General features: G+C 36.6%; 103 protein-coding genes, 3 tRNA genes and 1 pseudogene. 69 read left to right on the plus strand and 38 right to left on the minus strand.

Annotated elements, in window-relative coordinates; translation table 11 throughout:
* Positions 1-262: 262 nt before the first annotated feature.
* The gene (locus tag I5677_RS03560) at positions 263-502 is read right to left on the minus strand and encodes a putative holin-like toxin (RefSeq protein WP_197660203.1); all 240 of its coding nucleotides are present in this window, start codon (positions 500-502) and stop codon (positions 263-265) included.
* Positions 503-803: 301 nt separating this feature from the next.
* Here I5677_RS03560 and I5677_RS03565 point away from each other — a divergent pair, with 301 nt between their 5' ends.
* On the plus strand, positions 804-1,283 hold the full coding sequence (locus I5677_RS03565; RefSeq protein WP_197660204.1) for a methylglyoxal synthase: 480 nt from the start codon (positions 804-806) through the stop codon (positions 1,281-1,283).
* A 198-nt stretch (positions 1,284-1,481) separates the two neighbouring features.
* Here the strand turns inward: I5677_RS03565 and I5677_RS03570 are convergent, their stop codons facing one another.
* Complete coding sequence (locus I5677_RS03570; RefSeq protein WP_197660205.1) at positions 1,482-2,366, minus strand: LysR family transcriptional regulator; 885 nt, start codon at positions 2,364-2,366, stop codon at positions 1,482-1,484.
* A gap of 335 nt (positions 2,367-2,701) precedes the next feature.
* Here I5677_RS03570 and I5677_RS03575 point away from each other — a divergent pair, with 335 nt between their 5' ends.
* Positions 2,702-6,532 (plus strand): phosphoribosylformylglycinamidine synthase, encoded by a 3,831-nt coding sequence (locus I5677_RS03575; protein ID WP_197660206.1) that lies wholly within the window; start codon positions 2,702-2,704, stop codon positions 6,530-6,532.
* A 333-nt stretch (positions 6,533-6,865) separates the two neighbouring features.
* Here I5677_RS03575 and I5677_RS03580 read toward each other — a convergent pair whose 3' ends face one another.
* Positions 6,866-7,792 carry a glycoside hydrolase family 43 protein gene (locus I5677_RS03580; protein WP_197660207.1) on the minus strand — a complete coding sequence of 309 codons (927 nt, stop codon included), beginning with the start codon at positions 7,790-7,792 and terminating at the stop codon, positions 6,866-6,868.
* A 637-nt stretch (positions 7,793-8,429) separates the two neighbouring features.
* On the opposite strand from I5677_RS03580, the gene I5677_RS03585 reads away from it, so the two are divergent.
* Positions 8,430-9,401, plus strand: coding sequence for an HD-GYP domain-containing protein (locus I5677_RS03585; protein ID WP_197660208.1), 972 nt, complete (start codon positions 8,430-8,432; stop codon positions 9,399-9,401).
* Between the two features lie 143 nt (positions 9,402-9,544).
* Here the strand turns inward: I5677_RS03585 and I5677_RS03590 are convergent, their stop codons facing one another.
* The 4 genes from I5677_RS03590 to I5677_RS03605 are packed head-to-tail and all read right to left on the minus strand — an operon-like array spanning position 9,545 to position 11,416.
* Positions 9,545-9,841, minus strand: a complete 297-nt coding sequence (locus I5677_RS03590) for a LiaF transmembrane domain-containing protein (protein ID WP_197660209.1) — start codon at positions 9,839-9,841, stop codon at positions 9,545-9,547.
* Positions 9,838-10,416: a hypothetical protein gene (locus tag I5677_RS03595; protein ID WP_197660210.1), complete on the minus strand. Its 579-nt coding sequence runs from the start codon at positions 10,414-10,416 to the stop codon at positions 9,838-9,840. The genes I5677_RS03590 and I5677_RS03595 overlap by 4 nt, the downstream gene beginning before the upstream one ends.
* Positions 10,397-10,909 (minus strand): hypothetical protein, encoded by a 513-nt coding sequence (locus I5677_RS03600; RefSeq protein WP_197660211.1) that lies wholly within the window; start codon positions 10,907-10,909, stop codon positions 10,397-10,399. The genes I5677_RS03595 and I5677_RS03600 overlap by 20 nt, the downstream gene beginning before the upstream one ends.
* Positions 10,910-11,416, minus strand: a complete 507-nt coding sequence (locus tag I5677_RS03605) for an RNA polymerase sigma factor (RefSeq protein WP_197660508.1) — start codon at positions 11,414-11,416, stop codon at positions 10,910-10,912. It lies immediately after the preceding gene.
* A 313-nt stretch (positions 11,417-11,729) separates the two neighbouring features.
* Between I5677_RS03605 and I5677_RS03610 the strand changes: the two genes are divergently transcribed.
* The 5 genes from I5677_RS03610 (at position 11,730) to I5677_RS03630 (ending at position 15,912) form a co-directional block, all read left to right on the plus strand.
* On the plus strand, positions 11,730-12,173 hold the full coding sequence (locus tag I5677_RS03610; RefSeq protein WP_197660212.1) for an NUDIX hydrolase: 444 nt from the start codon (positions 11,730-11,732) through the stop codon (positions 12,171-12,173).
* A gap of 306 nt (positions 12,174-12,479) precedes the next feature.
* Entirely contained in the window at positions 12,480-13,505 is a 1,026-nt protein-coding gene (locus I5677_RS03615) for a M42 family metallopeptidase (protein WP_197660213.1), read from the plus strand.
* Between the two features lie 401 nt (positions 13,506-13,906).
* Positions 13,907-14,251 (plus strand): PadR family transcriptional regulator, encoded by a 345-nt coding sequence (locus I5677_RS03620; RefSeq protein ID WP_197660214.1) that lies wholly within the window; start codon positions 13,907-13,909, stop codon positions 14,249-14,251.
* On the plus strand, positions 14,244-14,885 hold the full coding sequence (locus tag I5677_RS03625; RefSeq protein ID WP_197660215.1) for a permease prefix domain 1-containing protein: 642 nt from the start codon (positions 14,244-14,246) through the stop codon (positions 14,883-14,885). Before I5677_RS03620 ends, I5677_RS03625 begins: the two co-directional genes overlap by 8 nt.
* 10 nt (positions 14,886-14,895) lie before the next feature.
* Entirely contained in the window at positions 14,896-15,912 is a 1,017-nt protein-coding gene (locus I5677_RS03630; protein WP_197660216.1) for a DUF4097 family beta strand repeat-containing protein, read from the plus strand.
* Between the two features lie 181 nt (positions 15,913-16,093).
* Here I5677_RS03630 and I5677_RS03635 read toward each other — a convergent pair whose 3' ends face one another.
* Complete coding sequence (locus I5677_RS03635) at positions 16,094-17,413, minus strand: S41 family peptidase (RefSeq protein ID WP_197660217.1); 1,320 nt, start codon at positions 17,411-17,413, stop codon at positions 16,094-16,096.
* Positions 17,414-17,635: 222 nt separating this feature from the next.
* On the opposite strand from I5677_RS03635, the gene I5677_RS03640 reads away from it, so the two are divergent.
* Complete coding sequence (locus tag I5677_RS03640) at positions 17,636-18,022, plus strand: DsrE family protein (RefSeq protein ID WP_197660218.1); 387 nt, start codon at positions 17,636-17,638, stop codon at positions 18,020-18,022.
* Here the strand turns inward: I5677_RS03640 and I5677_RS03645 are convergent, their stop codons facing one another.
* Positions 18,023-18,619, minus strand: a complete 597-nt coding sequence (locus I5677_RS03645) for a zinc dependent phospholipase C family protein (protein WP_197660219.1) — start codon at positions 18,617-18,619, stop codon at positions 18,023-18,025.
* A 239-nt stretch (positions 18,620-18,858) separates the two neighbouring features.
* On the opposite strand from I5677_RS03645, the gene I5677_RS03650 reads away from it, so the two are divergent.
* The 16 genes from I5677_RS03650 to I5677_RS03725 all read left to right on the plus strand — a co-directional run bounded on the left by I5677_RS03650 (position 18,859) and on the right by I5677_RS03725 (position 34,840).
* On the plus strand, positions 18,859-19,071 hold the full coding sequence (locus I5677_RS03650) for a FeoA family protein (RefSeq protein WP_197660220.1): 213 nt from the start codon (positions 18,859-18,861) through the stop codon (positions 19,069-19,071).
* Between the two features lie 12 nt (positions 19,072-19,083).
* On the plus strand, positions 19,084-19,305 hold the full coding sequence (locus tag I5677_RS03655; protein WP_197660221.1) for a FeoA family protein: 222 nt from the start codon (positions 19,084-19,086) through the stop codon (positions 19,303-19,305).
* A 101-nt stretch (positions 19,306-19,406) separates the two neighbouring features.
* Complete coding sequence (gene feoB, locus I5677_RS03660; protein WP_197660222.1) at positions 19,407-21,461, plus strand: ferrous iron transport protein B; 2,055 nt, start codon at positions 19,407-19,409, stop codon at positions 21,459-21,461.
* 41 nt (positions 21,462-21,502) lie between these two features.
* Positions 21,503-21,955 (plus strand): Fur family transcriptional regulator, encoded by a 453-nt coding sequence (locus I5677_RS03665; protein ID WP_330617812.1) that lies wholly within the window; start codon positions 21,503-21,505, stop codon positions 21,953-21,955.
* Between the two features lie 90 nt (positions 21,956-22,045).
* Positions 22,046-22,195: a FeoB-associated Cys-rich membrane protein gene (locus I5677_RS03670; protein ID WP_197660223.1), complete on the plus strand. Its 150-nt coding sequence runs from the start codon at positions 22,046-22,048 to the stop codon at positions 22,193-22,195.
* A 378-nt stretch (positions 22,196-22,573) separates the two neighbouring features.
* Positions 22,574-22,996 carry a hypothetical protein gene (locus I5677_RS03675; protein WP_197660224.1) on the plus strand — a complete coding sequence of 141 codons (423 nt, stop codon included), beginning with the start codon at positions 22,574-22,576 and terminating at the stop codon, positions 22,994-22,996.
* A 409-nt stretch (positions 22,997-23,405) separates the two neighbouring features.
* Positions 23,406-23,999 (plus strand): TetR/AcrR family transcriptional regulator, encoded by a 594-nt coding sequence (locus tag I5677_RS03680; protein ID WP_197660225.1) that lies wholly within the window; start codon positions 23,406-23,408, stop codon positions 23,997-23,999.
* A 231-nt stretch (positions 24,000-24,230) separates the two neighbouring features.
* Positions 24,231-26,330: an efflux RND transporter permease subunit gene (locus I5677_RS03685; protein WP_197660226.1), complete on the plus strand. Its 2,100-nt coding sequence runs from the start codon at positions 24,231-24,233 to the stop codon at positions 26,328-26,330.
* Positions 26,331-26,580: 250 nt separating this feature from the next.
* The gene (locus I5677_RS03690) at positions 26,581-28,326 is read left to right on the plus strand and encodes a hypothetical protein (protein WP_197660227.1); all 1,746 of its coding nucleotides are present in this window, start codon (positions 26,581-26,583) and stop codon (positions 28,324-28,326) included.
* 375 nt (positions 28,327-28,701) lie between these two features.
* Positions 28,702-29,079 carry a GntR family transcriptional regulator gene (locus tag I5677_RS03695; RefSeq protein ID WP_197660228.1) on the plus strand — a complete coding sequence of 126 codons (378 nt, stop codon included), beginning with the start codon at positions 28,702-28,704 and terminating at the stop codon, positions 29,077-29,079.
* On the plus strand, positions 29,080-30,045 hold the full coding sequence (locus I5677_RS03700) for an ABC transporter ATP-binding protein (RefSeq protein ID WP_330617814.1): 966 nt from the start codon (positions 29,080-29,082) through the stop codon (positions 30,043-30,045). It begins immediately after the preceding gene.
* A gap of 1 nt (position 30,046) precedes the next feature.
* Positions 30,047-30,700 (plus strand): ABC-2 transporter permease, encoded by a 654-nt coding sequence (locus I5677_RS03705; protein ID WP_197660229.1) that lies wholly within the window; start codon positions 30,047-30,049, stop codon positions 30,698-30,700.
* A gap of 164 nt (positions 30,701-30,864) precedes the next feature.
* Complete coding sequence (locus I5677_RS03710; RefSeq protein ID WP_197660230.1) at positions 30,865-31,398, plus strand: hypothetical protein; 534 nt, start codon at positions 30,865-30,867, stop codon at positions 31,396-31,398.
* A gap of 314 nt (positions 31,399-31,712) precedes the next feature.
* Positions 31,713-32,657, plus strand: coding sequence for an AEC family transporter (locus I5677_RS03715; RefSeq protein ID WP_197660231.1), 945 nt, complete (start codon positions 31,713-31,715; stop codon positions 32,655-32,657).
* 309 nt (positions 32,658-32,966) lie between these two features.
* Positions 32,967-33,920, plus strand: a complete 954-nt coding sequence (locus I5677_RS03720; protein WP_197660232.1) for a helix-turn-helix domain-containing protein — start codon at positions 32,967-32,969, stop codon at positions 33,918-33,920.
* Complete coding sequence (locus I5677_RS03725) at positions 33,902-34,840, plus strand: helix-turn-helix transcriptional regulator (RefSeq protein WP_197660233.1); 939 nt, start codon at positions 33,902-33,904, stop codon at positions 34,838-34,840. Before I5677_RS03720 ends, I5677_RS03725 begins: the two co-directional genes overlap by 19 nt.
* A gap of 2 nt (positions 34,841-34,842) precedes the next feature.
* Here I5677_RS03725 and I5677_RS03730 read toward each other — a convergent pair whose 3' ends face one another.
* The gene (locus tag I5677_RS03730) at positions 34,843-35,124 is read right to left on the minus strand and encodes a hypothetical protein (RefSeq protein WP_197660234.1); all 282 of its coding nucleotides are present in this window, start codon (positions 35,122-35,124) and stop codon (positions 34,843-34,845) included.
* Between the two features lie 237 nt (positions 35,125-35,361).
* On the opposite strand from I5677_RS03730, the gene I5677_RS03735 reads away from it, so the two are divergent.
* A complete protein-coding gene (locus I5677_RS03735; protein ID WP_197660235.1) occupies positions 35,362-36,690 on the plus strand; it encodes a putative bifunctional diguanylate cyclase/phosphodiesterase in 1,329 nt (442 codons plus the stop codon).
* A gap of 502 nt (positions 36,691-37,192) precedes the next feature.
* Here I5677_RS03735 and I5677_RS03740 read toward each other — a convergent pair.
* From I5677_RS03740 to I5677_RS03765, 6 genes are all read right to left on the minus strand, one after another.
* A tRNA-Ala gene (locus I5677_RS03740) sits at positions 37,193-37,265 on the minus strand.
* Between the two features lie 223 nt (positions 37,266-37,488).
* Positions 37,489-38,496 carry a phosphotransferase gene (locus tag I5677_RS03745; protein ID WP_197660236.1) on the minus strand — a complete coding sequence of 336 codons (1,008 nt, stop codon included), beginning with the start codon at positions 38,494-38,496 and terminating at the stop codon, positions 37,489-37,491.
* Between the two features lie 96 nt (positions 38,497-38,592).
* Positions 38,593-38,781, minus strand: coding sequence for a hypothetical protein (locus I5677_RS03750; RefSeq protein ID WP_197660237.1), 189 nt, complete (start codon positions 38,779-38,781; stop codon positions 38,593-38,595).
* Positions 38,782-38,884: 103 nt separating this feature from the next.
* Positions 38,885-39,772: an aminoglycoside 6-adenylyltransferase gene (locus tag I5677_RS03755; RefSeq protein ID WP_197660238.1), complete on the minus strand. Its 888-nt coding sequence runs from the start codon at positions 39,770-39,772 to the stop codon at positions 38,885-38,887.
* A gap of 151 nt (positions 39,773-39,923) precedes the next feature.
* Positions 39,924-40,328: a GNAT family N-acetyltransferase gene (locus I5677_RS03760; protein ID WP_197660239.1), complete on the minus strand. Its 405-nt coding sequence runs from the start codon at positions 40,326-40,328 to the stop codon at positions 39,924-39,926.
* 108 nt (positions 40,329-40,436) lie between these two features.
* The gene (locus tag I5677_RS03765) at positions 40,437-41,339 is read right to left on the minus strand and encodes a S66 peptidase family protein (RefSeq protein WP_197660240.1); all 903 of its coding nucleotides are present in this window, start codon (positions 41,337-41,339) and stop codon (positions 40,437-40,439) included.
* A gap of 981 nt (positions 41,340-42,320) precedes the next feature.
* On the opposite strand from I5677_RS03765, the gene I5677_RS03770 reads away from it, so the two are divergent.
* The 6 genes from I5677_RS03770 to pgmB all read left to right on the plus strand — a co-directional run bounded on the left by I5677_RS03770 (position 42,321) and on the right by pgmB (position 49,803).
* Entirely contained in the window at positions 42,321-43,292 is a 972-nt protein-coding gene (locus I5677_RS03770; RefSeq protein WP_197660241.1) for a LacI family DNA-binding transcriptional regulator, read from the plus strand.
* A 229-nt stretch (positions 43,293-43,521) separates the two neighbouring features.
* The gene (locus I5677_RS03775; protein WP_197660242.1) at positions 43,522-44,778 is read left to right on the plus strand and encodes a sugar ABC transporter substrate-binding protein; all 1,257 of its coding nucleotides are present in this window, start codon (positions 43,522-43,524) and stop codon (positions 44,776-44,778) included.
* Between the two features lie 270 nt (positions 44,779-45,048).
* Positions 45,049-45,924 carry a carbohydrate ABC transporter permease gene (locus I5677_RS03780; RefSeq protein WP_197660243.1) on the plus strand — a complete coding sequence of 292 codons (876 nt, stop codon included), beginning with the start codon at positions 45,049-45,051 and terminating at the stop codon, positions 45,922-45,924.
* The gene (locus I5677_RS03785; protein WP_197660244.1) at positions 45,924-46,763 is read left to right on the plus strand and encodes a carbohydrate ABC transporter permease; all 840 of its coding nucleotides are present in this window, start codon (positions 45,924-45,926) and stop codon (positions 46,761-46,763) included. Before I5677_RS03780 ends, I5677_RS03785 begins: the two co-directional genes overlap by 1 nt.
* Positions 46,764-46,827: 64 nt before the next feature.
* Positions 46,828-49,110 (plus strand): glycoside hydrolase family 65 protein, encoded by a 2,283-nt coding sequence (locus I5677_RS03790; protein WP_197660245.1) that lies wholly within the window; start codon positions 46,828-46,830, stop codon positions 49,108-49,110.
* 51 nt (positions 49,111-49,161) lie between these two features.
* Positions 49,162-49,803: a beta-phosphoglucomutase gene (gene pgmB / locus I5677_RS03795; protein ID WP_197660246.1), complete on the plus strand. Its 642-nt coding sequence runs from the start codon at positions 49,162-49,164 to the stop codon at positions 49,801-49,803.
* Between the two features lie 853 nt (positions 49,804-50,656).
* On the opposite strand, the gene I5677_RS03800 is transcribed toward pgmB, so the two are convergent.
* Positions 50,657-51,670, minus strand: a complete 1,014-nt coding sequence (locus I5677_RS03800) for a hypothetical protein (RefSeq protein WP_197660247.1) — start codon at positions 51,668-51,670, stop codon at positions 50,657-50,659.
* On the minus strand, positions 51,663-52,820 hold the full coding sequence (locus I5677_RS03805; protein ID WP_197660248.1) for an AAA family ATPase: 1,158 nt from the start codon (positions 52,818-52,820) through the stop codon (positions 51,663-51,665). The genes I5677_RS03800 and I5677_RS03805 overlap by 8 nt, the downstream gene beginning before the upstream one ends.
* A gap of 642 nt (positions 52,821-53,462) precedes the next feature.
* Between I5677_RS03805 and I5677_RS03810 the strand changes: the two genes are divergently transcribed.
* From I5677_RS03810 to I5677_RS03820, 3 genes are all read left to right on the plus strand, one after another.
* Complete coding sequence (locus I5677_RS03810) at positions 53,463-54,701, plus strand: plasmid recombination protein (RefSeq protein ID WP_197660249.1); 1,239 nt, start codon at positions 53,463-53,465, stop codon at positions 54,699-54,701.
* Between the two features lie 103 nt (positions 54,702-54,804).
* Positions 54,805-55,218 (plus strand): hypothetical protein, encoded by a 414-nt coding sequence (locus I5677_RS03815; RefSeq protein WP_197660250.1) that lies wholly within the window; start codon positions 54,805-54,807, stop codon positions 55,216-55,218.
* Positions 55,208-55,999: a tyrosine-type recombinase/integrase gene (locus I5677_RS03820; RefSeq protein ID WP_197660251.1), complete on the plus strand. Its 792-nt coding sequence runs from the start codon at positions 55,208-55,210 to the stop codon at positions 55,997-55,999. The genes I5677_RS03815 and I5677_RS03820 overlap by 11 nt, the downstream gene beginning before the upstream one ends.
* Before the next feature lie 279 nt (positions 56,000-56,278).
* Here I5677_RS03820 and I5677_RS03825 read toward each other — a convergent pair whose 3' ends face one another.
* Entirely contained in the window at positions 56,279-57,115 is an 837-nt protein-coding gene (locus I5677_RS03825; RefSeq protein WP_197660252.1) for a class I SAM-dependent methyltransferase, read from the minus strand.
* A gap of 825 nt (positions 57,116-57,940) precedes the next feature.
* Between I5677_RS03825 and I5677_RS03830 the strand changes: the two genes are divergently transcribed.
* Together I5677_RS03830 and I5677_RS03835 are read left to right on the plus strand one after the other, a co-directional pair.
* Entirely contained in the window at positions 57,941-58,858 is a 918-nt protein-coding gene (locus I5677_RS03830) for a hypothetical protein (protein WP_197660253.1), read from the plus strand.
* 129 nt (positions 58,859-58,987) lie between these two features.
* Positions 58,988-60,205: a tyrosine-type recombinase/integrase gene (locus I5677_RS03835; RefSeq protein WP_197660254.1), complete on the plus strand. Its 1,218-nt coding sequence runs from the start codon at positions 58,988-58,990 to the stop codon at positions 60,203-60,205.
* A 107-nt stretch (positions 60,206-60,312) separates the two neighbouring features.
* On the opposite strand, the gene I5677_RS03840 is transcribed toward I5677_RS03835, so the two are convergent.
* From I5677_RS03840 to I5677_RS03875, 8 genes are all read right to left on the minus strand, one after another.
* Positions 60,313-60,384, minus strand: a tRNA-Gly gene (locus tag I5677_RS03840).
* A gap of 104 nt (positions 60,385-60,488) precedes the next feature.
* Entirely contained in the window at positions 60,489-60,806 is a 318-nt protein-coding gene (locus tag I5677_RS03845) for a glutaredoxin (protein WP_197660255.1), read from the minus strand.
* A gap of 127 nt (positions 60,807-60,933) precedes the next feature.
* On the minus strand, positions 60,934-61,803 hold the full coding sequence (locus I5677_RS03850) for an aminoglycoside 6-adenylyltransferase (RefSeq protein ID WP_197660256.1): 870 nt from the start codon (positions 61,801-61,803) through the stop codon (positions 60,934-60,936).
* A 251-nt stretch (positions 61,804-62,054) separates the two neighbouring features.
* Positions 62,055-62,537, minus strand: coding sequence for a hypothetical protein (locus I5677_RS03855; protein ID WP_197660257.1), 483 nt, complete (start codon positions 62,535-62,537; stop codon positions 62,055-62,057).
* A 339-nt stretch (positions 62,538-62,876) separates the two neighbouring features.
* Positions 62,877-63,080 carry a cold-shock protein gene (locus I5677_RS03860; protein WP_197660258.1) on the minus strand — a complete coding sequence of 68 codons (204 nt, stop codon included), beginning with the start codon at positions 63,078-63,080 and terminating at the stop codon, positions 62,877-62,879.
* Positions 63,081-64,760: 1,680 nt separating this feature from the next.
* A complete protein-coding gene (locus I5677_RS03865; protein WP_197660259.1) occupies positions 64,761-65,561 on the minus strand; it encodes an aminoglycoside adenylyltransferase domain-containing protein in 801 nt (266 codons plus the stop codon).
* A 41-nt stretch (positions 65,562-65,602) separates the two neighbouring features.
* The gene (locus tag I5677_RS03870) at positions 65,603-66,022 is read right to left on the minus strand and encodes a GNAT family N-acetyltransferase (protein ID WP_197660260.1); all 420 of its coding nucleotides are present in this window, start codon (positions 66,020-66,022) and stop codon (positions 65,603-65,605) included.
* A 183-nt stretch (positions 66,023-66,205) separates the two neighbouring features.
* Positions 66,206-66,469 carry a CD3324 family protein gene (locus tag I5677_RS03875; RefSeq protein ID WP_197660261.1) on the minus strand — a complete coding sequence of 88 codons (264 nt, stop codon included), beginning with the start codon at positions 66,467-66,469 and terminating at the stop codon, positions 66,206-66,208.
* 261 nt (positions 66,470-66,730) lie between these two features.
* Between I5677_RS03875 and I5677_RS17140 the strand changes: the two genes are divergently transcribed.
* Positions 66,731-66,922: a tyrosine-type recombinase/integrase gene (locus I5677_RS17140; protein WP_197660262.1), complete on the plus strand. Its 192-nt coding sequence runs from the start codon at positions 66,731-66,733 to the stop codon at positions 66,920-66,922.
* Positions 66,923-67,284: 362 nt separating this feature from the next.
* Here the strand turns inward: I5677_RS17140 and I5677_RS03885 are convergent.
* The 3 genes from I5677_RS03885 to I5677_RS03895 all read right to left on the minus strand — a co-directional run bounded on the left by I5677_RS03885 (position 67,285) and on the right by I5677_RS03895 (position 69,139).
* A tRNA-Gly gene (locus I5677_RS03885) sits at positions 67,285-67,356 on the minus strand.
* A 125-nt stretch (positions 67,357-67,481) separates the two neighbouring features.
* Positions 67,482-68,258, minus strand: a complete 777-nt coding sequence (locus tag I5677_RS03890) for a nitroreductase family protein (protein ID WP_197660263.1) — start codon at positions 68,256-68,258, stop codon at positions 67,482-67,484.
* Positions 68,259-68,269: 11 nt separating this feature from the next.
* Positions 68,270-69,139 (minus strand): AraC family transcriptional regulator, encoded by an 870-nt coding sequence (locus I5677_RS03895; protein ID WP_197660264.1) that lies wholly within the window; start codon positions 69,137-69,139, stop codon positions 68,270-68,272.
* Between the two features lie 533 nt (positions 69,140-69,672).
* Between I5677_RS03895 and I5677_RS03900 the strand changes: the two genes are divergently transcribed.
* The 4 genes from I5677_RS03900 (at position 69,673) to I5677_RS03915 (ending at position 75,788) form a co-directional block, all read left to right on the plus strand.
* Entirely contained in the window at positions 69,673-71,508 is a 1,836-nt protein-coding gene (locus I5677_RS03900; protein ID WP_197660265.1) for an ABC transporter ATP-binding protein, read from the plus strand.
* A complete protein-coding gene (locus I5677_RS03905) occupies positions 71,495-73,291 on the plus strand; it encodes an ABC transporter ATP-binding protein (RefSeq protein ID WP_408632532.1) in 1,797 nt (598 codons plus the stop codon). The genes I5677_RS03900 and I5677_RS03905 overlap by 14 nt, the downstream gene beginning before the upstream one ends.
* A 674-nt stretch (positions 73,292-73,965) precedes the next feature.
* A complete protein-coding gene (gene mutY / locus I5677_RS03910; protein WP_197660267.1) occupies positions 73,966-75,030 on the plus strand; it encodes an A/G-specific adenine glycosylase in 1,065 nt (354 codons plus the stop codon).
* Positions 75,031-75,269: 239 nt separating this feature from the next.
* Positions 75,270-75,788 carry an SH3 domain-containing protein gene (locus I5677_RS03915; protein WP_197660268.1) on the plus strand — a complete coding sequence of 173 codons (519 nt, stop codon included), beginning with the start codon at positions 75,270-75,272 and terminating at the stop codon, positions 75,786-75,788.
* Positions 75,789-75,804: 16 nt separating this feature from the next.
* Here the strand turns inward: I5677_RS03915 and I5677_RS03920 are convergent, their stop codons facing one another.
* Positions 75,805-76,695: a LysR family transcriptional regulator gene (locus I5677_RS03920; RefSeq protein WP_197660269.1), complete on the minus strand. Its 891-nt coding sequence runs from the start codon at positions 76,693-76,695 to the stop codon at positions 75,805-75,807.
* A gap of 342 nt (positions 76,696-77,037) precedes the next feature.
* Between I5677_RS03920 and leuB the strand changes: the two genes are divergently transcribed.
* The 7 genes from leuB (at position 77,038) to I5677_RS03955 (ending at position 83,314) form a co-directional block, all read left to right on the plus strand.
* On the plus strand, positions 77,038-78,120 hold the full coding sequence (leuB, locus tag I5677_RS03925; protein WP_197660270.1) for a 3-isopropylmalate dehydrogenase: 1,083 nt from the start codon (positions 77,038-77,040) through the stop codon (positions 78,118-78,120).
* Positions 78,121-78,334: 214 nt separating this feature from the next.
* A complete protein-coding gene (gene leuC, locus I5677_RS03930; RefSeq protein WP_197660271.1) occupies positions 78,335-79,600 on the plus strand; it encodes a 3-isopropylmalate dehydratase large subunit in 1,266 nt (421 codons plus the stop codon).
* A gap of 65 nt (positions 79,601-79,665) precedes the next feature.
* Complete coding sequence (gene leuD, locus I5677_RS03935; protein WP_197660272.1) at positions 79,666-80,163, plus strand: 3-isopropylmalate dehydratase small subunit; 498 nt, start codon at positions 79,666-79,668, stop codon at positions 80,161-80,163.
* Positions 80,164-80,212: 49 nt separating this feature from the next.
* Positions 80,213-80,665, plus strand: a complete 453-nt coding sequence (gene tsaA, locus I5677_RS03940; protein ID WP_197660273.1) for a tRNA (N6-threonylcarbamoyladenosine(37)-N6)-methyltransferase TrmO — start codon at positions 80,213-80,215, stop codon at positions 80,663-80,665.
* Positions 80,666-81,038: 373 nt separating this feature from the next.
* Complete coding sequence (locus I5677_RS03945; protein ID WP_197660274.1) at positions 81,039-81,818, plus strand: LysM peptidoglycan-binding domain-containing protein; 780 nt, start codon at positions 81,039-81,041, stop codon at positions 81,816-81,818.
* Positions 81,819-82,080: 262 nt separating this feature from the next.
* On the plus strand, positions 82,081-82,995 hold the full coding sequence (locus tag I5677_RS03950; RefSeq protein ID WP_197660275.1) for a DUF2935 domain-containing protein: 915 nt from the start codon (positions 82,081-82,083) through the stop codon (positions 82,993-82,995).
* 139 nt (positions 82,996-83,134) lie between these two features.
* Positions 83,135-83,314 (plus strand): DUF1540 domain-containing protein, encoded by a 180-nt coding sequence (locus tag I5677_RS03955; RefSeq protein ID WP_197660276.1) that lies wholly within the window; start codon positions 83,135-83,137, stop codon positions 83,312-83,314.
* A 222-nt stretch (positions 83,315-83,536) separates the two neighbouring features.
* Here I5677_RS03955 and ytvI read toward each other — a convergent pair whose 3' ends face one another.
* From ytvI to I5677_RS03970, 3 genes are all read right to left on the minus strand, one after another.
* Entirely contained in the window at positions 83,537-84,598 is a 1,062-nt protein-coding gene (gene ytvI, locus I5677_RS03960; RefSeq protein ID WP_197660277.1) for a sporulation integral membrane protein YtvI, read from the minus strand.
* A 246-nt stretch (positions 84,599-84,844) separates the two neighbouring features.
* Entirely contained in the window at positions 84,845-85,468 is a 624-nt protein-coding gene (locus I5677_RS03965; RefSeq protein WP_197660278.1) for a DUF47 domain-containing protein, read from the minus strand.
* A gap of 32 nt (positions 85,469-85,500) precedes the next feature.
* Positions 85,501-86,550 carry an inorganic phosphate transporter gene (locus I5677_RS03970; RefSeq protein WP_197660279.1) on the minus strand — a complete coding sequence of 350 codons (1,050 nt, stop codon included), beginning with the start codon at positions 86,548-86,550 and terminating at the stop codon, positions 85,501-85,503.
* 492 nt (positions 86,551-87,042) lie between these two features.
* On the opposite strand from I5677_RS03970, the gene ilvD reads away from it, so the two are divergent.
* The 20 genes and pseudogenes from ilvD to I5677_RS04070 form a co-directional block, all read left to right on the plus strand.
* A complete protein-coding gene (gene ilvD / locus I5677_RS03975; protein WP_197660280.1) occupies positions 87,043-88,716 on the plus strand; it encodes a dihydroxy-acid dehydratase in 1,674 nt (557 codons plus the stop codon).
* A gap of 36 nt (positions 88,717-88,752) precedes the next feature.
* Positions 88,753-90,435 (plus strand): biosynthetic-type acetolactate synthase large subunit, encoded by a 1,683-nt coding sequence (gene ilvB, locus I5677_RS03980; protein WP_197660281.1) that lies wholly within the window; start codon positions 88,753-88,755, stop codon positions 90,433-90,435.
* 295 nt (positions 90,436-90,730) lie between these two features.
* A complete protein-coding gene (serC, locus tag I5677_RS03985; protein WP_197660282.1) occupies positions 90,731-91,816 on the plus strand; it encodes a 3-phosphoserine/phosphohydroxythreonine transaminase in 1,086 nt (361 codons plus the stop codon).
* A 24-nt stretch (positions 91,817-91,840) separates the two neighbouring features.
* A complete protein-coding gene (locus tag I5677_RS03990) occupies positions 91,841-93,019 on the plus strand; it encodes a phosphoglycerate dehydrogenase (RefSeq protein WP_197660283.1) in 1,179 nt (392 codons plus the stop codon).
* A 372-nt stretch (positions 93,020-93,391) separates the two neighbouring features.
* Positions 93,392-94,633, plus strand: coding sequence for a DUF1015 domain-containing protein (locus tag I5677_RS03995; RefSeq protein ID WP_197660284.1), 1,242 nt, complete (start codon positions 93,392-93,394; stop codon positions 94,631-94,633).
* Between the two features lie 254 nt (positions 94,634-94,887).
* Positions 94,888-95,481, plus strand: a complete 594-nt coding sequence (gene rbr / locus I5677_RS04000; protein ID WP_197660285.1) for a rubrerythrin — start codon at positions 94,888-94,890, stop codon at positions 95,479-95,481.
* A 305-nt stretch (positions 95,482-95,786) separates the two neighbouring features.
* The gene (locus tag I5677_RS04005; protein ID WP_197660286.1) at positions 95,787-96,449 is read left to right on the plus strand and encodes a YesL family protein; all 663 of its coding nucleotides are present in this window, start codon (positions 95,787-95,789) and stop codon (positions 96,447-96,449) included.
* A 208-nt stretch (positions 96,450-96,657) separates the two neighbouring features.
* Positions 96,658-98,766, plus strand: a complete 2,109-nt coding sequence (locus I5677_RS04010) for a glutamine synthetase III family protein (protein ID WP_197660287.1) — start codon at positions 96,658-96,660, stop codon at positions 98,764-98,766.
* A gap of 372 nt (positions 98,767-99,138) precedes the next feature.
* Complete coding sequence (locus I5677_RS04015; RefSeq protein WP_330617817.1) at positions 99,139-99,615, plus strand: MarR family winged helix-turn-helix transcriptional regulator; 477 nt, start codon at positions 99,139-99,141, stop codon at positions 99,613-99,615.
* Between the two features lie 41 nt (positions 99,616-99,656).
* Positions 99,657-100,646, plus strand: coding sequence for a beta-ketoacyl-ACP synthase III (locus I5677_RS04020; RefSeq protein ID WP_330617818.1), 990 nt, complete (start codon positions 99,657-99,659; stop codon positions 100,644-100,646).
* 196 nt (positions 100,647-100,842) lie between these two features.
* Positions 100,843-101,076 (plus strand): acyl carrier protein, encoded by a 234-nt coding sequence (gene acpP / locus I5677_RS04025; protein WP_197660288.1) that lies wholly within the window; start codon positions 100,843-100,845, stop codon positions 101,074-101,076.
* Between the two features lie 257 nt (positions 101,077-101,333).
* On the plus strand, positions 101,334-102,272 hold the full coding sequence (gene fabK / locus I5677_RS04030; RefSeq protein WP_197660289.1) for an enoyl-[acyl-carrier-protein] reductase FabK: 939 nt from the start codon (positions 101,334-101,336) through the stop codon (positions 102,270-102,272).
* A gap of 2 nt (positions 102,273-102,274) precedes the next feature.
* A complete protein-coding gene (gene fabD, locus I5677_RS04035; RefSeq protein ID WP_197660290.1) occupies positions 102,275-103,216 on the plus strand; it encodes an ACP S-malonyltransferase in 942 nt (313 codons plus the stop codon).
* 15 nt (positions 103,217-103,231) lie between these two features.
* Positions 103,232-103,972 carry a 3-oxoacyl-[acyl-carrier-protein] reductase gene (gene fabG / locus I5677_RS04040; RefSeq protein WP_197660291.1) on the plus strand — a complete coding sequence of 247 codons (741 nt, stop codon included), beginning with the start codon at positions 103,232-103,234 and terminating at the stop codon, positions 103,970-103,972.
* Positions 103,973-103,996: 24 nt separating this feature from the next.
* A complete protein-coding gene (gene fabF / locus I5677_RS04045) occupies positions 103,997-105,235 on the plus strand; it encodes a beta-ketoacyl-ACP synthase II (RefSeq protein ID WP_197660292.1) in 1,239 nt (412 codons plus the stop codon).
* Positions 105,236-105,237: 2 nt separating this feature from the next.
* Positions 105,238-105,714: an acetyl-CoA carboxylase biotin carboxyl carrier protein gene (accB, locus tag I5677_RS04050; protein ID WP_197660293.1), complete on the plus strand. Its 477-nt coding sequence runs from the start codon at positions 105,238-105,240 to the stop codon at positions 105,712-105,714.
* Between the two features lie 191 nt (positions 105,715-105,905).
* Positions 105,906-106,331, plus strand: coding sequence for a 3-hydroxyacyl-ACP dehydratase FabZ (fabZ, locus tag I5677_RS04055; protein ID WP_197660513.1), 426 nt, complete (start codon positions 105,906-105,908; stop codon positions 106,329-106,331).
* 25 nt (positions 106,332-106,356) lie between these two features.
* Positions 106,357-107,703 (plus strand): acetyl-CoA carboxylase biotin carboxylase subunit, encoded by a 1,347-nt coding sequence (locus I5677_RS04060; RefSeq protein WP_197660294.1) that lies wholly within the window; start codon positions 106,357-106,359, stop codon positions 107,701-107,703.
* On the plus strand, positions 107,696-108,697 hold the full coding sequence (gene accD / locus I5677_RS04065) for an acetyl-CoA carboxylase, carboxyltransferase subunit beta (RefSeq protein ID WP_197660295.1): 1,002 nt from the start codon (positions 107,696-107,698) through the stop codon (positions 108,695-108,697). The genes I5677_RS04060 and accD overlap by 8 nt, the downstream gene beginning before the upstream one ends.
* A gap of 318 nt (positions 108,698-109,015) precedes the next feature.
* Positions 109,016-109,792: pseudogene (locus tag I5677_RS04070) on the plus strand (acetyl-CoA carboxylase carboxyltransferase subunit alpha); the annotation flags it as partial.
* A 63-nt stretch (positions 109,793-109,855) separates the two neighbouring features.
* Here I5677_RS04070 and I5677_RS04075 read toward each other — a convergent pair.
* From I5677_RS04075 to I5677_RS04090, 4 genes are all read right to left on the minus strand, one after another.
* Complete coding sequence (locus tag I5677_RS04075; RefSeq protein ID WP_197660297.1) at positions 109,856-110,707, minus strand: hypothetical protein; 852 nt, start codon at positions 110,705-110,707, stop codon at positions 109,856-109,858.
* 75 nt (positions 110,708-110,782) lie between these two features.
* The gene (locus I5677_RS04080) at positions 110,783-111,541 is read right to left on the minus strand and encodes a hypothetical protein (protein ID WP_197660298.1); all 759 of its coding nucleotides are present in this window, start codon (positions 111,539-111,541) and stop codon (positions 110,783-110,785) included.
* Between the two features lie 463 nt (positions 111,542-112,004).
* On the minus strand, positions 112,005-113,639 hold the full coding sequence (locus I5677_RS04085; protein ID WP_197660299.1) for an ABC-F family ATP-binding cassette domain-containing protein: 1,635 nt from the start codon (positions 113,637-113,639) through the stop codon (positions 112,005-112,007).
* A gap of 317 nt (positions 113,640-113,956) precedes the next feature.
* Positions 113,957-115,057, minus strand: coding sequence for an aldo/keto reductase (locus I5677_RS04090; protein WP_197660300.1), 1,101 nt, complete (start codon positions 115,055-115,057; stop codon positions 113,957-113,959).
* Positions 115,058-115,343 lie beyond the last annotated feature (286 nt).

Consider the following 115,343-nt stretch of genomic DNA (forward strand, 5'->3'; position numbering starts at 1 on the left):
GTTTGTGTTATTATTCGTCATAGAGAAACTCCTTTGTATTGGTGATTGATTGGCTTGGTCGTTAATTATTTTACCATAAGCCTTGGAGTTTCTCTATTTTATTTACACAAGATATTTTACACTATCGAAACCGTTTATATGAAACAACATCAAAATCAAACATTACATTTTTTAACATGAAAACTTAAAAAACTATTTATTTATGCTATAATGTAATTAAAAGAGGAACAGCTGCCCACAAAGTGGTTGGCCTTAGTACAGTTTAAATAACTGCTCGTCCGGTCAAGACAGGAGCAGTTATTTTTTGCGAGTTGGCAAAAGTGAGTAATGTGAGCAAGCTCACATAAATCAAGCTTGCTTGAATGGGTACGAGCGCGCCCGCGAACCAGAAGAAACATTTGTTTCTTCGGTTGCGCTTATTATGCCTATCTAAATAAGCAATAAGCTTTATGAATAATATCCCAAAGGCAATCATCAAAGACATAGCTTCGTATGTACTCATAATAAAGACCTCCTCTCATAGCATCGAAAGTAAGCGATGCAAGGATGAGGTCAACCACTCCATATTACAGCTGTTCCATATACATATTTAACAAATGGTAATACAATAATCAAGAGATAAACGAACATATTTTCGGCATTTATTAACGTATTATCTAAATGTAATAAGAGTAAAAATTTCGTGGTAATAATTTAACTTTATTCTTCGACGGTTTTACTTGAAATCGTAAGGTATATCTTATATGATAATAATACAGAAATAAATACTATTTAGTAACGATTGAATAAGAGAGGTATAACAGATGGTTCAAGATGAATATATCGGTTTTACGATTGAAAAACAAAAGCATATTGCATTAATTGCCCATGACAGTAAGAAACAGGAAATAGTAGAATGGGTAGAAGCCAATAAGAATATTTTGAAAAATCATTTTCTATGTGGAACCGGTACTACAGCTAGACTGATAGCAGAGAAAACAGAATTACCGGTTAAGGCATATAACAGCGGACCTTTAGGCGGTGACCAACAGATTGGTTCTCGTATTGTTGAAGGGAATATCGATTTTGTAATATTCTTTTGGGATCCATTGGAATCACAGCCCCACGATCCGGATGTGAAGGCACTACTTCGTATCGCCGCTGTGTATGATATTCCTGTTGCGAATAATAAAGCAACCGCTGATTTTATGATTACTTCTAAATATATGAATGAAGAGTATGAGAGAAAAGTTTTAAACTACAACAAGGTGATACAAAGAAGAATTAAAGAATTAGGGCAGTAAAATACTTCCGTCCATAAAATAATGAAAAGAATGAACCCCATAGGTCGACCCGTTGCCTGTCTACAGGACAGAGACGGTTCAATCTATGGGGTATTTTTAGGAAGGATGTTCAATCCCGTGTAAGGAATTTTATCAGTTTTATCGACTGCGCTCGGTGCGAGAGTTTCACTAGCGAAACTCTTTCTTGTGTCTGTTTTTTTATAGATTGGTTGAGGTCAGACTATCGATAAAAAATCGGGCGGTATCTGACAACGGAATATCTTTATTATAAGCGGCCACTAGCATACGGGAAGGAATTTCCTGAGTTGTATTTATGACTGTAAGATTCTCCAGTTCCTTTACACAAAAGTCAGGAATAAATGCTATTCCAAGCCCTATCTTGGCTAAGTCGATTAGAAGATCATTGCTGCTTAATTCAATTGCTGGAACCAAATCCAAGGAATTTTCCAGAAAAAGATTATGCAGATAGATACTGGTAGTCGATTTTTTCTCTAACATTAATATCGGATGTTTTTGAAGCTCCTCAAGGGTTATGGGATGGTCATGGAGAGGAAAGGCCTCCCGATTGGCTATAAAAATATCCCTAAACTCTTTTACCGGTATAATTTCCATCATATTATTCAGAGCCGGATTCGGAGAATTTGTTACAATAACATCCACTTCATTTCTCTCTAGCAGGGTCGCACATTGCAGAGAGGTTCCGTTGGTCACTTTGATGTGAATGTTAGGATATTTTAGATGAAAATGATTTAGATAAGGAACCAGATAATAACGGCAGATGGTGTCACTAGCACCAATTCTTAATTGGACGCCGCTTTTGGGGTCAGCACAAAGTTGATTTTCTCCTCTGATAATTAAATTAATTGCAGGTTCTATGTGCTTTAATAAGAGCTCACCCTCCTTCGTTAGGGCTACCCTTTTGGTACTTCTAATAAATAAGATTTGATTTAGACGTTTTTCCAAGGTTTTAATGGACTGACTTACAGCTGACTGGGAGATGAACAGGGTGTCTGCTGCTTCTGAAAAGCTCAGGCTTTTCGCTACCTGATAAAATACTTTATACAACTCATAATTGATGTCCATGATGATTACCTCCCGAATTTATCTGTAGCAAGTCAATGCTATATTGCAGATAATTTTATATTTCCTACATTTGTAATATATTAGCTTCGCTAATAAAAAGATTAACATTTATTAATTATGATTATAAGACATGTTATGCTATAATGCAAGTACACCAGAGGTAAAGATAGATATATCATAGGATAATTCAATCAAAAAAATACTCTTATACTGCGATATGCAGGTGTATTTAACAGTAAGTTCCATAGAGGAAATACAAAGTAAAGATTATAATAGAAACCGTTATGATAGGTTAAAACCGACCAAAGTTATTGCCAATAAAAAGGAGTTTAGGGATGAATAGTGTAAAACGCATTTATGTTGAAAAGAAAGCACCCTATGCAGTAAGTGCTAAGGAATTAAAAAATGAGTTGAGAAGCTACCTGGGAATCAAAGGGCTTCATTCTGTTAGAGTTCTGATTCGCTATGATATAGAGAATATCAGTGAGGAGATCTATAAAAAAGCACTGGGGACCGTGTTTTCCGAGCCGCCGGTAGATGTTTTAATGGAAGAGAGCTTTGAGTTTGATAAAACAGACAGGGTGTTTTCCGTTGAATACTTACCCGGGCAGTTTGACCAGAGAGCCGATTCTGCAGAGCAATGTGTGAAATTGTTAAATGAACTTGAAGAACCGGTAATCCGTTCTGCAACTACTTATGTTTTAAATGGTGATATATCCGATGAGGAATTTGATCGTATTAAGTCATACTGTATCAACCCCGTGGATTCCAGGGAGACAGATGAGGTGAAACCGAATACCCTGGTAGCAATTTACGATGAACCTGAGGATGTTACGATTTTATCAGGATTTAAAGGTATGAACAACGAGCAGCTATATGAATTATATAATTCTTTAAATCTTGCGATGACCTTTGAAGATTTTAAACATATACAAAATTATTATATCAAGGAAGAAAACCGTGATCCTTCTATGACGGAAATCAGGGTGCTGGATACTTATTGGTCCGATCATTGTCGTCACACTACTTTCTTAACAGAGCTTAAGGAGGTTCAGTTCGAGGAAGGATATTATACAGAGCCGATAAAAGCGGCTTATAGCAGTTATTTAAGTGAAAGAGAAAAACTATATAAGGGCAGAGATGATAAATATATCTCCTTGATGGATATCGCACTTCTGGCCATGAAAAAATTAAGAGCAGACGGTAAACTTGAGGATATGGAAGTATCCGATGAGATTAATGCCTGTTCCATTATCGTACCCGTAGAAATAGACGATAGAACGGAAGAATGGCTAATATTTTTCAAAAATGAGACCCATAACCATCCAACGGAGATTGAACCATTTGGCGGTGCGGCTACTTGTCTTGGAGGGGCAATCCGTGATCCTTTATCCGGCCGTGGATATGTATATCAGGCAATGAGAGTTACCGGTGCGGCGGATCCTACCGTACCGATTAAGGATACTATGAAGGGTAAACTGGCACAGAGAAAGATATGTACCGGTGCAGCAGCAGGTTATTCCTCTTATGGCAATCAGATTGGTCTGGCAACGGGTCTTGTGGATGAGATATATCATCCTAATTATGTTGCCAAGAGAATGGAAATCGGAGCAGTCATGGGCGCTGCCCCAAGGAAAAATGTAATCCGTGAGAATTCAGATCCCGGTGATGTTATTATATTATTGGGTGGAAGAACCGGAAGGGACGGCCTTGGCGGGGCTACCGGATCTTCTAAAATTCATACGACAGAATCGATTGAAACCTGCGGGGCAGAGGTACAGAAGGGGAATGCTCCGACAGAGAGAAAATTACAGCGTTTATTCCGTAGGGAGGAAGTAAGTGTTATTATTAAGAAATGTAATGACTTCGGAGCAGGCGGGGTTTCTGTTGCAATTGGTGAATTAGCTGCCGGTCTTCATATAGAACTTGATAAAGTTCCGAAAAAATATGCAGGTCTTGACGGTACGGAACTGGCCATATCAGAATCTCAGGAGAGAATGGCAGTGGTGGTAGATCCAAAAGATGTAGATAAGATGTTGGCATATGCTGCAGAGGAGAATCTTGAAGCCGTAGTGGTTGCCAAAGTGACAGAGTCTCCGAGACTCGTAATGGAATGGAGAGGCAAAGAGATCGTTAATCTTTCCAGAGCCTTTCTGGACACCAACGGTGCCCATCAGGAGGCAACCGCTTATATTACAATGCCATCTGAGAACGAGAATTATCTAAAATCCGGAGCAATCGGTAAGATAGCCGATACTACGGATGTGAAAGACAGATGGTTAAAGGCTCTTTCTGATTTAAATATATGTTCCAAAAAAGGTTTGGTTGAGATGTTTGATAGCTCCATTGGAGCGTCAACCGTTACAATGCCTTTTGGCGGTAAATATCAGTTATCTCCGATACAGACCATGACAGCTAAGCTTCCGATTATGAAGGGAGAATGTGATACGGTAACCATGATGAGCTACGGTTTTGATCCGTATCTATCCAGCTGGTCACCGTTCCATGGATCGGTTTATGCAGTTATATCTTCCGTTGCTAAGATTGTGGCAGCGGGAGGTGATCATACTAAGATCAGATTTACATTCCAAGAATTCTTTAGAAGACTCGGTAATGATCCAAAACGCTGGGGAGAGCCGTTAGTGGCGCTCTTGGGAGCCTATGATGCTCAGGTGAAGCTGGGACTTCCCTCCATTGGCGGAAAAGACAGTATGTCCGGAACGTTCAATGATATCGATGTTCCTCCGACTTTAGTATCTTTTGCAGTGGATGTAGCGAAATCAAAGGATGTAATATCAACTGAGCTTAAGAATCCGGGTAATCTACTGGTTAAATTTGATATTAAGAAGGATGCTTATGATTTACCGGATTATGAGCAGGTAGATATCTTATATACAAAGATAAACAGGCTTATGAAAAAGGGAATTGTTGTATCTGCTTATGCTGTAGGCTTTGGTGGTATTGCCGAAGCTGTAAGTAAGATGGCTTTTGGTAATAAGCTTGGTGTTAAGTTAAATGATCAGATTGGTGAAAACGAGTTATTCATACCCGGCTATGGCGCTATCCTTGTGGAGATGACGGAGGAAGCAGCCATCAATCTACAGAAGCAAAACACTTCTATACAGAAAGATGGTGTTGCGGATAACGAAATTAAATTCTCATCAGAGGAATTTTCAATCATTGGTAGAGTAACAGATGAGAAAGTATTCCAATATGGCAATGCCAAAATAACGATAGAGGAAGCTTTAGCTTCATGGACAGAAAGGCTGGAAAAGGTTTATCCTACTAAGTCACAAGCAGAAACGGATAAGCTTGAAACTAAGTTATATGATGCTAAAAAAATATATATTGCTAAGAACAAGGTTGCAAAACCTGAGGTGTTTATACCGGTATTTCCTGGGACTAACTGTGAGTATGACACATTAAAGGCGTTTGAAAATGCTGGTGCCAAAGTTAATACGATAGTATTCCAAAATTTGAGTGCCGAGAACATACGGGAATCTGTGGGAGCTTTTGCAGAAGGAATTAGAGGGGCACAGATTCTTATGTTCCCCGGTGGATTTTCTGCCGGTGATGAACCTGATGGGTCCGGTAAGTTTATTGCCACTGCATTTAGAAACGACCGAATTCAGGAGGCAGTCAGTGAACTCCTGAATCAAAGAGACGGTTTAGTTCTTGGAATATGTAATGGTTTTCAGGCTCTCATTAAACTTGGATTAGTACCATATGGGGAAATCACACCGCAGAAAGTGGACTCTCCTACCTTAATAACGAATAACATAGGTCGTCATATCTCTAAGTCTGTCTATACTAAGGTTGTAACCAATAAATCACCTTGGCTCATGAAAGCGGAGCTGGGTGGGGTTTATTCCATACCGGCCTCCCATGGTGAGGGTCGTTTTGTAGCAAGTGAGGAATGGATTAAGAAGCTGTTTGATAATGGACAAGTAGCAACCCAATACGTTGACTTACAGGGAAATCCTACGATGGATGAAGATTATAATCCAAACGGCTCGTATTATGCGATTGAGGGTATTACAAGTCCGGATGGAAGAGTGTTGGGTAAGATGGCTCACTCTGAGAGACGTGGAAATTCTGTTGCAGTTAATATAACAGGGAATCAAAATCAATATATCTTTGAGTCCGGTGTCTCTTATTTTAGTTAATATTGAGAAAAGATAGAGTTTTACAGTAAGTAAAGAATTAGTTAATAAGATTAGTAATACGGTAAATACTTAATTAACCTACATCATATTATTGGGGAGAAGCAAGTGTGCTTTTTATTTAGTTAGAAAGTACACTTGTTTTGATTTTTAAATAAAAATAAATTATGCTTGCGGTTTGCCGTTTTTTCTTGTATTCATGGAAGTAAAGTAAAAAGGGACTGTTGTATAATGAAATTAACAGTGTATTACGGAAGTCATACTCACTTAAATGTTATTATACAACAGTCCTTCCTATTCTAAGCTGACGTCTTAGTTATAGAAGATTTAGTTCGATTACTGATTATATTCAACAGTTAACACGTGATTTTCATCACGTACCGGAATAAATATCGGATGTTCCTTCAGGGTTACGTTCGGAGTATGAAGGGTTAGATAAAGCTGGCCTTCAAAGGTGTGAAACAACATACCATGTCCACCGTCTTTACTATATAACAGTTGTTCATCATGGGTCCAGGGACCGGTGATTTTGCCGCTTTCTGATCTGGCTATCGCCTGAGCATAGCCATCATCACTAAAGCTGGACCAAAGCATAACGAGCGGCTTGTTAAAGGTGTCTTTCTTCGATTTATTAGCTGTAGTGTTAAGAGGTCCATTTCTATATGAATTATCCGGTTGATAAAGGAAAGGACCGTCGGTTACATAATTAGGGCCGTTTTTTACACCACGGCTCCAATGAGGTTCTGAGGCTTTAAATAACAGGATAGGCTCTGATATGGCTTTTTTTAGGTCGGAGGAAAGTAAAATTGCACATACTTCACCATCCTTTACCTGTACCCATTCGTGGCAAAATACCATATAGGGCTGTCCATCGTTATCAACATAAAGAGTGCCGTCAAGACATTCCCAGTCAGAAGGAGTTACGGGTCCATCACTGTGCAATAGGAAAGGGCCGGTTGGGGAATCAGATTTTAAAATCTGTGTGCCTCTACAACGATCCTGCGACTTAAATGATACAAAGGCATAAAAGGAACCATTATAGTAATGAACCTCAGGTGCCCAATAATTACGATCCGCCCAAAAACCTTCAGGTTTATGAAATGCTTCAATAGGATCACTCCATAGAGTTAGATCTTCGCTTACATAAACATCAAAGCCATCACATTCTCCCCAGCAGGTTGCCCCACGGGTTCCATACATATAGTATTTTCCTTCATAAGGTAGGACAAATGGATCTCGAATATTAATTTCGTTTAAAGTCATGGGAATACCTCTCTTTTTATAGTATTATTTATTCTTGTCCGTTTAAATCCAACAGGTGCCATAAAACAGGTGTATAACGGGTGTAAATAAGCTTGTTTCATTACACACTGACCTTAGCAGACTATGGAATAAGTATAGCAGAGAGTGGGTATTCAGACAAGAAAATCCTTTTGAATGGTATGGTTATTTCAAGTTAACTTCCGGTTTAATTTATAGGAATGCCCTCTAATATAATTCCATATATAAGTATACGACTATAATATGTATTATAATATAATTATTGGATTATTTGCTTTGATAGGTGTATAATAAAATTGTAATAAACAGGGTTTTATTTCTATTATTACACGAGTGATTCGATATGTTAATCGTATAAAATTTGATATAAATTATTTTGCATTTCATCTTCCTTTTTTTGTTAAATGGCCTTCTACCAAATCTTAAGTAGGAGGCTATTGTCATATCATAAAACTATGGATTGAATTTTTTATTAATTTTTAGATTTTTATAAAAAGGTACCTCAAAAAATCCGTTTTTACTTGCGAATATAGTAATAGTTGATAAATTTTCTAATTTAAAGTTATTTTGGTAATACTGGATATGAATTACTTATAATCTACCGGAAGGAGGAAGGCGCATGCGTTTAGCAAAACTTGATGAAGATTTAACCCATAAAAAACTAGCGATTTCTATAAAATCAAAGGACGGAAGAAAATTAATCAGTGAAGGAGCTGTACTGTCTGGTCGCATCATTGAAAGATTAAGAGAGAGCGGTTTAACAGCAGTCTATATTGAAGATGATAATTACGACATATTGCTTCAGGAAACATTGGATAATGATAAGAGGGCAGTAGTATATAATAAACTTCAGGATATCTATAGTAAAGTAGAAAAAAATGAATTTAACAGTATTGATTTATTACGTTTTATAAGACTTTATTTGCTCCCTGAGATAAAATGTGAACCGGTCAGCATACCTGCCGACCAGGTAATGGATAAAGATGACATGATCCAGCATTCGATTAATGTAGCAATTCTATCGATTCGTACAGCAAGTGTATTAGGACATAATATGGAGAAGATAGAGTTAATGGCTTTTGTTTCTCTCATGCATGATATTGGTAAGTTGTTGAAGAATAGAGATGTGAAGTTAAAAGAGATACCTCATTATGAAGTAGCTTATGAATTTTTAAAGCGAAAAAATTGTACGGTACTTACCTATATGGCGGTCAGATTTCAAGAAGAATTTTATAACGGAAGTGGCAAGTATAAGGTGGACGGACAAAAGCAAATTGATTTAGCTAAGATCCTGAGTATCTGTGACTTTTATGAGACGCTACTTCGGACCTCCAATCTAATGCCTTATGAATGTTTTGAAGAAACTCAGGCCTTGGTAAATACCAGATTCGATCCGAATGTATTCGAAGCCTTTCGTGATTCACTTTATATCTATCCGGTTGGATTACCGGTTAAGTTGAATAATAAGGATGAAGGTATCATTATTCGTCAAAACCAATCCTATCCTTTACGTCCGGTAATTAAGAGTTTAGATAAGTATTATAACCTGATGGAGAATTTATCACTCTTTATTGAGCAGGTTGCGATTTAAGTTACTTATGTATAAGTTTTACTAATAAACCAAATAAATGAAATACGCTATCATATTCTCTTCTTTTATTTATATATAAAACAGGCCCTTGTTGTGTGGGGCCTGTTTTAATTCTAATAGTTTACTTTAAGTATATTCTGTTGTCAAATTAACTGAGAGCCCGCATAATCAATACATATCTCAGTGATAGCCATCCCCATTGCAAAGAAGGAGAGTATAATTATCAAAGCAAATGCAGTTTTATCATAGAGAAGCTTTTCTTCTTTCTGCTTTGCATTAGCCACAAGTATCTCTAAACCGAGAGAAATAAATACAACTGGCCAAAGACGGAATATCGTAATATAGGATAAATCATTTAAAAAGATGCGAAGTAAAAAGAGAAGACCAAAGGTGATTAGCATCAATCCTAAAGTTATGGTACCGACTCTGTGTTTCATCATAGATTTTGGCCTCCTTTATCGTCTAGTAAACTGATGCCTTGGTTTTTGGCAGCTTCGTCTTTGTCCAGTTCTTCCTTCTTGCCGCGAATTAAATAGATACCAATCGCTATTATGACAAGGCCTACGATTAACTGAGGGAAGTAGTGTCCCAATCTATATATTATGAGATTGTAATAGGAAGGAAGAGTAAACTCTATGATGTTAAAAGTATTGTTCCAAAGTATCGAAAAACCAAATAAAATAAGAGCTAAAGCGAAAACAGTGCGATATTTTGTGCGAAGTAGGCGAACTTTATCCATGTTCATTTCGGGGATGAAGATAAAATCATCTTCCTTTGCCTGAAATTCACTATCCGGCATAGAGCGTAGGTTGTGTACATCAAAAAAACTGATGAACCAGATGATAGGCATACCATACAATAGGGGGCCTATATTAAGCCAAGCAGATAGAAAAATCAAGCCCCAAAAAACTACCATTATACTGGTTCCTCTTTTCATAAATCCAAGATACATTTCGCCGGCTCCCGGGAGCAGTGAAAAAATAAATGCAAAAAAGCTACTTCTCTTTCCTTTCATAATCTATAACCTCCGTTTTCATAATAGTATTGGAAAATTCAAGCATTCGATTGCTTATCGTGTTCATATTATCTCTAATGACTGTGGTTAGGGTTTCTTCATATTCTATGGGTTCGTTGTTAAGCTTATGGTAATTTAAATTAATATTTGCACTGTTTTCAACACTCATAGTCCAAATTAGCATAAGTATAGCACAGGCCGCTGCGGTTCCTATCTTTAAGCTGTACCAAAGCAACTGCATTTGTTTGGAGTGAATTTTTGTTTTTAAAGCTTTCGTTTTTGAGACTCTCTCTTTTTTTACTTCTCTTAATATATTTTCTTTTAAGTTAAGTGGGGCCGCAATCAGCTCATCCGACATTCCTTCTGCAAGTAATTCTGAACACAGATCACAGGAGCAGATATGAGATAGAAAAGCCTCTGTTTGTTCTGTATTCATTTGATTTTTCTTAAAAGCATTTAAATCTTCCAATGTAATATGCTTTCTATCTATCATCTAGTCTGCCTCCTTTTTGTATTTTTTTTGTAGCATTGTTTTTGCCCTGTATATTTGAGTTTGTACCGTTTTTAGGTTTCTGCCTGTCTTCTGTGCAATTTCCGTAGCGACTAATTCCCGGTAAAAATAATCAATTGCAACCTCACGATAAGGTTTTTTTAATTTATTGCATTGGGCATACAACTGCTGTTTTACTTCAGTGTCCAGTATATTTTCCTCGGGTGAAGGCTCATTGGTTTCCTGCATGATAAAAAATGTTTCTTCCGTTGGTATAGTATTCCTACTGGATTTTTTGATAAAATCTAAGCATTTATTAGTTGCGATACGACATAACCAGGCTTTCTCGTATTGTCGGTTAAAGGTTGGAAGATGCTGGTAAGCGGATAAGAAGGTTTCTTGGGCAAGATCCTCAGCATCAAAGTAATCTTTTACGATCTTGATGCATACAGTAAAAACTAAATTCTGGTATGTATCAATAAGGTATTCATAATATTGCTCAGTACTGATTTTGTCCGCCTCCCTTCATCCTTCAATTGATATAACGATATAAAATAGGAATAGTCTTCAAATATTATTATTATTTTATAATTTTTTTTGATTAATATAAATGGTAAATATGCATGTGATAGATAGCATAATTCATTTTTCTTGTATAATGAGTATATTTATGGTATTTTAGTTTCATGGTGTTGGATATATATGGATGTCGATTTTTAATAAATTCCAACTCCTCAGCCAGGTAGAATTGATATAAAGAGACTCGGTAATCCGGTGAAGATTACATTAGATAGATTGACTCTATGACAAAGGAGACGAAACAATGTTAGAAGTTAAGTTCTATGAGAATATCGAAGATGAGTTATTAGAATTCGCTGTCATAGTATCTCGTTATCATAGTAAGTGGGTTTTTTGTACACACAGAGAAAGAAACACCTATGAGGTACCGGGCGGTCATCGGGAGCCGGGTGAAACTATTCTAGAGACAGCGAAAAGAGAATTATACGAAGAAACCGGTGCTGTAGAATATTCTTTATATCCGGTCTGCGTGTATTCCGTTAAAGGAAAGGAGCAAGAGATTGAAGGCAGTAAAGAAACCTATGGTATGCTATACTTTGCTGAGGTAAGCCGTTTTGAAGAATTGCCGGATTATGAAATAGAGAAGGTAGTATTTTTAGATGAGCTACCTTCAAACTTGACCTATCCTTTCATTCAACCGAAATTAATGGAGAAAGTAATTCAATTTTTATATAAATTTATTAAATAAGACTTCCGTATATAGAATCACGACAGTTTTTATACATAGAGGCTTAGTAATAATGAGCTTTATTCTGTTTCATTATAAGAATACGATAAATTCTAATCATCATGGAAACTAAAAATTGCTAAATACTATAAATCGTTTAATATTATAAATCCTTAAATACTATAAATCATGGAATACTATAAATCTGGTAAAATTGAGACTATAATAGATAATAAACCAATAATAAACAAAACAATAAATGAATAAATAAGAAAGAGAAAGGAGTGCCTTGATACAGACACTGTTAAACTGTAGCAAGCAAATAATATGGAGACAATTGATTATATTATAAAAACCTTAGAAACGATTGTGAATATTCCCAGTCCTTCCGGTTTTACCAAGGAGGTAATGGGATTTGTAGAAAAGGAGGCAGATCGTTTTGGCTATGTCTGCGAATACACGCAAAAAGGTGGTTTAATTATATCCGTAAACGGTAAGGGGGAAGAGACCTTAGGGTTATCTGCCCATGTAGATACTCTAGGAGCTATGGTTCGTTCCATTGACCGGGAAGGAACTCTAAAGTTCACCATGGTGGGTGGGTATACCATGCACAGTGTGGAAGGAAGCTATTGTAAAATTCATACCAGAGAAGGACAAGTTTATACCGGTACCATCCTGGCAAAAAGTGCATCCGTTCATAGCTACGATGATGCCAAAACCATGGAACGTACCGACCGTAATATGGTTGTTCGTATCGATGAAATTGTAGAGAATAAGGAAGATGTATTAAAGCTTGGGATCAACAGCGGTGATTATATCAGCTTTGACGGACAGTTTAAATATACCGAAAAAGGCTTTATTAAATCCAGACATCTGGATGATAAGGCTTCTGTTGCATTACTCTTGGGAATGCTCAAGGAAATGTCGGAGGAAAAGCTGACACCGGAGAAAAATCTGAAAATACTCATAAGCAACTACGAAGAGGTAGGATTTGGTGCCAGCTGGATACCTAAGGAAATTACTGAGTTCATTGCCGTCGATATGGGAGTCATAGGAGATGACTTGAACGGATCTGAATATAAGGTTTCTATCTGTGCTAAGGATTCCTCCGGACCCTATGATTATGACATGACGAACCGACTGATAGCATTAGCAAAAGAAAACAACATCGATTATGTGGTAGATATCTTTCCCCATTATGGTTCCGATGTATCTGCAGCTTTAAAAGGTGGTAATAATATCCGTGGTGCCTTAATCGGTCAGGGGATTCATGCATCCCATGGTATGGAAAGAACCCATAGAAAAGGTTTGGAAAATACCTTAAAGCTACTAAAGGCTTACATCGGAGTATAACGATTATATATTATATTAATAAAAAAGCTTTCGGTCCGGACCGAAAGCTTTTTTATTAAGTACTTGATAATCTTTTCATAAGAAAAAGAACCTAAGGGTTTCAGTATAATAGTCTGATTAAGGAGAGAATATCTTTGGATATGAAATGACAGGTGTTTTGGTCAACTATACGATTATAGTAAAAACTGCGATTGATTGGAACATATTTCGATAAGAGAATAAAAGGTATGGTATATAATAAACATAAGAAAATTAAATGCCTTAGGTATAGGTATATACTTCTAGAACATATTTACTATAATAAAATATTTACATTTAAATAAAATATACCTTGACAGGCGAGGTATATGGTGATATGTTATACATAAGATAATAAAATATCTTGCAAAGGAGATGATGAATTGTCAATTACATCTGATTTACTACGAGGACATACCGATACGATCATACTGGCTGGGTTATTCACAGGAGACAGTTATGGCTATGAAATCAACAAAGCAATTCAACAAAAAACGAATGGACGATATGAGTTAAAAGAAGCAACACTCTATTCAGCATTTCGAAGACTGGAAGAAGCAGGAGACATCAGCTCTTATTGGGGTGACGAGACAACAGGTGCCCGCAGAAGATACTATACGATTACCGAAACGGGCAGGGAGACATATACGCGACTTATGGCAGAGTGGAAGAGCGCGAAAGCAATGATTGATAGTTTAATTGAATTGGAGGAAAAGAAGAATGGATGAAAAGCTTCGCAGATATGTAGAGGGACTTTTTGTAGATGTACCACAGAATAAGAGTATGATTGAATTAAAGGAAGAAATGATTCAAAACCTAAAAGAGAAATACGAAGACCTTATTCAGGAAGGGAAGACAGAAGAGGCGGCATATAATATAGCAATCGCCGGTATTGGTGATATTAGTGAATTGATTAATGACTTGGATAAGACAAAAGAAGAAGCCGGTAACACAGATAAGCAAAAATCAGCGATGCTTACATCAGTTGCAGTTATGCTATACATTCTATCCATAGTTCCGATTCTACTTTCTTTACAATCCTATCATATATTTGATGGGCTGATTGGGTTTATCGTGATTATTACATTTGCTACCGGTATCCTAATATACAATGGTCAGATCAAACAAAAATATTACAGGGCGGATGATACTATGGTGGAAGAATTTAAAGAATGGCAAAAGAAGAGAGCCGATAAGACGAAAGCCCGCATATCGATATCCGTAGCGTTATGGAGCATAATAGTAGCATTATATTTTATTATCAGCTTTTCAACCTTTGCCTGGCATATATCCTGGACAATATTTATTCTCGGTATAGCAATTGAAGCATTAATTAACATTTTTTTCATAATAAAGAAGTGAGGAAGAGAAGATGAACAAATATAAAATAGTACAGATGGTTTGCTGGATGGTAGTATTTTTCGTCCTTGTTGGTTTAGTAATATGGGTAGCATTTCGTGGAGAATTTAACTTTACAACCAGCGGATCCTATCATATTAAAGATTTAGGGGGGCCGTATGAGGAAGTCGGCAGTTACAATGTAAATGAAGAGGATCTTGATAGCCTGAATATTCATTGGATTGCTGGAGGTATTACGATTACGACCTATGATGGTAATAATATTAAATTAATTGAATATGCTCAGCGTGATTTAGAAGTGGATGAAGTCTTAATTTATAATCTAAATGGTCAGACCCTGCAAATTAAGTATTGTGAGAAGAATACCAAGGTGTTTGATACAATACCTATGAAGAAATTGGAAGTGTTTGTTCCGGAAAGTATAGCAAGTAATTTAGATGATTTCCGATTAAATAATGTTTCTGCAAAAATTGAGATTAATGATATATCGGCCAATTATTTTGAAGTTGATACCGTGTCGGGGTCTGCTGATGTATCCAATGTAAATGCAGATGAAATTGAATTTGATTCCACCTCAGGATCCATTCGTCTGAATGAGGCGAAAACGTCAAAAGCAACATTCAATTCTGCTTCCGGAAAAATCTCTATTAACGGCTTTACAACTGAGGAACTGACAGTAGATACTATCTCCGGTTCTGTTGACATTGAGGATGCTATAACACAAGAGTTAACTTTAGAAAGTGTGTCAGGTGGAATAAGATTTGATGGAGAATATGATGATTTAAATGCTGAAAGTACTTCCGGTTCCGTTAATATAATTGATAAGAAAGCGCCCAATTCCTTTGACATTAAAACAATATCCGGAACAGTTAATCTTACTTTGCCCTCAATGGAAGACTTTAATTTAAAACATAAAACAGTATCCGGAAAATTCACCTGTGATATACCAGTTCGCTCCAATGGCAGTGGAAGTACCGATTATTCTATAAGTACAACCAGCGGTAGCATAAAAATCAAAGAATTACAATAAGAAAGTTAGAAGCATAATAGTCTATAAAAAAATCAAGAATATATTTTGAAACATATAGTTATATAAACGTAATATTGTTTTTTATTAAGGTATATGTAAACCTGCGTAATAAGTGTGCAATATTATCCCAAGTATTTATTTGCTATTAGGGGGATATCACTTACTTCGCAGGTTTTTCATTTTATTCTGCTTCTATGACCGCATATAATTTATCCATAGCTTCCTTCGCTTTGACTTCATAATGTGGAATTAAAGGAAGTTCAGCTTTGGACCCATCGATTCTTCTAAAATATTTATAGGATACGGTGAAAACCAGCTTAGCATTCGGTGTTTGAAAGGCTAAGATATCGCCATAGCAGGCAGGCATATTACCCGGAATTTCACCTATAATTGTCCCTATGTCATTATCCAGTAAAGTGAGTGCAAACATCTGAGCAGAACTAAAGGTATCGGTTGAGGTTAAAGCATATACATTACCTGAGAATAGTAAATTTTCATTCTTTTTATTCTTTATCTCTTGTTTCTTGAATTTATAAAGGAACGGACCGTATCTGACATCGATCCCACCGGATATACTATATGCATCAACGTCTATATATTTCATAAATTCGTTAATAACCCGTGAATTACCTCCGCCGTTATTTCGTAAATCGATAGCTACATTTTGCAAGTTATTATCTTTCACTGTTTGGAAGAATTCTTTCACCGTATTACGGTAATAATCATTGATACTGCAGGATCGCAGGGTGATGACCCCGAGCTTTTTGTTCTTATCTATATGATATGATACAAACGGTACCTCAGTCGAAGCCACCTCCTGAACGGGAATGTCAAAGGCAAAGTTTTTTTTCGTCAACGAACTACCTTCTTGAAAATTAAATTGAATTGCAGAACTCGTATCTACGCCTACAAATTCAAGATATTCTCGTCTTCTTAAATTCCTTGTGAATAAATACGTAGCGTAACTTTCCAACTCGTAAGAAAATTGTTCAAGAAATGTCTGATGAAGCTTTTGTACTGGAATATCGTTTATACTAAGAACATGGGTAGCTGTATATTCTTTATCCGTTAAATAAAGTTCTCCGTCTGTCATGGTAAAGGTTAAGGGAAGTCTTCTGGGATCATTGGCGTAAAAACTAATTCCGGTATGGGCATCCTTCAATTTGGCTAATATGCGGGCGGAGGCCTGCCATAGATGTAGTACGGTCACTTCCCCTGTAATCTTTGCTATCTCCTGTTCGAACTGTACTTTTACTTCCTTAGGAAGACCATCCACACATGCCGGGTGGCGCTCCTCTAACTTCTCTTTTATGTAGTTTAAATCCTGAAAGGCTTCTTCCTTTGACAATATAGTATGTAAGTCTTTCGAAATTTGCGCTTTTTTAATAGTACCCCGATATGGGTCAAGAAAAGCTTTATAGGAGAAGAACAGACATCCCATAATAATTGCTACTATACCGGTTATATTCAGTAAACGCTTTATAATTCGTTTTGATTTCATGCTAACCTCCATACTCCGCCTTTTATACTTATAATGTGCTTTATGTATTAATTACAGGTTTATCGCTTCTCACTATACGCTATGCGATATTTGGTATATTTATGGTAAAATTTTATCATAGATATAGAGATCATACAATATGAATAGAAATTTAGATAGATTATTGCTAATAAATCTGATTAAAAAACAAATACACATAAGGTAAAATATGGTATAATGTTTATGATAATAAATAAGATTCGAGGTGCTTCTGCAGAGAAGGAGGATAATATGGCACAAAAATTGTATATTTTATGGACAACGGATAACCAAATTACAGCTGAGAAAATGGTACTTATGTATTCGCAGAATTGTATGTTAAAACACTGGTGGGATGAAGTGACCATCATAATCTGGGGAGCATCGGCACAACTGGCCAATGACAATCCCATGATTCAAGAGAAGATTAAGATGGCAATTCATACCGGAGTTAAGTTTATTGCATGCAAAGGCTGTTCCGACCAATTAAATGTTTCTGATAAATTATCGGAATTAGGTGTTGAAGTTGTCTACTGGGGACATGGATTGACCGAAATAATTCAAAATGGTGAGAAGCTGATTACAATTTAACTAAGCACCGGTTACCGGTATCAAAGTGTGTTTTATTTCATTAACAAGAAGGAAAGGTACGGTTTGATAACGGAAGTATATGATGGTTTCACAAATCCATAGGGACGCTGTCAAAGCATATTCAATATCTCTTTTATAACTTTTGGGAGTGGAAATATATTCTTTTTGCATTTCCATAATAATGGAGGATATGCTTTTTCGGGGTTCCTTATTATTATGCTTAAGACTTATATTATGTTTATACCGAAGATAAAGAAGTTCCATATGAAGACGGAATTCATATAAGAAGTGGGATAACTTTTTTTTATGTAGTTGTTCATTTACATGAAAGTAGCAAAAGAAGTCGCATACATAATGGCATACTTCACCCAAGGTAACAGAGAACTCCTCGCGTGTTAACTTATCATGCATTAGTAGGTTAGAACGGTCACATACAGTAAACAGATAGTTATCTAAGGTATGAGGCTTGCGGATATCATCCGGAGCAATATCCGGCTTAACATTCCCAAAGGAAAATAATTTTTCATCTAATTCAACCATATCAATGAGATGTTGCCTTAATATCTTTGAAATAAAGATATGTGAGAAAAAGAACATATACAAAGCTCCTTTCTGTTTTGTGATTTTACACTATAAGTTTATCGCAAATTTACACAGATAGTTTCAAGATTGGGTAAAGGACACCTTAAATATTGGTAAAATGTAATAATCGACAGTGAGTAAATTCCAGTCAATACCGCAATTGATAATAATTATCAATTGCGGTATTGACTTTTTAACAGTTTAACATTATTATATAAGAAAATGATAATCAGTATCAAAAAGGAGTGAGTGACATGTCTCTGGCTATGGTATCTTTAGGAGAAACTAGAAGAATTTCTGAGTTTACCGGTAAAGAAGATTTAAAACGGCACCTACAGGATCTTGGTTTTGTAAAAGGTGAGGAAGTAAAGGTTGTTGGTGAAAACCCCAGTGGTATGATACTTTTGGTAAAAGGAGTAAGAATTGCGTTAAACAGAGGCTTGGCCTCTAAAATATTGGTTGCTTAGGAGGATACAGGAATGACATTAAAGGAATTGGAAGTTGGGCAGGTAGGGACTGTTGTTTCCATTGGAGAAAAGGGTCCGATAAGAAGACGTATCATGGATATGGGCGTAACCCCGGGAACTAAAATCAAGGTAGTAAAAGTGGCTCCCCTAGGTGATCCGATTGAAGTAAATATCCGCGGATATGAATTGAGCTTAAGAAAAGATGAAGCCAATCAGATTATTATTCAAAGCTAATAAATATTAATTAGAATGTAAAAACAACGTTAATATCTGAAATTCATTTATGTTTAGAATAAAAGATTATCAGTCCAAGCTGATTATACAGGAGGAAATCAATGTCTATAACAATTGCACTTGCAGGTAATCCTAACTGCGGTAAAACCACTTTATTTAATGATATTACAGGTTCAAAACAACATGTTGGCAACTGGCCCGGCGTTACGGTTGATAAAAAGGAAGGTATCTATAGAAAGAATAGACAGGTTACTATATTAGATTTACCCGGTACCTATTCTTTATCACCCTATTCCGCAGAGGAGATTATTGCACGGGATTATATCGTGAAGGAAAAACCAGATGCGGTTATCAATATAGTCGATGGTACTAGTATTGAAAGAAATCTTTATTTAACGCTACAAATTATTGAAACAAGAATACCCTTGGTTATAGCAGTCAATATGATGGATGAAGTAGAAGCTAAGGGAGATGTTATCAACTGTAATAAGCTATCCGAAATTTTTGGAGTTCCGGTTATACCGATTGTAGCCAGAAGTGGTAAAGGCATAAAGGAATTAATGGATGCAGCTATAGAGATTGCAAATGCAAAAAAGAAGCCGAATTATCTGGATATTTTCGATGATAATATATCCGGTGCAGTTGAACGAATTGCCGAAACACTGGAGGATCCCAAGGAAGAGGATCGTATATGGAAGGCAATTAAACTGGTTGAGGGCGATAGTATTGTAACCGATAGCCTGCCGGAGAATAAGAAAGCTTTCGTTGCTGAGATGATTAAGACAGCAGAAAAATCTGCAGATGGTGATACGGAAGCCAAGATTGCAGATTTACGTTATAAATACATAACGAATACAGTAAAGAAGGCAGTAAAAAAAGGCGCTTTGGATCATGCGGAGACAAAGTCCGATAAATTGGATCGTATTTTAACCAACCGTATATTAGCGATTCCTATATTCGCTGCGGTTATGTACCTGTTATTCTCATTTACCTTCAGTGAGAATTTCTTAATGATTGAAGGACTACCCAGTCCTGGTATCTGGTTGGCAGGTCTTGTAGAGGCAGGATGGGGTACTTTAACCGGATGGGTCGAAAGTGCTTTGGTGTCCCTTGGAGCTTCTGACTGGGCGTTTTCCCTTGTGATTGATGGTATCATGGAGGGAATTGGCGCTGTTGCCGGATTCTTACCTTTGGTATTAGTTATGTTCCTTATGCTATCTTTCCTTGAAGATAGTGGTTATATGGCAAGAGTTGCCTTCGTTATGGATCGTCTTTTCCGCCATCTGGGCTTATCCGGTAAATCCTTTATACCCTTACTCATGGGATTTGGTTGCTCTGTACCGGCCTTAATGGCTTCAAGAACCTTGGATAGTGATAAGGACCGAAGAATTACCATGATGATTACTCCTTTTATGTCCTGCGGAGCTAAGTTGCCGATTTATGCTATGTTTGCGGCTACCTTATTTGCAGACAGCAATAAAACATTAATTGTATTTTCTATTTATATGTTAGGTCTGGTAGTGGCAATTCTCAGCGCTCTGATTTTAAGTAAGTTTGTTATAAAAGGTGAAACCTCCAGTTTTATTATGGAGCTTCCGCAGTATCGGATCCCCACCGGAAAGAGTATATTAATTCATGGTTGGGAGAAGGTAAAAGGGTTTGCAATTAAAGCAGGTACAATTATTTTTGCTTCAACCGTACTGATCTGGTTTTTATCAAGCTTTAATTTTAACGGAATGACCGATATGGAAAACAGCTTTTTGGCTTATATCGGAAACAGTTTTAAGGTTATCTTTGCTCCTTTAGGTTTTGCTGATTGGAGAGCCTCTGTTGGTGTTGTAACCGGCTGGATTGCGAAGGAGAATATCGTTGCAACCTTTGGTCAGTTATTTGCTAATATTGAAGACGAAGCAGTTCTTGAAGCTGTGATGGCAGGAGAAGAGGCTTTACCGGCTATTAAAGATGTATTTACTACAGTAACCGCTTTTTCCTATATGGCTTTTAATCTCTTATGTATGCCATGCTTTGCAGCGGTTGGTGCAATCAAAAGAGAGATGGGGTCCTGGAAATGGACTCTAAGAGCGGTAGGTTTTCAGATGCTAGTTGCCTATATTGTAGCGCTACTCATTAACGTAATAGGAAACCTGATATTTTAAGGGAAATCTCATATTATCCCTGAAATGAATGGGGGTATTAAGTGAAACAAAAAGATAAACCGGAGGCTTATTCGAGTGCTGAGGTTATAATAAGGAAAGAAAATATCCTTAAGGAGCTAAAAAAGAGAGGATATAAAATAACCGGGCAAAGAGAAACTATAATCGAAGTACTTATAAGTAACAGATGCTTAAGTTGTAAGGATATTTATTACCAAGCAATTAAGCAGGATCCAACGATCGGGATAGCCACGGTATACCGATTTATAAAGATATTAGAAACATGTGGTTTTATTGATAGGGATAACTTATTTCAAATATCGAAAAAGAGTTACCGTGTACCTGATGATCAGATTATTCTTATTGATCATCAGAACGAAATAAGTTTAGAAAAAGGCGAATGGTATATCAGTCTAAGACAGATGCTACAAGATTACGGTTATATTGACAATCATGATTTATCTGTTGTAATAACAAAAATAGAGAAAACAAAATAATGCAGATATATAAAAGAAAGTATGATCTCATAGGTATAACCATGGGAGCAATTTAGTAACAAGTTGTAATGATCCGAAAGGAGGCTTATTATGATAGATTTTATTATAATAGGAATTGTTGCATCCGTATTATTATTAGGAATTATTTCAGGAATTAGAAAGAAAAAAAGAGGAGACGCAACCAGCTGTGGTTGTTCCTGCAGCGGCTGTCCATCCGCCAATGCTTGTCATCAGGATTAATCATTGAGTATTATTAATCCTCTACCAAATTAATCTAAATAAATGGGAATAAAAAGGGTCTGTTTCAAAATAGTTAAACGGGGAATATGATTTTACCGTAATGTACTGTTTGACGGACATGTTGCTGATTTTGTTATGACTAGTGCGAACAGAAGTGTTCGAACAAGGCATATAAAATCGAAACGATGTCCTTCAATCTGTGTATGAGGAAAATTAAATTCCATTGTTTATTTTGAAACAGACCCTTTTTGTGTTAGCAAGTACTAGGACACATTAAAATTTAATTAAGATATTGTGGAGTATATAGACATTATAACCATATTATGGTTATATTTAGTTGATCTATAAAAATGCTTATTATGTAAAGGAGATTTTACAATGAATCAAAGCAGCAGGAAATTATTTAGTTATATTTTAGGAGCAATCATATTGGTTGGTGTTACTATTTTTTTGGTGGTTTTATATAACAGTACGAAAAAAGAGACAGAAATTGTGATATCTGATGAATACTTTGAGGTTCAAGGAATGTTTGGAGCTACTTATTATTTTGACGATATTGAGGTTATAGAATTGAGGGATACTATTCCTAAAATCACCAGAAAAAATAATGGTTCAGGCTTAGGAGAGGTCAAAAAAGGAGATTTTGAAGTAGAAGGACTAGGAAGCGGCAAGTTATTCATACTTTCAAAAGAAGGCCCATATATATATGTTCAGACAAAAGATAGCTACGTGATTATCAATTATAAGGATCAGACTAAAACGAAAGAACTGTACGAAAGTCTGACAACCTATCTAGATTAAATAATCTAGATTAAATAATAGATTAAATCAGTGTAAACCATTAATTATAATAATCAGAAGAGTACAGATTGCTACATCACACAGATTTATTCACATTTAAGTATTTCACTACACTTAATCAATTAACAGTATTGCTATTAATTATACAATTCTAATCGGTTTTTACTTTGATCTTGCAAAGAACCAGGAGTATATTGCAGATGCTTATAAGAAAAGACTAATACCGTTACCTTATCATGAAAGAAAGATAATGGACGACTATCCTTTGGTATCAAATAAACATTGTAAGAATAATTTAATCATAAAAAGTATAAAATTCACATAAAGTCTCTATGAAATCTTAATATATAACTTTACATAATCGAAACCCGATGATAAAATGGTTGCAATGATGAACGGGGGTTCACTTATGCAGTACTTAAAGGAAGAAATAAGGAATAATATTATAGCGGCGGCATTGGAGGAGTTTACAAAGAAAGGATATCAGGATGCCTCCATGAGGGTGATTGCTTCCAATGCAGGAATAGCCATTGGTAGTGTATACCGCTATTTTAAGAATAAGGATGAGTTGTTTAATTCCATCGTAGATCCGATCTATACCAGTTTTACGTCTATGATTTTAGAATTGTATCAAACCGAAGGTGTTATATCCAGGATGCATTCCATAGCTAAGGAGATTACCGATAAGGTGATGGAGTTTTATGAAGAACATGAAGCAATACTCCTCATATTGATAGACAAAAGTAAGGGTTCCAAGTATGAAAATATCAAGGAAGAACTGATTAGGCTTTTAAACTACCGTCTCAAGAATGAGTTAGGGCCAATCTTTAAGGAAACAGGTGTAAAACTTCAGGATGAGTATATCCTTTATGTGGTTGCAGCATCCTTTATAGAAGGCTTTTTTATGATTATTAATAAATATAAAAATCTATCGATGATGAAAGAGATGATTAATCAACTGTTAATCGTGTATTTCGATGACTTTCATAAAAGATTTCAATAAAAGACCAATAAAAGTTTTTCATAAATGATTTCAACAAAAGGTTTTATAAACAATTATTTTTTTGATTTAAAAATGAACGATGGTTCACTTTTTTATCTTTTTAAAAGAAGAACGTATGAAATAGAACGTAAGATGTATATTAGTTATTGGATATCTTCAATTAGCGTTATCGTTAAAGATTTCGCTTTTAATACAACAATGTAAATTACATAATAGAAGGAGAAGAAATGTATGTTAAAAAGATTGGCAAGAATTATCGTGAATAATCGAATCAAAATCATGATTTTATTCGGAGTCATATTAGGGATTAGCATTTTATTGATTCCTATGGTCAAGGTTAACTATAATATGAGTAAATATCTACCGGAGGATATGGCGACAAAAAGATCAATGTTGATATTAGAGCAGGAGTTTGGCTTAAATGGTTCTGCTCAGGTTATGGTGTCCGATGTAAGTATACCAAAAGCAAAAGAAATTAAGGATAAAATCGCTCTGGTGGAGGGAGTAAAATCGGTAACCTGGTTGGATGATATCGTTGATATACGAAAGCCTTTGGATATATTAGAACAGGAAGTGATAGAGGAGTATTATAGAGAAAATACAGCTCTTTACCAAGTAACCTTCGACGAAAATGATCATAGTCTTAGGTCGGGAGCAGCGATTGATAAGATACGAGAGATTACCGATCAAGAGATAGCATTCAGAGGACCGACTGTTGCCGCAAAGGCTATGAGAGAAACCACTTCCAATGAAATCTTTTTAATCGTAGTATTTGTTGTTCCTATATGTCTACTGATACTGATATTAGCAACCAGTTCTTGGTTTGAACCTATACTATTTCTATTGGTAATAGGAGTGTCGGTGGTTATTAATGCAGGGACAAATGTGATATTTGGGGAAGTATCATTTATGACACAGATGAGCTCCTCTGTATTACAACTGGCGATCGCCATGGATTATTCCATATTTCTTTTGCACCGATTTGCAGAGGAAAGAGCGGAGGGAGCAGCCATAGAGGATGCAATGAGAAAAGCGTTATATAAATCTTTCACATCCATATCCTCCAGTTCATTGACCACAGTTGCCGGTTTTGTTGCACTCATGTTTATGCGGTATAAAATCGGTATGGATATGGGTCTTGTGTTGGCAAAGGGAATCTTTTTAAGCCTAATATCCGTACTGCTGCTCCTCCCGGCACTGGCAATCCTCAGTGACAAACTAATTGAGAAAACTCATCATCGTTCGTTCTTACCATCCTTTCAACGGTTTGGTAATGCAGTAGTAAAAATGAGATATTTTATTGTAGGGATTTTGCTCATAGTTATCATACCCGCTTTTCTAGGTCAGTCTTCTAATAATTTTCTCTATGGAGAAGCATCCGTGGCTTTAAGTGAAGGAACTCAGGCAGCCGAGGAAGAAGCACGAATCGAAGCTATGTTTGGACGATACAACCCGGTTTTATTATTGGTTCCTAGCGGAGAAATAGCAAGAGAATCAGCTTTGGTAACGAAACTTAATAATTTGGATACAGTAAAGAATGTTCAAGCGTTGGTTACGATTGCGGATACCGCAATTGCCCGTGAGATGTTACCACAAAAAGTTGTTGAGCAGTTTGAAACAGAAAATTATAGCAGGATGATTCTCAATATGAACACAGAAGTGGAGAATGATGAAGCATTCAAAGCAGTTGATCATATTAAGGAGCTAACCAGGAGTTATTATGGGGAAGATTATATTATGGTAGGTTCTACGGTTAGTGTGCGAGATATTAAATCTGTAGTGGATGTGGATTATACCCGAGTCAATCTAATCTCCATCCTCGCAGTTGGATTTATACTGCTGCTTACCTTCCGGTCCTTATTACTACCGGTAATTCTTATACTAGTTATAGAATCTTCCATATGGATTAATATGTCAATTCCCTATTTTATGGGGTCAAATTTAATCTTTATTGGTTATATGATTGTCAGTGCAGTTCAATTAGGAGCAACGATAGATTACGCGATACTTCTTACAGATCGATATCTTCATAACCGTAAAAAGCTGGATAAAAAGTCTGCGGTTTCTAAGGCGATAGCAGATTCCGGTGGTTCTATCCTCACATCGGCAGGGATTCTTTGTACGGCGGGATTTATTATGGGAAGGATATCCACCATAAGCGGCATATCCGAACTGGGAATTCTCATAGGAAGGGGTGCCTTACTCAGTGGGCTTTTAGTATTCATATTACTGCCTCAATTATTGCTTATTCTGGATAATGCAATCCATTCTACGACACTGAAGGAAACTACAATTAAGAAATTGTTTTATAAGAATAGGCAGGAGGGATAATATACTTTGAGGTTGAAGAACTTAGAGCTAGGAATAATAAAAGATCGGGTTATTAAGTGTTTAATAGATACAAATTAAATAGCTGTTAAATTGGTAGATACAAATTTAGAGATAATAAAAAATATAGAAATATTGATATAAAAAATATTTAGTTGATGGAGGCTAATGGATATCTTTATAAAATTTGGATACTAAATTATTGATAATAAATCAGTTTAAATTAGCAATATTGAGAAAAGGAGTTAACAGTATGAGAAAGCGAAATATTTTGAATAGGAGAATATATGTCAGTCTAATCGTTTTATTGATGATTGGTCTAACCGGTCTATATATGGCTCATCAGGTAAATGCAGCAGATGAGACTAAAACCAATCAAACCGGAGAAGAGGTTCAAGCTACGGAAAGCGGGTTAACAAATTCAAAGCTTGAAGGACTGGAAACAACAACAGTTCAAAAAGATGAGACGGTTTATGTAAATCTGAACCATAATGGAACTGTATCAAAGATTAATATAGTGAATTATTTTCATGTTAATGGTGACGGAGAGTACATGGATTATGGTAATTATGACAGCATTAAAAACTTAACCAATGAGGTAGAACCGATTCTGAAAGATAACTCTATTCGTTGGCAGCTAACCGGTTCAACCGAGGAATTTTTTTACCAGGGTTCGTTAAAATCAGGAGAGCTTCCTTGGAATTTTGAGATACAATACACCTTAAATGGGAATGTGATAGAACCGGAAGCATTGACAGGAGTAGAAGGAGAATTAGGAATATTAATAGATGTTAAAGTAAATGAAGAGGCTCACGAATACTTTAGAAAAAATTATATGATGCAGATTACAGTTCCTCTTAATATGAAGCATTGTACTTTATTATCGGCACCGGGAGCTATTCAGATGATCGCCGGCAGTACAAAAAACTTGGCTTATACCGTTCTTCCGGAAACCTCACAATCTATAGGAATAAAAGCCGATGTTCGGGATTTTTCTATGCAGGGGATTGATCTTACCATGATGGCAGCCGATATGTCTGCTTATATTCAGACAGAAGAGATAACAGATGGATTTGGTGAAATGTCTACTGGAATAGAAGAACTGGCCGATGGAACAGCGAAGTTAAGAGATGGTATCTCGGAGCTTTCAACAGGGTTACTAACATTAAGCGATGGAATGAAGGAATTGTCCGATAACACGCCTCTGCTTTCCGAGGGTATGAAAGAGTTTGACGAAGGAATAAAGGCATTATCCGAGAATTTAAATAATATATCCTCCGGCTCAAGCCTAATGGAAGCAGGTTTGCTTAGTATGGTAGATCATGGGGGCCAGCTTTCAACAGGGTATAAAGAAATTGCCAACGGAATGAGTACTTTACTTACTATGAAGGAAGAATTGACTGCTATAGCCGGTGAGATGGCACAAAGTAAAGATCCGGTAGTAGCACAAACCGCGCAGGCATTAGTCTCGCAGATGGAAGGAATTAGCCAGCTTCTTGCAAGTCTTGAGAACTTGAACTATAACCTGGATCAATATATGCAGGGTGTTAAGCAGACAGCAGGAAACTATAGTGAAATAAACAGCGGTATCACTGCATTAGCAGGGGGCGCCGGAGATCTTGCCGGGGGTTTTCAGGAAATCAAGAGAGGGAACAATGAAGTATATATGGCTATAAGCGACCTGGGAGATGGTTTGGAGCAGATTAGTAATGCGACAGCTTTGATACCGGAGCAAACACAACAATTAGTGGACGGACAATGGCAGATGAAAGATGGGATTGAGGAAGCTTCTATGACAATTGAAGAACTAACCGGAGCTTCGAAGGATAGCAAAAATAAGACGGTTTCTTTTGCAGCTCCGGGCAAGATTACGCCAAATTCCGTACAATTTATTCTACGAACACCGGCAATTGAAAAGAGAACAGAACATATTGTTGAGGCTGAAGAAGAACAGGATACAAAAAACTTCTGGGATCGATTATTTGACTTATTCAGTTAAATTAAATAAGAAGCTAGCTATCTATTAAATTACCCAGATAAAGATAACAAGAAAAGTATGATGGTGGTTAGCGTTTTTACACCCCAAATATTGGCTGATAAGCCGGTATTTGAGGTGTTTTTTTATATAACCTTCTTTTAAATAATTGCTTAAATCAAATGTAAATTAGATGATTTACTAAATACATGAATCTAATCAAAAATTCTTTTATTATTTTTAATACTAGCTTTGCTAAACCGAATAATTTTCTAAAAACATTAGAAGCTATCTTTTGAATCTTATAAAAAAAGCTCAATTACATATTGACTTTCAAATTCACTGATGTTATAGTGTGTATAAACAATATATACACTATAACACTTAGGAGGTGAAACGATGGATATCCTAATCAGCAATTCTAGCGAAAAGCCGATTTATGAACAGATTACATCTCAGATAAAACAAATGATTATAAGCGGTGAATTAAAAGCAGGCAGCCTGTTGCCTTCCATGCGGATGCTGGCAAAGGAACTACGTATCAGCGTTATCACCACAAAAAGAGCATATGAGGATTTGGAGCGGGATGGCTTCATCTATACAGTTGTGGGTAAAGGAAGTTTTGTGGCAGAGAAAAATATGGAGTTTGTTAGAGAGGAGCAACTTCGCATTGTGGAGGAGCATCTTAGTAAAGCGGTATCAGGGGCAAAGGCCGGCGGTATTGATTTATACGAATTGCAAGAGATTATAAAAATGTTATATGAGGAGGAAGCATAAATGTCAAGTATCAGTTCAGTAAATGAGAGAACAAAAGCTAATAACCCGAATAAATTAAACTTTTCTAAACAGGAAAAAGTAGATATGATGAATGATATTATGACTCAAAATGTAATTGAGATTAAAAACCTGGTAAAACATTATAAGGGTTTTTCATTAAACAATATCAGTTTTTCTGTACCTATGGGTTCTATCATGGGTTTTGTCGGTGAGAATGGGGCCGGAAAGACGACTACCATCAAAGCGATACTGGACTTAATTCATGTAGACCAAGGAGAGGTATCGATTATGGGTACGGCTGCTAAAAACTTATCCAAGGAGCTAAAATCATTGATAGGAGTGGTGTTCGACGGAAGTAATCTCCATGATAATCTAACAGTGGTCAATATCAATGCTATAATGAAAAAAATTTATCCCAATTGGGACGAAGAAGTTTATAAAAGCTATTTAAAAAAGTTTCAGTTGCCGGAGGGTAAGATTATTAAGGATTTCTCCCGTGGTATGAAGATGAAGTTATCAATCACAATTGCTTTATCCCATCATTCCAAGCTATTGATTTTAGATGAGGCAACCAGTGGCTTGGATCCAATCATTCGGGATGAAATATTGGATATTTTTCTAGAGTTTATACAGGATGAAGAGCATACGATTTTACTATCATCCCATATTATCAGTGATATCGAGAAGATTGCGGACTATGTAACCTTTATTCATCAAGGCAATATCGTATTTAGCAAGAGTAAGGATGAGCTGATTTACCAGCATGGTGTTATCCGGTGTCGTAAAGAAGATGTGTCTGCAATTGATAAATCTTATATTGTTGGTATCCGTGAGAACAACTTTGGAGCCGAGGTGATGATACAGGATAAAGACAGATTTACAAGAAAGAATCATGAATTTAACGTAGAGAGAACATCAATCGAAGAAATCATGTTGTTTATTACCAGGGGAAAGGAGTTAAAATAATATGCTGGGTCTGATACTAAAAGATTTCATAAATCTTAAAAAGAATTTTAAGATCTTTGGAGCCTTAATTCTGTTATATGGATTTATGGCATTTGCGATGGAAAGTTCAAGTTATTTCAGCAGTATGTTTACCTTAGTCTTTGCCATGCTAATACTAAGTACGTATTCCTATGATGAGATGGTAAAGTGGGATGGTTATGCGTTAACGATGCCGATAACGAAAAATAATATCGTCCAAGGAAAATATATTACGATGTTGATGCTTACCGTACTTGGATTTATTATTAGCGGTATTAGTCTTGTTGTTATCAATACTATTTTAAATGTGGATAATCTATTCGGCGGTATCCAGGTAAGTGCACTTGGAGCAGCATTAGTTATTTTGTTTTATAGTATTACAATTCCCTTCATAACTAAGCTGGGTATAGAAAAGGCAAGATTTATTTTTATAATTGTATATATGGTACCTTTTTTTCTGGGATTTATGGGATATAAAGCAATCAAGGAGCAAGGATTACAACCACCGGTAAAATTAATCGAGTTTTTTGAGTTTTGTATCGATCATGCCTATATCATCATACCGGTTATTGTTCTGATTGCATTAATGCTTTCATATTCAATATCTATTCGAATCTATCAAAAGAAGGAATTCTGAACAAGGAACATCTGTAATGAAATATTAGTTTTATTTAAGCTTTCGATATGATTGAAAATTAACTATAGTTTAAGAATTAATATCAACCATCTTTTTTTCATCACCTTTCGAAACAGGATTCATAAGATATTATGTGAATTGTTACGTGGAAAGGGGCATTGATTTTGAATAAAGATGTCTATAAACAAACTAAAAAAAATGATAAAGATACTATAAACTTAAAGCAACAGCAGTTTTTCCCGGGTAGGGTTCCATCTCCACCTAGAACGAACGGCCAACCTTCGACACCTCCACCGAATTTTGTTCCACAGCTACCAAGAATGAATGGTCAGCCACAGGGCCAGTTCAATATATTTGAACCGTACAGAGATATTTCGGAAATGCCTTTTGGTAGAAGAGATAGAGATGATCGAAGAGACAGGGATGATCGAAGAGACAGAGATGATCGAAGATATAGGGATGACCGTAGAGATATTGGATTTATGTTTGACTGGTGGAGAAGGAGACGACCGGATGATTTACAGCGTTGTATGAATCGTTTTACTTATATATGGTTATTTAATGGCAATAGTTTTTGGTTTTATCCTGTATCTGCTAGATGGGGGTATATAGAAGGCTTCCGTTGGAGAAGGGTAGGCGGTTGGACTTATACACGGATTAATACAAGCAGAATTTTCTACTATCGTTGCTTTAATTAATTCCGATATGAATATTTATATATCTATTGTAAATATAATGCAACTTCATACGTAGGCTTTGATATGATGTGCATCAGAAACATTTGGTATAAAACTAATGTTTTGGGTGCACTTTATTATGCGTAAAACTACAGCTTTATGTATATGTATATTTCAAAGTACTACGATGGGGGAGGGTAAATATCCTGATCTATTAGATTTTGAAGAGAATGAATCGTTATTATAGATAATATATTGAAAAATATTCATATTCTGTTATGATAAAAGAACAGTATTAACGAGTAATACATTTTGACCCAGGAAGGTTACGAAGGATGAATGATTTGATTTTTAGTATGAATATAGTTCTGCCTGTATTCTTAGTGATTTTATTCGGTTATATTCTAAGAAAAAATGGAGTTATAACTAAGGAATTTATAGCAACTGCTACTACCATAGTGTATTACTATGCCTTACCTGCCAAGCTTTTTCAAAATGTAGTGGAGAGTGATTTCTATTCTTTGTTTAATATAAAATTCATCCTATTTACTACGGGGGCTACCGTCTTATCCTTTATATTAATATGGGCTTTCGCTACGATATTGATTAAGGATAGAAGTAAGATCAGTGCATTTGTTCATGGCGCTTATCGTGGAAATTATGTATATATAGGGTTACCGATTACACAAAATATTTTGCAGACAGAAATTATTCCAAGCTCTATTCTTATAATTGCATTCGTGCTACCGATATATAATATTTTATCTGTCATATTGTTATCCTATTATAGTGGGCAAAGAGATAAATTGAGTTTTGGTAACCTGACGTTAAGTATTATAAAAAACCCCATGATTGTAGCGATACTTGCTGCATTACCAATCTCGTTATTAAAGCTAGAGCTTCCGTTTTCAATATCTAAATCTATGAATTATATAGGTACTTTGGCAACTCCAATGGCATTACTGCTGGTAGGAGCCAGTATCAGATTTCATACATTTACCTCTAATAAGAAATTAATCATTAGTTCATCGATAATTAAGGTGATGATACAGCCTCTTATTTTTATTCCATTTGCAGTGCTTTTCGGTTTTCATTCACAGGACATTGTTACTATATATGTAATGCTGGCAACACCAACAGCTATGAATGCATATATTATGACGAAAAAACTGGGCGGAGATGGAGAGATTAGTGCAGGAATAATTGTTTTAACGGTTCTATTATCTGTTGTGACAATTCCGATGGGAGCTTATATATTTAAGTTGTTAGGTATTATTTAATTTAATCAAGATGAGATATAAAAATTAAGACTAGTCACATAACCATATGAAAAGAAAGACATGTAGTAAGCTGTCTTTCTTTTTTGCTTCTCCAGGTAAGAATGAGTATCCTGCCGTATCATCTTGCTATGGCTGAGGCTATACGATAAAAGGATGTCTCATTAGGAAATAAGCTTTTTCTTTTCGTTTATAACATAATATGATAAAATAATTATGCAGATACTTGTTTTAATATGGATCATCATGCATAATAATAAAAAATAATACATATCATTCAATTCGATTTTAATTGCTTGGGAGGCTTGAACGATGGTAGCAGATATTGAAATGCAAAATAATAAGATAGGATCAGCGATTCAATATTTTCGCGAGATACATCATATCTCTCAAGGAAAGTTATGTCAAGGTTTGTGTTCTGTTGCAACTTTGTCAAGAATAGAAGCCGGAGAGAGGGATGTAGATTCTTTTTTACTGGAAACATTACTGGAACGGTTAGGAAAAACACCGAATCATTTTGAATTGATATTAACAGATTTTGACTACATTTCCTTTCAGAATAGAGAAGAGATAAAAAAACAAATTGATAATAATAATATACAAGCAGCCTATAATCGACTTCATAAATATGAAAAAATCGCAGGATCTAAAGGGACTGTTCATAAACAGTTTATATTAACAAGCAAGGCTTATCTTAACGAACTACAAGGTGGTTCAGTAGAAGAGACAATTAACTTATTAATGGATGCAATTTCCTCGACTGTTCCGGACTTTAAGACGAATAAAATAAAAGATTATTATTTAAGCAATACGGAGATGAATCTGATTATAGATATTATAAAACGTATGATATCCGCCGATATGATAGGAACAGCAAAAAGTATATTGATGCAAGTAATCGAATATCTGGATTTTCATCATTTGGCAGAAGATAGTTATATGATATATCCAAAAGTAGCAATTATAGCTTCGAGGCTTTTTATGCAGAGTTATGAACTTAATAAGGCATTAGAAATGTGTGAAAAAGGCATTGATAAGAATAAAGGCAATCGAAAACTGGATTATCTGGGTGAATTATCATTCATAAAAGCTCAGATTATGGAAGCATTATTAAAGGCGCAAAATAAATGGGTGCCGGGGCACAAAGATTGTCTAAAACAATATTTAAAGGCTTATTATGTACTGGAATTTTGCGAAGAGTATACCATATCAGATGAAATAAAGAAACACCTACAGGAGGATTACCAATGGGAAGGTATCGATTAGGGGATATTATTCGAATGACCAGAAAATCTCTCTCCATTACGCAGGAACAGTTAAGTGAAGATATTTGTTCCGTAGAAACTTTATCAAGGATAGAGACAGGAAAACAAAACCCCAGTAGGGACACCTATGATTTATTAATGGAACGTATGGGACGTATCAGAGAGAGAGCATATTCTATGTTATCGGTTTCTGATTTTCAAGTTTTAGAAAAGATGAAGCTGTTTGAGGATTATATTAAACTATTTGAATATGAGAAAGCAGAAGAAGTATTAAATGATATAAAAGAGAAGCTGGGTAATAGTATATTAGATCAGCAGTTTTTAATTCGAGCAGAAAATATCGTTAATTATCGTTTACAAAAAATTACGACAGAGGAATATTTAGAAGGATTCGAGAAAGCAATCTCTTTAACAATTCCGAAATACGGTATAATATCCTTATCCAATTGGCCGCTTAATTTTAATGAAGCTCTTCTATTGCTGAATATCTCTATAGCTTATGCAGAAAAAAAGGATTATGATAAAGCAATAGACATTATTGAAGAAGTGAACTGTGCAATAAAGCAAAGCTATATGGAAGAGCAACAAAGAGTGGTCATGCAGGTAACTAATCTGAGTAACCTATCAAAGTGGTATGGTTTAGTTGAAAAACATGAGAAAGCCATTGAACTTGCTGAAGAAGGAATCGCGATATGTAAGAAATATAAATTTGGCCACATACTCCCAAATCTACTATACAGTGTTGTATGGAATAAAGAGCAGTTAATCGATATGGGAGTGATGCCGCCTGATACTAAAAGAGAATGCTTAAATTATCTTAATAGAGCATATTATATTGCATCCGTTATGCAACAATCGTTTGTGCAACAATTTATTAAAACACATATGGAAGAAAAATATTATGTAAATCTTAATCAATGAAATTAATAAGATTCAGTAGGTGGTAAATCATTACACAATATCATACCATCCTCCAGTGCTGCAATAGATGATAATTCATCTGTAAAAAGTAGTCCGGGTTTAATTGAATAAGACTCAGTCGGAGGTAAGTCATTACAAAGAGTTATTTCTGGAGTAATAGAATAAGACTCAACCGGTGGTAGATCATTCGCAGGGCTTGATAAAGAGCCTTTTAAAACCGGAATAGTAAGACCTAAGATAACGAGTAACATGGTTGCAATTAATTTTCTTTTAAAATTTTTCATTTTAAAACCTCCTTAAAATTGAAGTGAATGGGGATAAATAGTAAAAAAGTAAAATTTTATAAATAAAAATACGCAACGTGTATTTTTATTTATAAAAATCATAATATGTAAATAAACGAAATACCATGACGTATTTGGAAAATTTATTTTTCCAAATACGTCATGGTATTTTATAAAACTTTATTTTAGTATATTAATTGACAGATATAGACGACCAATTCACAAGAGAGAATTCATATGGGAAAAACAAGTGAGAGAACGACGTTACACTATGATGCATTAACTGGATTACCTAAATTGAATTTACTAAAAAATAAGATTACAGATCTTATAAGCCCAGGATCCGGTGAGCAAATTACCGGAGCTGATAGTTTTGCGATAATTTATATAGAAGTAGACAATTTTAGATATTTAGTAGACACTTATGGAACAAAAGCAGGAAACGAAGTTATTAAATGTATTTCTAATTACCTCACCTGCAAAATAAAAGAACCTCATTTTATTGCAAGAATAGCTCGGGATAAGTTCGCAATAGTTATAGACGAATTTAAATCAAATACCAAGCTAGTACATTACATAGAGAATATTATTAATAATGCCTGTACCAAATGTTCGACGAATTATATATTTTATATATCAATGAGTGCCGGAATTGCTGTCTTTCCCGATCATGGAAGAGATTTAAAATCCTTGCTGAAAAACACAGAAACAGCAATGTTTACAGCAAAGAGTCTGGGAAGTGAGATTAATATATATAGTGATCAACTAAAAAAAGATATAGTGAACCAAATTCAGATGGTGAATAAATTACAGGTTGGGATAGAGAAAGAGGAGTTTACATTATTCTATCAACCGGAATTTAACCTTCATACGAATGAAATTATCGGTGTTGAGGCGCTGGTAAGATGGCCGCATCCCGAGAATGGATTTATATCCCCGAATACCTTTATACCCATCGCAGAAAAGTCCAAGCAAATATATGCATTGGAACAATGGATTGTGAATAATGCTTTGAAACAAAAGTTAAAATGGGAAGAAGATGGGTTAGAGCATATAGAATTATCAATTAATTTGTCCAGTAAGACTTTAGAAAGTGAAAGTAATTTTCAAAAAATTGAACAGATAATTGCATCCTACAAAGTAGATTATACGAAGATTATATTTGAAATTACAGAAACTGTAATTATATCCCATGTCGATACAGCGATAGAAAGACTAAATCGGTTAAGAGAATACGGTATTAGAATTGCTTTAGATGATTTCGGTACAGGATTTTCCTCCCTGACTCATATTATGAAACTACCGATAGATATTATAAAAATAGACAGAAGTTTTATTAAATCAATACCAAAAGGAAATGAAGAAACGGTAATAACGAAAAACATTCTATCTTTGGCGCAGGATTTAAACTACAGAGTGGTTGCGGAAGGGATAGAGACGCAGGAACAATTAGAATATCTAAAATTGATCTCCTGTGATAGAGGCCAAGGTTATTTACTGTGTACACCCTTACCTTCGGATAAAGTTTACGAAGTCTTAAGGTCATCGGATGATTGTGTGTTTTGAGCATAAGCCTCTAATAATTAATTAGAATTTTTCAAAAACATTTGCTATATATAAATATGGCAACAGGTGTTTGGGGATAAAGAATGACGCACTTAGGTGCGTCATTCTTTTGTGTGATTTATATAGACTCTCTAAGAAGCCTACCACTATATTATATCCAACTATCTGTAATTTTTTCGAAACTTTATGGTAACATAGGAAATCATGAATAGAAGAAGAGTCAAGAGGACCGTTACGATTACAACAACAGTGCGGTACTTTGTAATAGGGAATAGAAGGCCCCATATGTACTTGGTACGTATAAGGATGTATACTTTCCAACTAATTGATGAGATAATAAGATATATCATAAGAATACCGGTAAGAATACCAAGTAACAACATAATACCTGTGAAACCTTTTCGCAAAATACATCTTCCCTTTTATTTTTAATATATGAAAATAGGGTAGTAAGTATGATGTTATGCTGCAATGCGAATGGTTATTAAAGGCAATAAAAAAATGGAGCATAGGGGATTCGAACCCCTGACCCCCACACTGCCAGTGTGGTGCGCTCCCAGCTGCGCTAATGCCCCATCAGTATATGTATTATATCAAATTTAGCGTTAATGTCAATTACTAATATTTCTGGTTTGCATTGAAATCTATAAAATTTCTATAACCAAAAATAGAGAGATTTAGGGTGACTAGTTGAGTAATAAATATAGGCCTATGATGAATTTCAAAGTACTTATTTCATTACCAGATCGGAATATACTTTAAAATGTTGGATTAAATCGCCGTAGCGAGAACTTAACTTTATAATGTATTAAACCAATTCCTTATCATCTGTTTTTGATTATCATAATATATGAGAGCTTCTATAGTTGCTGTAATCTGTTCCATACCAAGTTTAATCTCTTTCTCATCTGTACTCTCAATTCCTAAGGCTCGTTTTAAGCTATACTCTAACCATCCAAGCATACCGTCATATCCACTATCAAGGATACAATCCCAATCAACAGTATTCGTATTCATGTTAATCCTATATGCGTTGAATAAAGCTAAAAATTTCTCTTTATCCAAATTCCCATTACCACGATCAGCCCAGTAATTCAATACTTCTAACAATTCTTTGTAGGGGTTCACATATCCGGCAGCTTCCCAATCAATTAAATATAGCTTGCCTTGATGCCACATCACATTTTTAGGATCTAAATCTCTATGACTAATGACCGTGTATTCGGATAACTGGCGGTTAGCATCATTCACAGATTTGTTCCATATGTTTAGTTTATCTATAATACCGGTATAAACATCAATCCAAGAAGCGTTTTGTTGCACCCCCTTGTCATAATAAAACTGCCAATTGTATGTAACTGCTTCTGAATTCTCTTTTCTTACTCCGGGTACAGCAATATCTAACTGATGCATTTTACCTAAAACATCTCCAACTTTATAGCAGTTTTCCTTAGTGATCGAAGGCGGAAATATGGATGTCCCTTCAATCCATTCATATACCATAAAATATTTATCACCAAATTGTAAGAGATTCTGCCCATTAAAAGTTAAAGCAGCAACTACCGGAAAATGATTAGAAAAAGTAGCTGCAATTCGTTCTGAATTAAGCATATTTTCTATAACACCATCCCGTTGCATGATGGATGGATTTAACCACTTAACAGCATAGATGTTTTTATCAGTTGAAACCCGATAAATTTTGTGCATAAGACCACCTGTAATACTTATCGGAGTGTCTATTACCTGTCCGATACCAAATGTATGAAATAATTCTTCAATTTCATGTAAGTGTAGTTTGTGGTTCATTCGTGCTCCTTTAGAATGAAAGTTATCATTAATTTTATATTACCAATTCCAAGTACTTTGATATATAAAATTAAATCGTACGACTGATTTTGTTGGTTATTCATGTATAGTATAGTAAACAATATAAATCATTTCTCTTGAGGAGGTTCTTTCAATTCTTGTAACAAGTCCCCCAATATTACATATTTGGGTTTTAATTTTCTTTTCACAAATCATTGGACCCACCACATAGTTTTCTAATAAAAGTGGAACTAAAATAATAATTGACCATATTACATATTCCATAGAATATTATTCCTCCTCATAGTTATTAATAATCAAGAATAACAAAACAGCAATAACACTTTCTGTATTGATTTGTATGTATAACCAAATTGTAAGTGCAGAATTAATTTCTATTTATATTTGTAATAGTTGGGGAACTGAGAGTTGTTATCTGCTCCATAGCATATGATTCTGCTGTTATCGGATAAGTATAGTTTAATATGGCTGATGTTTTTTGAGATACTTCACTAAAAATATGTATAGTATGATTCAGAGCTCTTAACATATCGATTGTATCATATGAACCATATGCTGTTTTCAATTGAATTCTGATTTTTTCATCAACCCACTGATCGAAAAATCTTCCATCATGCCAAATATCATATTCTTTACCATGCATAGCCTTAGAGTATTCTTCCACCATCTGTCTTAATAAATTTTTCATATAACAATCAATACAACTTTTAGCTGACCATAATTCTCCTCGAAGTATCTTTTTTACGGACCATATGGAATGAAACCAGAATGTATTAACTAGATTCAGAAACTCCTTTTCCGAGAAGATGTTTCCTGTTTCCTCAAATGGCTTATTGCGTTCAATATCATCTTCAAAATCTATTTTATCAACTAATACTTTATATCCGCGGGATAAGAATGCTTTTATCGTAGGATCTGCAGCCAATCTTTCAGATTCATTAGCATGATAAAACAGAAAATCCATGTCCATTGCCTCTTTGAAAAACACTCTGCGTTCTTGGCCACCGGCAGCAGTGGGCTCCTGAAACGAAATATAATATTTTTCTATTTGATTTAGCCATTCGTCTGAATTCAAAAAATAGTCAATATCCTTTACTAGTAAAATAATATCGTAATCGGAATATTTATCTGCTGTATTATTTACCCTGGCTCTGGAACCGAAAAGGATCATAGATTGAATCAAATCCGATTTGTCAGCATATGACACTAAACTTTCTAAGATGCTAGTATATGAATTTTTTTCTTGATTTGGCATACGAATGCCTCCTTTAATTCAATATTTTGTATTACTTATATAAGGAGATTTTTACTAAACTATTTTCCATTATATTATAACTTGAAATGCTGTTAGAAGGAGGTTTGCGGTTACTATGATTTGTTAGTACACATACATTTACACACTTTTTTCAGCTTTTTCTCATAATGATTGCTCTTTCCTTAAAACCAAGGCTTTCCCAAAATTTTCTCCCTCTATCATTCCAACAAAATACATCCAAATCAATGCTTTCTGTATTTAATTCATTCATTAGTACATGAAAGGCTGTTGTGCCTTTTCCATTACGTCTGTGATGCCTACAAATGAAAAAATCAATAAGATAATAGGGGTTTCTAGCTATATTCACCAAAGCATATCCTATCACTTCATTTTCTGTGAAGAGAAATGCTTCACATCCGGCGTTGATATAATTTAGTAACCTATTTTCAAAGTCCTCAATAGAAAGGGTCATATCACTTGGCTCATCTTCAAACAGTTTTTGAGTCATTTCGGCTATAAGCTTAATCTCATTTTTTTCTATCTTCCTTATATTCATAATTCACCTCGCGTCATATAATAAACATAATAAATAGATACCTGATGATATTTGTTGCATTCAATTGATAACTCCGTTAATGAATTATAATTATCAGCGTCCCACTGATTATAATTGGAGGTCTAAAAACTGCAGTGTTTTTGAATTGGCATCTAATTGAGCATGAGCTCCGATTGGCAATATCCCGTGATTCACACCATGACCAAAATCATCACATTTCACGATAGGGATATGATTCCTTTGCCCAAATCGCATTAGGATTTCATTAAATTCTGGATATGAATTCATAGAATAATGCCCAAAGAGAAGACCCTTAACATGTTTTATAAACTCGTGTTGTTCTATATGTGCCAAATGAGCACTTATTTTTGATGGCTCATTAAAAGCTTCATAATTTTCCAGAAATAAAATATATTCCTTGTTTTTGTCATATGGGAAATACTTGCTTCCCATTAGAAATGCAAAACGAGTTGTATAGCCCCCAATGAGTATTCCTTCACAAACCCCGTTGTTAATACATGTCCATTCACTATTTTTTTCAAACATCATTGGAGATTCATCCTTTGTGAAATGTGAATGAAATTGCATACTATCGTAATAACTAATGTTTGCAAATACACCAGGGAACTGACCGTAATACACAGTTAAACCGGTCTGAGCATAAATAGAATTGAGAATAGTAGTGCCATTGCTGTAACTGCATATAATCTTAGGGTGCTCCTTAATTGCATCAAAATCAATATATGGGAGGAGCTCATTCCCCACATTGCCACCGCCGAATAAAATCATTTTAACTTCCGGATCTAAAATCATATCATTAAAATCATCAGCTCTTTCTTGTTCACTTGCGGCATATCCATATGTAGTTTTGTAGAGGTTTTTACCTTCCTTTACTTTGAATCCATGCTTGTTAATCCCTTTAAGAAATTGAGTATACTTTTCTTTACTTGCAACATGGCAAGGACAAATGATTCCAATGGTATCACCAAGTTTTAATTTAGGTGAAATCATATTTTACATATCCTTTCAAATAATATTATAATCCACATTTCCAAATTTTGTTTTATTTATCTTAAATACAATAATATCATATTAAATTAAACAAATAAACTAAATTTACCAATAATAAGTTTGCACACCATGAATAAAGCAATTTCTAAAAATATAAACATATGGTAAATACCATCCAAATATAAAATTATATTTATCATGAAAGGAGAAAACAAAACAAAAAGAAATAATAAAAATTGAACAAACAAAAAAACAAATAGGCTGAAATCAAAATTTATATTTTGAATTCTAAGGTGATATCAGTTATCTGATACAACCTCATAGCCGGTTAACCTGGCTGACTTTAAGAAGAGAAGAAGAGAGAACGAAGTTCTCTTGACTCAAGACGTATCTATAGATCGAAACCACGAAAGGTTATATCTACAGTTACTATGAAATCGAGCAAAACCGTTCCTACATGAATAAAGAATTATTACCAAAACATGCGTAAAAGGATGTTGCACACATCCTGCACACATGAATTTTAGGCACAAAAAAACAGGAAAGCTTGATTATACTAGCTTTCCTGCCCTTTTCTATTAAGCGCGAGACGGGATTTGAACCATAATCCTATCCAACAAATACTGAAAAGAAAGGGGTTTCATCCACTTTTGATTTATGTGTACATAATAGTGCACATACTTTTAGTTATGTAATTTAGTTAGGTTAAAATTACCCATCTAAACTCTAGTATAGTGAATAATCTGAAAGATGGGGAAACCTATCTGGCAGCGTTCAATCGAAGGGGTAGCGCTTAAATTCTCTGATATCGAGTAGGGTAAGATAGCAATTACTAGTGTTATAAAATTTATGTAAAAAGTATTGTAAAACGAACTGATATAAGGTAAAATATTTTACTAGATAGGCAATTATCGATAAAATATTACATTATATAATCGTAGATGCTATTCATATTATAAAAAATTCGGTAGGAGGTATGGTATGGTTGGGATAAAGGATGTAGCAAAACTGGCAGGGGTATCTGTTTCAACGGTTTCAAATGTACTAAATAACAAGAAAAATGTCAGTGATGAAACACGGGAAAAGATTATAAAAATCTGCAAAGAATTATCTTATCAACCAAATGCCGCAGGTAAAAGTCTTAAATCCGGGAAGAACGATACAATCCTATTTAACTTTAGCGACTTCGATCGGAGTTTCTATCTGAAGATTATTAACGGAATTAGTGATTATGTGAATAATAATGATTTTGATTTGATCATATGTACTGATAAATCCTGTGAAAAGTATATGAATAACTCTCTAACCGGCGGGAGCATCATTCTTGACAAAAAAATGCAAGATGATACGTTAATACGTATTGCTAGTGAAAATTATCCGATTGTGGTGTTGGATAGAATTATGAATAATCCTTATATAAAAAGTGTTGTTGTGAATAATTACGATCCTATGTTTGAAATGATTCAGGGTGTGATCGACAGGGGGTATCGCAGTTTTGGATTTGTAGGAGGACCGGAAGAAACGGCTGATAATAAGGAGCGGTATAGGGCTTTTCGAGATGCTTTAGAAGTTAATCATATTCAATTTCTACAAAAGAGTTACTTTGCCGGTAATTATCGCGAAAAAAGCGGATATAACGCAGCTAAGATATTGATGCTGAGCAGGGAGCTTCCGGATTGTCTGGTCTGTGCCAATGATAATATGGCAATCGGAGCGATGAAGGCTTTTCAGGAGAATGGTATCAGAGTACCTGAGGATATTGCGGTAACTGGTTTTGATAACTGCGATCTGGCGGAAGCGATGGGACTGACCACAGTTTCTATACCGAATTATGAAAGGGGCTATATAGCAGCAAGGTACCTCATAGAGAATATCAGAGGTCAGAGGAATGTTGAGACCTTCAAGATATCAGCCAAAATCATTTTTCGAAGTAGCGTAGGAATAAAAAAATAGTAGCATTAGTAAAATGTAAGTAAAATTAGAAAAAATTTTAGTAAAGTCACGTGAGAATCAACAAATGTTGGTGATTCGGCGTGGCTTTTTTATTGGAATATTTGTATAGTATTTACAAAGAATTGTGATATAAGAAGTAAGTGTTGTGACATTATTGACAACAATATAAAGATATATTATCATTTATGTATAACGTTTTACAAAATAATATTAAAGGAGAGAGGGTTTTATGAAAATTAAGAAAATACTTAGTGTTTTACTAGCAGCAATCATGATGCTTAGCGTTGTATTGACAGGTTGTGGAAAAGCGGATGAGGAAACCGGAAAAACTGGGGATGAAGTAAAGGCAGCGAAAAAAATAATTGTATTCCAATCAAAGGTAGAGATTATTGATCAATTGGAAGCCCTAGCGGAAGAATATAAGGCTGAGACCGGAGTTGAGGTTGAAGTTTGGGGTACAACCGGTGATGATTATTTGCAACAGTTGAAAATTAAATTAGGTAATAATCAAGGTCCTACTGTTTTCTCCTTAGTACCGGGTGCTGAATCAGAGGAATTAAAGAATTACCTGACAGATTTAAGTGATATATCCTTTGTTGACGATATCGCAAAGAATATGGCTAACGAAATTAATAGTAAGGTTGTTGGTATTCCTTATACCATGGAAGGTTTTGGAGTTGTATATAATAAGAGCCTGATTGATGCTAGTAAAATTACTGATACCGCGTCCTTTATTCAAATGTTAAAGGATCAAAAAGCAGCTGGCACTAATGGATTTAGCTTATCTCAGGAAAGCTATTTCTTAATCGGACACATTTTAAATACTCCTTTTGCATTACAGGCTAATCCTTTGGATTACATAAATAAGTTAGTAGCTGGCGAAGTAAAAATGCAGGATACTCCTGAGTTTAAAGAGTTTGCAGAACTTATGGTAGCGGTTAGAGAGAATACGAATAATCCGTTAGAAGTAAACTACGATACACAAACCGGTGACTTTGCTACCGGAAAATCCGCATCCATTCATCAGGGTAACTGGAGCTATGGTATGTTCAAAGATTACGATGTGAACTTTGAGATGGGTATGATGCCGTTACCGATCAGCGGAAATGACAAGATTGCAGCTGCAGTACCTGCTTGCTGGTATGTGAATTCTCAGGCAACCGCAGAAGAAATAAAAGCAGGTAAAGATTTCCTTAACTGGTTATATACTTCTGAGACCGGTAAGAAATACCTAATGGAGGAATTCGGATTTATTCCGGTTGTTTCTACCATGGAAAGTCCTACACTGGATCCGCTTTCAGCCTCAGTATCTGAATATGCTGCTGCCGGAAAGACAATTGGCTGGCCTAATAGCTATTGGCCTGCAGGTATAGTAGATGTATATTTAGTTCCTGTTGCGCAAGAATTCTTTACCACTGATATGACAGCGGATGAATTCCTAGAAGCTTTAACCAATGCGTTTGTTGAAGCGGGCAAAGCAAAATAATAGCAAAATAAAAAGCAGAAATCTAACATCATCTTAATACATGATAAATGAAAGCCTCCATAGCTGGATTTCATTTATAGACTCTGAAATCGGTGTTAGATTTCTGTATTATAAAGTTCTCTAAAGAAAGACCTTCTTTCGTATATTTGGAGGTCTCTTCCTGGTTTTATATTAATAGATATCGTAAATAAACTTTCGTAGACTTTATGTGAATGAAATAGTATAAGCATTAAGGGAGTCAAAGCTTCCTATAAGAACTGGGGGGTTAGAATGAAAAAGATTAGAGATAAAGCTTGGTATGCTCTATTTGTATCACCACTGATATTTGTTTTTACAACGGTAGTTATTATTCCTTTTATTATTGGTATTGGCTATTCCTTTATATCTTGGGACGGAATGCCGTTAAATGAAAAAACCTTTGTTGGATTTGACAACTACATAAGACTGTTTGTGGATAAAAGATTTATGACATCCGCAGGGCATACAGTCTTATTTACTATATTTGCAGTACTTCTCATCAATGTACTTGGGCTATTCTTTGCACTACTTGTAACCAGTAAATTAAAGGCACGCAATGCAGTAAGAACCATGTTATTTATGCCATATTTAATTGGCGGATTGATTTTAGGATACATATGGAAATTTATCTTTACAGATGTGTTTAAATCCATAGGTGAATTGACCGGATGGACTAAAGTGTTTTTTAGTTGGCTTCTCGATCCCCAATATGCATTGGCAGCAATGATTGTTGTTACAACCTGGCAGATGGCTGGATACATTATGATTATATACATAAACGGAATTCAAGCGATGCCGGAAGACATTATTGAAGCAGGTAAAGTAGATGGAGCAGGCTTTTGGCAGACATTGTTCCGTATTAAATTTCCTCTGATTATGCCTTCCTTTACCATCTCTCTGTTTTTAACCTTATCAAATTGCTTTAAGATATTTGATGTTAACTTTTCCTTAACCGGTGGTGGACCAAATAATGCTACCGAGATGATGGCGATGAACATATATAATGAGATTTTCTCCTTGAGCAATTATGGATATGGTCAGGCAAAAGCAATTATATTCTTTATAGCGGTTGCCATTATTACATTAATACAGGTATCAATAACGAAAAAGAGAGAGGTGGAGATGTAATGAAGAAGGTCATTATGATAATCGTTGAAATGATTACTGTTGTTATTTGTCTATGCTATCTCTTTCCAATCTATATCGTATTGGTTAACTCCTTTAAGAATCGCCAGGAGTTATATGAGAATATGCTAGCACTTCCTCAAAAATTTTCTTTCGATTATTTTACCAAAGCCATGAGTAAAATGAATTTTACGAGGGCGTTTACGAATTCATTCATAGTAACTGTAGTATCGATCGCTATCATTATTGTACTTGCATCGATGACTGCATGGATGTTTGTAAGAATGAACAATCAATTCAGTAAATTCATGTTTATGGTCTTTGTTGCTACAATGATTATTCCATTTCAAACGATTATGATGCCTTTGATGCAGGTTATGGGGTGGGCGAGGGATACCCTACACCTCCCGATGCTAAATACCCTGGGCGGATTAATCTATATGAATGTGGGTTTTGGAGCTAGTATGGCGGTGTTTTTATTCCATGGTTTCATAAAATCCATTCCGATATCTCTGGAAGAAGCAGCTACCATTGATGGTTGCAATAAATTTAAAGTTTTCTGGAAGATTGTATTTCCTATATTAAAACCGACAACGGCTACAGTTATAATACTGGATGTTATATGGATTTGGAATGACTATTTATTACCTTCCCTAGTCTTATCCGGTAAAGAGCTTCGCACCATTCCCTTATCAACCGCTTCCTTTTTCGGCCAGTTTACGATTGAATGGAACTTGGCGATGTCAGGTTTAATGCTGACCATCATACCGGTTATTGTATTTTACCTGGCAGCGCAGAAATATATCGTTAAGGGTGTTGCAGCAGGAGCTGTTAAGCAGTAATGATGTTTTACAATACCCATGCCGCTTCAAGCAACTTTAGGCATGGGCATCGATGGAGGAAAGAATGAAAATAAAACAACCGGTTTACGCAATAGATAATATCATCTCAGACTATAATGATTTAACTGTATATGAAACCGTATTCCATAATGCAAATGGATATATCGGAGTAAGGTCTAATTTTGAAGAAGGTTATCCGGAAGGTATCGATACAATCCGTGGTTCCTATATCAATGGCTTCTATGATATCGCAGAAATGAAGCAAGCTGAAAAGTTATACGGATTGGTAGAAGATAAGCAAACAATGTTAAATGTGGTGGACACCCAGACGATTTATCTTATTATCGATGGAGAGAAGTTCAGTATGTTTGAGGGAACAGTCAAAGAAAGCAAACGATGGCTTGATATGGAGAAAGGAATAACCGGAAGATATATCGTTTGGCGTTCGCCCAAAGGAAAAGAAATAGAGATATCAATAAAAAGAATGACTTCCTTTACTCAACTATCCCTATTTACTATTGAATACATAGTCAAAGCATTGAACTTTAACGGAAATATAGTATTCCAATCCTATCACCGGGGTGAGGTGCAAAATTATAGCAATGAAAATGACCCACGGGCTGCAAGAGAAAGTAGTAGATATCTTGTGCCGGCACAGGCTGTAGTTGAGGAGGGAGTTTCCTATCTAACCTCCGATACATCAAAATCCGCTTTATCTGTGTGTACTGGTGTTGCTCATAGATTATCGAAAGATAGTAGCATTGTAACGAAACTCGAAGGTCACAGTGCATCTACAAAGATTGATACGGCTATAGTAGAAAATGAAAGCATTCAATTAGTTAAATATACTGTATTCAGCGATTCTATCCGTCATAAGGATTGTACGGCAAATGCGAAGGTAGAAATGGGGAAAGCATTAACCGTTTCTCTGGAAACTTTATATCAAGCTCAATTCGTATATCTGAAAGAATACTGGAATAACTGCCTGTTAGAAATTAAGGGCGATGATGAGTTGACGGAAGCAATTAATTACAATATGTATCAGCTAATACAATCGGTTGGTAAGGATGAACATTGTAATATTACGGCAAAGGGTTTAAGCGGAGAAGGATATGAAGGGCATTATTTTTGGGATACGGAGATGTATATCGAACCCTTTTTCAATTTAACAGAACCATCGATAACCAAGAATTTAATTAGCTTTCGTTATAAAACCCTTGATAAGGCTAGAGAAAATGCGAAAATCTTAGGTCATGCAAAGGGTGCCTTATTTCCCTGGAGAACCATCATGGGTACAGAATGTTCCGGTTATTTTCCCTCAGGAACAGCAGGTTATCATATCAATGGTGATATCGCTTATTCGGTGGTCGCGTATTATCTGGTAACGAAGGATCTTGATTTTATAGCTGAGAAGGGTGCAGAAATCATTTTCGAGACAGCCCGTTTATGGATGGATGTAGGAAATTACAGCAATGGTACCTTTCGAATTAATGAGGTTACCGGACCCGATGAATATACCTGTATGGTAAATAATAATTACTATACCAATGTATCAGCGCAATATAATCTGCGTTGGGCATATAAGTTTTATTACATGTTAAAAGAAGCAAAGCAATTGACGAATATTGAAAAATTAGGTATTACAGAGGATGAAGTCAGAGAATTCGAACGAGCAGCTGATTTGATGTATCTTCCTTATGATAACACATTAAAAATTAATCCACAGGATGATTCTTTCCTAGATAAGAAGGTATGGGATTTAGAAAATACGCCGAAAGAAAAGTTCCCCTTACTCCTGCATTATCATCCACTTCATTTATATCGCCATCAGGTATGTAAGCAGGCGGATACTGTTTTAGCACATTTTATATTTGAAGATGCACAGTCAATGGAGACCATTCGCAATACCTTTCATTATTATGAAAAGGTTACGACCCATGACTCTTCCTTATCTACCTGTATCTTTAGTATTATGGCATCCAAGCTTGGTCTAATTGATAAGGCTTATGACTACTTTGGTGATTCCGCAAAACTGGATCTTTTTAATACTCATAAGAATACGAAGGACGGGATTCATACAGCCAACATGGGTGGTAATTTTATGGCGATTGTTTATGGCTTTGGAGGACTTCGGATTAAGGAGAACAGTATTTATTTTGCACCCTCACTGCCAAAACAATGGGAGCAATACAAATTCCAAATTAATTATGAGGACAGTCAGATTATTGTGGAAGTGAATGCTAAGGAAACAATCTTTACTTTGGTTAAGGGTGGTTCGAAGGTAATACACATTTACGGTATTTCGTACAACTTAGAAGACGTAGTTAAGATAGCATTACAAGGATAAAGAAGCTACGATTGAAATGTAGTAATACAGTTACGGAAAGGTACAGAAAATATGAAGTATAAAGCAGTCATATTTGATTTGGATGGGGTGATTTGTCATACCGATCAATATCATTTTCTGGCATGGAAGAAGTTGGCGGATCGAATGGGCATATATTTTGATAAAGAGATTAATAACCGTCTTCGAGGAGTAAGCAGGATGGAAAGCCTTGAGATCATTCTGGAACAGCATAAGGGGGAGCCTTTTACTGAGGAACAAAAGGCTAGCCTGGCAGAAGAGAAGAATGGGGTATATAAAGAGCTTCTTGCTAAAATGTCAACTTCAGATCTGAGTGAGGAAGTAATTAAAATATTAGAGCATATCCGTTTAAAGGGATTAAAACTGGCAATTGGCTCATCCAGTAAAAATGCCAGACTTATTCTTAATCAGATTGGGTTGCCAGATTATTTTGATGCCATCTCCGATGGGAATAACATAATGAATTCCAAACCACATCCGGAGGTATTCTTAAAGGCAGCAGAGTACTTGAATATTGCTCCTGAATACTGTTTGGTGGTTGAGGATGCAAAAGCTGGAATTGATGCAGCTTTTGCTGCAGGTATGGATAGTGCAGCGTTAGGAGATGCCTATGGTTATCATAAGGCAAACTATTATTTAACTTCTTTCTCTGATTTACAATTAATTATTGTATAAACTAAAACTGGAAATAATGAAAATCATAAACTGAAGGTAATGTAATCAAACAATAGATGTAATTCTTCATAATTATTTGAGAAAATGATATTTCGTGTTTTCCATTCTTATATCCTTGCTAATTAGGTATATTTTAATCTCAACAAGGCATCTTAACACATGGCATGTAAATTAGAACATAAACCATATCTTAAAGATAAATATTATAATATTAAAACTTGAAAAAACCAGAGTGATTTTTATCTGCTCTCATAATACTAATATTTCTTTCAATAGTATTAGATTTTATATAACAATACAGAGAATCCCATATTAAACACTCCTCGGCTTTGGAGGCATTTTCAAAGTACTCACCCCATTCAAACCATTCAAATTCAGATGAATCTTTTAAATTCTCAATTGGTGGAAAGCATAATAATTATTGTTATATTTAAATCCTTATAGCGCAGCAAAAAATCCCTTAAAAATAAAGGGATTTCGTAAGCGCGAGACGGGATTCGAGGGCTGCTTCGCAGAACTTCACCCGCGACGTCCTCGCATAGTCTTTACTTCGCAAAAACAGCTCGTAAAGCCATTAGAAGAATAAGAACATCGGCGTGTGTGCCTCCGTTCTCATTCTTCCAAGTCTCTGTTTGTGAGAGTACGAATCTGATCTACACACAGAACATAAAAAGAGTCCATCCTATTGGATGAACTCTTTTTATATTAAGCGCGAGACGGGATTCGAACCATAATCCCATCCTATAAATACTGAAAAGAAAGGGGTTCCATCCACTTCTGATTTATGTGCACATAATAGTGCACATATTTAATATAATGCTAATACACTTAGTAACAATGTTATTCTTGATACCTATTGTATTAATTTAAAATTGAAATCTGGTATTATAAAAACGCAAGTATTTAGCACCCAAATATAACCTAATGTTTCATCTCTACTTACATTATTTTGTACCTTTAATATTTCATATAAATCTAATAATTCAAAAGATGATTTATAATCTTTATCCTTTAATTCTATGTTAAGTATTTTGCTTCCCTTAGTAATATTATGTAATACAATATTATTAAAGATTTTACGCATATAAATGTAATAACTTATATGATTTTGAAGATATCCCATGTTGGTTAATAAACTCGCTATTTGAAATTTTGCTGTGTTTAAATTTGGATAAGATAAAATATCATCAAGATTCTGTTTAATGAGTTCGATTAAATTATCAGCATTTGAGATTTCTAATATTTTCTGAGTATGTTTCTTACAGACTTCAATATCTTTTATACCATATCGGTCTGACAATATTTCTTCTATTTTTTTAGGAAGTTTTATAAGTTTAGCCACAAATGTATCTTGTATTAATCTTTTATACTGAGAACCTGGCCGTAAAGTAACGCCTACAGTCAGGTTCTCATAGTTAGTATCAGGGAAACAAGTAAAATGTTGATAAGATTCTATCATTGGATAATTAACATATAATTTTCCCATATCAGTTGAATCAAAAAAATAACGTTGCATATTTTTAATTTTCTGTTCAGAAAAATTAGGGTCATGTCGTTCATAATCAAATATTAAATAAATATTAGTAAAATCCTTTTTATTTAAGATAGTACTATGATTTTTTTTCTTACCAACAATAAATGGTAAATCAACATCTTCCTCATACCATGTATCACCGTATTCATATAATAAATCATTATATAATATATAAATATTAGTACCATAAATCCATACATCGTCAATGTTAATTTCTAATTCTGGAAAAGTTTGAAAAACTATTTGAAATAATTTATCTTTCTCATGATTTCCCTCAACAATTAATAAATTTAGGTGACGTTTTCTTGGAATCTCTAAATTGTATTTATTCATATTTTTCGAATTCTCCACTAATATACATCTTTTCTAAATTATGTCCTTCTCTCAATTCACGTTGTGTTGCATTACTGAGGGATGTTAATTCGCCAGTTCTTGATAAAATAAACAGGCAATCTGGTCGTAATAATCTGTTTGATAATAAATTAGTATTGTGTGAAGTCAATATAATTTGGCAATTTGGAAATTTCATTTTAAAATACTTTAAAAGATTTTCTGCCATCTCAAAATGATAAAATGCATCAAATTCATCAAGATACATCATAGATGCTGTTTTTCCAATAAAAAATCTTCTATACAAATTAAGAAGTGCTAATGTTCCGCTTGATGCATTTTCATAAAATGGAATTAATTTTTTATGTTTAAAATATAATTCATTTTGACCATCAGGAAGTTTTTTTAAAACTAAACGACATTCTACTCCCATTATATTCAAGAATTCTTCAAATTCTTTTAGTTGATTTGAGTCATCATTTAATACTTCAAAAAAATTGTCATACATTCTCTTTGGTCTATACATAACCATACTTCCCACAGTTAACATTGACATACGTCTAACATAATCATCTAACTTTAACAAAACAGAATTTGTCGTTAAAGCGGAGTTACTAATTAACCATCTCATAAAAGGTAATGCTCGTTCAATTAAATCTTCTGAAGTTTCATTCTCCTTTATTGAATCTAAATACCTATCTAGCACAACTGATTCAGCAGAAATATAGCTTAAATTATCAAAATTGTATTTGTCTTCTGAAAAATTGCAATAAAAAATCTTTCGTTCATCAATTATTAGTTCCTCATCGCGTAATTCTACATTGGAAAATTTACTATATTTATATATAACTTCTTTATCATCAAACATGAAAGTATATTTGAATTCCGAGTAATTGTCATTTGAATCTGCATTTATAAAGAAATTTTCATTAAATCTTCCTAATCGTGGGTATGATAAATTACTTCCAATATCCATAATTGCTTCGCCTAAGTTTGTTTTTCCTGTAGCATTTCTGCCGTATATTAGCATTTTAGTAATAGTATTATCTGTAATACAATCTGTGCTAAACTGATAGCCACCAATATTTCCAAAGTCAATAATAATATTTTCTTTGAAATTTTTAAAGTTTTTAACTTCGAATTTTTTAAGCATAATAGAAATCACCTCTCTTATTCTATATTCTATTATTAACATTAATATTATACTAGATACTTATAAAAAGAGCAATAGATTACCGTAAAAAAATTACGGCAATCTTTTTGCGTGAAGTGAAAAGTAATGTATATAAACGAAAAACTACTCGTTTTGAATAAAGTAAAACCTAAGATTATTTGAGTTATTACCTTTTTGGTGCATGAAATTAGTACTACGATAGAATTAATAACATTAATGGCGTACACTTTTTTAAAGATGTATAATCTACACTTTCTAAAAAGGCGTATACATTCATACAGTAAAAATAATGAATGCTATGATATTTTACATGAAAATACCCTGCCATAAACATAATGAATACTTATGTACTTGGGTGAAGACGGAATCAAAAATACGAAGGATCCATGCGTAGCATGGATCCTTCGTATTTTTGATGTGGGATGATGCAAAAGCGTCGCAGACCCCTCGGAGAGCGAGCAGGTCAGTTTGTAAAACTGCCCTAGTGAGTTAATACAGACTCTGTATTAGGAAATAAAGAAAAACATTTTCGAAAAAACAGCAAAAAAATGCTCCTTTTAAAATTTGTCTATCATTTTTATTAATGTACCAGAAAAACAAATTTGTAAGGAGGCATAAATTATGGCATACGTTTGTATAGCAAGACACAAAGGTTATATTAAATCTAAGACGCGTTTTCCGTACCAACACAATTTCAGGACTCTGAAAAATTATCGGAACAAGAACATCAATGCAACACTTACCCATCTGAACTCTTGTATAATGAATAATCTGAAAGATGGAGAAACCTATCTGGCAGCATTCAATCGCCTTTATAAAAACGGAGTATTTAAAGGGCAGTTAAAAGTGCAGGGGGCAGAAGATAAGCAAACAAAGTTTGTGGATGAATTTCTTATATATCCACCATATGAGATTATAACGCAAATGAGTCTTGAGGAACAAGAAGCATTTTTCAAAAAAGTATTGCAAGCACTTCAGAAGTACTTCCCGTACATGATTATTTTATCAGCTCATATACATCGTGATGAGGTGTTTCATCCTCTGGATGAGGATATGAAAGCTCTCTTTCCCGAAGGGAAAATAACTCCTCATATGCATATTGTTGCAATTCCGATAGTCTATGATAAAAAGAAGGATTGTAAGAAAGTCTCTATAACAGAACTATGGAAAGGTAAATTCAGTTATCGTAAATTCCAAGATTATATGTATGACACGGTCGGGAAAGAATATGGATTTGACCGTGGAGAGAAGCATGATTTTGGAGAAGCACAAAAGCATTTGGATGTAGAAGCATTCAAATTAAAGGAAGCAGAAAAATCGCTTAACAAGCTGGAGGCAGATATCATTAAGAAAGAACAGGAGCTTGCAGAAAGAGCGAAAGACTTAGAACCGGAAGAACACATTAATCTATTTAATATCATAGATGTTAAAAAGCAACAGAAATCTGTCAACTATGCGTTGAAGTTAGAAAAGGAAAAGAATGCTCTGCTCCAGAAAGAAAAGGAAAGCTTAAATCAAGCATTAATTGAAAAAGATGAAGTAATCCTTGCCAAAACACAAGAAATTATAGTACAGCGAGAAAAACTCTCTGAATTAGAGAAAGAGCTATTGCTTGAGAAAGAAATAACCAACGATATTTTAAATATCCAAATATCTGATGAAAGTGTACGTCGAGTTCAACTGAATGAAGCGAAAAGGAAGATTAAATTATATGACCTTATGGTAAGAACAGTAACGGAGTTCCTGTCAAAACTCATTAATAAATGTCCTGACTTCATAAAGGAATTAATGAATCGTGAACTTCTACACAAAAAAGATTTATCAATAGAACGGAATATGAATCATCATAAGGGTAGATAAGTAACTATTAACTATTATTAGGCAAAATAATAATTCCGGACACTCTGAAATAGAGATTATACATAACAAACAGAAGCCTTTTTTCTGAAAGAAGGGTTTCGATATGTTGAATTATGACAAAACATTGAAAGAAGCGGTCAGACATGATATCCTATCAATATCAGAAGTGGATGAGATGTTAAAGATGACACGTAGAAAATTAGTTGAAAAAACACATCCATATGCAATCAATAGCCGTTCCAACGGCAGAGTAATAACAACCGTAAGGGAGGAGGGCAAACTCAAGCAGTTATCGGCAGGAACAGAGGATGAGATGATAGACAAGCTGTATCTGTTTTACTTTGAGAACAAGAAGAAACGGACCCTGAATGACTTGTTTCCAGAGTGGAAAGCGGAAAGACTAAAAGATAAAAACGTTAACATTAAAACAGTAAATCGTGATAACCAGCATTGGAATAAGTACTACAGAGACCATGCCATCATTCATGTTCCTATCTCTAACAAAGATGTTGAATGATTTCTTTAATGCTACCATTACTAAATTCAATCTCTCTAACAGAGAATACAATAACATGATGAGCATTATGATTGCTTTGTTAAGGATAGCAATTGATGAAGAGATAATTGTAGAGAATCCAATGAACGGTATCTATATTAAGGCAAAATTCAGAGCAGTTAGGAAGAAAAGTGACGGTTCTAAGCTATATCTGAATGATGAATATGAAGCATTAGTTGCTCATCTCGAAGAAGAAAATACGATTGAAGCGTTATGCATTCAGTTAATGTTTCAACTTGGTGCCCGTATAGGAGAAGGGGTAGCGCTTAAATTCTCTGATATCGAGTATGGTAAGATTGCAATCCAGAGGATGGAAGAAAAGGTGCTTGTCTTTGATGGAGAGAACTTTAAAAGTGCCGGAGTTCAGATAGTAGAGCATCTGAAGAAGGAGAACGATTCAGAGTACCGTTTTATTCCTCTTACCGACAGAGCAAACCAGATAATTGAGAATTCAAGAGAGTTAAATCCCGACGGAGAGTTTATCTTTGAACGAGATGGAGAACGTTTAACTGCAAGAGCGGTAACCTATTGGCTTAGTAAATATTGCAGAGATGCAGGTATTACATACAAGAGTCCTCATTGTACGAGAAGGACTACTGCAAGCCGATTAAGCACGGCAGGAATGCCACTTGATAAGATACGGGATATTCTTGGACAAGTCGATGAAAAGACCACGCTTGGGTATATTTACAATCCAAATATGGAACAAGAGAACTTAAATATCATGAATAATGCATTGTAAAAGTGCTAATAAAAGCAGTGCACATATGATGCACATATCAGCGCAACAAAAAATCCCTTGAAAATCAAGGGACTTCATAAGCGCGAGACGGGATTCGAACAAATCCCCGCACACACAAATACTGATAAATAGGAGGTTTGCGGCTTCTGTTATTTATCTGCACACATGATTGCACACATTGGATGTGTGCTTTTTATATTGCTCAAATAAATTGTGATATGTATTTATGAAAGACAACGAACTAATTGAACTTCGCTAAATGCCTATTAGTTACAGACATTAATTTTTCTGAACAACATAAATAATATTCATGCCACAGTCCAGGGTTCCTGGTAATTTAGTAAATTGGATTTCTTTTTCCACAATCAATTCCCAAAAATCTTTATCATTTCGTGCATTTTCCAAGGCCGCGTCTCCAGCTTGTGTAAATAAACCAGCAGAACTGCGTTCAATTATTTTTACTGGAAACTGATTGAATAAATCATCCATCTGGTTGCTTCTCATCATATGGACATAATGTTTGCTTGGTACAGGATAATGTTCTTCATCTTGGACTCCTGTATCAAAAATCCATCTAGTTGCTTCTATGCCAAACTGGTCTTTTTCATATCTTATACCATCTAGATAGTATAGTGAAGCTCCAATGAAACTCATTGCTCCTACAACCATAATACCGCCCGGTTTCAAAATTCTAAGCATTTCAGCGACGCCATCTTTTTCTTTATCCAAAAGATAGTTAATTACGCCACCGATACATACAATACAGTCAAAAGATGAATCTGGGAAAACTCCCATATCAAGTATATCTAAGACATGATAGGACTCGATATAGTTAAATAGGGATAATTCCTTCATTTTGGCTTTATTGAATTCTATCTGATGTTCGGAAATATCTGCTACAGTTAAAGACTTACAAAATTGCACAATATCTTTTGTGTACCTACCAGAACCGGCGCCAATTTCTAAAACTTTATCATTCGCTTTGATATGTCGGCTCAAGATTTCAAGATGTACCCGATATAGAAGTTCACCATGACCATCTTTTTCAAGTCGTGTCCATTCTCGGTCTCCGTAATTGTTATATCTGTCTCTTGGAATTTCTGGGTTGTAACTCATAAAAGCATCTCCTTTTCAAATTCAAATTATTAATGTTTTCAATATCGCTAATGTCGCTAATATCGCTTTCACTCATACAACCACCTCCCAAGTTAATATACATTTTCTACTTCGTATTGTAAACTATAGTGAAGTAATTCCTAAATTATACATTTTGCAATATACAAAGTCAACCCTAAATGATGAACGTGTATAAACTACACCTTATTCAGAAGAGTACACCTTTTTTATTGGCATGATAACGGTTACTCGTTACTTCTTCGAGTAAACGGTTATCAATAAGAATGGAACGGCAAATATTCATCAAATTTCAGATGTAAAAATTTAAATATGACATATTAGAATTGTAAAGAAGTTGAAAGGAGAAAACAAAACAAACAAAAACAGTTTATAATTAACAAACAAATGAAACAAACAGACAGAAAACAAAATATATATTTTGTTTTCGTAAGGTAATTGAAGTTATAAAACCTTATATCCGGTATACCGGCTGTCTGTGAGAAGAAAAGAAGAGAGAACGAAGTTCTCTTGACTTAAGACGTATCTGTAACGGGATTTTATCTGACAAACCAATGTTTACGAAGATTGTAGACCATTAAAAACCGCTCCGGTAATAATGGTTAGGCTGGATACCCTTTGACTGTATCCATAGGAGCAATAATCACCAGGTGCCTGTGATTTGAATAAATTGGCGCGTGCTCAGCTTTAACAAAAATACAATCTAAGTAACTATAGTCAAAGTGAAAGAAAATCACTTTTATTCGTCAAGTTTGTGCCTGTGCACAGACTTCATTGCGCGTAAAATAGCGCAGGAAAGAGGTAAATATGGCCCGGAACAGAGAAAAGAAACATCAATCATTAATACATCAGGTGGAAATGAAATTGAAGTCAAAGATGGCAATCGGTCACTCGAAATATGATGACCAAAAGGCAGAACGTGCGCTTTTGAAAGAGAAGCGTAAAAAGAATTCAAAGGCAAAGTTAAGTTATGAGGAACGTATAACCATTCATAAGATTTATACCTGGAGCACATTTCAGGATTATCAGAAGCACGCCTGTTACTTTGTTAAATGGTGTAAGAAGCACTATGGATGCAAGACACTGGCAGAATGCAGAGCATATGCGGATGAATGGCTTACAACACGTTTTGCTTTATCACCGTATACTCAGAAGTTGGAAGCGTGTACTCTTGCTAAGATATTTGACTGTACGACAGAGGATTTTATTAAAACGGCAGTACGTCATAGGGCTGGAATCACAAGAAGCCGGAAAACAGCAAAACGTGATAAGAATTTCTCTGAAACAAAGAACAGGGAATTCATAGAATTCTGTAAAGCCACCGGATTACGTAAGAAAGAATTGAAATGCTTAAGGGGCACACAATTAGTCTTTAAGAACGGGATTTATTACATAGCTGTTACTAGTGGAGCAAAGGGTGCAAGATATAGGGAATCCCCTATTATTTCGAATGTGGATGCTATTGTAGAAAGAATGAAAGAAGCAGGAAATAATAAAGTATGGCCCTATGTCCCTGATATGGATGTTCACTCTTATCGAAGTGAATATTGTACGGAAATCTATAACACATTAGCCAGACCGGTAGATAAGATACCGAAGAACGAACGCTACCATTGCAGATGTGACTTGAAAGGTGTTTGTTATGATAAGCGTGCCATGTTGATTTCCAGTAGATTCCTTGGTCATAACCGAATCAATATCATTGCAGAACATTATTTACGCTAACTCATATGCCCGCAGGATCTGCGGGCATATTTCAAAAAAAAGCTTCGTTTTCAAAATTACCTGTCATATTGTTCGTATAAAACATGAAAGAAACATGTTTTAAGTATTAACACAGGAGGTCACATTATTATGCTTGATGCATTATCTATCTTGCAGGAAGCTTATGAATGTGGTATCTTGGATGCAACAGAAGTCGCAATAAAAATAAATATGACCAAAGAAAACTTTATAAAAGAGCGTCATCCATATTCCATCAGCTCCAGAAAGGATGGACGCTTCATAACCACCGTAAGGAAAGAAGACGAGGAAAGACAGCAGATAGCCGCACCATCGTATAAAGAATTGATTAGTAAGCTTTACGATTATTACAATGACCGTAAAAGTGATTATACTATCAAGGATTTATATGAGATGTGGATAGAAAAGCGAGGAAAGCAGTCTGTAGAAGGTGTAATCGATATTAAGACTGTCAAACGGGATGAGCAGCATTGGCGTAAGTATTATGCCGATAATAAACTTATAACCATTCCCATTAAGAAAATAACAACCAGAATGCTAAATGATTTTCTGAATGATTCCATTACCACGTTCAAGTTTTCAAGAAAAGAATTTAATAACATGAAAACTATTCTGAATGCTGTCTATCGGATAGCAATGGATAAGGAGATACTTTCCGTAAATCCGCTGTTAAATACGCATACGGATGTTAAATTCCGTTCCATCCAAAGGAAGAAGGATGGTTCTAAGCTCTATCTTGAAGATGAGATGGAAAGCCTAGAAGATTTTCTCTATCAACAAGGAACCATGGAAGCCTATACGATTTTGATGGATTTTCAAATCGGAACAAGGATTGGAGAACTGGTTGTACTGAAAAAGGAAGACATGCTTGATAACGAAGCCTATATTCACAAAATGGAGATTGTGGATGAGGAGAGAGTAGATGGAGTTTATATACGAAAAGGCTACAAGATTGTGGAATATGTAAAACATGATATTTCTTCTGGCTATCGTACCATTCCGTTAACGGAAAAAGCACAAAAGATTTTGGAAGAGGTAGAAAAGCTCTCATCTGATAACGAATACTTGTTTACACAAGCAAATGGTGAAAGGATGACGAGCAGGAGCTTTAATTACTGGTTAGAGAAGTATTGTCGGGATGCCGGAGTGACGTTTAAGAGCAGTCATTGTATCCGCAGAACATTTGCAAGCAGGCTGTTTGCAGCGGGGATGCCTCTAGCTGAAATCAGTGTCTATATGGGACATGAGGATATCGAGACGACGAAGGGCTATATTTACAATTACCATGAAGTTGAGCAGAATCGTACCTACATGAACAAAGCATTATAGCAGTCCCTATACGTCAAAGGATGTTGCACACATCCTGCACACATGATTTTGAGACACAAAAAAACAGGAAAGCTTGATTTTACTAGCTTTCCTGCCCTTTTTCATTAAGCGCGAGACGGGATTCGAACCCGCGACCCTCGCCTTGGCAAGGCGATACTCCACCACTGAGCCACTCGCGCATATCTTTTTAAATTAGTAGTGCGCAAGAGATATAATATAATATCAGGGGTATGTTTGTCAATACTTTTTATAAAAATCAATTAGATAAAATCCATGAAACTCTTTAACAATTACCTTTTCCATCCAAAGAGCAGGAATTTGCAGATTGATCAGGTTTTTTTATTTCTATGTCTACGAAATCAGTAATATCTAAGGTTTTTGTTCCATCTTCTAAAATGAAGAAAGGAATACCGATTTTACCTTTTTCTTTTATTGATGCAAACAACTCTTCATGATCTCGAAATGATAGGAACTCCTTTAAGGTTGCAGTTTTTTCTGTTATATTTTTATAATCTAACTCTATATCAGGGCGATTTGATAATTGCATTTTGGCTTCAACGCAGTCAGGACATATCTCGGATCCGTACATTATTATTTTCATAGGGTGGTCTCCTCCTGTAATTTCATAAGTAGTGTTTTATTGCTAGTTATATTATAAAGTATACAAGCTACGAATACCATATCTAATTCACATATTATTCTGATACAAATATTTCCATAGCATTTTTTTATTCATAGCCGTTATATTGTTCTCGTCTCTTCGTTAAGAAATTGCGAACATGTATGGTTTCATTTTTGTTATGTTCATATCTAAAATGCATTGCTACATAAGCAGCAAGCTCATCAAAGTAATCATACATTTGAAATAATTTATTCCACATATCTTCATATTCACCATTGGGAAATATTCCCTGAACTCGCTTCATCTCATTGTCGTTAAGAAACCGTTTCAGGTATTTGTAATGACTTCCGGTTGTTACTTGAAAAGCATGGTCAATTCCAATTTTCCAATTCAACATCTTCATGAACATCTCCATAATGGGAACTTCATAACTGTATTTTGCATAATAGAATTCATTCCTACATAATCCTTTCGAGATATAGATAGATAGCCACCTAAATTCATTGGAGGTATTATAAAACTCCATCTGTGTTGGTGGTTTTATAAAGAAAACCTCTTCATTGTCAATTGGAATTAGTTCTTCAAAATTATCTTTATTTAGCAATATAACTCTTGGCTCAGTATTATTAGCCTCTTTAGTTATAGTAGTGATATCAATGATTGTTAGATCAATACGATTTCCATCGGTAAATTGAATTAAATAGGTAAAGTTATCATGATTATTGTAGTCATAAGGATGTGAATACCAATCTGTTGGATATTGAACGATTAGGATATCACCAAAATATTCGATCCAGCCTTTATCTTTAGTAAATTCGCGAACATCACTAACAAAATAGCAGATATCAAAATCACTGTATTGATCGTGAACAGCATTTTTATTGGCTCTGGACCCTTCCATGGTTACTGCACGGATTCTGTCATCTTCCAAAGCTTTTTTCATGATTAAATCCATCATTTGTTGTTCGGTACGCATGATTCTTCATCCTTTCTAAACCGATTTAAACTCAAAATCTATTCTATGACCGTTTTTTATATAGTAACCGAACCCCAAAATATATGATAACAATACCAACCACAACATTTAATCTGCATGACTGTTTGTGTGAAAAATCCACTTATTACAATACCCAAAACAGCTATAACGGTTAAAAAACATAGTGTCGATAATACACAACCTAATCCAAAATAAATAAGATTTACTTTAGTATATTTATTTTCTATTACCTAGGTAGAGAATACTCCACTCCAAAAAATAATAGTTATCGGATTAGAAGCCGTTAGTAACAAACCTTGAATAAATATACTTTTTTCACTTATGTCAGAAAATAGCGAAATTTGTGGTAGTATTGTGAAATGAAAAGCTCCGGCAATTATGTTAGCTCCGAATAATAATAATACTTTTGTAGCAGCTTTGTTGGTGACAAGAGCTGCATTATGAATGGATGCTTGATATATCATGTTATGTGAAATGTATTGCGCTACATCAACTATTTCAGACTCATCAAACACTATGCGAATTCTTTGGAAATCTAATTTCGGTATAGCCAGAATGTTATCACCGAGTAGTTTTTTGGTTCCTGTATGAATTAGTTTATTATCTCTATAACAATAGGGCTCACAATTGCAGTGCATATATATATTAGGAGCAAATTGACACACTTGATTCACGAAACCAATTGCTTCTGAATAGGGTATGAAATACTGCATTTGGCATAAGGTTTCTCCTCTTTTGAATGAAAGTTTTATGTAATTGGTAGTTTCTAAAACATTTTACTGTACTTAGGAGTATATATTCATTTTATTAACTGTGCTACATAGATGCCGATTAGTATTAAAATCTTATATAATTGTATGTTTTTTCCATAGTGACGTCAAGTATTAGGCTTAACAATTATGCAGATACCATACTAACAAAGAGTATTATCGGTACCAGATAATATCAGTGGTAGAAGATGATGGGCACAGGAAGATCTATATCAAAGATTAGGGTAATAAAAAAGACACGGATAAAAATTATCCGTGTCTAATCTTATGCACTAATTGATATTATGCTAATACAACATTAACAGCTTGTAGGCCGCGTGCGCCTTTTGTAATATCAAAAGAAACATTTTGATTTTCTTCTAAAGACTTAAATCCTTCTGAAGCGATTCCTGAAAAATGTACGAATACATCCTCACCAGTTTCGTCATTAGTGATAAATCCAAATCCCTTTTGTGCGTTAAACCATTTTACTGTACCTTTATTCATGAAAGATACCTCCTAATATAATATTTGTATATTTTTCGGTGAAAATAAAAAATCACATATTTTTGTAGATCATTAAACTCATTAATGATTTACAAAAATATGTGAATCAAAACTTACATCTAAAAACAACATATTTATCATAACATGGATTGTAGTGGATGTCAACACTTATTTTTATTTAATTTGATATTTATATTTAAATTTTTAACATAGTTTTTGAAAGTCTGTTATTAATATTATTTAAACAATCTGATATATGTGGCTTTCTTAATTTGTTTTAACAAGATAATTCCCCTAGTTATCATATGTGTTTTTGTTTAACACCTAAATTCAGATAATCTGTGGTTACCTTGTGAACTGATTTTACATATAATGATATTTATTTTAGTATACCTTTTACAAATATATGAAGTCAAATTAATCTATGCCAAAGAAGTATATAGTCTTCTGGTGTATGTATTTATTACAGACATGATAACGTTTACTCGTTACTCCTACGAGTATACGGGTTATCATTAGTAACATAACGATTAATATTCATCAAATCCAAATTGAGAGGGCAGTGTGATATCTGCTCTAAATAAATAAGTAGCCGATTGCTAAAAAAATCAACAAACAAATCGGCTACTTACCATACCCTATTCAATTTAGCATTGCACATAAATTAACTTTCGCTACCTTTCAGGAGTAAATTTAACGCTTTCATACTGGATAACAACAATCATAAACGAAATTTACATTTAATTTTTGATAATACTTCATATTTCATTAAAGATTTAATACTAGTTAAAACGAAGATAGAACATTCAATTGAAAAAGGTAACGAATTAATCTAATACATAAATCTAAAACATAATTCAAAGCATCATAATTGAAACAAACATAAATAATACAAAAATAATAACTCTCTACATAAATATTTCTATAATAGAGCTTTAATAAAAATACTTAAAATAAAATAAACTGGATCCTATTATAAAAGATTAAAACAAAAAACTCTAAAACAAATATAAAACATAAAAACTAAACTTAAAACATAAAAATGGTAAAACAATACTTTTTAATACCTTAAATCAAATGAAACTGTGTACTTGAAAACCAGAAATCTTAAATAATTCTTTCATTTAATTAATTTTAGGTAATAAAAAAACCCAAGTTCTTAACTAACTACTGAATACCAAATACTTGATAAAACTGTAATGAGTGAATAGGGTATGTGGGAAGATATTGCTGTTGCTTTCTTCCTTAATTGTATTATAGCACAGTTTATTAAAAATGTAAAAGGTAATAATAACCAATAATAATTTAATTTATTGGTTATTATTAGGTAAGCATACCGGTTTCAGACCAGCGACATCCTCGCATAGTCTATACTCCGCAAAAGACGCTCCGTAAAGCCATTAGAGGAACAAGAATCTCGGTGTGAGAGCCTCCATTCCCATTCTTCAGAATATTCAGTCTGTATGAGATCGAACTCTGCTTTACATTGTCATAAAAAAACCAGGTATCAGTTTTACTGATACCTGGTTTTGATGACAGCGCGAGACGGGATTCGAACAAATCTCCGCGCACACAAATACTGATAAAAAGGAGGTTTGCGGCTTCTGTTATTTATCTGCACACATGGAATGGATTCTCTGGTCCCTATAAAATCGACTATTGATGAATCTGATATATTCATCAGTCTTGTATCTCGTTAATTAACAACTGCCTTAGTTCATCTAAATCTTCCTTTTTATACTCTAGATCTTTTTCTTTTGAATACCATTCTTTTATAGCGTTTTCAATAATGTATTTAAATCTTTCTGGAACATAATCATGTGTCCATAACCCACCTTCATATTTAGACAATATGCGTTTTTCTTTTTTATATGACAAAATACGTCCCAAAATTAAGATGTTACTTGAAAAATATCTTGGATTATATGCTTGAAAATCATATTCAGTAATGTTATTGCTTAAAGAGCTCCAAAAATCTTGTTCTGGTATAGCAGGAAAAACATCTTTTATTGGTCTTCCATAAATACAAACACCACTTTGATTTATTAGATGAATATAGCTGGCTATATCCGGGTCACAAAAATCTTCGTCTACAATGAAACTTTCTTTTATATTACCATTTAACAAATTCTTGTAATGCTCAGTCCAAGTATCGCTGTAATGAAATTGACAAGGCGTCGGGTATTTCCAAGGGTTTAAGTCGTTTATCCATATTGCGGACATTTCAAGATGAGATGGATTACAATCCACTTCAATTATATTTCTAGAAATTAAAAGCCTTTCATCTCGGCTTATTCGTCTGTCACATATTATTAGTATATCAATATCACTTACACCTTTTACAAAACAATTTAATGCAATAGAACCGTGTAAATAAATTCCTATTACAGATTCTCCTATACATTTCAACCAAGTATTGGTTACATTTCTGATTTGCTCTTTCGCATCAAGTGGTAGTGTTTTATAGTTTTTAAAGTCCATATAGTTTCCTCCTTATATTGACATACTTAACCATTTTTATTCTAAAGGGATTTTGCCATGAACATTTCAAGTGGCTGTTCAAAACCTGGTATGTCAAGCACCAGACAGCCACAGTCTTTATATCCAAGTTTGCGATAAAAATGTTGCGCATTTTCATCAACTTGTGTTGATGTCATAATCATTTTATAACCCTGTTTAGCCATTTCATTTTCCCAAAACTCCATTGCTTTTCGACCATATCCTTTTTTATGATATTTAAAATCAATATAAATCAATGTTAAGAAAGGCGTATTATCCCAAAACATATTAAAGCGTAATATCCCAATCGGCTTTTCTTCATCTAGAATAACATATCCTCTTTTATCAGTAATTTTTTTAATAAATTCTATTTCTGGCAAGTGCTTGTCAAGCGTATACCAAAATTCTTTATCTTCTTTCTTTAAATATCTTATCTGAAACATGTTTGTTCCCCCTACTCTTTTATTCGAACCATTAATTTGTTATTGCTATAACCATTCTATCATAAAATTTTGCATATAGATTATTACAATCATTTTAAATAAATTACAATAAAATATGACTTTCACAGAATTGAGAAAATACGTGGTAAGGTAACTCAATTTTGTAAAAGTCATATACAAGAATTACTTATAATTTTTTAGTATTCGATAAATCGAGCTTTCAGATAAATAATGCTCTTTTGATATTTCTACAACTGTTTTCCCGTGTTGAAATTCTTTATAAATTAACTGGTTTCTAATAGCTAATTGATGTTTTTGACCAGAAATGCTTCCCCATTCTTTTCTGGTATCAATTCCGGGAATGTATAGAAAACCTTCTGGGATATATTTTCGAATTTCAATTAGTAACTCATCTGGAAAAACACTTAATGCATTTAAATATTTCATTCGGTACGAGCTCCTTATTCTAGTAATTATTTAGAATGCGGATTCTGTACTATTCATGAATGAATTGGCAAATCTATATATACGCTCCACACGTATTTGCCTATTACAGAATCGCATGGAGCTTAAGTAAACGTTTATATTTCATTAATCCATCCTCCTCTAATGTGTATGAAATTAAATTCTGTTTATCATTATTATATGTTTCTTGATTTATGAAGTCAATCATATAGAGGAAAGTGTAATTTCTACACTGATGAAAAAGTGAGAAGCCTATATTCACAAAATGGAGATTGCATCCGCAGAACTTTTGCAAGTCGATTATTCGCAGCCGGTATGCCGTTAGCAGAAATCAGTGTCTATATGGGACATGAGGATATCGAGACGACCAAAGGTTATATCTACAATTACTATGAAATCGAGCAAAACAGTTCTTATATGAACAAGGCACTATAGCCTGAAATTACGTCAAAGGATGTTGCACACATCCTGCACACACTATTTTTAGAAACAAAAAAACAGGAAAGCTTGATTTTACATGCTTTCCTGCCATTTTTCATTAAGCGCGAGAATGCGCACGAGGTCCGGGGTCCCGGTTATGCGCGGACCGGAGCGGAGCGGAGACATTCGAACCCGCGCCTCCTCACACAGTCTTTACTCCGCAAAAGACGCTTCGTAAAGCCACTAGAAGAATGAGAACATCGGCGTGTGTGCCTCCGTTCTCATTCTTCCAAGTCTCACTCTGTGAGAGTACGAATCTGAACTACACACAGAATATAAAAAAGGTCCATCCTATTGGATGAACCTTTTTTATTTTAAGCGCGAGACGGGATTCGAACCCGCGACCCTCGCCTTGGCAAGGCGATACTCCACCACTGAGCCACTCGCGCATATTATGTTGTGCTTGCTTTTGTTTCGTAAGCACATGACATAATATACTATAGAATAATTGGTTTGTCAATAACTTTAAAATAAATTTATAAATTTTTTTAATTATTTATATTATTTACATAATTTAACCAATTACAAGGGTTAAGATATATTCGTTATCACGGAATTTCTTATTCTGTAAGGAGTCCAGTTTCTTTATGGAAGCTTCCACCCAGAGTTCTTCTGCGGCCAGTAATAGATTGGCCATCATAATTCCCATATCAACCATTTTGTTAGAATCAAATGCCCGGACTAACCAGGGGCTTTTCTTAGCGAATACATGAATTCGGTTTTTATATACAACAAATCTCCAGGGTTGGCTGTTGTAACTGGAAGGAGCCAGTCTTGCAGCTTCGATGATCTGATGAATGGCAGAAGAGACTTCTTCCTTATATACAACTAGGTCAGTAGTTGGTAATCGATTCGCTTCCGAAGAGTCTCTGTAAAGCTGCTCCGTGGTTTTACCGAAAGCCAGGGCAACCACATAATTATATTTCATATTCGCTTTTAAGGTTTTCCCGGGGCTTGCATAACCCACAAAACAGGAACCAAGTCCTTTGGATTCAATGTACAGGTTCAGTTGTTGCATCAGATATCCGGCATTTAGTAGATAATCTCCAACTTCTTCTGAGGAAAGGCAGATGTAGTAAGGTGCTTTTATGGCCAGAGGTCCGTGAAATCCCTGATTTTTTTCGATGTTACTTACCAGTTTGAACTCAACTGCAATTCCGTCTGTCAACATGGGTAGTTGATCCGCGAATTGTAATATATCTGCGATAACCTCCCATTCAATTTTTTCCTGTAAAAAGTGATGTACCGATTTTCTGTTAAAGATAGTATCAAACATGTTCATATTACTCATAACCTTCTTCCTTACTGATTGGACGCATTTTTACGCATGGCTCGTTTCTTATAGTATAACGGTGAAATACCATAGTATTTCTTAAACAGTTTGCTGAAATGATATACATCATCGTAACCCACTTGAGTAGCGATACTCTTGATGCTGCCGCTTTCGCCGCTAAGTAAGATTTCCCGTGCCTTATCCAAACGAATTTTTATCAGATAGTTTATGGGTGATTCGCCGGTTTCCTCTTTGAATATTTTCGAGATATAGACCGGACTCAGATACATATTATGCGCAATCTGTTCTAAAGATATCTTCTGATCGAAATTCTCATTTAGATAAGTTATGATACGGTTTACAGCATAGCTTTTATTATAGGATTCAAAATTGCATCCCTTTTGTTCCGGGTTCTCATTATCTACCATTTCCCTCATAACAAGTAACAGCATCTGCATCAGATGGGTTTTAAACATAAAGTATTTACCAACCTTACAGCCTTCCTTTTCTGCAATCATGGAATAGCAGTGCATGGATAATTCCTGCTTAAGTTCGGCTGAGGTATGTATAATGCAGCCTCCGTTCTTAAGCTCAATTGAATTTGCTGCCATGTTTTTAAAATGAAAATCTGTAAATCCCGCTATAAATTCAATGGTAGGTTCTTTGGTGTTCGTTACTATGTGAGTATGTTTCACCCCGGGATTACAGATAACGAGGTCACCTGCCTCCACATCATATTCTTTACCTTCTATTAGGTATTTACCCTTACCCGATAGGATATAAGCTAACTCGGTAAAGTCATGATCGTGATAGACACCATCATTCGTCATCTTAATTTTTGATACATAGAATACTGTAGGGTTAAAATCATTATAAGTCAAGTCATAATCAAAGGCCATATTTTTCACCTCTTCATTTGTCGCAAGTGAATTAGCACACAAATTCATCTTGCATTTAATAGGAAATAACAACATCATTATAGCATTACTTTTTAAAATAGTTAAATATTTTTTAAAATTTTTCCGATAGTTACGAAAACGCTTTAGTTATTACTTCGTAATTTAGTAATAAAGTACTAATTGTAAATGTATATACAAAACATTTGTTTGATACTATAATTTATCACATGAAAAAAGGTAATAATCTACATTTTCATTGTTGACAAAAAAGTTATAATGATATAATGTGTTTAGAATTCCTATTTTAATTTTCATTCTATAAAACAAAAAAGACAATATAATTGATAGGATGGAATGGAAATAACCTAGCAAGTCGTTTATTATCAGATTAATTCTTGATTTAAAATCAATATGGTGCTCCTATGGATTTTGTATCATTCTTATATAAATAGTCCGAAAGTACTTTGAATGATAATTCACATGAATTGGTTTGCATGATAATGACAATGTTTATACCAAGGAGGAGGTATTATATGACAGCAATGCAATGGTTTTATTCCTTCTTAAAAAAATATCGCAACAGGATCATTATTGGGTTAGTAGTAGCAACCATTACCTGTACTTTGGCAATTGTGAACCCATATATCGCAGGTATCATTGTTGATGATGTTATTAGGGGCGGAAACCGTGAGATATTACCGAAGTTGGTTGTTATTATGCTTGTGGCAACCCTCATTCGTACCGTAGCAAGATATTGGTTTACAATATCCTTTGAAAAGGTATCTCAAGGTGTATTATTTTCAATGAGAGATTATGTATATAGGAAATTTCTCGGTCAGGATTTTAGCTTCTATAATAAAAATCGAACCGGTGATTTGATGTCCAGACAGACCGGTGATATGGAAGCAATCAGGCATTTTGTTGCCTGGGTTATTTATAATGTTTATGAAAGTGCATTGCTGTTCTCCATAGCACTTACTATGATTTTTGTTGCGGATTTTAGACTGGCTTTAGGTATGGTTGTAATTTTGCCAATCACTGCCTGGGTTACCATGAAGCAGTTAAAGTCTGTAAAACCTGCTTTTCATAATATCAGACAGCATTTTTCCAGTCTGAATACCCTGGTTCAAGAAAATGTCAGCGGTAACCGAGTGGTTAAGGCTTTCGCAAAAGAAGATTATGAGATAGAAAAGTTCGATGTTGAGAATGATGGATATCGTCAGGCGGAGTTGGATGCTGCTAAAATATGGAGAAAATATGTACCGATCTTTGAATTCTTATCCAATGTATTGACGGTAGTACTTTATCTGGTCGGAGGTTTCATGGTAATTAATAACCATATGTCCATGGGTAAATTAGTTACAGTCAGCGGATATCTCTGGATGCTGAATAACCCCCTTCGTATGGCCGGATGGTTGGCGAATGATTATCAGAGATTTGTCACTTCGGTAGAGAAAATATACAGTACGATTAATATAGAGCCATCCATAAAAGATCCGGATAATGCAATCGCTAAGAAACGATTTAACGGAGATATTGTTTTCTCCCATGTCAGCTACCGGGTAGAGGAAGAGGAGATATTAAAAGACATTAATTTTCATGTAAAACCCGGACAGACAGTAGGGATCATTGGAGCAACCGGGTCGGGTAAATCAACCCTTATGAATCTTCTTTGCCGCTTTTATGATGTGACAGAGGGTGAGATTAAGGTTGACGGGGTGAATGTAAAGAAATTAGATTTATTCTCCCTAAGGGATAATATCGGCATGGCAATGCAGGATGTTTTTCTTTTCTCCGATACTATTGAAGGGAATATAGCCTACGGAAGGCCCGATTGCAGCTTTGAACAGGTAATGGAGGCAGCTAAGGTGGCCAATGCCCATGACTTTATTCTCCAGATGCCTGATGGGTACGATACCATTATTGGTGAAAGGGGAGTCGGCCTCTCCGGTGGACAAAAGCAGAGGATTTCCTTAGCCAGGGCACTACTGAAAAACCCTTCCATCATCATACTCGATGATACCACCTCAGCCGTGGATATGGAGACGGAAACTTTGATACAGAATGAACTTAATTCCATCAATGCAAACCATACGGTGTTTATCATAGCTCATCGTATCTCCTCCATTAAAGAGGCAGATCAGATTCTTGTAGTGGATGAGGGCCGGATTGTAGAGTCCGGTAATCATGAGGAACTGCTGGCAAAGAAGGGGTATTACCATACGGTGTTCCATCATCAATACGGTGACTTTGACCAGATTAAAACCGGTTTAAAAGAATTTAATTATATTAGAAATAGCAAGACTGAAGAGACATCATATTCGGGAGGACATACCTCCATAAGAGATTGGGGGAATGAAATTGGCTAGGAATAAATATGACATAGACGAAACACTGCAGTCCGAATTTAACTTTTCCCATTTAAAGCGATTAGGAAGTTATATTAAGCCCTATCGTAAGGATATCTTTATAACCATCCTACTGTTGACAATTTCTTCCGGCTTGGGTATGTTAGCTCCGAGAATCTTAATGGTTATCATGGATGATTATATTCCGAATGGTAATATCAAAGCAATCGCGGTTGTTAGTATATTGCTTTTATTGATTTATTTCATCGTTTCTGTGATTATGAAGATGAAAATTACCCTTACGGCAAGAATGGGGCAAAATATTATCCATCAGATAAGAAGTGATATCTTTGGACATTTGCAGAAACTTCCGTTCTCCTATTATGATGATAAACCCCATGGTAAAATTCAGGTAAGGGTAGTAAATTATGTTAACAGCTTAAGTGATTTATTATCCAATGGTATAGTGAATACGGTAACGGAACTATTTTCCCTGGTTTTTATCGTGGCATTTATGTTATCGATTAATGTCAGACTGACCTTAGTATGTTTGACCGGGCTTCCATTGCTTATGGCGGTTATCTTTACAATCAAGAAAAAGCAAAGGGTTGCATGGCAGAGAATGAGTAATAAGCAATCCAATCTGAATGCCTACATAGCCGAAAGTATCAACGGAATTAGAGTTACACAAAGCTTTACAAGAGAGCAGGAGAACATCGAGATCTTTAATACTCTGAGTAATGATTATAGATCTGCCTGGATGCGGGCGGTAAAATTAAATTTCCTGCTTTGGCCTGCCATCAACAATATATCTACTTGGACGATGGCGGCGGTGTTATTCCTTGGTATCACCTGGCTGGATGGCGGGTTGGAAGGAATTACAATCGGTGTATTGGTAGCAATGACAGGTTATATAGGAAGGTTTTGGCAGCCGATTACAACCATGGCGAACTTTTATAATTCCCTGTTAAATGCAGTTTCCTATCTAGAGAGGATTTTTGAGACAATTGATGAACCGGTACTAGTTAAGGATGCTCCGGATGCAATAGAGATGCCTCCGATTGTAGGAGAAGTAAAGTTTAAAGATGTAACCTTTAGCTATGAGGACGATGTTCCGGTATTAAACGGTATCAGCTTCACGGCTAAAGTAGGAGATACCATTGCAATCGTTGGACCTACCGGTGCCGGCAAAACCACGATTATCAATCTGATTAGCCGCTTTTATAATCTGGATTCCGGTGAGTTGACGATTGACGGTATCGATATCAACAAGGTGAAGATTGCATCCCTACGTAAGCAAATGGGTGTTATGCTTCAGGATAGTTTCATATTCTCCGGTACCATTATGGATAATATCCGATATGGTAATATGGAAGCGACGGATGAACAGGTAATCGAGGCGGCCAAGACCGTAAGAGCCCATGATTTTATTGTTAATCTGGAAAATGGTTATGAAACAGAGGTCAATGAAAGAGGTACCAGATTATCCGTAGGGCAAAGACAGCTCATTAGTTTTGCTAGAGCATTGTTAGCAGACCCCAAAATCCTAATACTTGATGAGGCAACCTCCAGTATCGATACGGAGACGGAGATACTACTACAAGAGGGCTTAAGCAGACTGTTAAAGGGTAGAACCTCCTTCATCATAGCCCATAGGCTATCCACAATTAAGAATTCTACCTGTATCATGTATGTAGACAAGGGATTAATTCAGGAGATGGGTAACCATGAAGAACTTCTGGCTAAAAAGGGATACTACTATGAATTATACATGTCACAGTATAAATTCCTGGAGAAGTCGTAGACAGAGAGGGCTTCTTTCTCTATAAATAGAAGAGATAATAAATTCAATAAATCAAAATTAATTTATGAATAAGATAATATTGTTCGGGGAAGTCATTTTGGACTTCCCCGAAATGATTATACGTATGCTGAATTACCAAATGCCAATGATTGATGCATTACAGACAAATGCAAGAAAAATATTCAGAAAAGTTTTCTGCGGTTAGCCATAGACAGGATAAGTGCGCCCATTCATAGGGGGCGTGGGCAGGTACCGGAAAACGATTAGCCAATTTTTGAGTGGGTTTTAAGCATGCTAGTTCGTTTCGCGAGCGACCGACGCAACTATCAGGGAGGAGCGAAACGTAATAGACGCATGCGAAAAACTCCCGAAAATAGAGCTTGTTTTACGGTACTGCCCGCGTCTCTATGAAAATGGGCGCACTAATCCGTAAGGAAGTACAAGAAAAAACTTAGAAGGAAAATCTGAATAGGACTTTGCCAATAAGTATTTGACGCAAACAAGAACATGGTATCCCTTGAAGGAATGATGGTTATCAGTTAGAATTAAGAAAGTGGGCATACTTTGCCGATGGCGATATAAATAAAATAGTGGTAAGATACTTCGCATGAAAGCTAACCATATGTGTGCGACGATGACCTATAATACGTGGTTTTATTGGATGGAGACGAACTATGAATAACATTTATAAAGAAATAGTACCATATCTACTGGATTGGTTTGATTATAACGCAAGAATTCTTCCTTGGAGAGAACAACCTATCCCATACTTTGTCTGGGTTTCTGAAATTATGCTTCAGCAAACCAGGGTGGAAGCGGTAAAGGGTTATTTTGACCGTTTTATTACTGCTTTGCCCGATATCAAAGCTTTGGCAGAGGCAGATGAAGATAAACTCTTAAAGCTTTGGGAAGGGCTTGGCTATTACAATAGGGTAAGGAATATGCAAAAAGCAGCTCAGATTATTATGAAAGATTATGACGGGGCGTTGCCGGCAGATTATGATAAGCTGCTGCTTCTTCCAGGAATAGGAACCTATACAGCAGGAGCAATCGCTTCCATAGCATATGACATTCCGGTTCCTGTAGTGGACGGTAATGTCCTAAGAGTAGCGAAGAGGATTACGGCTAGCTATGACGATATTACGAAAGGAAGTGTTAAGAAGGAATTATGGAAGGAACTATATGATATTATGCCAAAGGACCGACCCGGTGATTTTAATCAGTCCTTGATGGAACTGGGGGCAACGGTATGTATTCCAAACGGAAAACCTTTCTGTGATAAATGTCCCGTTGTTCATCTATGTCGGGCCTTTCATCAGGATGTAATTATGCAACTTCCTGTGAAACCACCGAAGAAGGAACGAAAGCAGGAGGAACGTACCATCCTTCTCATTGAGTATCAGGGTAAATATGCAATAAAAAAAAGAGCAGCCAAAGGGCTACTGGCCGGTTTATGGGAACTGCCGGGTATTGATGAAAAGGTGGATTATAAAAAGCTATCTAAGGAATTGAAGGACGGAGGACTCACCATTGAAGCAATAAAGTCAATCGGTGAGGCGAAACACATCTTTTCTCATGTAGAGTGGCATATGATAGGTTACCATGTTAAGACCGGGCAGGTTCCGGCAGAATATACGAAGGCCAATTCGCTGCTTTGGGTTAACAGAAAAGATATGGAGACTCTATATGCCCTCCCGTCGGCATTCTCCCGTTATATTAGTTATTTAAGAAATATATAAATGATAGAACCGGCAAATGAAAAATTATTCTAAGATATGTACAAAAGTATGATAAAAATGCTGTACTTGTAAAGATTTTTGTTGGATTAATAGGACAAATATGCTATTATGTTAAATGAAAAAGAACCATGTTAGGGGTTTGTTTGTCAGATTATAAAGACAATGATATAAATTGATACTGAAAAGGGGTATTAGTTAGTAGCGCAAAGAAAATGAATATAAAGTTTGGAGTGAGGGATATGAAGAAGAGATTATTAGGGCTGTTAATCATGATAGCTGTTTTTGCATTTCTTGGCTGTGATAAACCGGAACAGGTGACCAATTTCATTCCGACTCCTATACCACTGCTGGAAGAAGATGATGAGCAGGGTACGGAGGATACGAAGGAAAAAGAAGGTACTGAGGATAGTACAGAGGAGACCGGAGATAGTACGAAGGATGAGAAAGACAAGCCTGACTTTTTAGGTAAACCGATTACAAAATACGTAAAGTTATCAGAGTATGATGGCATATTAAATATAAGAAAAGAGCCATCAACGGATTCTGAAATTGTCGGTTTTCTGGTGCATACGGAAAAAATCGATGTCGTAAGCATTGAGAATGGTTGGGCCAGTTTCTTATATATGGATGAAATTTGCTATGTGAGTGAGGACTTTCTGGTAGATAAAAAACCGGCATACATTTCACCGCCGACACCGACGCCCAGTCCAACACCTACACCAATTCCGGATCCGAATGAAGCTCCGCCGGAGATATAGTAACAATAGAGGATTCTTAACTACGTTTTTGAGTAAATTTTATGAATTTTAGTATGGAATTAGAGAGGAAGGCACTTTTTGCATAGGCAAAGCCGACCTCTCTTTTGTTAACCGGGATTTGCAGAGGGATCTGAACTAAAGTACCCTGCTTTAATTCTTCGGTAACAAAATCCCTAATAACACAGGCAATACCAAGACCGGTTTTTGCAAACTCAATTAAGAGATCCATATTGCTGACCTCCAGTATGTGCTTTGGCTCAATACTATTTTCTTTAAAATAATCATCAATATACTTTCTGGAGACATTTTCTTTATCTAAAAGCATAATGTTTGCAGAGGAGAAGATATCGTAAGCTTTCTCCCGAAGCATTAAATTATCAAGATAGCCGGGGGTAGCGACAAAGATATCTTCGATTTCACCTAGGGAATAAAAATGAAAGGCTTTTGAGGAAGAGGGTTTTGCCACCAATCCGATATCCAGAGTATGGTTCTCCAATTGTTTTATGGTATGATAGGAGGACTGACTTTCAATGGTTATCTTAATATGAGGATTTTCTTTCACAAATACGTTAAGATAAGGAAGTAATAGGTATTTGCACAGGGTGGAGCTAACCCCAATCCGAAGATGACCGATACCTAATTCACGGATTCTTTGTAAACGCTCCTCACCCATCGTAAGAAGATCAAATGCTTTTTTTACATGCTCATATAAGATACTACCTTCCTCTGTTAATTTTACACCACGGGAACTACGAACGAACAAGGTGGTTTTTAAATTCTCCTCCAAATTTGTGATTGCTTTACTGACGGCCGGCTGACTGATATAAAGCAGTTTGGCCGCGTGGGAGATATTACCTGACTGGGCAACACTAAGAAACACATGATACAAGGATAAATTCTGTTCCATGTAGAACTCCTTTCTTTCTATTAATGAGAAGGGGCAAAGCCTTTCATTACGGTGACGATATAGTTTGTATGTATCAATGAAGTTATGCTTTGGTACTTCAGGGGCTTTGTCCTACAACGAATACTATCAGGCACATAATATGGATGGTTAAATATCATACACCTGATATATTGGTTCTTATAAGGATTTATATAATAGTATATAACAATAATCGCCGAATATATCATAACTATAAGTTATAACAGATATTCGTAATATGTATTTTGATTATATCAGCAAATGTGATAAAATGGCAATAGAAATGTGATTAACGGAGTGAAATAAGTTTAGGGAGGTTATGAAATGCAGTATAACATTGCGGTGATACCGGGAGATGGGATCGGACCGGAGATAATTACGGAAGCGAGGAAGGTACTGGACCGAATTGGTACAAAATATGGACACAGTTTTTTGTATACGGAGGTATTAATGGGGGGTGTATCCATTGATGCAACCGGAGTCCCTTTGACAGATGAGGCCCTGGAGATAGCTAAGAACAGTGATTCGGTTTTACTTGGAGCCGTTGGTGGTAATGTAGGACAGTCAAACTGGTACAGCCTGCCACCCAATCTTAGGCCGGAAGCTGGACTGTTAGCAATACGCAAAGGTTTGAATTTATTTGCGAATATCCGTCCGGCTATTTTATTTGATGAGTTAAAGGGAGCTTGCCCGCTGAAGGATGAAATTATAGGCGGTGGCTTTGACTTTGTGGTGATGAGGGAGCTCACCGGAGGACTATACTTCGGAGAACGCAAAACAGTGGAAGAGAACGGAATAAGAAAAGCAACCGATACCCTAGTCTATGATGAGAATGAAATCAGAAGAATTGCAAAATGGGCCTTTGAAATTGCAATGAAGAGAAATAAAAAGGTATGTAGTGTGGATAAAGCGAACGTACTGGATTCCTCAAGATTATGGCGTCAGATTACGAAGGAAGTAGCAAAGGATTATCCGGAAGTGGAACTTTCGGATATGCTGGTAGATAACTGTGCTATGCAACTTGTGAAAGACCCCAGACAATTTGACGTAATACTAACGGAGAACATGTTTGGCGATATCCTTTCAGACGAAGCTAGTATGATTACCGGCTCAATCGGTATGCTGGCCTCCGCAAGTCTTGGAGACACGAAACTTGGTCTTTATGAACCCAGCCATGGTTCAGCACCGGATATTGCAGGTCAAAACAAAGCAAATCCCATAGCAACCATCCTGTCTGCGGCTATGATGCTTCGTTATTCCTTTGATTTGGAGCAGGAAGCGGATCAAATTGAAGCAGCGGTTAAGGCTGTATTAAAGAAGGGTTATCGGACTGTCGATATCATGTCAGAGGGCATGAGGCTGGTCGGCACTAAGGAAATGGGAGACTTAATTGTAAGCGAACTTTAAGCCTAAGATTAATATATCTGAAGAAAGAACCGTAGGATTGTTCGTTTTTAAATTACTTTTTCGCAGATGTATTCTCATATCAGCAGGTATTTATGGAACGAAGCGATATAAGGATTTCGAACCTTTACCCCGACCGTTCGAAACACTTTAACATGAGCTTACATAGGAACAATAATGTTTTATAAACTTTTATATAGAATTGGAGGATATAAGTATGGGTATGACGATGACACAGAAAATATTAGCCGCTCATGCCGGACTGGATAAGGTAAGTGCCGGACAATTAATTGAGGCTAATCTGGATCTGGTTTTAGGAAATGATGTGACTGCCCCGGTAGCAATTCATGAGATGGAGAAATTTAAGATAAAGAAAGTATTTGACAAGGATAAGATCGCTTTGGTACCGGATCATTTTACACCGAATAAAGATATTAAATCAGCAGAGCATTGTAAATGCGTTCGTGAATTTGCTATGGAATATGATATAACCAATTACTTTGAAATAGGTGAAATGGGTATTGAACATGCCCTACTTCCGGAAAAAGGACTGGTAGTGGCTGGAGATGTGGTAATCGGTGCCGATTCCCATACCTGTACTTATGGTGCGCTGGGAGCTTTTTCTACAGGTGTAGGAAGTACGGATATGGCAGCAGGCATGGTAACCGGAAAAGCCTGGTTTAAAGTGCCCTCTGCGATTAAATTTGTTTTGACCGGTAAACCTAGAAAATGGGTCAGCGGTAAGGATGTAATCTTACACATTATCGGAATGATTGGTGTGGATGGAGCACTTTATAAATCTATGGAGTTTGTTGGAGATGGTATCAAAAATCTAACCATGGATGATCGTTTTGCCATGGCTAATATGGCAATTGAAGCCGGTGCAAAGAATGGTATCTTTCCGGTGGATGAAGCTGCCATCTCTTATATGAAGGAACATTCTACGAAAGAATATACGGTTTACGAAGCAGATGAGGATGCGGAGTATGACCAAATCATTGAGATAGATTTAGGAACCTTAAAACCTACGGTCGCATTCCCACATCTGCCAGAAAATACCCGTACAATTGATAAAGTCGGAGATATTAGGATTGATCAGGTAGTAATCGGTTCCTGTACCAACGGTAGAATAGACGATCTGCGAATTGCTGCAAAGGTATTGGAAGGAAGAAAGGTAGCGAAGGGTGTCAGAGTGATCGTATTCCCTGCTACACAAAAGATATATCTACAGGCAATGGAAGAGGGGCTTTTAGCAACCTTTATCAAGGCCGGAGCTGTTGTGAGTACTCCGACCTGTGGACCCTGTCTTGGTGGACACATGGGAATCCTGGCAGCCGGAGAACGGGCTGTGGCAACTACCAACCGAAACTTTGTAGGACGAATGGGACATGTGGAATCTGAGGTTTATCTGGCAAGCCCCGCGGTAGCAGCCGCCAGTGCCATAACCGGTAAGCTATCGGGACCGGAGGAGCTGGGGTTATAAGCAGGCATTATTTAAGTTTACTCTTACATTATGTGTGCCTGCCCGGCAGGCAGAAGGAGGTTAGTATGAAAGCGTTTGGAACAGTACACAAATATGGTGATAATGTGGATACGGATGTAATTATTCCGGCCCGTTATCTTAACTCTTCCGACCCAAAGGAATTAGCTGAAAAATGCATGATAGATATTGATAAGGATTTTGTTAATAGGGTAAAACCCGGAGATATTATGGTGGCAAATAAGAATTTCGGATGTGGTTCTTCCAGGGAGCATGCACCAATAGCGATCAAAGCATCCGGTATCAGTTGTGTGATAGCGGAAACCTTTGCACGGATATTCTATCGTAATGCTATTAATATCGGGCTTCCGATTATCGAGTGTGTGGAAGCAGCGAAGGAGATTGAAGCCGGAGATCAGGTGGAGATCGATTTCGACAGTGGTATTATCTATGACCGAACCAAGGGTACTCAGTACCAAGGTCAGGCCTTTCCGGAATTTATGCAAAAAATTATTAAAGCAGAGGGCTTAATCAATTATATTAATAGCCAATCAAATAACAGTTAAATAAATAGTGCTATAATGTACTTCTTTTTAACGAAGGAGGTTTGAAGATATGATAACCTTTAATCCGATTGGAACTGTGGTATCTGATGTAACTGTACAGACGGATAAACAATGGGGCAAAACCAAATCGAAAATTGTAATAAAAAATGAATATAGTAGTGGATTAATCGGTTTATCCGAGTTCAGTCATATTATAGTTGTTTATTATCTGCATGAAGCCAAATTTATAAAAGAGAAGGATTTACAGAGACGGCCGCAAGGAAGAGATGATATGCCTTTGGTGGGGATATTCTCACAAAGGGCTAAGAACCGACCGAATCCGATAGGTGTTACTTCTGTCAGGCTATTGGAGGTTAAGGATAACGTTATTACTGTCGAAGGACTGGATGCCATCTGTGATACACCGGTATTGGATATCAAACCTTATTATCCCAGTTATGATAAAAAACAGGATGTTTCTGTCCCTGATTGGGTAAATGTGTTAATGAAGGAATATTTCTAACCCGATTAAAAAAAATCTATAAAGTTAATACGGAAAAACTTGACTGACTCAAGGGTAGTGATATAAATGAAGTCAGCAGGTTTTTCTTATTTTGTTATTTTAATAGGATAGGTATTTGACATTTTTGATTGAATAATAACTATGGAAGAATAAAAACAGGTACTTTTGTACCTTTCACAAAGATGCCATTCATGTTATTGAGGATTGGAATAAAAAACTGAGGGTGGAATGACTAATAATAAATACACAGGAAGTCATAAATGATGAAAACTTGGGTTTTGTATTGTAGTAGATTGATATCTTTGGTTTGGAACATTTTCACTCCTAGTATCATAAGTTGAAATAGAACTTGATATTAGGTGTGATAATCGATATGAATGGTACAATAAGATATTCAATCCGGCCATATGATACTATATGGATGCTGGCACAGGTATTTAATACTACAGTGGATTCGATTCTTGGCTTGAATCCGGGTATAGATCCAAGAAATCTACAAATTGGGCAAGTAATTACAATTCAACCGGGATATCAGTATTATCCGGATACTCCGAGAACGCCCGGGATGCCGGGAGCAATGCCTGGAAGACCGGGAACAATGCCATCTGAGGATGAGGTCATCAGCAGAGTAGAAGCGGATTTGACAGATTATATGCGTATGCTCTGGAATCAGCATGTTGCATGGACTAGGATGGCTGTGATGGGAATCGTACATGATCTTCCTGAAACAGATATGATGATTCAAAGACTACTTCGCAACCCTCAGGATTTTGCTAATGTATTGGCAAGCTTTTACGGGGAAGAGGAAGCCCAGAGATTTGAGGAGCTGTTTTCGCAGCATATTACAATAGCAGCGGATCTGGTTCGGGCTGCAAAAGCCGGTGATACTGCTGCAGTACAGGAAGCAGAGCAAAGATGGTATGAAAATGCAGATGAGATAGCCTCCTATCTGGCAAGCTTAAATCCGAATTGGCATGAAGAGGATTGGAGTGCCATGATGAATGAACATTTGGATCTGTTGGGAGAAAATGTAACTAATATGGTGGCAGGTAATTATGAGGAGAGTATAAACGGATATGACGATGTGGAAGCGCAAGCCCTTGAAATGGCGGATATAATGGCAGAAGGCCTTTATGAGCAATTCCCTGGTTAAATAGATATACCAAGGATATCCGGCTTTCATTGTCTTCCCTCAAAAGGCGATGAATCATTCATATGTAACGAAGAACTACCCTTTCCTATCAGGGTAGTTCTTCGTATATATGCAGGTAAAATAGAGTAATGGCAATAACGTAATAAATGAAGCATAGTCATCTTATTAAAATAAATTACTAAGTTTCACTATTGTTATGTAACAAATGTATGTTTAGTAAATACATTAGTAATGATAGGTATTTATATTGAAGGAGGCATATATGCTTTCACGTTATAATTTCATACGACAGTCTTTAGAGACCCATCTGTTTTTTGCCAGAATAATGAAGGAACATGCTTTTTTTCTACAAACAAGTTTTACACCCAGAGATGCAAAATTGGTGCAACATGCAGATGAGCTGCGGCAAGAATTTGATAAATTCTTGACTGACTGCATTGCATTATCCAACGGTGTGGTCAGTAATGAAGTCCTTCAATCAGGAGAAGTGATTACCCAGTATACATTAGAGGCAGAAAAATTAACTGAGTTTTATACGGGAGTGGATATTCCTACAAAGATTACGGAAGCTGAGAGAGGACTTAGAGGTGGGACAGAGTTTAATGGAGCCCTTGAAAGGCAGGTTGCTGTCTTAAATCGTAGGGCAATGTACTTAATTGATAATATCATTCAATTCAAAACACATATATTAGCGGATGTTGTAGCCTGCAAAATGTTCACATTCAATTATCCTCTTTTAATCGATCATATACTCAGAGAAGCTCAGTTTTATCTCTACTTGGTTAAAAGGCTGCAGGCCAGGGACGAAATTAACCTTATGAGGGAAGCTTATGAACAGGAAGCTTTTTGGAATAGGATTATGGCAGAACATTCCAAGTTCATTCGAGGTTTATTAGATCCATCAGAAGAGGAACTGATCGCAGCCGCCAATAATTTTGGTAAGGAATTCGATCAATTGACCTGTGAAGCGAAAGAAGCTATGGAGATGACCAGACCTTCCCTGTTAAGTGTGACGGATGAGAGCTTGAAAGCAACAAAGGAGCTTCGAGACTTTAAAGCACAGGGAACAGAAGGTATCCTGGAATGCAACGTAAAATCAATTATAATACCATTGTTGGCCGATCATACTTTACGGGAAGCGAATCATTATTTACGACTATTAGAAATATTTAGTTAAGTTGATTAGATAAAGAGTAAAATAACGTATATTAATACAAAGGTTTTTAAAAATTTTGATAATGAATTTATATTATGAATTTTTTCTTTTCCCAAAGCAAACAATAATAAAGCAAAAATAAATATTTGGAGGGAAAGAAATGGCAATCAGAAAGATGGATAAACCAAATGAAGGAATTAAATGCGTTGTTAATACCTGTGAATATTATATGAACGGAGATCATTGCTGCGCTGAAAAAATTCAGGTGGAACCAAGAAATGCACATGATTCTCAAGAAACAGACTGTGCTACCTTTGCACCAAGAGATTCATTCTCTTAAATTGTATACTTTAAGAAAGGTTGAAACAATCTTTCATAAGCTATACGATTAACTGTTCTTTAGCGATATTTGTATTATAATAATAAGAAATAAGGCTATCGCATTCAAAGTATATCATGAATGTGATAGCCTTATTTTCGTTTTATTGTTGAACGTCATAAATTGATTAGACTTTATGCTTCGTTCTCCGAAACACTTCGCTTTTTAACATATGTTCATAAATCATGAAAACAGATGAATGGTACCCTCATCATTTAATTTTTTAATGATAGTAGCTATGATAGGCAACAATAAAAGTCCCAGAATTCCCATCAACTGAACTCCAACAAACATCAGTACTAACGTCAGGACAGGGTGAAGACCGATCTGCTGACCGACAATCTTAGGTTCGATTGCCTGTCTGACTACGGTAATTATGATATAGAGGATCAGAATGCCGAAACCAATTTTGGTATTACCCATAAGGAAGGAAATAACAGACCAAGGAAGCAGAACAGCTCCGGTACCCAGTATTGGAAGTACGTCAATAACAGCGATTAATGCTCCAAACAGAAACGGACTTGGTATTCCTAAAATCCAGAAACCGATGGATAATTCTAAAAAAGTGATGGATATAATTGCAGCATAGGCCCGGAAAAACTTCCCTAAGGTTCCAATTCCATTATCTTTCAGCCTTAGTATCATCTCTCTGCGCTCCCCTTTGAACTGACGGATAGCAAAATCTGTGATGCGATAGTAATCAACCGTAAAGAAGAAGGAGGAAACGATTGTAAAGATTAATTTAATTAAGATGGAAGGGATTTGTCCTGCCAGTCCGGTAATCATTCCTATTACCGAAGAGGACGCATCCGATACAAAGGAAAATATAGTATTATTAATTTCAACGATAAAGTTCTTTAGATATTCCTCTATACCGGGATATTGTAAAATTAGATTATCAGCAGCTCTTCGAAAAGCAGGACCGATGTTCTTATCATAAAGCTTTGGAAGTCTACCAAATAAGTCCTGCAAAAAGGTGAAAATCTTTACACCAATCATGCTGACTAATAAGGAAACAATTGCGTAGAAAATGATTAAAACAAGAATTGCTACAATGGACCGTTTAATATGTAGCTTTTTTTCCAATAAATCGATCAATCTACGAAATGTGACGGCAATTATAATACCGATAACAAAAGGCATCAAAAGAGGAAGAAGATATTTGATACCGATATAACCAAGTCCTAGAATAAAAGTAATATAAACAACATGAATAATAAAAGCCTTTTGTTTTTCTAGATTCATAGAAATAACATACCTAACCTTATATCTATATTTGCAGGAAATAAGCTGAAACTCTTTGGCCGGTTGTTCCTGCTTAGTCACCGGAATTATTTATATTAAGTAAACCATATCGGGTGAATCAAATCAAGTGGTTTTAAGATGAAATATGAAATTTAACAAAGGTTTAACATATTTATTATTTTACACATTAAGAATTGAATTAATATATAGAGCGATAGTATTATATTAAGATATTTACTACCCGGATTATGTGTTTTTTATAATGACAAGTTCAATCAAATCTGCTACTTCCTCGCAGTTATTTAAACACCTTTCCAATCTGTTTATTACTTCAATTCGTAAATATAACTCATACGAATCTTTGAGGGACTTCGTAAAATTACGTATGGCTCCATAGAAGATTTTATCCCCTTCCTCTTCTAATTTATTAATTTCAATTATTATTGCGGCAAGATCTTTGGAGGTTTTAAAGTTCTTTAGTTCAACACAAGCTTTGAACATGCTTTCACAGCATTGTTCGATAAGAGTGGACATTTTTATCATCTCTACTCGTATAGAATCCAGATTAATCATATGGATATAGAGTAATACATCCTCAATAGAATCGGTTACATCATCTATTTTCTGAGATAGGTACAAGATATCCTCCCGGTCAAGAGGAGGTAAGAATTCTTTCGCCAGCTGCTTTGTCATAAAATGTCTGACAGTATCTGCCGCATGCTCAATAATGTGCATTGACTGTACATGTTGGGGAAGTTGTCTGGTATTATAACTACGTAATATCTTATGAAGAGACTGTGCTGCTTCATAAGAGTGTTGGGACATCTTAGCTAAGGCTTCAAAATAATTATACGCATTTTTTCTAGACATAATAGGAATTCCTTTCTTTATAAATAAAGTATCTAAAAAATTCTCATAAAGAGATAAGCCATAAGATATCCCATGACGCCGCACCCTGGAAAGGTTAAGATCCATGCTGCAACCATCTCATTTACGATATTCCAATTTACATTGGATAACCGCTTCGATGCACCAACACCCATAATAGCCGTGGTTTTCGTATGGGTGGTGCTAACAGGAACTCCGAAAATTGAGGCGGTCAATAAGCTGAAGGCTGCCCCGGTATCAGCTGCAAAGCCCTGATGCATATCTAATTTAACCATTCCCATACCCACGGTTTTTATGATACGGTAGCCGCCAATCGAAGTGCCAAGAGCCATAATCAGGGAGCATAAAAGCATCAACCAGATTGGTATTTTAAATTGGGTGACATTCCCCTGTTCTTTTGCAAGGAATATTCCAAGAAGAAAAACACCCATGAATTTTTGACCATCCTGAGCACCGTGCATGAAGGCCATAGCTGCCCCTCCGCCTATTTGGGCTCTTTTGAAAAAATAATTAGTTTTATGGCGGTCTAAACCTTTACAAAGAAATACAATAAACTTGGATACTAGAAAGCCGATACCAAAGCCCATTACGGTTGACAGGATTAAGCCATAGATTACTTTTACCCATTCGCCTCCATTAATGCCCTTTCCGCCCTGTATGGCTAGAGCTGCTCCGGTAATTCCTGCGATTAATGCATGGGATTCGCTGGTAGGGATACCAAAAGCCCAGGCTGCGCTTGCCCATACCACGATTGCACACAAAGCGGCACATAGGGCAATCAAAGCGTTTTTGGGATTGTCTCCAAAGTCCACCATATGATAGATAGTCTGTGCAACGGCATTATTAATCAGGGTCATAACCAAGACTCCAAGAAAGTTAAAAACAGCAGCCATAATAATAGCCTTTTTTACACATATGGAACGGGTCGAGACACAGGTGGCAATGGCATTGGGTGCATCCGTCCAACCATTGACTAATATAACTCCAAGAGTTAATGCAACAGTGATTAATAAGGAAGGCGTCCGAAATAACTGCTGTAGAAATTCAGATAAGGATATTGTCATATTCATCCTCCAATATAGGAAAGCATGAATGAATCAAGTGAATAAAACATAGATTTCATTCATACATAAGTTCCTGGATTATATGATATAATTCCATAAGGTCACTTAACTCTAGTTGCGAATCTTATTCTTCTAAGTAGGTTAATAGCGATTGTCACAATAGGTTAGATATTCAGATAAGAATGATAAGATCCAATACAGTTAATAAAACATATTCCAATAAGAAGAGTTTCATGAATTATAAGAAAGCAAGTTGATACGATTAGCAGAGATAACCGCAGTCTTTTTCGGAACTAGAGTATTAGAAGGAGATTGATATTCTGATAAAAAGTATAATTATTAATAAGTCTTGGAAAAAAATCCATAATTAATTTTATTTTTACATTGATTTTTCTATGAAAATCCTTTATTATATACTGTACTACTTTAAAGTAAGCTAGCAACCAATTAATAGAAAACTCTAATAAATATGAAAGAAAAGGTGATTGAAGGATGAGAAGTGACGCAGTGAAAACCGGTATACAGCAGGCACCCCATAGATCGTTATTGAACGCATTGGGCCTAACAAAAGAAGAGTTACATAAACCTCTCATTGGTATCGTAAGTTCCCACAATGAAGTGGTTCCGGGTCATATTAACCTGGATAAGATCGTAGATGCCGTCAAGCTGGGTGTGGCAATGGCCGGAGGCACTCCACTGGTTTTTCCGGCAATCGCCGTTTGTGATGGTATCGCAATGGGGCATCAGGGCATGCATTATTCCCTGGTAACAAGGGATTTGATTGCGGATTCTACAGAGGCTATGGCTCTTGCTCATGCATTTGATGCCCTGGTTATGATACCGAATTGTGATAAAAATGTACCCGGCTTACTTATGGCTGCGGCCAGATTAAATATACCTACGATTTTTGTAAGCGGAGGTCCGATGCTTGCCGGTAGAGTGAACGGTTCAAAAACCAGTTTATCCAGTGTGTTTGAAGCAGTTGGTGCTTATAGCGCCGGTAAGATGACTGAAGAAGAAGTTGAAGAATATGAAAATAAGGCGTGTGCTTCCTGCGGATCCTGTTCAGGAATGTATACAGCCAATTCCATGAACTGCCTGACAGAAGCAATCGGTATGGGACTTAAGGGGAATGGTACAATCCCTGCGGCGTACTCAGAAAGAATTCGACTGGCAAAGCATGCAGGTATGAAGATTATGGAGCTATTAGAGAAAAATATCTGTCCAAGAGACATTATGACTGAAAAGGCATTTATGAATGCACTTACGGTAGATATGGCACTGGGATGTTCTACGAATACAATGTTACATCTGCCTGCAATCGCCCATGAAGTTGGTATCGACCTTAATATAGATATCGCCAACGAGGTTAGTGCAAGAACACCGAATTTATGTCATCTGGCACCGGCAGGGCATACTTATATGGAAGATCTGCATGAGGCAGGCGGTGTATATGCCGTTATGAATGAATTAAATAAGAAGGGACTCTTACATACTGACCTGATCACAGCGACCGGTAAGACAGTAGGAGAGAACATACAAAACTGTATCAATCTAAATCCTGAGGTTATCAGGCCAATAGACAATCCATATAGTGAAATAGGTGGCATTGCGGTACTAAAAGGAAATTTAGCACCGGATTCCGGCGTTGTAAAACGTTCTGCCGTAGCAGAGGAAATGTTAAAATTCGAAGGTCCTGCAAGAGTATTTGATTGTGAGGAAGATGCGATCAAAGCTATCAAAGGCGGTAAGATCGTTGACGGTGATGTTGTTGTCATCCGATATGAAGGACCAAAGGGCGGACCGGGAATGAGAGAAATGCTCAATCCTACCAGTGCTATCATGGGTATGGGTCTAGGTTCCTCTGTAGCATTAATCACAGATGGACGTTTCTCGGGAGCTTCTCGTGGCGCATGCATCGGTCATGTTTCGCCGGAAGCTGCAGTCGGTGGAAATATCGCTTTGGTTGAAGAGGGTGATATCATTCAGATTGATATTAATAACAATTCCTTAAACTTTGTGGTATCTGAGGATGAACTTGCAGCCAGAAGAGCAAAATGGCAGCCCCGTGAGCCTAAGATTACAACAGGTTACTTATCCAGATATGTAACCATGGTAACTTCAGGTAATCGTGGAGCAATACTTGAGGTACCCAAAGTAAAATAACTGATTAGATAACTTTAATACCAACGGAGGTGTAATATGGAATTAACAGGAGCCCAAATAGTAATTGAATGTTTAAAAGAGCAGGGCGTAGATACCGTGTTTGGGTATCCGGGCGGAACAATTTTGAACATTTACGATGAATTGTATAAACATAGTAATGAGATTAAACACATCCTCACATCCCATGAACAGGGAGCGTCCCATGCTGCAGACGGTTATGCGAGAGCAACAGGAAAGGTTGGAGTATGTATGGCGACTTCCGGTCCCGGATCTACGAATCTCGTTACCGGTATAGCAACCGCATATATGGACAGTGTTCCTATGGTAGCAATAACGGCTAATGTTGCAGTGAATCTGCTTGGAAGGGATTCCTTCCAGGAAATTGATATCGCAGGAATTACTATGCCGATTACGAAACATAATTATATTGTAAGGGATGTCAGTAAGCTGGCTGAGACCATAAGAAATGCATTCCGTATTGCAGCTTCCGGAAGACCGGGGCCGGTTCTGGTAGATATAACAAAGGATGTTACCGCGGCAAAAGCAGTCTATAATAAAGTGGTTCCAGAGCCAATTCAGAGAAAAACCGATGAAATTACCGAAGATGATATAAAGAAGGCTATTGGTCTGATTACAAAATCCAAAAAGCCCTTTATATTTGTCGGTGGTGGAGCGGTTATTTCAGAAGCCCATGATGAATTAAAGGAATTTGTTGATAAAGTAGATGCACCGGTTGCGGATACCTTAATGGGTAAGGGAGCCTATGACGGGACAGATTCTAGATATACCGGAATGCTGGGTATGCACGGAACCAAGACATCAAACCTAGGTGTGACCGAATGTGATCTCTTAATTACCATTGGTGCAAGGTTCTCTGATCGTGTTACAGGGAATGCCAAGAAGTTTGCCCGCCATGCAAAAATACTTCAAATCGATATAGACCCCGCAGAAATTAATAAAAATGTAGTAACCCATAGTTCTGTGATTGGTGATATAAAAGAAGTATTAAAAAGACTGAATGAAAAGCTATCAAAACAAAATCATAAAGAATGGATTGCCCATATTATGGACCTGAAGGAAAAGCATCCATTAAGATATAATCAGGATACTCTGACCGGACCTTATATTTTGGAGAAGCTTTATGAGGTAACCAAAGGGGATGCAATTATTACTACGGAAGTAGGGCAGCATCAGATGTGGTCAGCTCAGTTTTATCAATATAAGATGCCAAGAACCTTTATTACCTCCGGAGGTTTGGGAACCATGGGGTATGGGCTGGGAGCCTGTATCGGTGCAAAAGTAGGAAGCCCGGATAAAACCGTTATCAACATCTCCGGTGACGGATGCTTCCGTATGAATATGAATGAGATAGCCACTGCAACCAGGTATAATATTCCGATCATAGAAATCATCTTTAATAATCATGTTCTTGGTATGGTTCGCCAGTGGCAGACCCTGTTCTATGATCAGAGATATTCCAATACCAACTTAACAGATAAAGTGGATTTCGTTAAACTGGCAGAAGCGATGGGAGCTAAGGCATATCGAATCCATAGTAAAGATGAAGTAGAAAGCGTTCTGAAAGAAGCAATAGCCTTAAACGAGCCGGTTTTAATCGACTGTATCATTGACAGTGATGACAAGGTTTGGCCTATGGTTGCACCGGGAGCTGCCATAGATGAGGTGTTTTCCGAGGAAGATTTGAAAAACAGGCAGTAAGCTAGTTTATAATAAGTGTTAATAAAAAGGATTAAGAAAACGTATTTGAAAATCATTCGTAATTGAGTTAATATAATATTAAATGCAAATAGATGGGGATGTTACAAAAGAATAGTTTATCCAATTGTAACATCCCCTTCAAAACAAATTCATATTGACAAAAAAATAACATAGTTTTATAATGTAAAATAACTTTACCTGTTTAAAGTAATGCAGTCACATTTTTAAGTATGGAATGTGAGTAAGTTAAATAAAAGGGAACAGACAAATAGCAATTCCAAGGGAGGATGAGATCATGGGAAGAATTTACAATTTTTCAGCAGGACCGGCGATGTTACCGGAAGAAGTGTTAAAAGAAGCAGCAGATGAGATGCTGGATTACAGAGGTACCGGGATGTCGGTAATGGAGATGAGCCATAGATCTAAGGCTTATGAAGCAATTATTAAGGAGGCAGAAAAAGATTTACGGGATTTAATGAATATTCCTGATAATTATAAAGTACTGTTTCTTCAAGGCGGCGCTTCAACACAGTTTGCCATGATACCGATGAATCTTATGAAAAATAAGGTTGCGGACTATATTATCACCGGACAATGGGCGAAGAAAGCTTACCAGGAAGCAAAATTATATGGAACAGCGAATGCGGTTGCTTCCTCCGCGGACAAAACCTTCTCCTATATACCGGATGTTTCAGATCTTCCGATCTCAGAGAATGCGGATTATGTTTATATCTGTGAAAACAATACCATCTACGGAACAAAATATAAGACCTTACCGGATACCAAGGGTAAAATCCTGGTATCTGATATATCCTCCTGCTTCTTATCCGAGCCGGTGGATGTGACTAAATACGGTGTGCTTTATGGTGGAGTTCAAAAAAATATCGGACCTGCCGGTGTAGTAATTGTAATTATTCGTGAAGATCTGATTACAGAGGACGTTCTTCCCGGAACTCCGACCATGCTAAAATATAAGATCCATGCAGATAACGATTCCCTATATAATACTCCTCCGGCTTATGGCATCTATATCTGTGGGAAAGTATTCAAATGGATTAAGAACCTGGGTGGCCTGGAAGCCATGAAGGAAAAGAACGAGAAAAAGGCAGCAGTGCTTTATGATTTCCTTGATCAGAGCAAATTATTTAAGGGTACCGTAGAAAAGAAGGATCGTTCTCTTATGAATGTACCTTTTGTAACAGGCAATGAAGAACTTGATGCTAAGTTTGTTAAGGAAGCTAAAGCGGCAGGTTTTGAAAACTTAAAAGGACATAGAACCGTTGGCGGTATGAGAGCAAGTATCTATAATGCTATGCCAATGGAAGGTGTACAAAAGCTTGTAGAATTTATGAAGAAATTTGAAGCTGATAATACAAAATAAATTTTCAAGGAAGGAGTTATGGGAATGAAATATAAATGTCTAAACCCTATAGCAGAAGTAGGACTTAATATATTTACAGAGCAATATGAGAAAACAGATGATATGAATCAGGCAGATATTGTACTGGTAAGAAGCGCTGCGATGCATGAGATGGAGTTTACTGATAATCTCAAAGCAATTGCAAGAGCCGGTGCCGGTGTCAATAACATCCCCTTAGATAAATGTGCAGAGCAGGGAATTGTAGTATTCAATACCCCGGGTGCCAACGCAAACGGTGTTAAGGAATTAGTGATAGCTGGTCTTGTTATGGCATCCCGTGATATCGTAGGTGGTGTTAACTGGGTACAGACCATTAAGGATGAAACCGGTGTTGGTAAATTGGTAGAAAAAGGTAAGGGACAATTTGCCGGTAAAGAAATCGAGGGCAAGAAATTAGGTGTAATCGGACTGGGTGCTATCGGTGTTTTAGTTGCCAATGCAGCAAATCGTCTTGGCATGGAAGTATACGGGTATGATCCGTTTATCTCAGTAGACAGTGCATGGAATTTATCCCGTGATATCATTCATGTAAAATCAAGGGATGATATTTATAAAAACTGCGATTATATAACCGTACATACTCCTTTGGTTGAACATGAAGATCCAAACATTAACACCAAGGAGATGATTAATAGTGATTCCATTGCTAAGATGAAAGATGGAGTAATTATTCTCAATTTTGCAAGAGATCTTTTGGTTAAGGATGATGACATTGCTGTTGCTTTAAAATCCGGTAAAGTAGCAAAATATGTAACGGATTTCCCTAATGATAAAACAGCAAATATGGAAGGTGTTATCGCAATTCCCCATCTGGGTGCATCCACAGAAGAATCCGAGGATAACTGTGCTATGATGGCGGTAAAACAACTGAGAGACTATATGGAGAACGGTAATATAAGAAACTCAGTGAATTATCCTAACTGTGATGCCGGTGTGTGTACTACAGCAGGAAGAATTGCTATCTTACATAGAAATATACCGAATATGCTTAGCCAATTTACCGGTGCTTTCTCTGCGTTAGATATTAACATCTCTGACATGGTGAATAAGAGCCGTGGAGAGTATGCATATACTGTAATCGATGTGGAAGCATCCGATAACACGGAAGTGGTAGCAAAACTTACAGGTATTAAAGGAGTCTTGAAAGTTAGAGTTGTAAAATAAATCTAAATAAGTAAGGATTAGTAAATATGAGGATGAAACAAAGGTTTTAAATAGCGACAACCTTTCGTGACATCCTCTTATATTAATTTGGGCCAGATAACATATTTTAATGCTTCCGATAGAATGAAAACTGCGGATAAAAATGTAATCGGCTGTTATGTAAAAAAAAATCACACAAGAAATCGGGAATTGAATTCTATATTTGAATCAGAAAGAAATATATATATGAGAAAAGTATTAAATAATATATAATAAGAGTATGTTTTACTTGAAAATGCGGTAAGAAAAGGTTAAGATAGTAATGATTACCATTACTGTTCTACATGTGATTTTTACCTGCCTTGTACTAGTTTACTGAAGGAGGATGTAATATTGGCTACTATAAAACCATTTAAGTGTATCAGACCAAATACAACCTTGGCTGACAAAATTGCAGCATTACCTTATGATGTATATAATCGTACGGAAGCAAAGCTTGAAACCATTAGGGAACCGTTATCCTTTCTAAAGATTGACCGTGCTGAAACACAGCTAGGAGAGGAGGTAGATACCTATGATCCGAGAGTATATCAAAAGGCTAAGGAGATCTTAGAAAGCATGATACAAGATGGTAGCTTTCTTTTTGATCAGGAGGAATGCTACTACATCTATGAACTTACTATGAAGGGCCGTTCCCAGACCGGAATTGTTGCCTGTGCTTCCATAGATGATTATCTTAATAATGTAATTAAGAAGCATGAAAATACAAGGGAAGATAAAGAAATTGACCGTATTCATCATGTGGATATATGTAATGCGCAAACAGGTCCCATATTTTTGGCATATAGAAACCAACAGGCGATTGATGAAGTGGTGTCAGATGCGAAAAAAGAAGCCCCAATCTACAGCTTTACTTCACAGGATGGTATCGGACATCAGGTTTGGAGAATTTCTGAAGGAGACAGGATAAAAAAAATAAGGGAAGCATTTTCTTTGGCCGGAAGTATCTATATTGCGGACGGTCATCATAGAGCTGCCTCAGCTGTTAAGGTTGGCTTAAAACGAAGAGAGAATAATCCCAATGACAGTGGTACCGAAGAATATAATTATTTCTTATCCGTGCTGTTTCCTCATGATCAGCTGATGATTATGTCTTATAATCGTGCAGTGAAAGATCTTAACGGATTATCAGAGAATGAATTTATTGATAAAATTAAAGAGCACTTTATGGTTACTACTATCGGAGAGAAACCATATGAGCCACGGGAGAAGGCTACTTTTGGAATGTATCTGAATGGAACGTGGTATGAACTAAAGTCAAAAGATGCTTTAAAAGAGATTAAGGACCCGGTGGCAGCATTAGACGTATCTCTTTTACAGGATTATCTGCTGGAACCCATTCTAGGTATTAAGGACCCCCGAACGGATAAACGAATTGATTTTATAGGGGGAATTAGAGGTCTAAAGGAATTGGAAAGAAGAGTGAACGAGGATATGACGGTGGCATTCTCCATGTACCCTACATCAATTGAAGAATTATTTGATGTATCGGACGTCGGCAAGCTCATGCCTCCAAAGTCTACCTGGTTTGAGCCAAAATTACGAAGCGGCTTATTCATCCATAGTTTATCCTAGTAGTTAAGCAAAACTTATAGGGAAAAATCTAAGAGGATAAATTTATAGAATGAAACTGTTCGTATCAACCTTTCTTTTCGTGATACGGTATTGGGATAATGAATGCACTTTGGTTTTGAAAACATACTATTGATAATGATTACGTATAAGGAAAACATATAGTTTAGATTACTCCCTAGAGACTTCTTACCAGTATGTGACTTTGGGAAAGAGTATTTCTATAAAAATAATATTAATAAAAGGAGGTCATTCTAATGGCTAATTTAAGAGGAACCAAAACACTTGAGAATTTAATGAAAGCTTTTGCAGGTGAATCACAGGCAAGAATGCGATATACTTACTTTGCTTCTGTTGCAGGGAAAGAAGGTTATAAGCAGATCCAGAATATATTCATGGAGACCGCAGAGAACGAGAAGGAACATGCTAAGGTATTTATGAAATTGGCTTTGGAGCATCTGGATGGTGAAAATCCCGCACCGGTTGATATTAATGCAACCTATCCTTTTGCATATGGTGACACCGTAGCTAATTTAAAGTCAGCTGCTGACGGTGAACATGAAGAACATGATGTGGACTATCCAGCATTTGCTAAAACTGCTAAGGAAGAAGGTTTTCCCGATATTGCATCCCGATTCCTATTAATTGCTAAGGTAGAAAAGCATCATGAAGAAAGATACCGCAAACTTCTCGAAAATATTGAAAACGGTACGGTATTTAAAAAAGACGGTAAAGTTTTCTGGAAATGTTTAAACTGCGGTTATGTTCATGAAGGAGACGGCGCACCAGAAAAATGTCCTGCCTGTGTTCATCCACAAGCGTTCTTCCAGCTCTTGGATGACTGTTTCTAAGAATAAGTACATATAGTGTTCTTAAAAATATCATAAGTATATTATAAAAGATAAACGTACCCGAATAGATTAAATGAAATACTTTAACCGGGTACGTTTTTTATGTATCAGTAAATAGGAGTATATGAAGAATGTAAATTTATTTGATCTGCGACCATATTTTTGCTGTCGATCAGTTTGGTTCTGGCATGGGCAGTTAATTTTTATAGCGTTATATCATATTCATATTTGTTTATGATTTTTTTACTTTCTAATATAGACAAGATGTGATAAAATAGAAGGAAATAAAAAGAGGGAGATTGATTATGGGCAATTTTTTTAATATGGATAACGCTTTCTTTTCTACTTTAAATAAATTTACCGATATGTTATTTTTAAGTGTTATCTGGATTATATTATGCATTCCGATTATTACCATAGGACCGGCAACCACCGCGTTATACTATGCTACAGTTAAGGTTGTTCGCAAGGAAAGAGGGTATCTTATGAGAGAATTCTTTAAATCCTTTCGAATGAACTTCAAAAGAGGTGCTATTGTTGGCGTTATTTTATCTATCGTATATATGATTTTAGCTTTCGATCTTTATTATTCTTGGACAATGCTGGCAGTGGACAGTAAAAAAGGTTCTGTATTATTGGGAGTATTTATTGCATTGACATTTATCACTCTTTGCTTTACTCTTTATGTATACCCCATTCTATCAAGATTTGACATGACAGTAAAACAATTAATGAAAGCTGCGATTTATATGTCAATGAGACATCTTCCCTTTACCGTAGCTATGGCAGTGGTAGCAGCTTTAGGGATAGCTTCTGTATTATTCGTCAGTATGGTATTGTTGTTCATACTTCCGGCACTAATTATGTTTATTAACTCATTTATGATGGAAAGAGTGTTTCGAAAGTATATGCCCCAATCGGAAGGTCCGGCAGAGGAAACCGGAAAAGACGAATGGTATCTGGATTAAGAACGTTATACAATTTGTAGCATATTATAGGATATTATGGGATACTTTATAAGCGTTTTTAATAAAAAATAAGAAATGTAGAAAAAAACTCTTTTCTTTTTTTCTAAAACGTGGTATATACTATATATATAAAATAAATCTGTATGGAGCAAGGGTGTTCTCAATCTATTGAGGACGCCTTTTTCATAATCATGGGAGGAGAAATGATATGTCAGAAAAAATAACGGAAATATTTGGTGTTGACGTATTTAGTGATGCGACAATGGTAGAACGTCTACCGAAGAAAACCTATGCAGCTCTGAAAAAAACAATTGAGAACGGTGATGACCTGGATCCGAATGTAGCGGAAGTAGTGGCGAACGCTATGAAGGATTGGGCAATAGAAAAGGGAGCTACCCACTATACCCACTGGTTTCAACCGATGACGGGAATTACAGCAGAAAAGCATGATTCATTTATTAGTCCGACAACTGACGGTAAAGCAATCATGGAGTTTTCAGGAAAAGAATTAATTAAGGGTGAACCCGATGCATCTTCATTTCCATCCGGTGGTTTGAGAGCTACCTTTGAAGCCAGAGGTTATACTGCATGGGATTGTACTTCACCAGCTTTCCTTCGGAAAGATGCTGCTGGCGTAACATTATGTATTCCTACCGCTTTCTGCTCCTACACAGGAGAGGCCCTAGACGTTAAAACACCGCTTCTTCGGTCCATGGAAGCGTTAAGTAATCAAGCTGTACGGATATTAAAATTATTCGGACATCAGGATGTTAAAAGAGTAAGTTCCTCTGCCGGACCCGAACAGGAATACTTCCTGGTTGATAAGGCGAAATATTTAAAGAGAGACGATTTGATCTTTAGCGGCAGAACACTGTTTGGAGCTATGCCTCCTAAGGGACAAGAACTGGACGATCATTATTTTGGAAGTATCAAAGAAAGAGTAGCATCTTTTATGAAGGAGCTTAATAATGAGCTTTGGAAGATGGGTGTTACGGCAAAAACACAGCATAACGAAGTGGCACCGGCACAGCACGAGCTGGCACCGATTTATGCCACAGCAAATATAGCAACCGATCATAATCAGTTGGTAATGGAATATTTAAAAAAGGTTGCAAGCCGTCATGGATTGGCCTGTCTACTTCATGAAAAACCTTTTGCGGGTGTGAATGGTTCCGGTAAGCACAATAATTGGTCCATGAGTACAGATACCGGTAAGAATCTGTTAGATCCCGGAAAGACCCCTCATGAAAACATTCAATTTTTACTGTTTTTATCAGCAGTATTAAAGGCAGTAGATTTACATGCAGATCTTCTTCGTGTATCTGCAGCGAACCCAGGTAATGATCATAGACTTGGAGCAAATGAAGCTCCTCCTGCAATCATATCCGTATTTGTCGGAGCACAGTTAGAAGACGTGTTGGCACAGTTAATTGAAACAGGAGAGGCAAAGAGTTGTAAAGACGGCGGAAGACTTAATGTGGGAGTTCATACCATTCCTGCTCTTAAGAAAGACGCAACAGACAGAAACAGAACCTCACCCTTTGCTTTTACAGGTAATAAATTTGAATTCCGTATGGTAGCATCCTCTGCATCAATCGGTGCAGCGAACACGGTGTTGAATACAATCGTTGCCGATGTTTTATGTGAAATGGCAGATGAACTTGAGAAGGCAAGTGATTTTGACTTAGCAGTACATGATCTGATTAAGAAAACTGTAACAGAGCACCAAAGAATTGTATTTAACGGTAACGGATATGCGGAAGCTTGGGTTGCTGAGGCAGAAAGAAGAGGATTACCGAACATTAAGTCCATGGTGGAAGCAATTCCGGCACTGATTTCTGAAAAATCAGTTAAACTGTTTGGAAAACATAATGTTTTCTCTGCAACGGAGTTACATTCCCGTGCAGAAATTATGTATGAATCCTATTCCAAGGCGATTAATATCGAGGCAAAAACAATGATATCCATGGCCAGTGTGAAATTTATTCCAGCGGTGATTAAATATACAAAGAAATTGGCTGATTCGATTAATTCAATCAAGTCTGCGGTTTCAGATGCTGATGTTAGCGTACAGTCTGAATTATTAAAAGAAACTTCAGCTTTACTTGCAAAAACACAGGTGGCATTAAAGAAGCTTCAGGGTGCTGTTGCACAGGCGAATGCGATAGCTGATGGTGCTGAGATGGCAATTGCTTTCCGTGACATTGTTGTTCCTGCTATGGCAGATCTTAGAGCACCGATTGACGAATTAGAGGTTATAGTTGACAAAGAATTATGGCCTGTACCAACTTACGGAGATTTGTTGTTTGAAATATAATCGGGTTTTCTATATCAATGAATTCTTATTAAATTGTAAATCTGAGAAAATGCTATTACCCTACTTTCTCTAAATACTGAGTGGCATGTATTCAAAACAGACTTTATCGGTTGAGATGATTATTTCTCATAAAGATAGAGTCTGTTTTGATTCGGGAGAAGTAAGATTTTTTATTCGTAAAATATCGTGCAAGAAATTAATAAAGAGTTTTCTAACTTGTTAGACATTATAACCATTCAGCGACAGGCATTATCCAATCTTGTCGGAAAAATTAACTTGACATTCAGAGCATTTTCCTATATATTTTGATTATCAAAATATTTGTAATACAAAGCAATATTGTATACAAACATTTTATTAGGAGTGGAGCACGTGAAAGAAAAATTTGTTGAAATTAATCAGATGCTTGTAGAGGTATACGATGATGTGAATCGTATTGAAGAATACTCAATAAAGCAAGGAGCCTTCAGTGATTTATCTATAACCGAGATACATACGGTGGAAGCAGTTGGTTTATACGGATCAAAGACGATGTCTGAAATAGCAGCGCAGTTAGAGATAACTATGGGGACATTAACAACTGCAGTGGATAAACTGATCAGAAAAGGTTATTTGGAACGAAAAAGAAGTAATACGGACCGTAGGATCGTAAATGTCAGCTTAACCAACAGAGGAAAACTGGCTTATCGTATTCATGAAAAATTTCATCTGGATATGGTAAAGGCTATTATGAATGATTTCACAGCACAGGAAGAAGAAATCCTACTAAAGGCACTCCGAAAATTAAATAGTCATTTAAAAGATATCTACATGGCAGCAAGACAAAGTGCAAGTACAAGGGGATCATAGATAGATTTTAATTCGTAGTGTTATAAAATAGGAGGACTACCATGATGAGACATGCGACAATCACCGGAACAGGAAGTTATGTACCGGAGAATGTTATGACAAATGATGATTTAGCAAAGCTGGTGGATACCAGTGATGAGTGGATTGCTTCCCGTACAGGTATTCGAGAAAGAAGAATATCAACCGGTCAAAACACCTCCGATTTGGCATACGAAGCTGCTGTAAGAGCTTTAGCGGATGCCAATTTGGAAGCAGCGGATATTGATTTAATCATATGTGCAACGATTACACCGGATTCATTTATGCCGTCAGTAGCCTGTATTGTTCAGGATAGGCTTGGAGCGGACAAAGCAGCGGCTTTTGATATAACCGCGGCCTGTACCGGTATGATATATGCCATGGTTACTGCAGAAAAATTTATTGCAAGTGGAATGTATCAGAAGGTTTTAGTGATAGGTGCAGAAACTCTTTCTAAGGTACTTGATTGGGAGGATCGATCAACGTGTGTATTATTCGGAGATGGTGCAGGAGCTGTTGTACTATCGGCCTCTGAACATAAAAAAGGGATTATGGCAGCACATTTATTATCAGACGGAAGCAAGCAGTCACTGCTAACCTGTCCGGCTGTGCCCTTGTCCGATTTGTACAGTAAAGAAGGCAAAAGAAACTTTAACCCGGTTATTGCCATGCAGGGGCAGGAGGTATTCAAATTCGCTGTTCGAACCGTAACCGAGAACATCAATGCGGTTTTAAGGGATACAAGTTTAAAGGCTGAGGATATTCAGTTTATTATTCCTCATCAGGCCAATAGAAGAATTATAGAACAGGCTGCGAAATTCTGTAATGTTCCCATAGAAAAGTTTTATATTAATCTAGATCGATTTGGGAATACATCAGCCGCAACCATTGGTATTGCTTTAGATGAGATGGCACAGAATAAGGAACTAAAGCAGGGAGACAAAATTATATTAGTCGGTTTTGGAGGTGGTATGACCAGTGGAGCAGTGTTGCTGGAATGGGATAAAGATTAGAAGGTAAAAGTAGTGAAAGTATAAAAAATAAAAATCTTAGGAGGAGAAATCCTCCGTCAAAACTTTGAAAAATTATAATTATTATAGGAGGAGAAATCCTCCATCAACACATTGAAAAAATATAAAATATCTTAGGAGGAGAAATCCTCCCCAACATTTTGAAAAAAATAAAATTATTTATAGGAGGATTATTAAAATGGATTTAAACAAAATTAAAGAGGTTGTAGCTGAACAATTAGGAGTTGAGGTAGCAGAGCTTAAGGAAGGAACTTCCTTAAAGGATGATTTAAATGCGGATTCCTTGGATCTTTTCCAGATTATCATGTCTTTAGAGGAAGAGTTCGGAATTGAAATCCCTACGGAAGACACAGAAAGTATTAATACCATTGGTGATATTGAGAATTATTTAAACAGTAGAAAAGAAGATTAACTAACAGCTATAATTAAAAGAGAAGAACTTCTCCGATAGGAAGGATCATCGTATAATCGGAGAAGTGTCTCTAAGAAGGATAAAAAACAATATTCATAAGATTAGGAAATATCCTTGTTTTATGTAGTAATGAAAACCTGAAAAGATGGAGTGAATTTCCTTTTTTGATAGAGACGGAAAATTCATCAAACAATCAAGGGAGGTGAAGTCCTCCTTAAGGACAGAGGAGAAATCCTACTTAAGGATGGAAGATTAATATGAAATCACGAGTATGTGAGCTTTTAAATATAGAATACCCGGTATTTCAGGGTGCTATGGCACGAATATCGGATGCTTCACTGGCAGCAGCGGTATCAGAAGCAGGCGGACTTGGAATAATTGCCGGAGGTACTGCACCGGTGGATTATGTTCGCGGTGAAGTAAGAAAAGCGAAGGCACTTACCAATAAACCCTTTGGTGTCAATATCATGCTTCTTAGTGAATTTGCAGATGAAATTGCACATATGGTTTGCGAGGAAGGAGTTAAGGTAGTTACAACCGGTGCCGGAGCTCCCGGAAAATATATGGAGATGTGGAAAGCCCACGGAATTAAAGTAATTCCTGTTGTTCCTTCCGTTGCCATCGCAAAAAGAATGGTAAGAAGCGGTGCGGACGCGGTTATTGCAGAAGGAACCGAGTCCGGTGGTCACGTGGGAGAATTGACAACCATGGTATTAGTTCCGCAGGTGGTGGATGCCGTAGGTGCGGACGTGCCGGTAATCGCAGCCGGAGGTATTGGTGATGGAAGAGGTGTCGCAGCAGCCTTCATGCTGGGAGCAGATGCAGTTCAAGTAGGAACCCGGTTTTTAATAGCGAATGAGTGTACCGTACATCCGAATTATAAACAAAAGGTATTAAATGCGAAGGATATTGATACCGTTGTTACAGGACGTTGTACAGGACATCCGGTACGTATATTTAAGAATAAATTGAGCCGCCAATTCCTGGAGCTTGAGAGTAAGGCAGCTCCCGTTGATGAAATAGAGAAATTAGGCGTAGGTGCTTTAGCAAGGGCAGCAGCTGAAGGAGATATGGACTACGGTAGTGTCATGGCCGGACAAATTGCTGCAATCATTAAGAAAGAACAAAGCTGTAAAGAGATTATTACTGAGATGATTGAAGAGGCGGAAAAGTTGCTTTGTAGAGAGTGGAGGTAATTATGGGAAAGACGGCATTTTTATTCGCAGGTCAGGGAGCCCAGTATATCGGTATGGGGAAAGAGCTCTATGATAACTTCCCTATATGTAAACAGGTTTTTGAAGAAGCAAGTAGCAGTCTGGATATGGACCTGATCGGATTGATTTTTAATGGAACTAAGGAAGAACTTAATCTTACGGAGAATACTCAGCCGGCTATTGTAACTATGTCAATTGCCGCTTACCGGGCATTTAACCAGATCGGTATTACACCGGACGTTGTTGCAGGCTTAAGTCTGGGTGAATACTCTGCCCTGACTGCAAGTGGTGTGTTTTCTCTATCCCAGGTAATACCCCTAGTCAGAAAAAGGGGACGTTTTATGCAGGAGGCAGTACCGGAAGGTATTGGGAAGATGAATGCCATCCTAGGTCTTGCTGAGGATAAGGTAAGAGAGGCCTGTGAAGAAGCGAAAGCCTTAGGGATCGTGGAACCGGCTAATTTTAACTGTCCGGGACAGATCGTAATCGGCGGTGAAGTAAAAGCGGTTGATGAAGCTGCAAGGATTGCGAAGGAAAAGGGAGCCATGAAAACTCTTGATCTTCCTGTAAGTGCTCCTTTCCATACCTCAATGCTTAAGCCGGCAGCTGATCGCTTAAAAACAGAGTTGGAACATTTAGAAATCGGAGAGATGAATATTCCTGTCATGAGTAATGTAACGGCTGATTATATCACCGGTTCAAAGGATGTAAAGGATTTATTATATCGTCAGGTTATGAGTAGCGTATTATGGGAACAGATCATCCGAACTATGATAAGGGATGGAGTAACGAATTTCGTTGAGATAGGACCTGGTAAGACCTTATCGGGATTTGTGAAAAAGATAGATCGGAGCTTAAGGATCTTGAATGTAGAAGATGTTGCATCCTTAGAGGCAGCTGCTTCTGCACTTAAGACGGAACAGTAGAAAGGATAGATCATAATGCTGAATGGAAAGATTGCAGTAATCACCGGGGCCGGAAGAGGGATTGGAAGAGCGATTGCCTTACAGTTTGCCAGCTACGGAGCAAAGGTGGTAGTGAATTATCGAAACAGTATAGCGCAGGTAGAGGAACTATTACGTGCCATAAAAGAAGCCGGTGGTGATGCTATCGCAGTACAGGCAGATGTAAGTCAGGAAGGTGAAGCCAAGGGACTCATTGATGCAGCTGTAAAACAGTATGGAAGAGTGGATATCCTGGTGAATAATGCCGGTGTAACCAGAGATAATCTATTAATGCGTATGACTGAGGATGAATTCGATAATGTCATGGATATTAACCTAAAAGGTACCTTCTTTTGTTTAAAATATGCAGCAAGTGTTATGCTAAAGCAAAGAAGTGGAAAGATCATTAATATATCATCCGTGGTAGGATTAACCGGTAATATCGGGCAGACGAATTATGCGGCATCAAAAGCCGGTATCATAGGAATGACGAAGTCAGCTGCCAGAGAATTGGCAAGCAGGGGAATTACTGTGAATGCGGTAGCTCCAGGCTTTATACAGACAGATATGACCGATGCTTTGTCTGATAAAATTAAGGAAGCCAGCATTGCTAATATACCGTTAAAACGTTATGGAACAGTTGGTGAGGTGGCAGGAGCCGTTAGCTTCTTAGCCTCAGAAGCGGCAAATTATATCACCGGTCAGGTTTTACAGGTTGACGGTGGCATGGTTATGTAGCACAATTAGGAGGAATCAGATTATATGAATCATAGAGTTGTCGTTACAGGAATGGGTGCAATCACACCGATAGGCAACAGTGTGGAAGAATTCTTTCAAAATGTAAAAGAAGGAAAATGCGGAATCGATTTTATTAACAGCTTTGACACAGAAGGATACTCCGTAAAACTGGCAGCCATGGTGAAGGATTTTGACCCGAAAAAGTATATGGACCCGAAAGAAGCAAAAAGAATGGACCGCTTCTCTCAATATGCAATCGCTGCAGCGAGGGAAGCAATCGAGGATTCCAAGTTGGATCTCGAGACACTGGATAAGGAGCGCTTAGGTGTTATTGTAGGCTCCGGTATCGGTGGTATTGAAAACATTGAAAAAGAAGCGAAGACCTTGTTTGAAAAAGGTCCCAGACGGGTTAACCCCTTATTCATACCGATGATTATTACCAATATGGCAGCAGGTAATATAGCTATCAAATACGGTGCCAAGGGTATATGCACGAACATAGTAACAGCCTGTGCTACAGGTAGTCATAGTATCGGTGAGGCATTCCGTACCATTAAGCATGGTTATGCAGATGTGATTTTAGCAGGAGGAACCGAAGGCTCCGTAACACCTCTGGCAGTCGCAGGATTTTCTTCCTTAACAGCTTTATCAACCAGTACGGATCCTAAGAGAGCTTCCATACCGTTTGATAAAGAGCGGGATGGTTTTGTAATGGGAGAAGGAGCAGGAATCTTAGTACTTGAAGATTATGAACATGCCCTAAAACGTGGTGCTAAAATCTATGCAGAGGTAGTAGGATATGGAGCTACCGGCGATGCTTATCATATTACAGCACCTTCCCCGGACGGAGAAGGCGGAGCAAGAGCGATGAAGCTGGCTATGAACGAAGCCGGAATTACACCGAAAGAGGTTTCCTATATTAATGCTCACGGAACCAGTACTCCGGTGAATGATAAATTGGAAACCATGGCAGTGAAATTAGCACTTGGAGAGGAAGCTTACAATGTTCCCATAAGCTCCACCAAATCCATGATCGGGCATTTGTTAGGAGCAGCCGGAGCGGTTGAAGCGATCGCCTGCATCAAAGCAATTGATGAAAGCTTTATACCGGCAACGATAGGATTAAATGTTGCCGATGAGGAATGTGATCTGGATTATGTTCCAAATACCGGTCGTAAACAAAAGCTTTCCTATGTTATGTCCAATTCTTTAGGTTTTGGCGGACATAATGCAACCGTAGTTTTTAAGAATATGGAGGTATAATCGTGGATTATAAAGCAATTCTTAATTTAATGAAAGAGATGAACCAGACGGATTTAACAAAACTTGAGATAGAAGAAGAGGGTATTCGTATCTGTATGGAAAAAGGTAGTACAGTACCGGTTACAACCGTGCAGCCATCCATACCCCAGATGATGAGTGCACCAACACCAATAGCAGCACCGGCAGCAGTTCAACCTATGTCCGCACCTGAACCGGAAGCAGAGGCTAAAACGGAGGAAATTAGCGGTAAGAAGATGCTGTCTCCGATGGTAGGGACCTTTTATGCACAGTCTGCTCCTGATAAACCGGCTTTTGTAAAAGTTGGCGATAAGGTGAAAAAAGGCCAGACGCTTTGTATCATTGAAGCAATGAAACTGATGAATGAGATTGAAAGTGAATACGACGGTGAAGTAGTTGATATTCTTGTAGAGAATGAAGATATGGTGGAGTTTGGGCAACCATTATTTATTATACGCTAGTCGTAGTTAATTCTATAAAAAGATTAATTAAGGTATCTTTCTTTGTATTTGAGTATGCTTAATATTTGTATACGGATTTATAGATGCCTATACCATGGATTATTCTATCATATCTATTGGTACTGAATTAAAATAGTACGAAAGATAACGATATGGAGATAATCCAAGTTTTAGAACAGAAAGGATTTATTATGTTAAATATCGATGAGATTCAAAAAATAATTCCACACAGACCACCATTCTTATTACTCGACCGGGTGGATGAACTAGAACCGGGTAAAAAAGCTGTCGGAAGAAAATGTGTTACGATGAATGAGCCTTATTTCGTAGGACATTTTCCGGGGAAAGCAGTTATGCCGGGAGTTATCATTCTGGAAGCATTGGCACAGACAGGTGCTTTAGTAATGCTGACTGTTGAGGGTAATGCCGGAAAGCTTGTTTATTTTGGAGGAATGGATAAGGTAAAATTTAAACGTCAGGTCATACCTGGTGATGTTTTAACCTTAGAAGTGGAGATAATAAAAAGTAAAGGTAATTTTGGTGTCGGAACTGCAGTGGCAAAGGTAGAGGACCAGGTTGCGGTTGAAGCAGTCTTTACATTTGCCATCGGAGAATAATCGGACTAAGTCAAGGAGAATTACGATGTTTAAGAAAATATTAATCGCAAACCGTGGAGAAATAGCTGTCAGAATTATTCGTGCCTGCAGGGAGATGGATATAGAGACGGTTGCTGTTTACTCAGAAGCAGATCGTGAGGCGCTTCATGTAATGCTTGCAGATGAAGCTGTTTGTATCGGCCCTGCAAAATCTAAGGACAGCTATCTAAACATGCAGAACATAATCAGTGCAACTGTATTAACAGGTGCCACTGCCATACATCCGGGTTTTGGTTTTTTATCGGAGAACAGCTCCTTTGCCAGAATGTGTGAAGACTGTAATATTACATTTATTGGACCCAGCGCAGATACCATAGATATGCTCGGGAATAAATCAAAGGCTAGAGAAACCATGATAAAAGCAGGGGTATCGGTAGTACCCGGTTCGGACGGAGAGATAGATTGTATTAAGGATGCAAAACTATTGGCTGAACAAATCGGCTATCCGGTTATGATCAAAGCTTCTGCCGGTGGTGGCGGAAAGGGAATGAGAGCCGTACATCGTGCCGAGGACTTGGAAAATGCTATCAATTCCGCCAAAAACGAAGCGAAGGCTGCTTTTGGTGATGATAAAGTATATATGGAGAAATTAGTTGTAAATCCTAAACATATCGAATTCCAAATTCTTGCAGATAAGCATGGTAATGTGGTACACTTAGGTGAGCGTGACTGTTCCGTACAAAGAAGAAATCAGAAGATGATTGAGGAATCACCCTCAGCGGTTATGAGTAAGGAACTTCGTACCAGAATGGGCAACGCGGCTGTGAGAGCAGCGAAAGCAACTGGTTATGTAAATGCAGGAACCATAGAATTTTTGTTGGATGCTCATGGTAATTATTACTTTATGGAAATGAACACAAGAATACAGGTAGAGCATCCGGTAACTGAGATGGTAACCGGTATCGATATGATCAAAGAGCAAATCAAGGTAGCCAACGGTGAAAAGTTGGCTTTTCGTCAGAGGGATATCGAATTCAAGGGTCATGCCATTGAATGCCGTATTAATGCGGAGGATCCCAAGAAAAACTTTATGCCATGTCCCGGATTAGTTAAGAATGTATTATTTCCGGGAGGCTTTGGAGTTAGGGTAGATAGTGCCCTCTATCCGGGTTATATGGTTCCGTCCTGTTACGATTCCATGCTGGCTAAGGTAATAGCATATGGCAAGGACAGGAATGAAGCAATACATCGTATGAAGAGAGCGCTGGCTGAGTTTGTAATTGATGGAATAGAAACCAACATTGATTTCCAATATGAATTATTGGAAAGAGATGAGATTATCTCAGGAAAATATCATACCGGCTTAATTGAGGGAATGAAGCGTCATGAATAAAAATCCGTTTAAGGCAAAGCAATATGCAACATCAAAAATCTATAGGGTAAGACCTCAGGATATTGAAAAACCCGAGGAGGAAAAACCGAACGTACCTCAGGGGATTATGACAAAGTGTCCCAAGTGCGGCAAGGTGATCTATACGAAGCTTCTTCTTAAGAATTTTAAGATGTGCGATGAATGCGGTTATTATTTTAAAGTATCCGCCAATGAACGGTTTGCCATGATTTTGGATGACGGCGAACTATTAGAATATGATAAGCAGCTGACTACGAAAGATCCCTTAGAATTCCCGGGGTACCCGGATAAATTGGTAAAAACCCAGACCCAAACCGGCCTTGTGGACGGATTGGTTACCGGCAAGGGTAAGATTGAAGGTGTGCCCGTTATGCTGGGTGTGATGGATGCTGCCTTTTTCATGGGAAGTATGGGAACTGCAATCGGTGAAAAGCTTACCAGAGTATTTGAACGGGCGACCGAGGAAAGATTACCGGTAATCGTATTTACAGCATCCGGAGGAGCTAGAATGCAGGAGGGTATCTTTTCGCTTATGCAGATGGCTAAGGTGAGTGCGGCGGTAGCAAAGCATAGTGAAGCGGGACTACTCTATATTACGGTATTGACAGATCCGACCACCGGTGGTGTTACAGCCAGCTTTGCCATGTTAGGCGATATCATCTTAGCGGAGCCCGGAGCATTAATCGGCTTTGCAGGCCCCAGAGTCATTCAGCAGACCATCGGACAGAAACTGCCGGAGGGTTTCCAAAGGTCTGAGTTTTTATTGGAACATGGATTCGTAGATCGTATAGTTACCAGAGATACACTAAAGACCACCTTAGGGACAATCCTAAAACTGCATACGCAGGAGAGCGACATGATGGAAGATATTGTGAAAGATAATATCGAAAATAATTCGGAAGATAATCTGAAAGATAGTAATAATAGCACAGATAATACAGGCGAAGATATCGTTGAAGATAATATATGTAACTAAATGATTCGTGTGGATTGAGTAAGGATATATTAGATAAATGTAAATAGAGATAGGAATGAAAAGCTTAGATTATGCTGAAATCTAACAGAAGATAATACATTTTTCATTTACTGATGTACTTACTAATCTTTTAAGAAGTTCTATAGGTATTCAGATGGATAGGTAGAACGAAATGAAGTTATAACATAGAATTTAAAAAATGAGAATCGTTTCTATCAGTTTTTAGGAACATCTTATGAAATGCTTCAAATATTAAACTGAGTGTTTGGATAGAGAAATAAACACTCTGTTATTAAGTAGGAGGGCATCATGGATTTAACACCATGGGAAAAAGTAAAACTGGCTCGAATGCCTCTTAGACCAACTGGACTTGACTATATAGAGCGAATTTTTGATGGTTTTCTTGAGCTGCACGGTGACAGGTATTTTGGGGAGGATAGGGCAATCGTTGGAGGAATCGCCTTCTTTGGTAGCATACCTGTCACTGTAATTGCGCAGCAAAAGGGAAGAAATACAAAGGAAAATATCACAAGGAACTTTTCTATGCCTCATCCGGAAGGATACCGAAAAGCATTACGGTTAATGAAGCAGGCAGAAAAATTTCATAGGCCTGTCATTTGCTTTATTGATACCCCAGGTGCTTTTTGTGGACTTGGAGCGGAAGAAAGAGGGCAGGGAGAAGCAATCGCTACCAATTTGGCAGAAATGATGCTTCTAAAGACCCCAATCATATCCGTAGTAATCTCGGAGGGTGGAAGCGGCGGAGCTCTGGCTCTGGGCGTTGCAGATAAGGTTTATATGTTAGAGCATGCGGTATATTCTATATTGTCACCGGAGGGCTTTGCCAGCATTCTATATAAGGATTCCTCTAAGGCAGAGCAAGCAGCTAAGGATATGAGACTCACTGCTCAGGATTTATATCAGTATAAAATTATTGATGGAATAATTCCGGAGCCGGCAGGAGGAGCACATAATGATATTGATATGATAACGCAAAGTGTAAAAGACTTAATAGAGTCGGATTTACAGGAGCTTATGCAACAGCCCTTGGATACCTTACTTGAGCAGCGTTATCAAAAATTTAGAAACATGTAAGTTGTGTTACTTATGTTTGAAGGGAGACCACGAAAGGAATTAACTCTTAAGTGGCCTCCTTAATTATTTAATATAAACAAGGCTGCTGGTATAGGTGCCGCTGTTTTCTTCTATATAATTTCGATACTCTTCATAGTTAATATAGTATTTCTTTCCCCAGGAGGAGATACAAAGCATTATGGTAGAGTCAATTTCATCCTTTATTATGCCGGTTACGGTAACATAATGACTGTTAATATCCTTCTTTACTTCTTTATAAGCATAGACCGTAATAGGTTCATAATAGATCTCCTCGGAGGACTCTGTTACATTGGTATCCTTCTTATTAACATCAGGCTGAAAATCCGAAGACTCTAAGAGGATGATTTTTTTATACTGTTGATAGAACGAAATCCCATTCTTACCCCATAGCTTTGGGGTATTTGGTCCGATGGAAAGTATGACCGGTATGTTATGATCTAACATCTCTTCCATGATTTCATACATGTCGTAATAGGACAAACCCAATTTCCATTTTGCATAATAGCCAATATGATACGCCTCACTATAGTCGTTGATAGCAGCTGCAAGTTTTGTTCCAAGTACTGCTAGCCAACGCTTTGTTTTGGTATATAAATCATTTACCTTTCGAACATAAGACATATAATCTATATAATATACAGAATCGATCCCTTGTAATGCAATCTCGGTTAACAAAGTGCGTTGGGAATCATCCTGTAAAGCCAGATATAAGAACAGATCAGCACATGCTATGGTGCCGCATCCATAATGATGCAAAATATAATCCGTACCGAATTTATGATTGGCAGGAAACCACATCTGGCTTCCCCCAAAGTATACATTCTCATTCATTAATACCGGAACATAATCCGAACCTTCTAAAGCAATGACAGTATTGTCATACTTTATTGACATGAATAAACCCCCTATAAAATCAGTCTCAATTCTATCATATTCCGATAGCATTCACTGAGTTACAGGGGGTTAAAACTAATCAATGTTTTGTGGTTTTTGATTTGGTGTCCTGCTATTGTATACAGATGCAAACAAACGAAGCAGGATACACAGAGTAAAGGTTGAGAGCATTAAAATCTCAAAGTTTTGGAAGATGTCACGATCCCATCCATAAAAGGTTGCTTTCGCAGTAAAAGGGAAATACCGTAGAACCAAAAGGGTAATTGAATTCAATATACCAAGGATCGTACTGATGTAGGCCGCTTTGTAGATACAGGAAGCAGCATAAAACATCATAAAATACGAAAAGAAATAAACTAAAACATAAGAGTTTTCCAACAAATAATTGGTCTGTGTAGTAAGCCACATATAGACAGCAACCATAAATGCCAAACCGGTTAAAGAGAATTTCATTCTTTCTTTATGACCTTCCTTATGGTAACTGGCAATAAAAAACGGAACCGTTATAAAGAAAATATAGATATATTCAAAAGCTTCAATAGGATTCCTTCCGATCCGGTCAATCATGGCAGATATTAAAAATAATAAAAGAAAACCGGAGGGTAAGATCTGAGCAAAGGTTTTATAGCTTTTTACTAATTCGGAATTCTTGCTTAAAATATAATCAAGAATTCCTCCAAGAATAATTAAGGGAAGCATGGTAGTCAGTAGAATAAACTGATTATCCGGTAAAAATCCTTCTAAAAAAATATATACAACGGCTAATACAATGTAAATGGTCAAAAATATCAAGGCAGATAAATTCCTTCGTATAAAAACAAATGTTTTACTCATAATGACCTCCCTAAATTTGAATAAATCTAAATAATTTACTCTTATAGTAATGAAAATTATTTAAATTATTATTACTCGTTACCTGTTCATCAGGCGTTTGTTCTTTTAGAGTACTTGTAGTCTTTAAACCAGTATTAAATCAAGCAATATAACCCATAAGATATTGTCTGGAAGAAGTGAACTTTTCTATTCTGTATATGATAGCTTATACTTGCCACATTTTCCTAAGCCTTATGATAAAAATAATGATATACGAAAGTATATGTGTCGCAAATACTGTCGTATATCATTATTGTATAGTTATGGTAGGATCATGTCAATCCCAAGAGTTACAGATAAAATACGAATAATTTATCCTTAGGTTCGATTATTAGTCAAAGCATTAACTCAAACTGGACTAAATGATAAGTTTATATCAATGGGTGAAATATCCCATTGCTTTCAACTACATCATTTTCTTTATCTAGTCTTCGTCGTCTTCTTTATCGTATTGCATTACCTGTCTCTTTCTTGCCATCTCATCACTATCAAGGTATTCATCGTAGGTTGTAATCTTATCAATAAGACCGCTCGGAGTAATCTCCATAATACGGTTCGCTGTTGTCTGAATAAACTGGTGGTCAGGGGAGGTAAACAGGGCTACACCGGGGAATTTAATTAATCCGTTATTGAGGGAAGTGATGGACTCCATATCCAAGTGGTTGGTCGGTTCATCAAGGAGCAGAACATTGGCACCGGCAATCATCATCTTGGAAAGAAGAACACGAACCCTCTCACCACCGGAAAGGACATTCACTTTCTTCGCTCCTTCTTCACCGGCAAACAGCATTCTTCCCATAAAGCCGCGAACGTATGTTACATCCTTTTCCGGAGAAAACGGCATTAAGAAATCCACGATGGTCTCATCCCCGGAGAAAAGCTTGGTACTATCCTTGGGGAAGTAGGATACATTGGTTGTGATTCCCCATTTATAATTTCCTTCATCCGGCTCCAGCTCTCCTGCAAGTATTTTAAACAGGGTAGTGGTAGCGGTTGTGTTCGGACCAACGAAAGCAATCTTGTCTTCCCTACCAACGATAAAGGAGATATTATCAAGAACCTTAACGCCATCGATGGTTTTAGAGATATTCTCAACGGTTAACACTTCATTACCGATTTCTCTGCTAGGTCTAAAATCAATATATGGATATTTTCTACTGGAAGGTCTGATGTCATCCAGTTCAATCTTTTCCAGAGCTTTTTTTCTGGAAGTAGCCTGCTTTGATTTTGAGGCATTGGCAGAGAAGCGTTGGATAAATTCCTGTAATTCTTTGATTTTCTCTTCCTTCTTTTTATTGGCTTCCTTCATTTGTCTTACCATGAGCTGACTGGATTCATACCAGAAGTCATAGTTACCGGCATAGAGCTGGATCTTCGCATAATCGATGTCAGCGATATGGGTACATACCTTATTTAAGAAATAACGGTCATGGGATACTACGATAACCGTATTTTCAAAGTTAATTAAAAATTCTTCCAACCAACGGATCGCTTCCAGATCCAAGTGGTTCGTCGGCTCGTCAAGGAGAAGAATGTCAGGGTTGCCAAACAGCGCCTGTGCCAATAATACCTTCACCTTTTCGCCGCCTTTTAATTCGCTCATCTTCTTATAATGAAGCTCTGTATCAATGCCCAATCCGTTTAAAAGAGTGGCAGCATTGGATTCCGCTTCCCAGCCATCCATGGAAGCAAATTCACCTTCTAACTCACTGGCACGGATACCGTCTTCCTCGGTGAAATCCTCTTTCGCATAGATGATATCCTTTTCCTTCATGATATCATACAGGCGCTTATTACCCATGATTACAGTGTCTAATACATTGTATTCATCATATTTAAAGTGGTCCTGCTGTAAGAAGGATAATCTTTGTCCGGGAGTTATGATAATATCTCCCTTGGTAGGCTCTAATTGCCCATTTAATATTTTGAGAAAGGTGGACTTGCCGGCACCGTTGGCACCAATCAAACCATAGCAGTTGCCTTCGGTAAACTTAATGTTTACATCTTCAAACAATGCCCTCTTTCCTAATCTTAGTGTTATGTTACTTGCCTGTATCATGAAAAACCTCCTAAATTCTCGTTCTTATCCTGTCATAAGGATGATAGCAGAGTGACATCAAATAATCACAGAGTGATTATTCTATCATTTAATATGACATATGAATTGGCATACCAACTCATTCTATTATAAATCATCATTACTATTGTATCGTATCATGCTGAATTTGCAAGTGTTTTATTGGGGAATTATATATAAAAATAAGGCGGGATATAGGGTTGGACCCTAAGTTCCGCCTTATCTATTTTCAGCTTAATATGATATAATAGCAGTCTCACCCGTTTTGGATATTATGTCATAGCCTATAAGTCAATTGTTTATCCCCTCAACAGAGCAATCTCATCCAAACGGTCCATGATATTTAAGTGCTGGGTACATAAGGTCTCGCATTGGCCGCATTTGATACATTCAGCCGCTTTCTCCATTGGTATACCCCAGTGCCATTTGATACGGTTCTCAATACTGTTACCCAGTAGTTTCTCATTATAGGCATCCATGAATTTCGGTATGTCAATATCTGCCGGACAGCCCTTACAGTATGCACAACCGGTACAGAGGTTATTAAGGGCAACCCCTTTGCTCTCAAATTCTGCACAGATTTCCTTGGCAGGCTTTTCTACCAGGTTTTCAACGGACTTTACTGCATCATCCACATGTTGCTTCGTTGTAATGCCGGCTAAGGTAACGGTAATTTCCTTATGGGAGGCTACGAATCTAAGGGCAGCCTGAGGAACGGTAAGGTCAGTACCCTCTGCCAGGTAGGAGAAGGTTTTTTGGTTACTTGGGATTAAACCGCCGCCTAAGGGGTTCATTACCACAATACCCATACCTCTATTGTGGGCAGCTGTAATTCCTGCCTGACGGAAACGGTAATTCAGGGCATTGTATCCGATTAGCATTCCTTTAAAGGCATCGGTTTCGATTACCTTCTCAAGATCATTACCTTGCATATGGGAGGAGAAGGTGATGTTCTTAATCAGACCATCTTTTTTCGCCTGTTCAAAATATTTATATAGGATATCATATTGTTTTTTATATGATTCTAAATCTAGCATACACCACAGATAATAAAAATCCAGATAATCTACCTTTAGTCTGGTAAGGGAATTTTCTAACCTTCTTTTGAAATCATCTGCATCACATTTGCCCCCGACGGTCCCTAAATTCATCTTAGAGGAGATGTAGTAGCTGTCTCTTGGAAGCTGAGATAATGCTATACCTGTGATGATTTCACTCTTATCATCACAGTAAAAGGGTGCGCTATCAAAAAAGTTAATTCCTTTTTCATGGGCATACAAAGCCACCTCGGCACATTTTTCAAATCGGCCGGCTTTTACATCTTCTTCATCATAGCGCATCGCTCCCATGCCGACTGCGGAAACCAACATATCCGTATCTCCGTATTTTTTATAGTACATATAACCGCCTCCTGTTTATCTCATTTTATATTTTCTTGGTTTGTTCTAGTTATCCGTATAAGCTTAAAAGATATTATAATCCATTCGTTAAAATGATATTATATTGTGTTCTTTTGTTATTATGCTATGAAACGCCCGTCTTGTTTACGGAGAATCAAGCTTATTCATCATCAGATACTTCGGATTATAGGATAGAACATCTTCAATTTGTAATATATTGTAGTATAACATGAAGAAAGAATGTCCTCAATGTATTATCCTGTATTTCCTCAGTTCTATTGGAAAA

The sequence above is a fragment of the Mobilitalea sibirica genome, from assembly GCF_015999265.1.
GTDB classification, from domain to species: Bacteria; Bacillota; Clostridia; order Lachnospirales; family Lachnospiraceae; genus Mobilitalea; species Mobilitalea sibirica.

Excerpts from the sequence above, each read along its gene's own strand:
- I5677_RS03560 (WP_197660203.1), bottom strand. The coding sequence starts at position 502 with ATGAGTACATACGAAGCTATGTCTTTGATGATTGCCTTTGGGATATTA.
- I5677_RS03565 (WP_197660204.1), top strand. The coding sequence starts at position 804 with ATGGTTCAAGATGAATATATCGGTTTTACGATTGAAAAACAAAAGCAT.
- I5677_RS03570 (WP_197660205.1), bottom strand. The coding sequence starts at position 2,366 with ATGGACATCAATTATGAGTTGTATAAAGTATTTTATCAGGTAGCGAAA.
- I5677_RS03575 (WP_197660206.1), top strand. The coding sequence starts at position 2,702 with ATGAATAGTGTAAAACGCATTTATGTTGAAAAGAAAGCACCCTATGCA.
- I5677_RS03580 (WP_197660207.1), bottom strand. The coding sequence starts at position 7,792 with ATGACTTTAAACGAAATTAATATTCGAGATCCATTTGTCCTACCTTAT.
- I5677_RS03585 (WP_197660208.1), top strand. The coding sequence starts at position 8,430 with ATGCGTTTAGCAAAACTTGATGAAGATTTAACCCATAAAAAACTAGCG.
- I5677_RS03590 (WP_197660209.1), bottom strand. The coding sequence starts at position 9,841 with ATGATGAAACACAGAGTCGGTACCATAACTTTAGGATTGATGCTAATC.
- I5677_RS03595 (WP_197660210.1), bottom strand. The coding sequence starts at position 10,416 with ATGAAAGGAAAGAGAAGTAGCTTTTTTGCATTTATTTTTTCACTGCTC.
- I5677_RS03600 (WP_197660211.1), bottom strand. The coding sequence starts at position 10,909 with ATGATAGATAGAAAGCATATTACATTGGAAGATTTAAATGCTTTTAAG.
- I5677_RS03610 (WP_197660212.1), top strand. The coding sequence starts at position 11,730 with ATGTTAGAAGTTAAGTTCTATGAGAATATCGAAGATGAGTTATTAGAA.
- I5677_RS03615 (WP_197660213.1), top strand. The coding sequence starts at position 12,480 with ATGGAGACAATTGATTATATTATAAAAACCTTAGAAACGATTGTGAAT.
- I5677_RS03625 (WP_197660215.1), top strand. The coding sequence starts at position 14,244 with ATGGATGAAAAGCTTCGCAGATATGTAGAGGGACTTTTTGTAGATGTA.
- I5677_RS03630 (WP_197660216.1), top strand. The coding sequence starts at position 14,896 with ATGAACAAATATAAAATAGTACAGATGGTTTGCTGGATGGTAGTATTT.
- I5677_RS03635 (WP_197660217.1), bottom strand. The coding sequence starts at position 17,413 with ATGAAATCAAAACGAATTATAAAGCGTTTACTGAATATAACCGGTATA.
- I5677_RS03640 (WP_197660218.1), top strand. The coding sequence starts at position 17,636 with ATGATAATAAATAAGATTCGAGGTGCTTCTGCAGAGAAGGAGGATAAT.
- I5677_RS03645 (WP_197660219.1), bottom strand. The coding sequence starts at position 18,619 with ATGTTCTTTTTCTCACATATCTTTATTTCAAAGATATTAAGGCAACAT.
- I5677_RS03650 (WP_197660220.1), top strand. The coding sequence starts at position 18,859 with ATGTCTCTGGCTATGGTATCTTTAGGAGAAACTAGAAGAATTTCTGAG.
- I5677_RS03655 (WP_197660221.1), top strand. The coding sequence starts at position 19,084 with ATGACATTAAAGGAATTGGAAGTTGGGCAGGTAGGGACTGTTGTTTCC.
- feoB (WP_197660222.1), top strand. The coding sequence starts at position 19,407 with ATGTCTATAACAATTGCACTTGCAGGTAATCCTAACTGCGGTAAAACC.
- I5677_RS03670 (WP_197660223.1), top strand. The coding sequence starts at position 22,046 with ATGATAGATTTTATTATAATAGGAATTGTTGCATCCGTATTATTATTA.
- I5677_RS03675 (WP_197660224.1), top strand. The coding sequence starts at position 22,574 with ATGAATCAAAGCAGCAGGAAATTATTTAGTTATATTTTAGGAGCAATC.
- I5677_RS03680 (WP_197660225.1), top strand. The coding sequence starts at position 23,406 with ATGCAGTACTTAAAGGAAGAAATAAGGAATAATATTATAGCGGCGGCA.
- I5677_RS03685 (WP_197660226.1), top strand. The coding sequence starts at position 24,231 with ATGTTAAAAAGATTGGCAAGAATTATCGTGAATAATCGAATCAAAATC.
- I5677_RS03690 (WP_197660227.1), top strand. The coding sequence starts at position 26,581 with ATGAGAAAGCGAAATATTTTGAATAGGAGAATATATGTCAGTCTAATC.
- I5677_RS03695 (WP_197660228.1), top strand. The coding sequence starts at position 28,702 with ATGGATATCCTAATCAGCAATTCTAGCGAAAAGCCGATTTATGAACAG.
- I5677_RS03700 (WP_330617814.1), top strand. The coding sequence starts at position 29,080 with ATGTCAAGTATCAGTTCAGTAAATGAGAGAACAAAAGCTAATAACCCG.
- I5677_RS03705 (WP_197660229.1), top strand. The coding sequence starts at position 30,047 with ATGCTGGGTCTGATACTAAAAGATTTCATAAATCTTAAAAAGAATTTT.
- I5677_RS03715 (WP_197660231.1), top strand. The coding sequence starts at position 31,713 with ATGAATGATTTGATTTTTAGTATGAATATAGTTCTGCCTGTATTCTTA.
- I5677_RS03720 (WP_197660232.1), top strand. The coding sequence starts at position 32,967 with ATGGTAGCAGATATTGAAATGCAAAATAATAAGATAGGATCAGCGATT.
- I5677_RS03725 (WP_197660233.1), top strand. The coding sequence starts at position 33,902 with ATGGGAAGGTATCGATTAGGGGATATTATTCGAATGACCAGAAAATCT.
- I5677_RS03730 (WP_197660234.1), bottom strand. The coding sequence starts at position 35,124 with ATGAAAAATTTTAAAAGAAAATTAATTGCAACCATGTTACTCGTTATC.
- I5677_RS03735 (WP_197660235.1), top strand. The coding sequence starts at position 35,362 with ATGGGAAAAACAAGTGAGAGAACGACGTTACACTATGATGCATTAACT.
- I5677_RS03745 (WP_197660236.1), bottom strand. The coding sequence starts at position 38,496 with ATGAACCACAAACTACACTTACATGAAATTGAAGAATTATTTCATACA.
- I5677_RS03750 (WP_197660237.1), bottom strand. The coding sequence starts at position 38,781 with ATGGAATATGTAATATGGTCAATTATTATTTTAGTTCCACTTTTATTA.
- I5677_RS03755 (WP_197660238.1), bottom strand. The coding sequence starts at position 39,772 with ATGCCAAATCAAGAAAAAAATTCATATACTAGCATCTTAGAAAGTTTA.
- I5677_RS03760 (WP_197660239.1), bottom strand. The coding sequence starts at position 40,328 with ATGAATATAAGGAAGATAGAAAAAAATGAGATTAAGCTTATAGCCGAA.
- I5677_RS03765 (WP_197660240.1), bottom strand. The coding sequence starts at position 41,339 with ATGATTTCACCTAAATTAAAACTTGGTGATACCATTGGAATCATTTGT.
- I5677_RS03770 (WP_197660241.1), top strand. The coding sequence starts at position 42,321 with ATGGTTGGGATAAAGGATGTAGCAAAACTGGCAGGGGTATCTGTTTCA.
- I5677_RS03775 (WP_197660242.1), top strand. The coding sequence starts at position 43,522 with ATGAAAATTAAGAAAATACTTAGTGTTTTACTAGCAGCAATCATGATG.
- I5677_RS03780 (WP_197660243.1), top strand. The coding sequence starts at position 45,049 with ATGAAAAAGATTAGAGATAAAGCTTGGTATGCTCTATTTGTATCACCA.
- I5677_RS03785 (WP_197660244.1), top strand. The coding sequence starts at position 45,924 with ATGAAGAAGGTCATTATGATAATCGTTGAAATGATTACTGTTGTTATT.
- I5677_RS03790 (WP_197660245.1), top strand. The coding sequence starts at position 46,828 with ATGAAAATAAAACAACCGGTTTACGCAATAGATAATATCATCTCAGAC.
- pgmB (WP_197660246.1), top strand. The coding sequence starts at position 49,162 with ATGAAGTATAAAGCAGTCATATTTGATTTGGATGGGGTGATTTGTCAT.
- I5677_RS03800 (WP_197660247.1), bottom strand. The coding sequence starts at position 51,670 with ATGAATAAATACAATTTAGAGATTCCAAGAAAACGTCACCTAAATTTA.
- I5677_RS03805 (WP_197660248.1), bottom strand. The coding sequence starts at position 52,820 with ATGCTTAAAAAATTCGAAGTTAAAAACTTTAAAAATTTCAAAGAAAAT.
- I5677_RS03810 (WP_197660249.1), top strand. The coding sequence starts at position 53,463 with ATGGCATACGTTTGTATAGCAAGACACAAAGGTTATATTAAATCTAAG.
- I5677_RS03815 (WP_197660250.1), top strand. The coding sequence starts at position 54,805 with ATGTTGAATTATGACAAAACATTGAAAGAAGCGGTCAGACATGATATC.
- I5677_RS03820 (WP_197660251.1), top strand. The coding sequence starts at position 55,208 with ATGTTGAATGATTTCTTTAATGCTACCATTACTAAATTCAATCTCTCT.
- I5677_RS03825 (WP_197660252.1), bottom strand. The coding sequence starts at position 57,115 with ATGAGTTACAACCCAGAAATTCCAAGAGACAGATATAACAATTACGGA.
- I5677_RS03830 (WP_197660253.1), top strand. The coding sequence starts at position 57,941 with ATGGCCCGGAACAGAGAAAAGAAACATCAATCATTAATACATCAGGTG.
- I5677_RS03835 (WP_197660254.1), top strand. The coding sequence starts at position 58,988 with ATGCTTGATGCATTATCTATCTTGCAGGAAGCTTATGAATGTGGTATC.
- I5677_RS03845 (WP_197660255.1), bottom strand. The coding sequence starts at position 60,806 with ATGAAAATAATAATGTACGGATCCGAGATATGTCCTGACTGCGTTGAA.
- I5677_RS03850 (WP_197660256.1), bottom strand. The coding sequence starts at position 61,803 with ATGCGTACCGAACAACAAATGATGGATTTAATCATGAAAAAAGCTTTG.
- I5677_RS03855 (WP_197660257.1), bottom strand. The coding sequence starts at position 62,537 with ATGCAGTATTTCATACCCTATTCAGAAGCAATTGGTTTCGTGAATCAA.
- I5677_RS03860 (WP_197660258.1), bottom strand. The coding sequence starts at position 63,080 with ATGAATAAAGGTACAGTAAAATGGTTTAACGCACAAAAGGGATTTGGA.
- I5677_RS03865 (WP_197660259.1), bottom strand. The coding sequence starts at position 65,561 with ATGGACTTTAAAAACTATAAAACACTACCACTTGATGCGAAAGAGCAA.
- I5677_RS03870 (WP_197660260.1), bottom strand. The coding sequence starts at position 66,022 with ATGTTTCAGATAAGATATTTAAAGAAAGAAGATAAAGAATTTTGGTAT.
- I5677_RS03875 (WP_197660261.1), bottom strand. The coding sequence starts at position 66,469 with ATGAAATATTTAAATGCATTAAGTGTTTTTCCAGATGAGTTACTAATT.
- I5677_RS03890 (WP_197660263.1), bottom strand. The coding sequence starts at position 68,258 with ATGAGTAATATGAACATGTTTGATACTATCTTTAACAGAAAATCGGTA.
- I5677_RS03895 (WP_197660264.1), bottom strand. The coding sequence starts at position 69,139 with ATGGCCTTTGATTATGACTTGACTTATAATGATTTTAACCCTACAGTA.
- I5677_RS03900 (WP_197660265.1), top strand. The coding sequence starts at position 69,673 with ATGACAGCAATGCAATGGTTTTATTCCTTCTTAAAAAAATATCGCAAC.
- I5677_RS03905 (WP_408632532.1), top strand. The coding sequence starts at position 71,495 with ATGAAATTGGCTAGGAATAAATATGACATAGACGAAACACTGCAGTCC.
- mutY (WP_197660267.1), top strand. The coding sequence starts at position 73,966 with ATGAATAACATTTATAAAGAAATAGTACCATATCTACTGGATTGGTTT.
- I5677_RS03915 (WP_197660268.1), top strand. The coding sequence starts at position 75,270 with ATGAAGAAGAGATTATTAGGGCTGTTAATCATGATAGCTGTTTTTGCA.
- I5677_RS03920 (WP_197660269.1), bottom strand. The coding sequence starts at position 76,695 with ATGGAACAGAATTTATCCTTGTATCATGTGTTTCTTAGTGTTGCCCAG.
- leuB (WP_197660270.1), top strand. The coding sequence starts at position 77,038 with ATGCAGTATAACATTGCGGTGATACCGGGAGATGGGATCGGACCGGAG.
- leuC (WP_197660271.1), top strand. The coding sequence starts at position 78,335 with ATGGGTATGACGATGACACAGAAAATATTAGCCGCTCATGCCGGACTG.
- leuD (WP_197660272.1), top strand. The coding sequence starts at position 79,666 with ATGAAAGCGTTTGGAACAGTACACAAATATGGTGATAATGTGGATACG.
- tsaA (WP_197660273.1), top strand. The coding sequence starts at position 80,213 with ATGATAACCTTTAATCCGATTGGAACTGTGGTATCTGATGTAACTGTA.
- I5677_RS03945 (WP_197660274.1), top strand. The coding sequence starts at position 81,039 with ATGAATGGTACAATAAGATATTCAATCCGGCCATATGATACTATATGG.
- I5677_RS03950 (WP_197660275.1), top strand. The coding sequence starts at position 82,081 with ATGCTTTCACGTTATAATTTCATACGACAGTCTTTAGAGACCCATCTG.
- I5677_RS03955 (WP_197660276.1), top strand. The coding sequence starts at position 83,135 with ATGGCAATCAGAAAGATGGATAAACCAAATGAAGGAATTAAATGCGTT.
- ytvI (WP_197660277.1), bottom strand. The coding sequence starts at position 84,598 with ATGAATCTAGAAAAACAAAAGGCTTTTATTATTCATGTTGTTTATATT.
- I5677_RS03965 (WP_197660278.1), bottom strand. The coding sequence starts at position 85,468 with ATGTCTAGAAAAAATGCGTATAATTATTTTGAAGCCTTAGCTAAGATG.
- I5677_RS03970 (WP_197660279.1), bottom strand. The coding sequence starts at position 86,550 with ATGACAATATCCTTATCTGAATTTCTACAGCAGTTATTTCGGACGCCT.
- ilvD (WP_197660280.1), top strand. The coding sequence starts at position 87,043 with ATGAGAAGTGACGCAGTGAAAACCGGTATACAGCAGGCACCCCATAGA.
- ilvB (WP_197660281.1), top strand. The coding sequence starts at position 88,753 with ATGGAATTAACAGGAGCCCAAATAGTAATTGAATGTTTAAAAGAGCAG.
- serC (WP_197660282.1), top strand. The coding sequence starts at position 90,731 with ATGGGAAGAATTTACAATTTTTCAGCAGGACCGGCGATGTTACCGGAA.
- I5677_RS03990 (WP_197660283.1), top strand. The coding sequence starts at position 91,841 with ATGAAATATAAATGTCTAAACCCTATAGCAGAAGTAGGACTTAATATA.
- rbr (WP_197660285.1), top strand. The coding sequence starts at position 94,888 with ATGGCTAATTTAAGAGGAACCAAAACACTTGAGAATTTAATGAAAGCT.
- I5677_RS04005 (WP_197660286.1), top strand. The coding sequence starts at position 95,787 with ATGGGCAATTTTTTTAATATGGATAACGCTTTCTTTTCTACTTTAAAT.
- I5677_RS04010 (WP_197660287.1), top strand. The coding sequence starts at position 96,658 with ATGTCAGAAAAAATAACGGAAATATTTGGTGTTGACGTATTTAGTGAT.
- I5677_RS04020 (WP_330617818.1), top strand. The coding sequence starts at position 99,657 with ATGATGAGACATGCGACAATCACCGGAACAGGAAGTTATGTACCGGAG.
- acpP (WP_197660288.1), top strand. The coding sequence starts at position 100,843 with ATGGATTTAAACAAAATTAAAGAGGTTGTAGCTGAACAATTAGGAGTT.
- fabK (WP_197660289.1), top strand. The coding sequence starts at position 101,334 with ATGAAATCACGAGTATGTGAGCTTTTAAATATAGAATACCCGGTATTT.
- fabD (WP_197660290.1), top strand. The coding sequence starts at position 102,275 with ATGGGAAAGACGGCATTTTTATTCGCAGGTCAGGGAGCCCAGTATATC.
- fabG (WP_197660291.1), top strand. The coding sequence starts at position 103,232 with ATGCTGAATGGAAAGATTGCAGTAATCACCGGGGCCGGAAGAGGGATT.
- fabF (WP_197660292.1), top strand. The coding sequence starts at position 103,997 with ATGAATCATAGAGTTGTCGTTACAGGAATGGGTGCAATCACACCGATA.
- fabZ (WP_197660513.1), top strand. The coding sequence starts at position 105,906 with ATGTTAAATATCGATGAGATTCAAAAAATAATTCCACACAGACCACCA.
- I5677_RS04060 (WP_197660294.1), top strand. The coding sequence starts at position 106,357 with ATGTTTAAGAAAATATTAATCGCAAACCGTGGAGAAATAGCTGTCAGA.
- accD (WP_197660295.1), top strand. The coding sequence starts at position 107,696 with ATGAATAAAAATCCGTTTAAGGCAAAGCAATATGCAACATCAAAAATC.
- I5677_RS04075 (WP_197660297.1), bottom strand. The coding sequence starts at position 110,707 with ATGTCAATAAAGTATGACAATACTGTCATTGCTTTAGAAGGTTCGGAT.
- I5677_RS04080 (WP_197660298.1), bottom strand. The coding sequence starts at position 111,541 with ATGAGTAAAACATTTGTTTTTATACGAAGGAATTTATCTGCCTTGATA.
- I5677_RS04085 (WP_197660299.1), bottom strand. The coding sequence starts at position 113,639 with ATGATACAGGCAAGTAACATAACACTAAGATTAGGAAAGAGGGCATTG.
- I5677_RS04090 (WP_197660300.1), bottom strand. The coding sequence starts at position 115,057 with ATGTACTATAAAAAATACGGAGATACGGATATGTTGGTTTCCGCAGTC.